This is a genomic window from Enterococcus sp. 4G2_DIV0659 (assembly GCF_002140715.2).
GTDB classification, from domain to species: Bacteria; Bacillota; Bacilli; order Lactobacillales; family Enterococcaceae; genus Enterococcus_L; species Enterococcus_L mansonii.
Genome location: NZ_NGLE02000001.1, coordinates 115344 through 230686, shown reverse-complemented (window position 1 = coordinate 230686; position 115343 = coordinate 115344). Strand labels below are relative to the sequence as shown.

General features: G+C 35.3%; 117 protein-coding genes, 1 other RNA gene, 2 pseudogenes and 1 riboswitch (2 of these 121 cut by a window edge). Of the genes and pseudogenes, 90 read left to right on the top strand and 30 right to left on the bottom strand.

Translation table 11 applies throughout. The features are described 5' to 3' along the window. Positions 1-620 carry the 3' portion of a peptide ABC transporter substrate-binding protein gene (locus A5880_RS01090; RefSeq protein ID WP_086330237.1) on the top strand. 1051 nt of this gene lie to the left of the window's left edge, so only the last 620 of its 1671 coding nucleotides appear in the window; the start codon falls outside the window, past its left edge; it ends in the stop codon at positions 618-620. Between the two features lie 259 nt (positions 621-879). Further along, positions 880-2487, top strand: coding sequence for a CTP synthase (locus A5880_RS01085; protein WP_086330333.1), 1608 nt, complete (start codon positions 880-882; stop codon positions 2485-2487). A gap of 47 nt (positions 2488-2534) precedes the next feature. On the opposite strand, the gene A5880_RS01080 is transcribed toward A5880_RS01085, so the two are convergent. Continuing rightward, positions 2535-4862, bottom strand: coding sequence for a PBP1A family penicillin-binding protein (locus tag A5880_RS01080; protein WP_086330236.1), 2328 nt, complete (start codon positions 4860-4862; stop codon positions 2535-2537). Beyond that, positions 4852-5493, bottom strand: coding sequence for a Holliday junction resolvase RecU (recU, locus tag A5880_RS01075; RefSeq protein WP_086330235.1), 642 nt, complete (start codon positions 5491-5493; stop codon positions 4852-4854). The genes A5880_RS01080 and recU overlap by 11 nt, the downstream gene beginning before the upstream one ends. A 61-nt stretch (positions 5494-5554) precedes the next feature. Here recU and A5880_RS01070 point away from each other — a divergent pair, with 61 nt between their 5' ends. The 7 genes from A5880_RS01070 (at position 5555) to nth (ending at position 11268) form a co-directional block, all read left to right on the top strand. Then, the gene (locus A5880_RS01070; RefSeq protein ID WP_086330234.1) at positions 5555-6094 is read left to right on the top strand and encodes an SLOG family protein; all 540 of its coding nucleotides are present in this window, start codon (positions 5555-5557) and stop codon (positions 6092-6094) included. A 97-nt stretch (positions 6095-6191) separates the two neighbouring features. After that, complete coding sequence (gene gpsB / locus A5880_RS01065) at positions 6192-6623, top strand: cell division regulator GpsB (protein ID WP_086330233.1); 432 nt, start codon at positions 6192-6194, stop codon at positions 6621-6623. A gap of 32 nt (positions 6624-6655) precedes the next feature. Further along, positions 6656-7068, top strand: an RNA gene (rnpB, locus tag A5880_RS01060) — RNase P RNA component class B. 112 nt (positions 7069-7180) lie between these two features. Beyond that, positions 7181-8344: a THUMP domain-containing class I SAM-dependent RNA methyltransferase gene (locus A5880_RS01055; RefSeq protein ID WP_086330232.1), complete on the top strand. Its 1164-nt coding sequence runs from the start codon at positions 7181-7183 to the stop codon at positions 8342-8344. An 11-nt stretch (positions 8345-8355) separates the two neighbouring features. Continuing rightward, positions 8356-9855: a carboxypeptidase M32 gene (locus tag A5880_RS01050; RefSeq protein ID WP_086330231.1), complete on the top strand. Its 1500-nt coding sequence runs from the start codon at positions 8356-8358 to the stop codon at positions 9853-9855. A gap of 36 nt (positions 9856-9891) precedes the next feature. After that, entirely contained in the window at positions 9892-10608 is a 717-nt protein-coding gene (locus tag A5880_RS01045) for a DnaD domain-containing protein (protein ID WP_086330230.1), read from the top strand. Between the two features lie 12 nt (positions 10609-10620). Beyond that, positions 10621-11268: an endonuclease III gene (nth, locus tag A5880_RS01040; RefSeq protein ID WP_086330229.1), complete on the top strand. Its 648-nt coding sequence runs from the start codon at positions 10621-10623 to the stop codon at positions 11266-11268. A 49-nt stretch (positions 11269-11317) separates the two neighbouring features. On the opposite strand, the gene A5880_RS01035 is transcribed toward nth, so the two are convergent. After that, a complete protein-coding gene (locus tag A5880_RS01035) occupies positions 11318-13120 on the bottom strand; it encodes a glycerophosphoryl diester phosphodiesterase membrane domain-containing protein (protein ID WP_086330332.1) in 1803 nt (600 codons plus the stop codon). Positions 13121-13212: 92 nt separating this feature from the next. Then, positions 13213-13602: pseudogene (locus A5880_RS01030) on the bottom strand (TVP38/TMEM64 family protein); the annotation flags it as partial. Positions 13603-14098: 496 nt separating this feature from the next. Between A5880_RS01030 and A5880_RS01025 the strand changes: the two are divergent. The 17 genes from A5880_RS01025 (at position 14099) to A5880_RS00945 (ending at position 28482) form a co-directional block, all read left to right on the top strand. Then, positions 14099-15466 (top strand): Nramp family divalent metal transporter, encoded by a 1368-nt coding sequence (locus A5880_RS01025; RefSeq protein WP_086330227.1) that lies wholly within the window; start codon positions 14099-14101, stop codon positions 15464-15466. 143 nt (positions 15467-15609) lie between these two features. Then, positions 15610-16134 (top strand): ribosome maturation factor RimM, encoded by a 525-nt coding sequence (gene rimM / locus A5880_RS01020; RefSeq protein WP_086330226.1) that lies wholly within the window; start codon positions 15610-15612, stop codon positions 16132-16134. Next, positions 16124-16867, top strand: coding sequence for a tRNA (guanosine(37)-N1)-methyltransferase TrmD (trmD, locus tag A5880_RS01015; RefSeq protein ID WP_143353635.1), 744 nt, complete (start codon positions 16124-16126; stop codon positions 16865-16867). The genes rimM and trmD overlap by 11 nt, the downstream gene beginning before the upstream one ends. A 217-nt stretch (positions 16868-17084) precedes the next feature. Then, a complete protein-coding gene (gene rplS / locus A5880_RS01010) occupies positions 17085-17432 on the top strand; it encodes a 50S ribosomal protein L19 (RefSeq protein WP_086330224.1) in 348 nt (115 codons plus the stop codon). 567 nt (positions 17433-17999) lie between these two features. Continuing rightward, a complete protein-coding gene (locus A5880_RS01000) occupies positions 18000-18521 on the top strand; it encodes a thioester domain-containing protein (protein WP_086330222.1) in 522 nt (173 codons plus the stop codon). Positions 18522-18548: 27 nt separating this feature from the next. Then, positions 18549-19271 (top strand): AfsA-related hotdog domain-containing protein, encoded by a 723-nt coding sequence (locus A5880_RS00995; protein WP_086330221.1) that lies wholly within the window; start codon positions 18549-18551, stop codon positions 19269-19271. Beyond that, positions 19271-19963 (top strand): HAD family hydrolase, encoded by a 693-nt coding sequence (locus A5880_RS00990; protein WP_086330220.1) that lies wholly within the window; start codon positions 19271-19273, stop codon positions 19961-19963. The genes A5880_RS00995 and A5880_RS00990 overlap by 1 nt, the downstream gene beginning before the upstream one ends. Further along, positions 19960-21297, top strand: a complete 1338-nt coding sequence (locus A5880_RS00985) for an MFS transporter (protein WP_086330219.1) — start codon at positions 19960-19962, stop codon at positions 21295-21297. The genes A5880_RS00990 and A5880_RS00985 overlap by 4 nt, the downstream gene beginning before the upstream one ends. Then, positions 21284-22276 carry an NAD(P)-dependent alcohol dehydrogenase gene (locus A5880_RS00980; RefSeq protein WP_179190382.1) on the top strand — a complete coding sequence of 331 codons (993 nt, stop codon included), beginning with the start codon at positions 21284-21286 and terminating at the stop codon, positions 22274-22276. Before A5880_RS00985 ends, A5880_RS00980 begins: the two co-directional genes overlap by 14 nt. Then, the gene (locus A5880_RS00975; protein ID WP_086330217.1) at positions 22266-22652 is read left to right on the top strand and encodes a carboxymuconolactone decarboxylase family protein; all 387 of its coding nucleotides are present in this window, start codon (positions 22266-22268) and stop codon (positions 22650-22652) included. The genes A5880_RS00980 and A5880_RS00975 overlap by 11 nt, the downstream gene beginning before the upstream one ends. Continuing rightward, positions 22645-23262 (top strand): histidine phosphatase family protein, encoded by a 618-nt coding sequence (locus tag A5880_RS00970; protein WP_179190381.1) that lies wholly within the window; start codon positions 22645-22647, stop codon positions 23260-23262. Before A5880_RS00975 ends, A5880_RS00970 begins: the two co-directional genes overlap by 8 nt. A gap of 194 nt (positions 23263-23456) precedes the next feature. Beyond that, a complete protein-coding gene (locus tag A5880_RS00965; RefSeq protein WP_086330215.1) occupies positions 23457-23903 on the top strand; it encodes an RrF2 family transcriptional regulator in 447 nt (148 codons plus the stop codon). A 130-nt stretch (positions 23904-24033) separates the two neighbouring features. After that, complete coding sequence (locus A5880_RS16145) at positions 24034-24255, top strand: 4'-phosphopantetheinyl transferase family protein (protein ID WP_086330214.1); 222 nt, start codon at positions 24034-24036, stop codon at positions 24253-24255. 399 nt (positions 24256-24654) lie between these two features. Continuing rightward, on the top strand, positions 24655-25338 hold the full coding sequence (locus A5880_RS00960; protein WP_336576926.1) for an ATP-grasp domain-containing protein: 684 nt from the start codon (positions 24655-24657) through the stop codon (positions 25336-25338). A gap of 257 nt (positions 25339-25595) precedes the next feature. After that, the gene (locus A5880_RS00955; protein WP_086330213.1) at positions 25596-27044 is read left to right on the top strand and encodes a DEAD/DEAH box helicase; all 1449 of its coding nucleotides are present in this window, start codon (positions 25596-25598) and stop codon (positions 27042-27044) included. A 36-nt stretch (positions 27045-27080) separates the two neighbouring features. Beyond that, positions 27081-27386: a MerR family transcriptional regulator gene (locus A5880_RS00950; RefSeq protein ID WP_143353630.1), complete on the top strand. Its 306-nt coding sequence runs from the start codon at positions 27081-27083 to the stop codon at positions 27384-27386. A 127-nt stretch (positions 27387-27513) separates the two neighbouring features. Next, positions 27514-28482 carry an NAD-dependent epimerase/dehydratase family protein gene (locus A5880_RS00945; protein WP_179190379.1) on the top strand — a complete coding sequence of 323 codons (969 nt, stop codon included), beginning with the start codon at positions 27514-27516 and terminating at the stop codon, positions 28480-28482. A 64-nt stretch (positions 28483-28546) separates the two neighbouring features. On the opposite strand, the gene A5880_RS00940 is transcribed toward A5880_RS00945, so the two are convergent. Next, positions 28547-29299, bottom strand: coding sequence for an SDR family NAD(P)-dependent oxidoreductase (locus tag A5880_RS00940; protein WP_086330210.1), 753 nt, complete (start codon positions 29297-29299; stop codon positions 28547-28549). 269 nt (positions 29300-29568) lie between these two features. On the opposite strand from A5880_RS00940, the gene A5880_RS00935 reads away from it, so the two are divergent. Beyond that, complete coding sequence (locus A5880_RS00935; RefSeq protein ID WP_086330209.1) at positions 29569-31383, top strand: penicillin-binding transpeptidase domain-containing protein; 1815 nt, start codon at positions 29569-29571, stop codon at positions 31381-31383. A gap of 27 nt (positions 31384-31410) precedes the next feature. On the opposite strand, the gene efbA is transcribed toward A5880_RS00935, so the two are convergent. The 3 genes from efbA to A5880_RS00920 all read right to left on the bottom strand — a co-directional run bounded on the left by efbA (position 31411) and on the right by A5880_RS00920 (position 35650). Beyond that, a complete protein-coding gene (efbA, locus tag A5880_RS00930) occupies positions 31411-33117 on the bottom strand; it encodes a fibronectin-binding protein EfbA (protein WP_086330208.1) in 1707 nt (568 codons plus the stop codon). A 273-nt stretch (positions 33118-33390) separates the two neighbouring features. After that, complete coding sequence (locus A5880_RS00925; protein ID WP_086330207.1) at positions 33391-34515, bottom strand: 5-methyltetrahydropteroyltriglutamate--homocysteine S-methyltransferase; 1125 nt, start codon at positions 34513-34515, stop codon at positions 33391-33393. Between the two features lie 16 nt (positions 34516-34531). After that, positions 34532-35650, bottom strand: coding sequence for a 5-methyltetrahydropteroyltriglutamate--homocysteine S-methyltransferase (locus A5880_RS00920; protein ID WP_086330206.1), 1119 nt, complete (start codon positions 35648-35650; stop codon positions 34532-34534). Between the two features lie 520 nt (positions 35651-36170). Here A5880_RS00920 and A5880_RS00915 point away from each other — a divergent pair. From A5880_RS00915 to A5880_RS00890, 6 genes are all read left to right on the top strand, one after another. Beyond that, entirely contained in the window at positions 36171-36458 is a 288-nt protein-coding gene (locus A5880_RS00915; RefSeq protein WP_336576924.1) for a hypothetical protein, read from the top strand. A 34-nt stretch (positions 36459-36492) separates the two neighbouring features. Beyond that, on the top strand, positions 36493-36819 hold the full coding sequence (locus A5880_RS00910) for a hypothetical protein (RefSeq protein ID WP_143353629.1): 327 nt from the start codon (positions 36493-36495) through the stop codon (positions 36817-36819). Positions 36820-36951: 132 nt separating this feature from the next. Next, on the top strand, positions 36952-37500 hold the full coding sequence (locus tag A5880_RS00905) for a GNAT family N-acetyltransferase (RefSeq protein WP_256924798.1): 549 nt from the start codon (positions 36952-36954) through the stop codon (positions 37498-37500). A 354-nt stretch (positions 37501-37854) separates the two neighbouring features. After that, on the top strand, positions 37855-38844 hold the full coding sequence (gene trpX, locus A5880_RS00900; RefSeq protein WP_086330204.1) for a tryptophan ABC transporter substrate-binding protein: 990 nt from the start codon (positions 37855-37857) through the stop codon (positions 38842-38844). Between the two features lie 18 nt (positions 38845-38862). After that, positions 38863-39750 (top strand): ABC transporter permease, encoded by an 888-nt coding sequence (locus A5880_RS00895; RefSeq protein WP_086330203.1) that lies wholly within the window; start codon positions 38863-38865, stop codon positions 39748-39750. After that, a complete protein-coding gene (locus tag A5880_RS00890; protein WP_086330202.1) occupies positions 39747-40532 on the top strand; it encodes an ABC transporter ATP-binding protein in 786 nt (261 codons plus the stop codon). The genes A5880_RS00895 and A5880_RS00890 overlap by 4 nt, the downstream gene beginning before the upstream one ends. A 123-nt stretch (positions 40533-40655) precedes the next feature. Here the strand turns inward: A5880_RS00890 and A5880_RS00885 are convergent, their stop codons facing one another. Both A5880_RS00885 and A5880_RS00880 read right to left on the bottom strand, forming a co-directional pair. After that, a complete protein-coding gene (locus A5880_RS00885) occupies positions 40656-41105 on the bottom strand; it encodes a threonine/serine exporter family protein (protein ID WP_086330201.1) in 450 nt (149 codons plus the stop codon). An 11-nt stretch (positions 41106-41116) separates the two neighbouring features. Continuing rightward, a complete protein-coding gene (locus A5880_RS00880; RefSeq protein WP_086330200.1) occupies positions 41117-41875 on the bottom strand; it encodes a threonine/serine exporter family protein in 759 nt (252 codons plus the stop codon). A gap of 235 nt (positions 41876-42110) precedes the next feature. Between A5880_RS00880 and A5880_RS00875 the strand changes: the two genes are divergently transcribed. Continuing rightward, positions 42111-42299: a hypothetical protein gene (locus A5880_RS00875; RefSeq protein ID WP_086330199.1), complete on the top strand. Its 189-nt coding sequence runs from the start codon at positions 42111-42113 to the stop codon at positions 42297-42299. A gap of 30 nt (positions 42300-42329) precedes the next feature. Here A5880_RS00875 and A5880_RS00870 read toward each other — a convergent pair whose 3' ends face one another. Then, positions 42330-43103, bottom strand: a complete 774-nt coding sequence (locus tag A5880_RS00870) for a Cof-type HAD-IIB family hydrolase (protein ID WP_086330198.1) — start codon at positions 43101-43103, stop codon at positions 42330-42332. A gap of 148 nt (positions 43104-43251) precedes the next feature. Here A5880_RS00870 and A5880_RS00865 point away from each other — a divergent pair, with 148 nt between their 5' ends. Together A5880_RS00865 and A5880_RS00860 are read left to right on the top strand one after the other, a co-directional pair. Then, complete coding sequence (locus tag A5880_RS00865) at positions 43252-43971, top strand: response regulator transcription factor (RefSeq protein ID WP_086330197.1); 720 nt, start codon at positions 43252-43254, stop codon at positions 43969-43971. After that, positions 43972-45441 (top strand): sensor histidine kinase, encoded by a 1470-nt coding sequence (locus tag A5880_RS00860; RefSeq protein WP_086330196.1) that lies wholly within the window; start codon positions 43972-43974, stop codon positions 45439-45441. It abuts the gene before it with no gap. Between the two features lie 141 nt (positions 45442-45582). Here A5880_RS00860 and A5880_RS00855 read toward each other — a convergent pair whose 3' ends face one another. From A5880_RS00855 to A5880_RS00845, 3 genes are all read right to left on the bottom strand, one after another. Beyond that, the gene (locus A5880_RS00855) at positions 45583-46137 is read right to left on the bottom strand and encodes a hypothetical protein (RefSeq protein WP_086330195.1); all 555 of its coding nucleotides are present in this window, start codon (positions 46135-46137) and stop codon (positions 45583-45585) included. 4 nt (positions 46138-46141) lie between these two features. Then, on the bottom strand, positions 46142-46849 hold the full coding sequence (locus A5880_RS00850; RefSeq protein ID WP_086330194.1) for an FtsX-like permease family protein: 708 nt from the start codon (positions 46847-46849) through the stop codon (positions 46142-46144). Between the two features lie 107 nt (positions 46850-46956). Then, the gene (locus tag A5880_RS00845) at positions 46957-49065 is read right to left on the bottom strand and encodes an LTA synthase family protein (protein ID WP_086330331.1); all 2109 of its coding nucleotides are present in this window, start codon (positions 49063-49065) and stop codon (positions 46957-46959) included. A gap of 297 nt (positions 49066-49362) precedes the next feature. Between A5880_RS00845 and A5880_RS00840 the strand changes: the two genes are divergently transcribed. Continuing rightward, on the top strand, positions 49363-50535 hold the full coding sequence (locus A5880_RS00840; RefSeq protein WP_086330193.1) for a class I SAM-dependent rRNA methyltransferase: 1173 nt from the start codon (positions 49363-49365) through the stop codon (positions 50533-50535). A gap of 81 nt (positions 50536-50616) precedes the next feature. On the opposite strand, the gene A5880_RS00835 is transcribed toward A5880_RS00840, so the two are convergent. After that, entirely contained in the window at positions 50617-51513 is an 897-nt protein-coding gene (locus tag A5880_RS00835) for a LysR family transcriptional regulator (protein ID WP_086330192.1), read from the bottom strand. Positions 51514-51711: 198 nt separating this feature from the next. Here A5880_RS00835 and A5880_RS00830 point away from each other — a divergent pair, with 198 nt between their 5' ends. From A5880_RS00830 to ybaK, 5 genes are all read left to right on the top strand, one after another. Next, positions 51712-53760, top strand: a complete 2049-nt coding sequence (locus A5880_RS00830) for an oxidoreductase (protein ID WP_086330191.1) — start codon at positions 51712-51714, stop codon at positions 53758-53760. A 25-nt stretch (positions 53761-53785) separates the two neighbouring features. Continuing rightward, positions 53786-54664, top strand: coding sequence for a shikimate dehydrogenase (locus A5880_RS00825; RefSeq protein ID WP_086330190.1), 879 nt, complete (start codon positions 53786-53788; stop codon positions 54662-54664). Positions 54665-54693: 29 nt separating this feature from the next. Next, positions 54694-55896, top strand: a complete 1203-nt coding sequence (locus A5880_RS00820) for an MFS transporter (RefSeq protein WP_086330189.1) — start codon at positions 54694-54696, stop codon at positions 55894-55896. Positions 55897-55915: 19 nt separating this feature from the next. Continuing rightward, the gene (aroD, locus tag A5880_RS00815) at positions 55916-56671 is read left to right on the top strand and encodes a type I 3-dehydroquinate dehydratase (protein ID WP_086330188.1); all 756 of its coding nucleotides are present in this window, start codon (positions 55916-55918) and stop codon (positions 56669-56671) included. A gap of 140 nt (positions 56672-56811) precedes the next feature. After that, on the top strand, positions 56812-57270 hold the full coding sequence (gene ybaK, locus A5880_RS00810; protein ID WP_179190400.1) for a Cys-tRNA(Pro) deacylase: 459 nt from the start codon (positions 56812-56814) through the stop codon (positions 57268-57270). Between the two features lie 10 nt (positions 57271-57280). Here the strand turns inward: ybaK and A5880_RS00805 are convergent, their stop codons facing one another. After that, positions 57281-57682: a ribonuclease HI family protein gene (locus A5880_RS00805; RefSeq protein WP_086330186.1), complete on the bottom strand. Its 402-nt coding sequence runs from the start codon at positions 57680-57682 to the stop codon at positions 57281-57283. A gap of 83 nt (positions 57683-57765) precedes the next feature. Between A5880_RS00805 and A5880_RS00800 the strand changes: the two genes are divergently transcribed. Beyond that, entirely contained in the window at positions 57766-58209 is a 444-nt protein-coding gene (locus tag A5880_RS00800; RefSeq protein WP_086330185.1) for an EbsA family protein, read from the top strand. Between the two features lie 264 nt (positions 58210-58473). Here A5880_RS00800 and A5880_RS00795 read toward each other — a convergent pair whose 3' ends face one another. Further along, entirely contained in the window at positions 58474-58674 is a 201-nt protein-coding gene (locus A5880_RS00795; protein ID WP_086330184.1) for a cold-shock protein, read from the bottom strand. A gap of 182 nt (positions 58675-58856) precedes the next feature. Here A5880_RS00795 and A5880_RS00790 point away from each other — a divergent pair, with 182 nt between their 5' ends. The 17 genes and pseudogenes from A5880_RS00790 to A5880_RS00710 all read left to right on the top strand — a co-directional run bounded on the left by A5880_RS00790 (position 58857) and on the right by A5880_RS00710 (position 76902). Continuing rightward, on the top strand, positions 58857-60527 hold the full coding sequence (locus A5880_RS00790) for a formate--tetrahydrofolate ligase (protein WP_086330183.1): 1671 nt from the start codon (positions 58857-58859) through the stop codon (positions 60525-60527). A 158-nt stretch (positions 60528-60685) separates the two neighbouring features. Further along, complete coding sequence (locus A5880_RS00785; protein WP_086330182.1) at positions 60686-61069, top strand: hypothetical protein; 384 nt, start codon at positions 60686-60688, stop codon at positions 61067-61069. Beyond that, complete coding sequence (locus tag A5880_RS00780) at positions 61069-61770, top strand: CBS domain-containing protein (protein WP_086330181.1); 702 nt, start codon at positions 61069-61071, stop codon at positions 61768-61770. Before A5880_RS00785 ends, A5880_RS00780 begins: the two co-directional genes overlap by 1 nt. Positions 61771-61776: 6 nt before the next feature. Continuing rightward, positions 61777-62253 (top strand): signal peptidase II, encoded by a 477-nt coding sequence (gene lspA / locus A5880_RS00775; protein WP_086330180.1) that lies wholly within the window; start codon positions 61777-61779, stop codon positions 62251-62253. Then, positions 62240-63145: an RluA family pseudouridine synthase gene (locus A5880_RS00770; protein ID WP_086330179.1), complete on the top strand. Its 906-nt coding sequence runs from the start codon at positions 62240-62242 to the stop codon at positions 63143-63145. Before lspA ends, A5880_RS00770 begins: the two co-directional genes overlap by 14 nt. 340 nt (positions 63146-63485) lie before the next feature. Beyond that, entirely contained in the window at positions 63486-64043 is a 558-nt protein-coding gene (pyrR, locus tag A5880_RS00765; RefSeq protein WP_086330178.1) for a bifunctional pyr operon transcriptional regulator/uracil phosphoribosyltransferase PyrR, read from the top strand. Between the two features lie 32 nt (positions 64044-64075). Beyond that, positions 64076-65359 carry a solute carrier family 23 protein gene (locus tag A5880_RS00760; protein WP_086330177.1) on the top strand — a complete coding sequence of 428 codons (1284 nt, stop codon included), beginning with the start codon at positions 64076-64078 and terminating at the stop codon, positions 65357-65359. 144 nt (positions 65360-65503) lie between these two features. After that, positions 65504-66430 carry an aspartate carbamoyltransferase catalytic subunit gene (locus A5880_RS00755; RefSeq protein WP_086330176.1) on the top strand — a complete coding sequence of 309 codons (927 nt, stop codon included), beginning with the start codon at positions 65504-65506 and terminating at the stop codon, positions 66428-66430. Positions 66431-66439: 9 nt separating this feature from the next. Next, the gene (locus A5880_RS00750; protein ID WP_086330175.1) at positions 66440-67723 is read left to right on the top strand and encodes a dihydroorotase; all 1284 of its coding nucleotides are present in this window, start codon (positions 66440-66442) and stop codon (positions 67721-67723) included. Positions 67724-67725: 2 nt separating this feature from the next. Then, entirely contained in the window at positions 67726-68805 is a 1080-nt protein-coding gene (locus tag A5880_RS00745) for a carbamoyl phosphate synthase small subunit (protein ID WP_086330174.1), read from the top strand. After that, positions 68805-71987 carry a carbamoyl-phosphate synthase large subunit gene (gene carB, locus A5880_RS00740; protein WP_086330173.1) on the top strand — a complete coding sequence of 1061 codons (3183 nt, stop codon included), beginning with the start codon at positions 68805-68807 and terminating at the stop codon, positions 71985-71987. The genes A5880_RS00745 and carB overlap by 1 nt, the downstream gene beginning before the upstream one ends. A 70-nt stretch (positions 71988-72057) precedes the next feature. After that, complete coding sequence (locus A5880_RS00735; protein WP_086330172.1) at positions 72058-72840, top strand: dihydroorotate dehydrogenase electron transfer subunit; 783 nt, start codon at positions 72058-72060, stop codon at positions 72838-72840. After that, positions 72837-73766 carry a dihydroorotate dehydrogenase gene (locus A5880_RS00730; RefSeq protein ID WP_086330171.1) on the top strand — a complete coding sequence of 310 codons (930 nt, stop codon included), beginning with the start codon at positions 72837-72839 and terminating at the stop codon, positions 73764-73766. The genes A5880_RS00735 and A5880_RS00730 overlap by 4 nt, the downstream gene beginning before the upstream one ends. Beyond that, positions 73763-74482, top strand: a complete 720-nt coding sequence (pyrF, locus tag A5880_RS00725; RefSeq protein WP_086330170.1) for an orotidine-5'-phosphate decarboxylase — start codon at positions 73763-73765, stop codon at positions 74480-74482. Before A5880_RS00730 ends, pyrF begins: the two co-directional genes overlap by 4 nt. Beyond that, a pseudogene (gene pyrE, locus A5880_RS00720) lies at positions 74479-75113 on the top strand (orotate phosphoribosyltransferase). Before pyrF ends, pyrE begins: the two are co-directional and overlap by 4 nt. 182 nt (positions 75114-75295) lie before the next feature. Beyond that, the gene (locus A5880_RS00715) at positions 75296-75997 is read left to right on the top strand and encodes a carbonic anhydrase (protein WP_086330168.1); all 702 of its coding nucleotides are present in this window, start codon (positions 75296-75298) and stop codon (positions 75995-75997) included. 14 nt (positions 75998-76011) lie between these two features. Then, the gene (locus tag A5880_RS00710; RefSeq protein WP_086330167.1) at positions 76012-76902 is read left to right on the top strand and encodes a LysR family transcriptional regulator; all 891 of its coding nucleotides are present in this window, start codon (positions 76012-76014) and stop codon (positions 76900-76902) included. Positions 76903-77035: 133 nt separating this feature from the next. Here A5880_RS00710 and hisC read toward each other — a convergent pair whose 3' ends face one another. Beyond that, the gene (gene hisC / locus A5880_RS00705; RefSeq protein WP_086330166.1) at positions 77036-78100 is read right to left on the bottom strand and encodes a histidinol-phosphate transaminase; all 1065 of its coding nucleotides are present in this window, start codon (positions 78098-78100) and stop codon (positions 77036-77038) included. 251 nt (positions 78101-78351) lie between these two features. Here hisC and A5880_RS00700 point away from each other — a divergent pair, with 251 nt between their 5' ends. Together A5880_RS00700 and A5880_RS00695 are read left to right on the top strand one after the other, a co-directional pair. Then, on the top strand, positions 78352-79524 hold the full coding sequence (locus tag A5880_RS00700) for a pyridoxal phosphate-dependent aminotransferase (protein ID WP_086330165.1): 1173 nt from the start codon (positions 78352-78354) through the stop codon (positions 79522-79524). Positions 79525-79792: 268 nt separating this feature from the next. Further along, the gene (locus A5880_RS00695; RefSeq protein WP_086330164.1) at positions 79793-80695 is read left to right on the top strand and encodes a phosphate ABC transporter substrate-binding protein PstS family protein; all 903 of its coding nucleotides are present in this window, start codon (positions 79793-79795) and stop codon (positions 80693-80695) included. Between the two features lie 87 nt (positions 80696-80782). Here A5880_RS00695 and A5880_RS00690 read toward each other — a convergent pair whose 3' ends face one another. Next, positions 80783-82543 carry a sensor histidine kinase gene (locus A5880_RS00690; RefSeq protein WP_086330163.1) on the bottom strand — a complete coding sequence of 587 codons (1761 nt, stop codon included), beginning with the start codon at positions 82541-82543 and terminating at the stop codon, positions 80783-80785. Then, positions 82540-83256: a response regulator transcription factor gene (locus A5880_RS00685; protein ID WP_086330162.1), complete on the bottom strand. Its 717-nt coding sequence runs from the start codon at positions 83254-83256 to the stop codon at positions 82540-82542. Before A5880_RS00685 ends, A5880_RS00690 begins: the two co-directional genes overlap by 4 nt. Positions 83257-83403: 147 nt before the next feature. Between A5880_RS00685 and A5880_RS00680 the strand changes: the two genes are divergently transcribed. From A5880_RS00680 to ffh, 4 genes are read left to right on the top strand one after another with little or no spacing between them, the layout of a single operon-like run. Next, a complete protein-coding gene (locus A5880_RS00680) occupies positions 83404-83889 on the top strand; it encodes a 2-thiouracil desulfurase family protein (protein WP_086330161.1) in 486 nt (161 codons plus the stop codon). Next, a complete protein-coding gene (locus A5880_RS00675; RefSeq protein WP_086330160.1) occupies positions 83876-84520 on the top strand; it encodes an NUDIX hydrolase in 645 nt (214 codons plus the stop codon). The genes A5880_RS00680 and A5880_RS00675 overlap by 14 nt, the downstream gene beginning before the upstream one ends. Positions 84521-84570: 50 nt before the next feature. Then, positions 84571-84909, top strand: a complete 339-nt coding sequence (locus A5880_RS00670) for a putative DNA-binding protein (RefSeq protein ID WP_086330159.1) — start codon at positions 84571-84573, stop codon at positions 84907-84909. A 4-nt stretch (positions 84910-84913) separates the two neighbouring features. Continuing rightward, the gene (ffh, locus tag A5880_RS00665) at positions 84914-86332 is read left to right on the top strand and encodes a signal recognition particle protein (protein ID WP_086330158.1); all 1419 of its coding nucleotides are present in this window, start codon (positions 84914-84916) and stop codon (positions 86330-86332) included. A gap of 51 nt (positions 86333-86383) precedes the next feature. Here the strand turns inward: ffh and A5880_RS00660 are convergent, their stop codons facing one another. The 3 genes from A5880_RS00660 to A5880_RS00650 are packed head-to-tail and all read right to left on the bottom strand — an operon-like array spanning position 86384 to position 88823. Beyond that, positions 86384-87544, bottom strand: a complete 1161-nt coding sequence (locus tag A5880_RS00660) for an ABC-2 family transporter permease (protein WP_086330157.1) — start codon at positions 87542-87544, stop codon at positions 86384-86386. Further along, entirely contained in the window at positions 87541-88440 is a 900-nt protein-coding gene (locus A5880_RS00655) for an ATP-binding cassette domain-containing protein (protein ID WP_086330156.1), read from the bottom strand. Before A5880_RS00655 ends, A5880_RS00660 begins: the two co-directional genes overlap by 4 nt. Positions 88441-88442: 2 nt before the next feature. Beyond that, a complete protein-coding gene (locus A5880_RS00650; RefSeq protein WP_086330155.1) occupies positions 88443-88823 on the bottom strand; it encodes a GntR family transcriptional regulator in 381 nt (126 codons plus the stop codon). Between the two features lie 131 nt (positions 88824-88954). On the opposite strand from A5880_RS00650, the gene A5880_RS00645 reads away from it, so the two are divergent. The 5 genes from A5880_RS00645 to A5880_RS00625 all read left to right on the top strand — a co-directional run bounded on the left by A5880_RS00645 (position 88955) and on the right by A5880_RS00625 (position 91930). Continuing rightward, positions 88955-89530 carry a DNA-3-methyladenine glycosylase I gene (locus A5880_RS00645; RefSeq protein ID WP_086330154.1) on the top strand — a complete coding sequence of 192 codons (576 nt, stop codon included), beginning with the start codon at positions 88955-88957 and terminating at the stop codon, positions 89528-89530. Positions 89531-89573: 43 nt separating this feature from the next. After that, the gene (locus A5880_RS00640; protein WP_086330153.1) at positions 89574-90407 is read left to right on the top strand and encodes a GNAT family N-acetyltransferase; all 834 of its coding nucleotides are present in this window, start codon (positions 89574-89576) and stop codon (positions 90405-90407) included. Positions 90408-90660: 253 nt separating this feature from the next. After that, entirely contained in the window at positions 90661-90936 is a 276-nt protein-coding gene (gene rpsP / locus A5880_RS00635) for a 30S ribosomal protein S16 (RefSeq protein WP_010761445.1), read from the top strand. An 11-nt stretch (positions 90937-90947) separates the two neighbouring features. Continuing rightward, on the top strand, positions 90948-91193 hold the full coding sequence (locus A5880_RS00630; RefSeq protein WP_086330152.1) for a KH domain-containing protein: 246 nt from the start codon (positions 90948-90950) through the stop codon (positions 91191-91193). Positions 91194-91384: 191 nt separating this feature from the next. After that, positions 91385-91930: a TIGR01440 family protein gene (locus A5880_RS00625; RefSeq protein WP_086330151.1), complete on the top strand. Its 546-nt coding sequence runs from the start codon at positions 91385-91387 to the stop codon at positions 91928-91930. A gap of 38 nt (positions 91931-91968) precedes the next feature. On the opposite strand, the gene A5880_RS00620 is transcribed toward A5880_RS00625, so the two are convergent. Both A5880_RS00620 and A5880_RS00615 read right to left on the bottom strand, forming a co-directional pair. Continuing rightward, on the bottom strand, positions 91969-92307 hold the full coding sequence (locus A5880_RS00620; protein ID WP_086330150.1) for a hypothetical protein: 339 nt from the start codon (positions 92305-92307) through the stop codon (positions 91969-91971). Then, positions 92273-93610 carry a DUF1576 domain-containing protein gene (locus A5880_RS00615; protein ID WP_256924796.1) on the bottom strand — a complete coding sequence of 446 codons (1338 nt, stop codon included), beginning with the start codon at positions 93608-93610 and terminating at the stop codon, positions 92273-92275. The genes A5880_RS00620 and A5880_RS00615 overlap by 35 nt, the downstream gene beginning before the upstream one ends. A gap of 231 nt (positions 93611-93841) precedes the next feature. Here A5880_RS00615 and A5880_RS00610 point away from each other — a divergent pair, with 231 nt between their 5' ends. Then, the gene (locus tag A5880_RS00610; RefSeq protein WP_086330149.1) at positions 93842-94372 is read left to right on the top strand and encodes a TetR/AcrR family transcriptional regulator; all 531 of its coding nucleotides are present in this window, start codon (positions 93842-93844) and stop codon (positions 94370-94372) included. 154 nt (positions 94373-94526) lie between these two features. Here A5880_RS00610 and A5880_RS00605 read toward each other — a convergent pair whose 3' ends face one another. From A5880_RS00605 to A5880_RS00595, 3 genes are all read right to left on the bottom strand, one after another. Beyond that, a complete protein-coding gene (locus tag A5880_RS00605; protein WP_086330148.1) occupies positions 94527-94742 on the bottom strand; it encodes a hypothetical protein in 216 nt (71 codons plus the stop codon). Positions 94743-94827: 85 nt separating this feature from the next. Beyond that, positions 94828-95346: a shikimate kinase gene (locus A5880_RS00600; protein WP_086330147.1), complete on the bottom strand. Its 519-nt coding sequence runs from the start codon at positions 95344-95346 to the stop codon at positions 94828-94830. Between the two features lie 59 nt (positions 95347-95405). Next, positions 95406-96164, bottom strand: coding sequence for a peptidylprolyl isomerase (locus A5880_RS00595; RefSeq protein WP_086330146.1), 759 nt, complete (start codon positions 96162-96164; stop codon positions 95406-95408). Positions 96165-96341: 177 nt separating this feature from the next. Here A5880_RS00595 and A5880_RS00590 point away from each other — a divergent pair, with 177 nt between their 5' ends. The 9 genes from A5880_RS00590 (at position 96342) to A5880_RS00550 (ending at position 104332) form a co-directional block, all read left to right on the top strand. After that, the gene (locus A5880_RS00590) at positions 96342-97436 is read left to right on the top strand and encodes a DUF871 domain-containing protein (RefSeq protein ID WP_086330145.1); all 1095 of its coding nucleotides are present in this window, start codon (positions 96342-96344) and stop codon (positions 97434-97436) included. Positions 97437-97624: 188 nt separating this feature from the next. Next, entirely contained in the window at positions 97625-98557 is a 933-nt protein-coding gene (locus A5880_RS00585) for an alpha/beta hydrolase (protein WP_086330144.1), read from the top strand. 212 nt (positions 98558-98769) lie between these two features. Continuing rightward, the gene (xerD, locus tag A5880_RS00580) at positions 98770-99660 is read left to right on the top strand and encodes a site-specific tyrosine recombinase XerD (RefSeq protein ID WP_086330143.1); all 891 of its coding nucleotides are present in this window, start codon (positions 98770-98772) and stop codon (positions 99658-99660) included. 22 nt (positions 99661-99682) lie between these two features. Continuing rightward, a complete protein-coding gene (locus A5880_RS00575) occupies positions 99683-100045 on the top strand; it encodes a GNAT family N-acetyltransferase (RefSeq protein WP_086330142.1) in 363 nt (120 codons plus the stop codon). Positions 100046-100084: 39 nt separating this feature from the next. Further along, a complete protein-coding gene (locus A5880_RS00570; protein WP_086330141.1) occupies positions 100085-100870 on the top strand; it encodes a segregation/condensation protein A in 786 nt (261 codons plus the stop codon). After that, a complete protein-coding gene (gene scpB / locus A5880_RS00565; protein ID WP_086330140.1) occupies positions 100867-101484 on the top strand; it encodes an SMC-Scp complex subunit ScpB in 618 nt (205 codons plus the stop codon). The genes A5880_RS00570 and scpB overlap by 4 nt, the downstream gene beginning before the upstream one ends. Further along, positions 101485-102201, top strand: coding sequence for a pseudouridine synthase (locus tag A5880_RS00560; protein ID WP_086330139.1), 717 nt, complete (start codon positions 101485-101487; stop codon positions 102199-102201). A 167-nt stretch (positions 102202-102368) separates the two neighbouring features. Then, positions 102369-102493, top strand: a riboswitch (FMN riboswitch). Between the two features lie 374 nt (positions 102494-102867). Then, a complete protein-coding gene (locus A5880_RS00555) occupies positions 102868-103476 on the top strand; it encodes an ECF transporter S component (protein WP_086330138.1) in 609 nt (202 codons plus the stop codon). Positions 103477-103606: 130 nt separating this feature from the next. Next, positions 103607-104332 carry an alpha/beta hydrolase gene (locus A5880_RS00550; protein WP_086330137.1) on the top strand — a complete coding sequence of 242 codons (726 nt, stop codon included), beginning with the start codon at positions 103607-103609 and terminating at the stop codon, positions 104330-104332. Between the two features lie 69 nt (positions 104333-104401). Here A5880_RS00550 and A5880_RS00545 read toward each other — a convergent pair whose 3' ends face one another. After that, positions 104402-104614 carry a ferredoxin gene (locus A5880_RS00545; protein ID WP_086330136.1) on the bottom strand — a complete coding sequence of 71 codons (213 nt, stop codon included), beginning with the start codon at positions 104612-104614 and terminating at the stop codon, positions 104402-104404. A gap of 39 nt (positions 104615-104653) precedes the next feature. On the opposite strand from A5880_RS00545, the gene A5880_RS00540 reads away from it, so the two are divergent. The 5 genes from A5880_RS00540 to rpsA all read left to right on the top strand — a co-directional run bounded on the left by A5880_RS00540 (position 104654) and on the right by rpsA (position 109907). Next, positions 104654-105682: a YpbB family protein gene (locus tag A5880_RS00540; protein WP_086330135.1), complete on the top strand. Its 1029-nt coding sequence runs from the start codon at positions 104654-104656 to the stop codon at positions 105680-105682. Further along, a complete protein-coding gene (locus A5880_RS00535) occupies positions 105679-107121 on the top strand; it encodes a RecQ family ATP-dependent DNA helicase (protein ID WP_086330134.1) in 1443 nt (480 codons plus the stop codon). The genes A5880_RS00540 and A5880_RS00535 overlap by 4 nt, the downstream gene beginning before the upstream one ends. Before the next feature lie 79 nt (positions 107122-107200). Then, positions 107201-107710 (top strand): SAG1386/EF1546 family surface-associated protein, encoded by a 510-nt coding sequence (locus A5880_RS00530; protein ID WP_086330133.1) that lies wholly within the window; start codon positions 107201-107203, stop codon positions 107708-107710. A gap of 116 nt (positions 107711-107826) precedes the next feature. Beyond that, positions 107827-108498, top strand: coding sequence for a (d)CMP kinase (gene cmk / locus A5880_RS00525; protein WP_086330132.1), 672 nt, complete (start codon positions 107827-107829; stop codon positions 108496-108498). 197 nt (positions 108499-108695) lie between these two features. Next, a complete protein-coding gene (gene rpsA / locus A5880_RS00520) occupies positions 108696-109907 on the top strand; it encodes a 30S ribosomal protein S1 (protein WP_086330131.1) in 1212 nt (403 codons plus the stop codon). A 291-nt stretch (positions 109908-110198) separates the two neighbouring features. On the opposite strand, the gene A5880_RS00515 is transcribed toward rpsA, so the two are convergent. Next, the gene (locus A5880_RS00515) at positions 110199-110975 is read right to left on the bottom strand and encodes a helix-turn-helix transcriptional regulator (RefSeq protein WP_086330130.1); all 777 of its coding nucleotides are present in this window, start codon (positions 110973-110975) and stop codon (positions 110199-110201) included. A 260-nt stretch (positions 110976-111235) separates the two neighbouring features. Here A5880_RS00515 and A5880_RS00510 point away from each other — a divergent pair, with 260 nt between their 5' ends. The 4 genes from A5880_RS00510 to A5880_RS00495 form a co-directional block, all read left to right on the top strand. Then, positions 111236-112576 (top strand): aldehyde dehydrogenase family protein, encoded by a 1341-nt coding sequence (locus A5880_RS00510; protein ID WP_086330129.1) that lies wholly within the window; start codon positions 111236-111238, stop codon positions 112574-112576. A 189-nt stretch (positions 112577-112765) separates the two neighbouring features. After that, a complete protein-coding gene (gene der, locus A5880_RS00505; protein ID WP_086330128.1) occupies positions 112766-114076 on the top strand; it encodes a ribosome biogenesis GTPase Der in 1311 nt (436 codons plus the stop codon). Positions 114077-114324: 248 nt separating this feature from the next. After that, the gene (locus A5880_RS00500) at positions 114325-114600 is read left to right on the top strand and encodes an HU family DNA-binding protein (RefSeq protein ID WP_010761417.1); all 276 of its coding nucleotides are present in this window, start codon (positions 114325-114327) and stop codon (positions 114598-114600) included. Between the two features lie 659 nt (positions 114601-115259). Beyond that, on the top strand, positions 115260-115343 hold the start of the coding sequence (locus tag A5880_RS00495) for a hypothetical protein (RefSeq protein WP_086330127.1). Its footprint extends 963 nt past the window's final position; only the first 84 of its 1047 coding nucleotides appear in the window; it begins with the start codon at positions 115260-115262; its stop codon lies beyond the right edge, outside the window.

Here is a 115343-nt window from a genome sequence, read left to right as displayed (position 1 = left end):
GATACATTCCAAAAGACTTTGTATCAAATCCAGAAACAGGTGAAGACTTTAGAAAAGAAGCCGGAGACTTAGTTAAAACTGACGAAAAACGAGCAAAGGAATATTTAGAAAAAGCTAAAAAAGAATTGAATGGCGATGTAACCATTGAATTATTATCAAAAGATGGCGATGGCGATAAGAAAGTAGCTGAATTTATCCAAGGGCAATTAGAAAAAACGTTACCAGGTTTAAAAATTAATGTAAAAACAGTTCCTTTGAATAATTCAATCGAACTAATGAAAAAAGGCGATTACGAACTTTCTGTTAGTATGTGGGGACCTGATTATCAAGATCCAATGACATTCCTAGAAAGCTCAGTCAGTACCAAAAATAAAACAAGTTACCGTAGCGAAAAGTATGATCAGTTGATTGATGATGCATCAAACAAATATGCGAATGATCCCGAGAAACGTTGGGAGACACTGATTAAAGCGGAAAAAGTTTTAGTAGAAGAAGATGTTGCATTAATTCCATTGTATCAACAAGCAAGAGGACAATTGGTTCGTCCAGGGGTTGAAGGGATTGAATATCATAACTTTGGCGCAACATGTACTTACAAAAATGCGTATATCAAAGAATAAATTTTTGTCTATATGATCGAAGTTTTATCACTTTACTAAAAAAACAAAAGTCTTCTAATAGAAACACTTGACCTCAAACAAATTTGCTTGTATTATACTACTTGGGCACCTTTAAGAAGGTCAGAAGTTTACAACGAATTCCAGCTCCCTATTCATTTTGGATAGGGAGCTTTTGTTTTTTATTACTAATCTAAAAAACAAGCTTTTGATTGTTTGCTTATCTCTACAAATCTATTTTAAGAAAGGGTTTTTTTCTATTATGACAAAATATATCTTTGTTACAGGCGGCGTAGTGTCTTCCATCGGTAAAGGAATTGTCGCAGCATCTTTAGGACGTTTATTAAAAAATCGCGGCTTGAAAGTAACGATTCAAAAATTTGATCCATATATCAATGTGGATCCAGGAACAATGAGTCCTTACCAACATGGAGAAGTTTTTGTCACAGATGATGGTGCCGAAACAGACTTAGACTTAGGTCACTATGAACGTTTTATTGATATTAATTTAAATAAATATTCAAATGTGACAACAGGAAAAATTTATTCAGAAGTATTAAGAAAAGAGCGTAAAGGTGAATACCTAGGGGCAACTGTACAGGTTATTCCTCATATCACAAATGAAATCAAAGATAAAATCATGCGTGCAGCTAGCATGACGGATGCGGATATCATTATTACAGAAGTTGGTGGGACGGTTGGTGATATTGAGTCACTTCCATTTTTAGAAGCTTTACGCCAAATGAAAGCAGAAGTTGGTAGTGATAATGTGATGTATATTCACACGACGTTGATCCCTTATCTAAAAGCAGCAGGTGAAATGAAAACTAAACCAACACAACATAGCGTAAAAGAATTACGCAGCTTAGGCATTCAACCAAACATTTTAGTGGTTCGTACAGAATTACCTGTATCTCAAGGTACGAAGAATAAATTAGCTCAGTTCTGTGATGTAGAACCAGAAGCTGTTATTGAATCACGTGACGTAGAGACACTTTATTCTATTCCTTTAGCATTGCAGGCTCAAAATATGGATCAAATTGTTTGTGATCATCTAAAACTAAATGTACCTGAAGCTGATATGACAGAATGGCGTGCATTGGAAGAAAAAGTGTTAGGATTGAAAAAGACGACCCGTATTGCATTGGTTGGTAAATATGTAGAACTTCCGGATGCCTATCTTTCAGTTGTTGAAGCATTGAAACATGCTGGTTTTGCTTTTGATTCTGACATTGCGATTGATTGGATCGATTCCCAAGAGTTAACTCCAGAGAACGTAGAAGGAATTTTAAAAGAAGCGGATGGTATTTTAGTTCCTGGTGGTTTTGGCGATCGCGGAGTAGAAGGGAAGATAGAAGCGATTCGTTATGCTCGTGAAAAGGATATCCCTTTCTTAGGTATTTGTTTAGGTATGCAAATGGCTTGTGTTGAATTTGCTCGTAACGTTGTGAAATTAGAAGATGCTGGTTCTGCTGAAAATAATCCAGATGTACAAAACAATATCATTGATTTGATGTCCGATCAAGAAAATGTTGAAAACCTTGGAGGAACACTTCGTTTAGGTTTATATCCTTGTAAGTTGAAAAAAGGTAGTGTTACAGCGGCTGCATATGAAGGACAAGAAGTGGTACAAGAACGTCACAGACACCGTTATGAATTTAACAATAAGTATCGTCAATTGTTTGAAGAAAACGGCTTAGTCTTTTCAGGTGTTTCACCAGACAATCGTTTAGTTGAGATTGTTGAATTACCTGAGAAAAAATTCTTTGTTGCTTGTCAATTCCATCCTGAATTAATTTCTCGACCAAATAGACCACAGCATTTAATTAAAGCATTTGTTGAAGCTTCATTAAGTAATAAAGAAGTATAATCTAGAAAAAACGTATAATGCCAATCTAATGGCATTATACGTTTTTTCTATCCGCCAGAAGGATTTCTTCTGGCGGGGTTATTTTGCACGGGTGGTTTAGAATCAGGTACTGTTTCTTCACTACTCGTAGGTTGTTCAACGGCAGGTGGGCTCGTCGGTTTAGATGGTTCTTCTTTTGGTGGATCAGCCGGTGTCGCCGGTTCGCTAGTTGGTGCTGTTGGTTCTGAAGTCGCAGTCGTCGAGCTACTTTGTGTTGGAGCAGCACTTGTTGATTCTGCTGTAGAAGAAGTGATAACACCTGTGTTTGAAGGTAATAAATTTTCTTCGTATGCACCTTTAACATACAGCTCACTACCAGAACGAATTACACTATCAGGCATGACCCAATCATCATTACTCACATTTTCAGAAAGATAGGTCATCATTTCTCTATAAACATCAGATGCTGTTCCCCAATATTCAAAAGGAATTGGGGTTAAGCGTTCTTTATAACCTGTCCAAACAGAAACCGCATAGTTCGGAGTATATCCGACAAAGGTACTATCAGGAGCAATGCTGGATGATTCAGAGGCACCCATTCGAGTGAGGTCATCGTCAGTATAGTTTGCTGTTCCAGTTTTTCCAGCTTGGATTAACCCAGGAACGCCAGCATTAAAGGCTGTTCCGCCAGTAATAACGTCTTTTAACATATCTGTCATCATATAAGCAGTAGAATCTTTCATGACACGTTTGCTTTCTGGTTGGAAATCGTCTTCTGAGCCATCTTGATACACGACTTTATTTACGTAATAAGGTTTATTATAAACACCCATATTTGCAAAAGCGGCATATGCGGCAGCTAATTTCAATGAAGACACGCCATACTTCGTTCCATCAATTTTGTTTGTATTACTTGAAATAGCATTTGCAGCAACGATATCCTTGAATTCGATTCCTAAGTTTTTAAGAAATTCAGCTGATTTGTCTTTGCCAACTTCATCAAATGTTTGGATAGCAGTTGTATTACGAGAATACATGATTGCTTTTCGCATCGTAAGTGCCCCGTAATATTGCATATCAGCGTTTGTTACTGGTATATTGGTTCCTTCATAGGTTGTTGGTTTATCCATCATGATTCGACCAGTGGAGTAGTTCAAATTTTCAATGGCCGGACCATAGTCGGCGATTGGTTTCATTGTTGAACCTACATCTCTACGAACGTTGAGTGCTAGGTTTTCGCCTAATTGCACATCATCAGGGATATTTCGTCCGCCGATTTGAGCTTTAACTTGTCCTGTCTTAACATCAATTACTGTTGAAGCAACTTGAAAATCAGCATCAGGATATTGTACATAATCAGCTGTATTAATGACATTATAAAGGTGTTTTTGAGCAGCCATGTCTAAATTTGTGTGGATTTCTAAACCATCTGTATAGACATTTTTCCCTGTTTTTTCTTCGACTTCATCAATTACTTGCTTAATGTAATTATCGACGATTTTACGATTTTCATTCGATGTTTGTAAGGGCTGTAAGCCGTCATTTACAGGTGTAGCTTTTGCTGCATCGTATTCTTGTTGGGTAATTTTGTTATTTTCTTTCATTGTAAATAAAACGACATCTCGTCGGTCTTTTGCAGTATCCGGCTGTGTATAAGGATCATAATCATTTGGTGCTTGAGGCATCCCTGCTAATAAAGCTGTTTGTGGAAGCGAAAGTTCAGATAAAGGTTTACCAAAATAGGTTTGAGCAGCTGTTTCCATGCCATACAAGCCATTAGCCATGTATACTTTATTCACGTAGTAAGTCAAGATTTCCTCTTTAGATTTCTCTTTTTCCAATTGCAAGGAAAGCCATGCTTCTTGTGCTTTTCTCTTGAGGTTTTGATCTTTTTCTTTGGTAGAAAAGTAGGACAACTTAATAAGCTGTTGTGTCAATGTACTTCCGCCTTGAAGACCACCTGTTTTAAAGTTTGATAGAGCTGAACCTATTATTCGAATTGGATCTACACCACTATGTTTGTAAAAACGTTTGTCTTCCACAGATACCACGGCGTCTTTCAATAGCTGAGGCACTTCGGTTGGTTTGATCATTTCACGTTTTTCAGCACCTAAGTCTTCAAAAACTTCATTATTTGCATCGTAAAGTTTAGACGACACAGTCGCATTTAACATTTCATCGTCTAATTTTGGTGCATTTTTGGCATAGGACCAGAAAAGACCTAGACCAGCTAACAATCCGATTACACCAAGAAGGATTAAGCCTAAAAAAAGTTTAAGTAAGATTCTTTTTTTCTTTGGTTTTTTTTCGCCATTAGAAGGGATATTTAGCGTGTTATTAGACGTGGATGTATGCCCATGTCTTGCGGCACGAGATCCTATTTCATCAGTTGTCATAAATCGCAACTCCTTTGTTTGATTGAATATGTTGCTCAACTGCATTCAAATATGGAATTCTTGGTGCAATTCCAATCTGAATTTCTATTCCATTTTTTTCAATAATAGATAAAGGCAACGATTTTTTTCCAGTGTTTTCTTGTTCTGACCAATAGGTTACTAATTCTTCTCCGCTAAAAAAGAAACATCTATTCAATGAAGAGAACCACAATAGAACAAAGCAAATTCCTTTTTGTGCCAAACATTGTTGGATATGGTCAATCTGGTGTTGATGAAAGTTTTTAAAAGGAAATGAGGTTTTATTCTTAGTTTCCTTTGCTTCAAAATCCAGATAATATCCGTTGTAAACACCATTATAATCAGTTGTAGAAGCTTGCCTAAAATAAGCTTCTTTGATCACAGCGGCGCTTCGGCTAGGATAATCAACTTTTACGATTTGGACGGGAGTGGGTTTTTTATGGATGACAGCTACGTTATGACTTAAATAATACACGTTACTTTTGTTGATTTCCTCTTCGAAATCCATTCCTCGTTTGCCAAATTGAATTGATTTTTTATTTTTTCCTTGTTTTTTTTGTGTGGGTGCTTCATGATGGTTATAGGGAGTACCATTAGGATAATGAAAAGCCATTTCTATCACACTCCTAGCCAACATTATAACAAAAAATCTTTATGAAAGAAAAGGAATGTCTATGGAAAACGTAAAAACACTTTATGTGACTGGGTATAAAAGCTTTGAAATCGGGGCTTTTCAAGACAATGATCCTAAAATAGAAGTTATTAAAAAAGTATTAAAAAAAGAAATTTTAGGCTACTTAGACACTGGATTGGAGTGGGTTTTAGTTTCAGGCAATCTTGGAACAGAGATTTGGGCGGCAGAAGTTGTGGCAGAATTGAAAAATGATTATCCAGAATTAAAATTAGGAATCATTTATCCATTTAAAGGTTTTGGCAGCAATTGGAATGAAAAAAATCAAGCAAATTTAGAAAAAATCGAGCGGTTGGCCGATTATGTGGATGCAGTGAGTCATCAAGAATACAAGTCGCCAGCTCAATTAAAAATGCATACGCGCTTTTTATTGGAGCATTCTGGCGGGAGTTTATTGATTTATGATAAAGAATATCCTGGAAAAACGGAGTATTTTTTAAAAGATGCGGAGCTTTTTTCTGAAAAATTTCCTTATGAAATTCGCCTAATAACAATGGATGATTTACAAAACTCGGTAGAATAGGAAGAATCTGATTGATTTTCTGACGATTTTCCGATACAATAATGCTGTTGAACTATGAACTTTTTATCCTAATCAAAGAAAATAATGAGGTGTAAGTATGGCAAATTTAGTATACAGTCCAAAAGATATTTTACAAAAAGAATTTAAGACAAAAATGCGTGGCTATGATCCAGTTGAAGTGGATGAATTTTTAGATAACGTAATCAAAGATTATGAAGCGTACAATAAAGAAATTTTAACCTTACAAGAAGAAAACAATCGTTTATTAGCTAAGCTTGATCAAGCATCTAAAGTGCAACAAGCGATGCCTTCTCGTAGCAGTCAAGAGATGCCTAAGAGTGCGGCGGTAACAAACTTTGATATTCTAAAACGTTTGTCTAATTTAGAACGTGAAGTATTTGGAAAAAAATTAGATGATACTCCAGCTTCAAATCCAATTTCAGGTATGAGTCATTCAAGTTCATATGAAAGTAGTTTACACAATCCTTACGAACGTGAAATTGATCATTCAGAAACACGTCAATTTTAATTGACTGTATTCATCAAGTAAATAAGTTTGTAATTTTCGGGTGATCGCGGTTTGAATTTTTCAAGCTGAGGAAAGTCCATGCTCGCACAGACTGAGATGTCTGTAGTGTTCGTGCTTAGCGAAATCATAAGCTAAGGTACTAGATCTAGTAAGATCTGCTGTTTTTTAACGAGCTGATTTTACTTTTTGGAGTAACGGCAGGAAAAATGACTAAGGTTTCGGCTATGTCAAAGTACCCTTGAAAGTGCCACAGTGACGAAGCAATTTTGGAAACGGAATTGGTGGAACGCGGTAAACCCCTCGAGCGAGCAACCCAAACAATGGTAGGGGCACTCTTCTAAAGGAAATGAACGAGTAGAAGAGGCAGAAATATTTCTGCAGATAGATGATGACCGTCGAATGTCTTTCCCTGAGAGGCATTCGATACAGAACATGGCTTACAGAAAATTACAAGTATTCAGGATGACCTTCCAACTTTGTTGTGAAGGCTTTTTTTAAAGTATGAGAGATAAATTAACGATCAGTTCTTAACGATATCAAGAATAAGAGGAGATATAATGACGAAAGAAAAAACATTTAAGCTTGTCGCAACGGCTGCAAGCGGGCTAGAAGCATTAGTAGGAAAAGAATTGCGGGATTTAGGTATTCCTTGTGAAGTAGAAAATGGTAAGGCGCTATTTGAAGGCGACATGGAGACGATTGCTACCGCTAATCTATGGCTGAGAACCGCTGATCGCGTGAAAATCATTGTTGGGGAATTTGATGCATTTAGTTTTGATGAATTATTTGAAAAAGTTAAAGCATTGCCTTGGGAAGATTATTTACCGATGGATGCAGAATTTCCTGTAGCAGGGAAATCGATCAAGTCAAAATTATACAGTACACCAGATTGCCAGTCGATTACGAAAAAGGCCATTGTTAATCGCTTAAGAGAAGTGTATCATCGTCCAGCAACAGTTCCTCTAGCAGAGTCAGGGGCATTTTTCCAATTAGAAGTTGCTCTTTTAAAAGACCATGTAACCTTGACGATCGATACAACCGGTCCAAGTTTATTCAAACGAGGTTATCGAATTGAAAAAGGCGGCGCACCGTTAAAAGAAAATATGGCAGCGGCTTTAGTTGCTTTAACCACTTGGCGTAAAGATCGTCCTTTTTACGATCCTGTTTGTGGATCTGGTACAATTTGTATTGAGGCGGCTTTGATTGGTCATAACATCGCTCCAGGATTTAATCGTGAATTTGTATGCGAGACTTGGGATTGGTTCGATAAAGGTATTTTCGAGAAAGTTCGAGCACAAGCAGATGAACAAGCAGACTATGATATTAAATTAGATATTATGGGTACAGATATCAACGGGAAAATGATTGAGATCGCTAAAGCAAATGCAGAAGAAATTGGTTTAGGTGATTCGATTGAATTCAAACAATTAGCTTTAAAAGACTTTACAACAGAGAAAGAATACGGTGTAATGGTTGCTAATCCGCCATATGGTGAACGTTTGGGTGAAGAAGAATCTGTTCGCAAACTATATAAAGAAATGGGCGAAGTTTTCCGACCATTAAAAACATGGAGTAAGTATATTTTAACAAGTGACTTAACCTTCGAACAATATTACGGAGCAAAAGCTACGAAAAAAAGAAAACTATATAATGGCGCGCTACGTACGGATTTGTTCCAATATTGGGGGGAAAGACCTCCTAGAAAGCCAAGAGAAGAGTAGGTGAGACAAAGATGAAAGAACAAGAATTTCTACAAGAAATAAAAGAGATTGAATTATTGAATGAAGCTTTAGGTTTGCTTGAATGGGATAGTCAAACGGGAATGCCGGAAGCTAGTAGTTCTTTTCGGGGAGAAGTAGTCGGATATTTATCTGGTATGTCTTTTGAACGCAGTGTTGGGTCAAAAATTCAGGAAGCATTGAACTATTTTGATACACACACGGAAGAGCTCTCAGAAGTCGGCTTAGCCGTTTATACTAAAGTTAAAGAAAACTATGAATTAAATCAAAGTATCCCGCCAGAGCGGATGCAGGCGTATACTACAGCCTTGACAAATGCTCATAACGCATGGTTGCAAGCAAGAAAAGCGAAAGATTTCGGGAAAATGAAAAATGAAATCGAAACAATTATCGGTTTCTTAAAAGAATTTATTGCTTATTGGAAAAAAGACGAAGAAACGAATTATGATGTATTGTTGAACCAATATGAACCAGAATTGACTGTGGCAAAATTAGATCAAATCTTTGCTCAAGTTAAAGAAGGCATTATGGAAATTAGAACGGTAATTGCTGAAAAAGGAACAGCACCTAGAACAGATTTCTTATCTAGAAAAGTAAGCAAAGAGCAGCAACGAAAATTTGTGATAGGCGTGGTAGAACAATTAGGCTATGATTTTTCACGAGGTCGTTTAGATGATACAGTTCATCCATTTATGTTATCTTTAAATCGCAATGATGGTAGAATCACAACACGTTGGGATGAAACCAAATTTACGATGGCAACGTTTGGTGTAATTCACGAAGCAGGTCATGGAATTTATGAGCAAAGTATTGATTCGAAATATGATTACACACCACTTTCAACAGGAACTTCAATGGGAATTCATGAATCTCAGTCTTTGTTTAATGAAATTATCATTGGTAGTAATAAACAATTCTGGCAAAAACAATTTCCATTTTTCAAAGAATGTACAGAAGGGACATTTGATGATATCGATTTTAATACTTTTTATGACTCCTTAAAAGAAACAAAAGCTAGTTTAGTCAGAATCGAAGCAGATAGCCTAACATACCCACTGCATATTATTATTCGTTATGAGATTGAAAAAATGATATTCAATGATGAAGTATCAATGGATGATTTACCACAAATTTGGAATGATAAATACGAAGAATACTTGGGTATTCGTCCTGAGAATGATTTAGAAGGAATCGTACAAGACATTCATTGGTCAGGTGGTAGTTTCGGTTATTTCCCATCCTATGCGTTAGGCTACATGTACGCTGCGCAATTGTGTCATGCGATGGAAAAGGAAATCGATGTAAACGATGTTTTAGCAAGTGATGATTATTCACCTATTAAGAATTGGTTGACAACTCACATTCATCAGTATGGAGCCTCAAGAAAACCAAACCAATTGATTTTAGATGCAACAGGGGAATCACTGAATCCTCAATACTTGATTAATTACATGAAATCAATTTATTATGATGTATATAAAATTAAAGAATAATGGTGTTTATCTAGCAACAGAAAGCAGGGCGCAGTTATGTTATCAATCAATGAGTATTTACGGGCTGGTGAAACAACTGTTTCCAACTTAGTAATTGAGAACTATCAAAAAATTGGATTAGCCGATGATGAATTTTTATTTTGGTTACAATTGTTCCGCTCACAAGCTAAAGGAGACTTATTTCCTAATTTAGCAGAGATCAGTCAAATCATGGAAAAGCCAATAGATGTTATTTATCAGTTGTTGAATCAATTGGTTTCACGGGGATTTTTAATCATTGAAACAAAGCAAAATCAACAAGGGCAAATGATGGATACGTATGATTTATTACCGATTTTTGATAAAATTGCTTTGTTACAGGAAAAACAAATAGAAAAGGCACGAGTGCTCTCATCAGAAGAAACGATTAAGCAACTTTACCAAAGCTTTGAAAAAGAATTTGGTCGTCAATTGTCTCCAATTGAATTGGAAATGATTGGTCAATGGTTGGAAACAGATCATTATCAACCTGAACTTATTCGGCTAGCATTAAGGGAAGCGGTATTGAATCAAGCCTACAGTTTGAAGTATATTGATCGTATCTTGTTGGCTTGGGAACGCAAAAATATTACAACAAAAGAACAAGTCGCTGAAGATCAAAAACGTCGAAAACAAGCGTTAATCCAAAAAGAAATTGAACAACAAGGTGCTACAAACGAGCCAATTCCAAAAGTGACGTTACACAATTGGCTGAATCCAGAAGATAGCGAGTAAGGAGGTAGGTAAATGCTCTCAAAAGAGAAAACGATGGAAGCAATACAAATCATGTATGACATGTTCCCAGAAGCTGAATGTGAGCTTACACATGAGAGTCCTTTTCAGTTGTTGATTGCTGTGATTTTAAGTGCTCAAGCAACAGATGTTTCTGTAAATAAGGCAACACCTGCCTTATTTGCAGCTTATCCAACACCGGATGCCTTGGCCGCCGCTCCTTTAGAAGATATCATTCAAAAAATTAAAACAATCGGCTTGTACCGAAATAAAGCAAAGAATATCAAAGCTTGTGCGGCTCAATTAATTGAACAATTTGACGGAAGAGTGCCTGAAACTAGAGAAGAATTGGTTTCACTCCCAGGTGTTGGTCGAAAAACGGCTAATGTTGTAATGGGAGATGCCTTTGGTGAGCCCGCAATTGCTGTAGATACCCATGTAGAGCGAGTATCAAAGAGACTTCGTATTTGTAAATTAGATGCTAATGTGATGGAAGTGGAGAAGACATTGATGCGAAAAATTCCTAAAGAATTATGGGTTAAAACCCACCATACGATGATTTTCTTTGGTCGTTATCATTGTCTAGCAAGAAGTCCAAAATGTGATGTTTGTCCGCTACTTTACATGTGTCAAGAGGGCAAATCACGAATGGCACTTAAATAAAAAAGAAGCGAAGGGGATGAATTACTTTTCTCCACTCGCTTCTTTTTATTTAACCAATACCGATAACAAAATGAAATAGTTTATCTGAATAGGTTGGTTCATCTAAATCTGTTTGAATTGTTTTATTTAGCATTTTTAGTTCATCGGTAATAATACCATCCACGCCATAAAACATCATCCGCGTCATTGTATCTGAATCATTGACTGTCCATGCGTATACTTTTTTTCCATCACTATGTGCAGCGTTGATAAAATTTTTATTTAAGGTCGTGTATTCCATTGTAAAGAAATCAACATTTGCAACAGGTGGACCTACAATATTAAACGGGAGAATATAGCCAACATAAAAATCTGGTTCTTCTTTTTTTAGTTGGATGGCTGTGTTAAATGTCAGAGTATGAAGAATATGCTTTTCAGATAAGATAGTCTTGCGATATTTCTGAGTAAACCGTTCAACTAAATCAGGACTATCTTGTGCTGTTGTTTTGATCTCTATTAATAGTTTTTGTTTTAATTTTTTGGCGTTATCTAGATAGTCGTCAAAAGAACAAATTTTTGCTTGTAGACCGTTTTCTTTAACGGTTAAGCTGGTTAATTCTGCTAACGTTAACTGATTTGGTCGTTTATCAACACCTGTAAGCTTTTTTATATTAAAATCATGCATAACCACAAATTGTTTATCTTTCGTTTCTTGAATATCCATTTCTACATAGTTAGGATGTTCAGCACTTGTTTTTTCAAGGGCGGGAAGTGTATTTTGTACGCCATTTGATGCGTCTACACCTCTATGGGATATCGTTAGAGGCTCTGTAACGGACGGATTACTGAGATAGCTAGTATTATATGTTCCCACCCCTATACCAAATAAAGCAGCAACAAACGCAAATGAACCGATCTTAAAAGCCGTCCACTCTTTTTTAGGTTGTCTAGGTTGCTCAAAAAACCATTGTGGTAAATCAGGTAAAAAATCTTCATCATCCATATAATCAATTGTGATATAAAAAATCCCAACAGTAGAAAAAACGATGTTCAGAAGTAAAATGAATTGTAAAAGAGTCATCGCGATAACAGCACTCACAAGGGCGTATTGAGGTAACGCAGATTCAATCATTGCCTGAACTGTGAGAATTACTGTGTAGCTAAGAACAAAAAGCAATAGAATACTTCCACCAATTACGACAAACTGTCCAAGAATTTTAAAAAAGTGATTTTTTGTTGACTCCCAACTTTCTTTAATGGCTTGACGAAAAGAAACGTCTCTTAAAATCATCTCAGGTAAAGCGAAAATTAAGCGTATTGAAAGATAAAAGAAGAACAAGTAACCTAAGAGTACTAATCCAATGATTGTTACACGATTAGCGAAGATAAAATCCATAATGAACGCTGGAATTTTTATTTTTGCTAGTAAATCAGAATGGAACCCTAGACCACTGAGCGGTAAAACCAAGAAAAAATAAAATAGAAAAAAAAGAATCGTACTAAATCGAAGTTTTTTTAGTTGTAGAATCGTACCTTTAAGTAAATTCGTTAGAGAAATTGGTTCTTTTTTCTTGATGAAAAAGATGCTTAATAGTAAAAAAGTAAATTCAAAAAACACAGCAACTACGATTGCTAGCAAAACTAAGATCAAAGCAATTAGAACACCAGGATGCTTAGCAAAAATTGTTGGTAGTGTATCATAAGATAAATACTCAATATTCCCTTGTTTTAAAATAAAACGAGTCGAGCTAGCCAAAAGTGGCAGTAAAACAAAAAGCATGAACCCATGCATTAATAAAACATCGCGAAAATAAGCCGATGTCCCCGCAAAAAAATCAATCATATTTTTAATGCTATTTTTTAAATAGTTCATCACAGAATCCACCTCTACAAAACCAAAATAAAACAAGATAGGATACAATTGCATCCTATCCTTATTGATTAATCATTATATATCGTAAAGCTTTAAAAGCCCAGTAAACTGTTTAAAAAAGTACCGCCATAAATCAATGCTAAACTGTATAAGAAAATGGAGACGGGTTTTGCTAAGATGATAATCAGTGTAAATTTTTTCAAGGACATTTTCGTTAATCCAGCCATTAAGCAAAGAGCATCATCTGGCGCAATTGGAAGGAAAATAGCTAGTGCAAAGAGACGTTCAAAGCGTTTTTCGTTATCTAGCCAGCCGATATATTTATTATAGGTTTTATCACTCACTAAACTAAGAATAAATGGTTTTCCGTATTGACGTCCGAGCAAGAAAATAATTACAGAACCAATGGCAATTCCCACGTAATTGTAGATGAAACCAGCAAATGGACCGAAAATCAGAACGCCTGCAGCGCAACTAATGCCACCTGGTATGATAGGTATAACGACTTGAATAATTTGTATCAGCATAAACAAGACAGGACCTAAAATAACTGAGTCACCGACTAAACCTCTCAAAGCTTCTACATCTTTAAAAACACCTAAGCGAATAAAATAAATTGTCACAGCAATCGTCGCTATGATTCCCATAATTGAAATGCAGTTGATAATTTTTCTTGAAAGTGCGATGCTCATCTGTCTCATCTCCTTAAGTAACTAATCTTAGTATAAAAGCGTTTCACTTATTTTACCATTGTTTTTTATTGAAAATCACGAACAAAGTTGTAAGAACAAACTTGTTATAAGTATTATATAAAGAATAGCCATTAAAATCATCCTACTTTAGACCTAATTAAAAAAATCTAAGGGCTTCTTATTTACAAGAAAGAATGAGAGGATTATAATAGAATTTAAAGATTAAGGTGTGCCTAAAAATATAATAATAGGAGCCTGATGATTTATAATTGGAAGAAGGATAGTTATGAGAAAAGAAAAATCTGAGACAGAAAAATTACTGGACTATGCAAATGGTCCCAGTTTGGAAGAAATAAATAATACTGTGGATGTGCCAAAAAATGCCAATTTTTGGCGTACATTAATGGCGTATAGCGGTCCTGGTGCGTTGGTAGCTGTAGGATATATGGATCCTGGTAATTGGATTACATCCATTGCAGGTGGAGCAGAGTATAAGTACGCTTTGCTAAGTGTAATTTTACTTTCAAGTCTAATCGCGATGCTTTTGCAAAGTATGGCAGCTAAATTAGGGATCGTAACAGGAAGAGATTTAGCTCAGGCAACAAGAGAACATACAGGTAAAAAGACAGGCTTTGTTTTATGGGTTATAACTGAACTAGCGATTATGGCGACAGATATTGCAGAAGTCATTGGAGGGGCAGTTGCATTGCAATTGCTATTTGGTTTTCCATTATTAATCGGGGTTTTAATTACGACTTTTGATGTTTTGTTATTGTTGCTTTTAACCAAACTAGGTTTTAGAAAAATCGAAGCAATTGTTGCTTGTTTAATTGCGGTTATCTTTTTTGTTTTTGCTTATGAAGTAGCGTTGGCTGATCCGAAGATTGGTGAAGTATTACGCGGATTTATTCCAGATACTCGAATTGCTAGTGACAAATCTATGTTATTTTTAGCGTTGGGTATTGTTGGTGCAACAGTTATGCCGCATAATCTTTATTTACATTCGTCAATTGCTCAAGCACGAAAATTTGATCGAAATGACGATGATGAAAAAGCAAAAGCAATTCGTTTTACGGTTTGGGATTCAAATATTCAATTAACCGTAGCGTTTATCGTCAATTGTTTACTACTAATTTTAGGTGGCGCTTTATTTTATGGAACAAACAGTGATTTAGGGAAATTTGTTGACTTGTTTGATGCTTTGAAAAATCCTGATATTGTAGGGAGTATTGCTAGTCCTGTTTTAAGTATATTATTTGCGATTGCTTTACTTGCGTCAGGTCAAAACTCAACGATTACAGGAACTCTATCAGGGCAAATCGTGATGGAAGGTTTTATTCATTTGAAGATGCCTTTATGGATGCGTAGAGTCGTTACTCGTTTAATCGCAATTGTACCTGTAATTATCTGCGTTATTCTATATGGTGGAAGAGAGTCTGCGGTTGAAGATTTACTATTGTATACACAAGTATTTTTAAGTATTGCTCTGCCGATTTCGATTATTCCATTAACAATGTATACAAGTGATAAAAAAATTATGGGCCGATTTGCGAATCCTATGTGGGTGAAAGTGTTAGCTTGGATTATTGCAATTGTATTGACTGCGTTAAATTTATTCTTGATTTACGGAACATTAACGGGTGTGAATGCATAAAAGCGATGCCTTTATTTCGGTATTTATTTAAAAGTTGGGTGATTGGGATTTTTAGTCTCAATCACTTTGTTGATATATAATAGAATTCAGTCTGTAGAAATGGTAAAATGTAAAAGACTAAAATTTTGAAATGAGGGTTTTAAGTGACTGAATATTTAAATGTTGGGAAAATCGTCAATACTCAAGGCTTAAAAGGAGAAGTACGCGTGATTTCTCAAACAGATTTTCCAGAGCTTCGCTATAAAAAAGGATCGGTTTTGACATTATTTCAAGAAAAAAAAGCACCTATTGAGCTAACAATCAGAACGCATCGAAAACATAAAAATTTTGATATTGTGACGTTCGAAGATCATTTTTCAATTAATGATGTTGAAAAATATCGTGAGGGCATTTTGAAAGTGTCAAAAGATGATTTAGGTGAGTTGTCGAAAGATGAGTTTTATTATCACGAAATTATTGGACTGACGGTGATCGATGAAAAGGAAACAGAACTTGGAAAGATCAAAGAAATACTTTCCCCAGGTGCAAATGATGTCTGGGTCGTTCAACGACCAAAGAAAAAGGACATCTTGATTCCTTACATTGAGTCAGTTGTTAAGTCTATTGATTTAGAAAATGGTATGGTTCGTGTAGAAATCCCAGAAGGCTTGATTGATGATGAAAATTGATGTATTGACGCTTTTTCCGAGAATGTTTGAAGGACCTTTAGGGGAATCAATTATAGGCAAGGCTGTTGATAAAAACTTATTAGAGATTAATGTGTCCAATTTTCGTGATCATTCAGACAATAAACATCAATCAGTTGATGACTATCCCTATGGTGGCGGAGCAGGAATGTTGTTGAAAGTTCAGCCAATTTACGATAATTTGCGTAATATAGAAGAAAAATCTCCTGAAACGAAAAAACGTGTAATTCTGCTGGATCCTGCTGGAAAACAATTTGACCAAAAGATGGCAGAAGAATTTTCTCAAGAAGAGCATTTAGTTTTCATCTGTGGTCATTATGAAGGCTATGATGAACGCATCCGTTCGTTAGTTACTGATGAAGTCTCATTGGGCGATTATGTATTGACAGGAGGCGAATTAGGAGCGATGGTCATGATTGATGCGACGGTTCGTCTATTACCGGATGTCTTAGGAAATAAATTATCTGCCCAAACTGACTCGCATTCGACAGGATTATTGGAGCACCCACAGTATACACGTCCGGCAGAGTTCAATGGAATGGTTGTACCAGAAGTGTTAACTAACGGCAATCATAAATTAATTGATGAATGGCAGCAAAAAGAATCGTTAAGAAGAACCTTAGAACGAAGACCAGATATGCTAGAGAAAATAGAACTAACGGAACAACAAGAAAAATGGTTGAAAGAAATTCGTGATGAAAACAATCAATTTTAGCATAAACGTTTTTTTTAGAGGAAACGATTGAATTAGTTACTAGAATATTTAGATAAATGTATGATCAATTAAGATAAGTAAAAGTTATCAAGAAAAATCCCTTTACACTCCACAAGAGCTGTGTTAAACTATTTCAGTGAGTGCAATGCGCTTAACTATTACGATATTCCGCTGTGGCAGTGCGCCATAAGAATGTTTGGAATGAGGAGAAAAAAGAATGAATCCATTAATTCAAGAATTAACACAAGAACAACTACGTACGGATATCCCTGCATTTCGTCCTGGAGACACTGTTCGCGTTCATGCGAAAGTTGTCGAAGGAACTCGCGAACGTATCCAGTTATTTGAAGGAGTTGTTATCGGACGCCGTGGCTCTGGTATCAGCGAAACTTATACAGTACGTAAAATCTCTAACGGTGTTGGTGTGGAACGTACATTCCCATTACACACACCACGTGTTGCTCAAATCGAAGTAGTACGCTATGGTAAAGTTCGTCGTGCGAAACTTTATTACTTACGTGCATTACATGGTAAAGCAGCTCGTATTAAAGAAATTAGAAGATAAGTGTTTCTTAGATTGCCCGAGTAAGAAAAAAGTGCGAAAGTCCTTGATATCAAGGGCTTTTTCTTTTGACTTTGTTTAAGGAAATCGTGGGTATTTTCTGTGATCGTCCTTGATTATCCCGTTTTGGCGACCTGTGTTGTCAGAAAATAGGTAGAAATCATAGGGGAAATTGACGACAAAAAGGATCCCCAAAATGCCAAAACGATGCTCCAATTTAAATGTATGAAAAAAATCGTGCAGGCAAAAAACCTTCTAAGCTTATCAACGGTTAAGAAAAGACAGATTGATATAAGTCACTTATTTGATAAACGAGTGGGCTCTAAAAGGTTTGTAACAGATTTTGAATTGCTGACAAGCTTAAAGGACGAAATTGTTCGATTAGATTTAGAAGAAAGCTTATCTATGACCGAATTCAGGAAAAGATACGATTATGAGAAGAACAAATAAAAATTGGGAAGAGTTACTAACTGAAATTGGGTACGATTATCGACCAATTAAAACAAGTAGACTTTTGCAAAATTTGGAAAATTAAATAGCAGAAACAAGTGAGGATCACACACTTGAATCATGACACTAGAGCAAGATTTTGAACCTAAAATCTTGCTCTTTTTTTTATTGAAAAAAGTAAATAAAGTGATCAATCGATTATTATTGTTCATATTAATCGCACTACCCTTTATTACATCTGCATCATCTGTATATGCTGCGGAGGTGTCATTTCATAAGATTGGGGATTCGGTATCCACATGGCACTCTAAATTACTCAATGGGATACATTGGACAGAGCAAGGATCGAATATGATGACAGCGGATGAAAATCCAGCATTTTTTATTGAGCATGGCATCCCTGTGACGAAGCCAGGAGCAGGTTTTGAGAGTATACCAGAAAAGGATCGTTTAGCCTTGATTGCTTATTATGGGTATCAAACAAATCCTAATGCGCTAACGTACACCATCACACAGCATATTATCTGGGAAACTCTAGGAAATGAATTGTTAACAACCCAAGTTGGAAATGCTTTTCGCGTATTATCAAATGTCCAAATAAAAAAAATCTTGACTTTAATAAGAATAATAGGTATAACTTAATTATACTTATTGGAAGGAGTTGATTTTATGTGTACACGTAAGAAAAAGTTTGTTTTGTCATTTGGTAGTAAAAGTCGGGTTAATAGGAATACAATTTATGTTGATTCTGATGAAAAATTCCAGTTGTTTTCCTATGTTCTTGAAGGGTTAGTAGATATTGATACGGAAGGGATAACAGGAAATGAGATAAGTAGAATTGAGGCGTTAAAAAGCTCTTATAACATCAGAAAAATGACTTCAAACAGAGATTTGGTACTGTCTAACCTTGAAAAAATCCCTGCGATCATTGATTCTTATGAATCTGAATACGTAATACCTCGTATTCAGATTCATAAACAAATGATTCATAAGACTAAGCAAGAAGATGTAATGATTGATGCGACTGAGTTAAATGATGTTCCTCATGTGGATTTATTTATAGGGTATCCTACTCACACATCTGAAATAAAGTTAGATCATATTCATGAAGACCATGTAGAGGCAATACTATTAGGAGAAGTCTGTCGGCAATCGGGAATAGTATCTGTGAGCAAACAGCTTGGGTCAGATGCAACATATTATATAACAAAAGAAGTAAAAAAGTACATTAAAATGGTAAAACGAGAAGAAGAGGTATTGGTGCAGACATTTCCAATAATAGCAAATAGAAAAAAAGGAGTAGGGACTTGCTTTTATATGCTGTATCAAGGTAATCAATTGTGCATGTTAGGTTATTATTTAGTCGTATATCAAAAGGAGAAACAAGAATAATGAAAACTATTAAACTAATTGCTGTTGATATTGACGGTGTACTACTTGAAGATACATTTAGCCCTGTGTTATACAGACTTGCTAAAAAATTTAATGTTGATTACACACTTGATATTGAAAAGAATGCTTTTTCGCAAAATAGAGAGAGTGCAGGATTATATTTAAAGAAAAAATTTAGACTATCAGAAGACACAACAATTCAGCAGATGCTGGATCTTTATTTTTCGGAACGAGATTCATATTTAAATGAGACTTATTCTAAATCAAGTATTGTAAAGGGAGCACTTGATTTCATCACTCGACTTACTCAGTATGATGTTCATCTAATTTGTTACGGGGGGTTAGCTTATGAACAGATTAGTTCAGAGTTTCAACCGTATCTTGACTATTTTGAACAATATGTTTGCACTAACAATTTTCGACCAGGATTAAAGGAAATAATTCAAGATATGTATAAAATTGACTTTAAGGAGGCTTTATTTGTAGATGATGTTGACAGAGTTGCTAAGGAAGCCAAAAAGTATAAGGTACCTTTTATTGGGGTTCCGGCTATTCATTCTTGGGGGTTCCAAGAAGAAGAAATGAAGAAAACGGGTGTTAAATACATGGTGAAATCAGTAAATGAGATTACACAACAATTTTTGGAAAAAATAGATTCAGACAATGAGATTTGGGAAGGAGAGAAAATATGAATAATAGAAAAACTATTACTATGTGGCTTGCTTTAATAGGCGCATTTTTGACAGTTCTTGATACGGGTATCTTATATACTGGAACGGTTAAATTATCTGCCGATTTACATTTGTCAGCTAGTCAACTTTCATGGGTGCAAGTAACGTATGTTATAACCTACGCTGGATTTATGCTTTTAGGCGGAAAATTAGGGGATATCTATGGACGCAAAAACTTTTTTATTACCAGCTTATTAATATTTGCAACTGGTAGTTTACTTGTTGGGGTGTCAACAAGTGCTCCTATGATTATTGGATTTAGAGCAATACAAGGAATTGGTGCAGCAATTCTACAACCCACATGTCTTGCTCTGATAACAGATACTTTTGAAGGAGAAGACCTTCAAAAAGCTATTGGGTTCTATTCGGCTGTTGTAGGAGCAGGCGCAGCAGTTGGTGTGGCGTTTGGTGGTTTCTGCGCAGAGTTTATTTCTTGGCGGATGGGTTTCATCATCAATGCTCCTTTAGCGATTATTATGGGAATTATAGCCGTTAAGGTAATAGTAGCTTCAACTAAAAAAACTGGAAAGTTAGATTGGACAGGAACGCTACTCTCTGTACTTGCCATGGGTTCTTTGTCATATGGAATTGGTGGGAGTTCACAAAGATTCTGGATGTTGACTATATCAGCTATAATTTGGATAATATTTATTTATAGTCAATCACGTGTAAAAGAACCAATAATGCCTTTGGAAATATTTAAGAATAAAGAGAGAGTTGGATCTTATATAGGATCATTGCTATTTTCAGCGGCAGGCGTTATTTTTTGGTTTTATATTCCACAATTTATGCAAGTACAGCTTCATTATAGTGCTTTTATTTCTGCTTTGGGAATGATTCCTATGTCAATTTTACTATTTGTTGTGGCACTGCAAGTAAGAAAATTTGTCCAAAAGTTGGGAAATGGATTGGTTCTGGTTTTAGGACTTTTTCTTGTCTTGCTTTCGGCTTGTGGATTAGCCTTTTTTGCAAATACAGATAATTATTGGTTGATTTTTCCGTTTACATTAACTTTTGGGATAGGATTTGCTCTTGCTTTAACACCACTGACTTCTTCTTCTATGGCTCGAATATCAACAAATGTTAGAGGAGCAGCTTCTGGGGTGTACAATACAACTAGACAATTTGGAGCGGCACTAGGACTCGCATTAGGATTAGCTGTGTCCGCAGATATGACGGAGATAACAGATATATTCAGAAGAGTAATGTTGTTGGCTGCATTCTTAATAGTTGTTGGAATCGTATTTGTCGTTGGTTTAGTTCTTCAAAATGGTAAGTCCAATGAGAGCAATTAGTTATAAAGGGGGAACAAATCCATCAGAGGCATTGCACCCAATTGACGTTAAGATTCCTACTCCAAAAAAAAATCAAGTTTTAGTAAAAGTTAAAGCCTCTTCGCTGAATATTATTGATTTCGAAAGATTTATTAATCAATCAAAGTTATCAACTTTTGCAAGGCTAATTAATGTTTTACAAGGGAAAAATGCTGTACTTGGTGGCGAAGTATCAGGTACGATCGTGACAATGGGAAATTGCGTTACAGATTTTCAAATAGGAAATCAAGTATTTGGTCCCACAGTGGGTGCAATGCAATTTGGTGGCTGGGCAGAATATGCTTTGTGTGAAAGTAAAACACTAGCTATGAAACCATGTTATTTAACTTACGAACAAGCAGCAGTTATTCCTCTTTCAGGATTGACTGCTCTTGGAGCAGTTGAAACAGTAAATATTCGTCATGGTAACGATGTATTGATTTATGGTGCTTCGGGAGGAGTAGGACTGTATATGCTTCAAATTTTGAAAGCTAAAGGTGTAAATGTAACAGCTGTATGTAGTAGGCGAAACTTAAAACTAGTGCAATCTTTTAATGTGCACAAAGTAATATGTTATCAAAATGAAGATGTATTTAGATGTGGACAATTATTTGATGTTGTTATTAGTGTGAATGGGAATCAACCTATTAGAAAGTTTCTAAAGCTGCTCAAACCAGAGGGACAGTATTTAGTAGTTGGTAATGCAAGACAGATTATTCATTCAATCTTACACTCGTTAACATCTAAAAACGTTAAGATTTTTTCTAGTGTTCTTGGACATAATCGAGAGACAATTGATCAATTAGTTGAATTATTAGAAGAGGAGAAAATAACACCTTTTATTGACAAAATATATAAGATAAGTGATGTTGTTCAAGCAGTTAATTATATAGTAAATGAGCACGCTCAAGGTAAAGTTGCACTAACAATGGATTATGGAGGAGAAAAAAATGGAAGATAGATATAGTCAAGGTTTTAATAAGATGGAATCACAGCTTGGAGAATCAGGAAAATCCATTCTCGCATCATTTCCTGAAAAATTTGAAGATATTGGAAAGTATATTTTAGAGTTCGTTTTCGCGGATTTGGGCGGACGAAACATATTAGAAGATAAATATCGTGAAATGATTACAATTGTTAGCTTGATATCTCAGGGCGATACAGCTAATCAGCTGAAATTGCATATATCCTGCGCGCTAGATGCGGGTTTAACTGAAAATGAAGTTGCTGAAACAATTATACAATGTGTACCACATGTTGGTTTTCCCAAAGTTTTAAATGCAATTTCGATTGCTTCTTTTGTATTCGAACAAAGAAACGAAGATGAAAATGAATAAGATAGATTTTTATATTATTCGTCATGGTAAGACAAATGTAAATCTTGAAAATAAAATTCAAGGATCGACTAATGATCACTTAACCCCTGAAGGCAGGCGAGATATTGAAGAACTAGCAACAATTTTTAAAAGAAGAGGAATATTATTTGATGTTTCATTTACAAGTGATAGTTATCGCGCGCTAGAAACTGGTGATATCCTTTTAAAGGAGTTTGATTTTGTTAATCAATATGTCAATGAAAAGCTTGGAGAGTGGAATTTTGGTTCGCTAGAAAATCAGGATATAGATGATACAATTCAAGCGTTTATAGGAGAAAGTAAGAGCGGCAACCTTTGTCTAGATTATAATATCCTTGCTGATTATATTGTTAGTAAAGACCAGACAAGAACAACAGAAACATGGACAGAAATTTGTAATAGAATTCAAAAGGCATTCCAAGAAATTGCAATTTTTTGTCAAAATAAGAAATTTGATAAAATTCTTGTTGTGAGTCATGGTTTAACAATAAGTACTTTTTTACAAACTATTGATTTTAAATATTCATTCATGGATATTCCATCAAATGGGGAGGTAGTGATAGTCAACTATGATAATGATTTTTTTCTGTAGTAGGAGATTTAGAGGAGTAACTTATAATGCTAAAAAATTTCTTTCTTATGATATAATGGGTGACTAAGATGGATGTTTATTGAAAAATCAAAAAATAGTCTGAAAAATTAAGTTATATATTATGTTCTTTATGTAACAGATCACAGAGATGAACATTAGTCTTAAATCTAAATTTAAACGAAAGTAGGTTTCAAATGTCTTATTCTGTGGCGTTTTCTCAATCTTTGGAAATTCTAAGTTATATTGCGTTGAAGACAAAAATAGGGGAAGATCAATATTTGACGATTAAACAAATTTCTGAAAGACTTAATGTTCCTGTACCAAGTGTAAAACGATTAATTGGCTTACTAAAAAATGGTGGTTTTATAGAGTCAAAAAAAGGGGTAAATGGAGGTCTTTCATTGACGCGATTACCGAAAGATGTTTCCGTATATGAAATTTTTGAAGCGGTGGAAGGTCGATCACCGCTATTCAAGATTTACAATAACTTTGATACAAACAACTTTATCCACCGAGAAGAGGCTGAGAATATGTTGACGAACATTAATGCACTTCTCATTTCTGCAGAAAAGGCAATGCTTAAGGAATTGAAAAATGAGTCACTTGCAGATTTATTTCAATTAGAACATGAAAATAAATAGAATTAATTCTGGGCGATCCAATGGCTAGAGAAATGTGGGAGAGACAATTTTTAGAACAGTTAGCAAAAGAGTCTATTGAGAAATTGAAAATATCATAGAAGGGAATTAAAAGAATTACCTTCCCAAAGAGATACATGAACTTAACAACATAAGAAAAGAAATAAAAAAGCAATTTTTATATCAATTATGGTGTTTTAAGGAAAGCTATATTAAATATTTAGGATTAGCACTTTCTATGAGTTTGTTTACGTTTTATATAAAATCAAGTGGAGGAAAATACGAAGTAAGAAATAATCGCGGGAAAATAGATTGTAAAATAGAATCCCTCAATATAGATAGAAGCTCTGTTTGATATAAATCTGAAACTATAAATAAAGTAACTCCAATTCATGCCAATAATATTTTGAGATTAAAAAATTACTAGGGTATTTTTAATAAATCATATTTGATTTAATTAGGTGCATTACATTTTGAAAATCAAAAAATTATTAGGAGGATAAGCGTTTGAAAAAAATAGCATTTGTATTAATTTTTATAGGAATAATTGCCCATAATGCAAAAAAGCTTAACTTAAAATCTGATTGTTCAGAATGGATAAAAGTGAATTGAATTAAGGCTGATTCAAAAATATTTTATTTAAACATAGATTGGAATTTTATCCATTTATATTTTATCAAGAACCTAAACTTTGTTTCTATGCTTATTGAAAAATTTCATATTCAAAAATGAAAATTAAATAGTAGGATATCACATGTATGACAAATCATTCAGAGAGCTTAAATTTGTCATACTTTTTGGTTTGAGCTTGTTTAGTATTTATTTGAGATTCAGAGTTCTCTTAAATTTTGTGTCTTTTCAATCACTTATTTTGTTGTTAATAAGTGAAAAGAGAAAAAATAATGGATATGAGAAATTTCATATTTTTTCAACGACAGTATATAATAATCAAAAGGATGAAATTATATCAGTTGCTAAAAATGCATTGGATGCAATTGGTTTAACTGATGGTCCAGCGCATGTGGAAGTTAAATACACAAGTGAAGGTCCCAAAATTATAGAGGTAAATGGTAGACCAGGGGGAGATAATATTACTTCTGATTTGATAAAGAATGCTTATGGTATCGATATTTTTAAACAGACAGTTTTAAAATATTTAGGAGAGCCAATAGCTATTAAGAAAGAGGCGAATTTAGCATCAGCAATTGGTTATATTTTATCAGATCAAGATAAAAATATTGCTCAGTTGCAGGGGTTGGATGAAGTATTAAAAGATTCGAGTATTACAAGGTATGAAGTAGCTAAAGGCACAATTGAAAATGTTCGAGCTGCTAAAAGTTCTGATGATAGACTTGGATATATTATTATTCAAGAACAAACAGCAGCAGAAGCCAAACAAAAAATCATGGCACTTATATCTCAGATTTATGTTAAATAAATTGAATGTTCCAAGACTTATATAATCATTTATGTTTTGAGATTTTTCTACAAAACACTACTATTAATGCGATTTGTTACTCCAAAAAATAAATCATCTACTAAAAAATTTATTATTAATTAACAGTGAACCCCTTAATTATCCAGGGGTTTTATTTTTGGCTTTTATGTGTAATAATCATACATTGAGTACTTTTCATAAAATAGATAAAGAGAGCAACATAAATCAACAGATTAAATCAAAGAATTGAGGAAGCAATGAATAAACCAACTTTTACTAACTACCCTTTAAGCGAGGTCATACTAAAGGCGATTTCAGATTTAGGTTATGAGACACCTACGTTAGTTCAACAAGCTGTTCTACCAATAGTCTTAGAAGGGGCAGACGCTCTTGTACAGTCACAAACAGGAAGTGGGAAAACGGCTAGCTTTGGTATTCCACTTTGTGAGAAAGTAGATTGGATCGAAAATAAACCTCAAGTTCTTGTTCTAGAACCAACGAGAGAATTAGCTCAACAAGTACAAGAAGATTTAATTAATATCGGTAGGTACAAACGACTGAAAGCAACCGCAGTATACGGAAAATCTTCTTTTATTAAGCAAAAATCAGAGCTAAAACAAAAAAGTCATATCGTGGTTGGAACGCCAGGGCGAGTAGTAGACCATATTCTCAAAGGAACATTGCCTCTTGAAAAAATTAAGTATTTGGTAATTGATGAAGCAGACGAAATGTTGAACATGGGATTTATCGATCAAGTGAAAGAAATTATTGAATCCTTGCCCCAAAATAAACAAACATTGCTATTCTCTGCCACAATGCCAGAAACGATTGAACGAATGAGCAGCTCTTATTTACAAGAACCAAAGATCATAAAGATCGAAGCAACGAATAAAACAATTCCTAATATTCAACATTCCTATTTAGAAACAACAGAAGAACATAAATTTTCTGCTTTAGAAGCAGTAACAATTGTGGAAAACCCTGATACATGTATTGTTTTTTGTAATACACAAGATAAGGTGAATGAAGCGTATGCGTTTTTAGTCGAAGCAGGATATCCAGTGGGAAAATTACATGGAGGCATGATGCAAGAAGATCGTTTTGACGTGATGGATGCGTTCAGAAAAGGAAAATTTCGTTACCTTGTAGCAACGGATGTCGCAGCCAGAGGAATTGATATTGAAAATGTTACTCATGTCATTAATTTAGATGTTCCTTTTGAAAAAGAAAGTTATGTTCACCGAGTTGGTCGAACAGGCCGAGCAGGTAAGGAAGGGTTTGCACTGACGTTTGTTACACTAAAAGAAGAAGCGCTAAAAAAAGAAATCGAATCTTTTAGTGGATTGACAATGACTCGAATCACATTACCCAATGCCAAGCTAATCGCAAGAAGCAAGTCAGCTTTTGAGACAAAAATAACAACAAAACAAAAACCAAAACACCAAAAAGCAAAACGGTTAAATCAAGAAATCACAAAAGTTTATTTTAATGGTGGTAAGAAAAAGAAACTAAGAGCACTTGATTTTGTTGGAACTATTTCCAAAATTGAAGGAATCAACTCAGAAGATATTGGGATTATTACCATTCAAGAGAATGTGACCTATATTGATATTTTAAATGGAAAAGGACAACTTGTTATTCAAGCGATGAAAGAACGAACGATCAAAGGCAAACAACTGAAAGTACATGTAGCAAGAAAAAAATAGTTTCCATTTTATGAAAATCAGAGATTGTTTTCTCTTGTGACAAGAAATAACTACAACTTTCGTCAATTTTCAAATGAAGATTTAAACTGGGTTAGGATCGTTCAAGCATTAAGAGTGGCTGGTATAGGATTAGCTGAAAAAAGGCATGTTGACCTTTGTGAAGTTAGGCGTTCAACAATTGAAGAACGTTCACAGTTGCTTATAAAGCAACGTATTAATGCAGAAACTGAAATGATGAAAATGCAAGAGCGTCTGCTAATATTAGAAGAAAAAGAAAGGTGTTATGAAACGCTATCTTTGCAAAATGGTATTGATTATCGAAACCCTAAAAAAGCAGATTAATAGTCAATTATCGCTAATGGTGTATAGATAACAAAATATCCATAGCTGTGATAACAATCGTTTGATTAAAAACCTTTTTGTGATTGTGCTATAATTTAAAAAGTACTTTACAAAAAGGAGGTTAATCATGACAAAAATATTTGTACTTGGGGGCACCGGTTTTTTAGGCTATCATATTATTTTGGAGTTATTGACTCGTGGATATAGCGTGAGAACGCTATCACGTTCACCGATGCCTATAAAGGACTTGTTACCCAAAGAAGTTGAGTTTCAAGCAAGGGATATTAATGATTTTTCAGATGACGAATTATTAACACTACTAAATGACGTAGATGGTTTTATTCATGCTGCTGGGGCAGATGATCGTTTGTTACCTAAAAAGCCAGCAACCACTTTTTATTATGAAGCGAACGTTTTACCAACTCAACGGTTAGTGAGGCTAGCTAAAAAAGCAGGGGTAAAAAGTTTTGTTATCTGTGGCTCTTATTTTGCTGAATTTGCTGAGCGGATGCCTGAACTTGAACTACAAAAGCAACCTTATATTCGTAATCGTTTGTTGCAAGAACAAATTGGATTTGCAGAAGGAGAAGGTGAGATGAAAGTTACTTCATTGCGTTTACCTTACATTTTTGGTACGATGCCAGGTCGTCTTCCATTTTGGAAGATCGTAGTTGATCAGATTTATGGAAAAGAAATGTTTCCTGCACTAAAAGGTGGAACAGCGATGGTAACAGTACAACAAGTCGCGCAAGCTGCAGTTGGAGCATGCGAAAAAGGGAAACATCGAAAGACCTATGCACTTGGCGATACGAATATGAAGTTTGTTGATTTTTATCAATTGATTGTAAACGTTCTTGGACAATCTGCAAAAACCAAGATCTCTTTAATGGATTATCAAGCCCTAAAGCCCGCATATGAACAAATGGATGCTGAGGCTGAAAAGAATAATAATGAATTTGGTGTCAACATGAAAACAATTGGTCTCATTCAAACTTTTGACTTTTACTTATCTCCAGAAGAAACATTTAGTCAATTAGATGTTGATCGAATGGATGTTAAAGCCTCCATTGAAGAAACTGTAAAAAAATCTATGTGACAAGCTTAAATAAAGCGACTGAAGTGTGACTCATGGAGTCGATTCCAGTCACTTTATTTTTTTGTTACAACAATAATCCACCATCGATAGGAATAATCGAACCTGACATATAACCATTTTGTTTATCGGCTAAAGCAACAATAACATAGGCGATCTCATCGGCATTTCCATAACGATCCATGCGGATTTTACTGAATTCAGCTGGAACATAGCCACTGTTTTCAATGTAATCTAAAGATTGTTCCAATAGTTTGGTTTGAACACCACCAGGACAAATAGCATTGCACTGAATTCCTTTTGACGTATATTCTAAAGCTACTGACTTTGTTAAACTAACTACAGCATGTTTTGTAGCAGAATATGCTGCTAAACTGTGCTCAACTCTCATGCCAGATGAAGAGGCGGTGTTGATGATACGACCATGTCCTTGCGTTTCCATTTGTTTAAGTACAGCTTGTAAGCCAAAAAAAATCCCTTTAAAATTTATATTGATAGCTTTTTCTAATTCAGATTCTGGAATATCAGCCAGTAAAGCCATTTTTTGTAGTACCCCGGCGTTATTAATAAAAACATCAACCTGTCCAAAAGTGTCAATTGCTTTGTGTACAAAATTCTCGCAGTCTGTTTTTTTGCAAACATTTGCTCGGATAAAAATAGCTTGGGCACCTTTTCCTCTAATTAATGCAGCAACTTGTTCCCCACCTGTTTCATCGATATCAACGATAACGATATTGTAATTTTTTTCTGCGAATTTAATAGCAGAAGCACGTCCAATTCCTGATGCACCACCAGTAATAATAACCGTTTCTTCTTTCATCATAAAACACTCCTTCTTTTTATATATACTTAGAATATAAATCGATTAAAGATTTTATACAAATAATAAAGTATTTCGTTCGGATTTTTTTTCAAATACTATCTTATGTTTTCAAGTACATTGAAGCTGATGAAAAAATGTGAATGCTAAATTTTTATTAAGAAAGAAATGAAAATAGGTAATTTTTTTTTTAATAAATTATAGTTAAGATGAACGTCTTTTCTTTATATTAAAAGAAAAGCTGACAGATGGTTTGGAGCGAAAAGTGGATGAAAACATTTAAGAATATACTAAATAAATATAATCTCTCAACATTAAAAAATCGTAAACGTGTAGGCATCATTGTTTTATTTTTGACCATTGCTTTGTTCGTATTATTTGTGGCACGACTTTCATATATTGTAGTAACAGGTAAAGTTGCAGGTGTTTCTTTAAATGAAAAAACGAAAACTCTTTATGAAGTTCATGAAACATTGGAGGCAAAACGAGGTTCGATTTTGGATAAAGATGGAAATGTACTGATCGAAGATTCGAGTGCATTCTCTTTATACGCTATTTTAGATAAAAACTATACAGATTTAAAGGGTAAAAAATTGTATGTACAGGAAAAAGATTGGCAAGAAATTGCAGAAATTTTTGAAAAATATGTAAAAATCGATAAAGAAACTACATTAAAACAATTGAAACCTAGTGTAAATAAAGAAGGCGAACCAATTACGACTGTGGAATTTGGAACAAACGGTAAAAATTTAAACTTTGAAATGAAGAGAAACATTGAAAACGAATTAAAACAGAAAAAAATTTCAGGTATTTACTTTAAAGAAGAACGAAAACGCGGTATTCAAGTAGGCAACTTCGCTTCTTATTTTCTTGGCTATACCCAAGAAGATGAGACAGGCAATACAAAAGGTGTTATGGGGATTGAAGAGGCCTACAATGATAAGTTATCGGGGAAAGATGGCTCTAGAAGCTTTGAGAAAAATTCATCATTAGGAGATGTAAAGCCAGGCAGTGTAAAAGAAACAAAGCAAGTGGATGGAAGTGATGTTTATACTACTCTAGATAGCAATCTTCAATTTTATTTAGAAGAGTTATTGGATGATGTCGTGAAAAATCACCAACCAGAGCATATTACCGCTACTTTGATGGAGGCAAAAACAGGTAATATATTAGCAACTTCACAACGCCCATCTTTTGAATTAGATACAAAAAAAGGGTTAGATGATCCTAATACTGCACGTTGGAGTAATATGCTTGTAGAAGATGTTTATGAACCAGGATCGACAATGAAAAGTTTGATGATTGCAAGCGGAATTGAAGAAAATAAATTCAATGAAAGTGAACAATTTAAATCTGGAAGTATCAAAGTTGATGGTACTAAGATAAGTGATTGGAATAATGGGGTCGGAGAAGGAGATATGACATTTAGGCAAGGCTTGGCATGGTCAAGTAATGTTGGTATGGTCAATCTTCAACAACGAATGCCTGATTTATGGCAAGAATACCTTAAGAAATTCGGTTTTGGTCAAAGTACGACTATCGGATTAGCAGGTGAAGCTGCAGGAGAAATCCAAAGTAAGACAACTGTCGATCAAGCAATGACCTCTTATGGTCAAGGAATATCGGTTACGCACTTACAAATGCTTCAAGCGTATACAGCAATCGCTAATGGTGGAAACATGCTAAAACCTAACATCATCAAAAAAATCGTTGCTTCAAATGGAAAAGAAACGATTATTCAGCCTGAAACGGTGGGAACGCCGATTTCCAGTGAAACTGCAGGAAAAGTTTTAGAGTTTATGAAAGATGTGACAACAGATCCTAAATATGGAAAAGGGCTTGAATATGCCATTGATGGTCTAAATGTGTCAGCAAAAACAGGAACGGCTGAATTTTTTGAGAACGGAAGTTATCAAAAACAGGATTATCTACATTCTGTTGTAACGATTACACCAACCGAAAATCCTAAATATATTTTTTATATGACAGTGAAAAAACCACAATTGAATGGAGTTTCTGCAAATCAGATTATTTCTGAAGTGTCAAATAAGCTTGTTAAGCGTGCAATGGTCGCGCGTGAATAAAAAAGAAGCGAGAGCGTAATTTTTGAGTTACGCTTTCGTTTCTTTTTTTAGTGTATTCAGTATTTTTTCATCTGGTGTGACGTATAGTGTTTTTTGATTTTCATAAATGACATAACCAGGCTTTGCACCATTTGGTTTATGAACGTGTTTTACTTGAACATAATCAACTGGAACTTGGGAGGATAATCGATATTTAGAGTAGTAGGCAGCAATAGTTGCAGCTTCAAGTAGTGTTTGTTCTGTTGGATCAGCATCTTTGATTATCACATGTGAGCCCGGAATATCTTTTGCATGTAGCCAAATGTCTGCCTTTTTGGCAGTCCGTAGTGTAAGTTGATCATTTTGGAGATTGTTACGTCCAACTAAAATCAACGTTCCGTCAGTAGAATAGAATTCTTCAGGTTTACTTTGTTTCTGTTGTTTTTGTTTTTTTGTGCCTCGTTTTTTTACATAGCCTTGTGTAAGCAATTCTTCACGAATAATATCGATATCCATTGGACCTGCGATTTCTAATTGGGCTAAAACAGATTCCAAATAGCCAATTTCTTGTTGTGCTTGTTCAATTTGTCCATGAACAACTTTAACAGCATTTTTTAGTTTTTGATATTTCTGAAAATATTTTTGAGCATTTTGATTAGGCGTAAGCGCTGGATTTAACTTAATTTTCAGTAGATGATCTTCTTCATAGTAATTAGGCAACTCAACAAATTCAGCCCCTTTTGGTACTTGGCTCATAAAGGTTGTCAATAATTCACCGTCGCGTCTAAAATTTTCTGCGTGTTCTGTATCTGCTAATGTTTGCTGTAATTTTATGACTTTACTTTGATTCCGTTTTAATTCATTTTCAATTTTGTGAATTAATTCTCCGCCTTGCTGCTTCACACGATCTTTTTCTGCTTTACCACCATAAAAATTGTCTAGTAGTTGGCTTAGCGTATCAAAAAATTGATGTTTGCCTTCAATGGAAACGAAAGGGAGTGGTGTAAAATACTCCTTTTTTTCTGTTAGTGTCAATGTAGGTCGAATATTTTGTTTAAGTTCAGTCCAAAAAGATTCCCATACAAGCATTTTTTCATTAGGACGTTCATTTAATCTAAAGGCAAGTTCATCAGAAGTGTCTCTACCTAGACCTTGAAACTGACTTTGTAGGTTTTTTCCATTGATTGTATCAAGTGTTGAAAGGATATCAAAGATTTTTTCTTTACTTGTAAGGTAAGGATTTAATAGGTCTTGCTTAGGTGGGTTGATATATTCAACACCTGGTAATAACGAGCGATAACTATTTTGAGAAGTACCAATGTGTTTGATAGCATCCAGAATTTTCCCATTTTCTTTATTTACTAAAACAATGGTACTGTGTCTGCCCATCAATTCAACAATCAAAATGATATTTTGTAAATCGCCTAATTCATCTCTTTTAGTGAAAGTAAAATGAATGACACGATCATTTTCGACTTGTTGAATTTGTTCCAAAATGGCTCCTTCAAGAAACTTACGAAGCATCATTACAAAGTTCGGTGGTGTTTCAGGGTTACCATAAGCGATTTCTGTCAATTGAATGCGAGCATAGCTTGGATGAGCAGATAAAAGCAATTTATGATTTTTTCCTTTGGCACGGATAACTAAAACAATTTCATTTTCATAAGGCTGATGAATTTTTGAAATTCTGCCTGAAACTAAAGCCTCGGATAATTCTGAGACCATGGTATGAGTAAATACGCCATCAAATGACATAAACATCCCTCAATTCTTTTACATAATATGACTATTATAACGGAGTTCTTTTATTAATAAAGGAAGTGATGAATAAAAGTAATTGTATGTTCTTGATGAATGCGTTTTTTTACGTTTTTAGCCTAGTGTAAGCGTTTCGTTTTATGAAAAATGAGTCGGTCGTGGTAGGGAGAAACAATTAATCAGTCATTGTAAATTCTATTGTTAAGTGATAAAAGAAAACCCATAACTGAAACAATTCGTCGTTTCGGTTATAGGTTTGTTTTAGACTATTTAAGCGTCTGCCCAAACGGCTTTAGCTGCATCAATAACTAATTTAACTTTGGCCCATTGTTCTGCTTCAGTTAAATGATTTCCTTCTTCAGTTGAGGCAAACCCACATTGTGGAGAAAGACAAAGATTAGATAAAGGAACATGGTTTTTCGCTTCGTTAATTCGTTTTATTAACAGTTCGGTCGATTCTAACTCTGGGAATTTAGAGGTTACTAGACCTAGAACGATTTTCTTAGCAGGTCCATTTTGATAAATTTTCGCCAAAGGCTCAAATCCACCAGAACGGTTATCGTCATATTCTAAGAAATAACCATCGATGTTTAATTGTGCGAGATAGTCAGCTACATGGTCATAGGGTCCTGAAATAGCCCAATCAGATTTATAATTTCCACGACAAACATGCATCGTAATCGTTAAATCTTCTGGCAAATCTTTAAGCAGTTGGTTGACTACTTTGACGCCTAGTTCACATTGTCTGTGCCATTGCCTAACTTCTTCTTCTGTTTTTGCATTTTCGATAAAGCCAGTATACATTCCCCATGATGTATCATCCAATTGTAAATACCGACATCCTAAATCATAGAAAGCGACTATTGTTTGGTGGTAAGTGTGCGCTAAATCGTTGATAAATGATTGCTCATCTTGATAACAGCCATCCGTATGAACAACGCTATTTTTTCTGTTAAACAGTAAAGTTGGCGAAGGGATTGACACCTTGGCTAAAATTCCTGCTGGTGTATGTTTTTGCAAAAATGCGTAATCATTAAAAAAAGGATGATCGGGATTGAATGAAATTTTATCTGTGATTTCATAAGATGCTGCACGAGTTTGTACTTTATTAAATTGGTAGCCTTTTTCTGGTGTTGTTTCCTGAACACCATTAAGCCCCCAAAGAAAATCTAAATGCCACCAACTACGACGAAATTCACCATCTGTTATTGCTTTTAAACCAATTTCTACCTGTTTATTGATGAGCGCAAGAATGGACTCATCTTCGATTTTTTTTAATGCCTCAGCAGTAATCTCTTGTTTTAGAAACTGTTCTCTTGCCGTTTTTAACACTTCAGGACGTAAAAAACTGCCTACCTGATCATAGCGAAATGGGATGTCTTTGATTGTTGTCATGTTATTTCCTCCTTTTTTAAGCGTCTGCCCAGATACTTTCTGCGATCGTTTTTACAAGTTCTATTTTTTGCCATTGTTCTGTTTCTGTCAAATGATTGCCCTCTTGTGTAGAGGCAAAACCACATTGAGGGGATAAACAAATCTGATTTAATGAAACGAATTGACTGGCTTCATGGATTTTTTTAATAATAGTAGCAGGGTCTTCCAATTTTCCATTTTTTGTAGTGATTAACCCTAAAACGATTCGTTGATCTCGTAATTCCTTCAGCGGTTCAAAGTCACCAGAACGCTCGTCGTCGTATTCTAAGAAGAAGCCATCGAAACGTTTGATAGAAAAAAGATTTTTTGCAATTTTTTCATAAGAACCGTTATATAGCCAATGAGATTGGAAATTTCCTTTGCAAAAATGAAATGTGATGGTTAGATCAGCGGGCGCATTTGCTATGGATTTTTCTGTAACTTCTTGAAAATCATTTAAAAGCTCATCTGCATCTAATCCATTCGTTTTGATCAATTGACGAAAACGTTCATCAAATAGTCCGCCCCAACTCGTATCATCGATTTGTAAATAGCGACAACCAGCATCATAAAATGCTTGAATTGCTTTTTGGTAGGTAAGAATCAAGTCACTTTTGAAGTGTTCCAATGAATCATAAACAGGATGCTCATGATAGCGTGTAGATAAAATTAAGGAATCTAAAAAAATCATGTTCGGTCCCGGAATTGTTTGTTTGGCTAAAAGAGATCCTGCATGTTTTTGAGTAAAGCGAAAATGCTCAAGAAACGGATGATCCTCTGAAAAGGATAATGGACCGCTAACGTATGTTCCTTGGGCTTCAGTTGCTATCCCAAAAGCAGTTGTTTGGAAATCATAAACAGTGATGCCATTTAATCCTGCAATAAAGTCTAAATGCCACCAACGACGACGAAATTCGCCATCTGTTACTGCATGAAGACCCAGATTTTTTTGTTTTTCGATCAAGGTAATGATTTCTTTGTCTTCTACCTTTGTTAACTCTTTTTTAGAAATTGTACCTCTGGCAAAAGCGTTACGTGCTTGCTTCAACGTGTTAGGTCGTAAATAGCTACCAACAATATCATAGCGAAAAGGCGCCATTTGTTTCTTTTTTGACATATTCATTCCTCCGTTTTTTAAAAATATAAAAAAACAAAAAAGCCCTTTACTTTCTAATGAAAGTAAAGGACGACTTCGCGTGTTACCACCTTTATTTTAAAATCTTTCACAAGATTTTACTTAGTAGGTACTGATAAAAAAGATAAAATACCTGACGCTGTAATGGGCGCTCCCAGTATTAGCTAAGTAAGTTCACCAATACTAACTAAAAGACCATCTTCCTATTTTCTCAAATTATCTCTTTTCAGCTAACGAGACTCTCTAAATGAATTCTCTAAAAATAGTACTCTTCTTTTCATCGTTTTTTAATTTATTCATAATGAAAGTATAGGATAGGAGAGCTGGTTTGTCAACAGCGTTTATGAATGAAACGTGTTATTGTTGTTTTTTTAGATTTATGTGTTTATTCTAAGCATAAGTTTCTATTTTTATTAAAATAGGAATAAGATTATTTGTTATACTAGGCAAAGGAAAGAACTACTAGTATAATGACAGTATAAGTTGTAGGGGAGAGAACACCATGAAAAAAAATTTTATTGATGTTAAAGATGACTTTGTTTCTACTTTAAATAGACAAAAGAAATTAACAGCGATTGTTATAGGAGCAGTAGTAGTTTTAGTTGTTAGTTTATTCATTATCGTGCCTAAAGTACAAGCAAATATCCGCTCTTCTGAAATAAAATCTTTAGTAAGCCAAGAGAAACTAGCTAAAAAGGCTAGTTACTTAGACTTTAAAACAGCTGATCAGTTTATTAGTGAAAAGACGGCAGTCACTGTTTTATTTTCAATACCAGGCGGGGATATATGACAAAACTATAAAAATTTTAAAAAATTCTGAAAAAATGAAAGAATTTAATCACAGTATTTATATTTATCCAATGGTCTATGAAGCGGAAAAGATTGAAACAAAATATAGTGTTAAAAAGGACGATGTAACAGTTGTTTTTTTTGAAAACGGTAAAGAAAAAAATCGATTGCCAGTTGATAGTAGTCTAGATCTTCAAACCATGTTGATTCCAGCTTTAAATCAGTTGCCTTTATCTAATGTTGGCCAAAGTATTCAACCACCAGCAACACCAGCACAAACGACTCAGCAGTCAACGACTAGTCAATCAAATGCTGAACAAGAAACAGGGCAATCAGTTGAAGGTGAAACCGTAGCAGAGTAGTTCTATTTAAGAAAGAAGGGCTTGATATGGAAAAATTTGTTCTATTCGTTTTAGAGCTGTTTTTAGGAAAGTCTCAGTTACAACGTGTATATGTGAGAAGTGATAAACGTGATCACTACTAGATGGCATACAATGGCGAGCGATTTATTAAAAAAGAGGACTCAACAATCTACTGAGTCCTCTTTAAAACGTCATACTAAAAAGAAAATTCGTATTAACGAAGAGATTCGTTTAGTGCCCTTTGATACCCTCCGTAGGCAATCATTAAAATGGTATCAAGACCCTGAAAGTATGCGTAATATCATTGGTACACCAACAATCTATACAAAAGAGCAAATAAAGCAAATGTACGAATGGCAAAATGAACATGGGTTACTTTACTACATTGAATTCGATACAGGTAACAAGCGTTTCCAGACGATTGGAGATGTTTGGCTTTCAGAAGACGATTATGCGATTGTGATCGATAAAGAATTTCGTAATCGTAGAATTGGACAAAGGGTTACGAAATATTTTATTTATAAATCAAAGAAATTAGGTCGGGAATTTATAACGGTAAGCGAAATCTTTAACTGGAATAAAGCTTCTCAAAAAATGTTCACCCGATTAAAGTTTTACCCATTTAAAGAACAAAAAGACAGTTGGAGTTATCGAAAGTCCTTAAAAGATAAAAATCAATAAAATCACTTTTAAGGACATTTTTAGACTTGACGAGTAAATTAGGTTTGGTGTAGACTGTTTTTAACAGAAAAACTATAGGAGTGATTACATGAACCAAGTATCAAAACCAATCAACCAATTGAATAATTCATGGCAAAACTGGCGTAGATAGTTGTATGTATGGCACTCTCATAGATACAACTTTAGAAGATTGATTCTAATTTTTGTATCTATGCTGATTTTTTCATGGTGAATTATGACCGCATAGATGATTATTGATCTATGTGGTTTTTGTTTTAAACAACGACCACTCCTTTTTAGGATTTGTCGTTGTTTTTTTATTTTTAAGGACTGTTATATTTAGGAGGAAAGAAAATGAGAAAAAATCGTTTACGTATTGTTATAGCAATCATTGTTATTTTTCTAATTGGCTCGTTTTTTGTAGAAAAAAAAGAAGGAGTCAAACAAAAATTACCAACGCTAGGTGTACTTCAGTTTGTTAGCCATCCTGCATTGGATCAAATTTATAAAGGGATTCAAGCTGGTTTGGAAGAAAATGGCTATATAGATGGAAAAAATATAACTATTGCTTTTCAAAATGGGCAAGCAGATCAAAGTAAATTAACAACAATGAGTCAACAGCTAGTTCAAGAGAAAAAAGCAGATGTATTGATTGGAATTGCTACACCGGCTGCACAAGCTTTAGCGAATACAACGACAACGATACCTATTGTATTAGGGGCAATCACGGATCCTGTAAGTGCAGGGTTGGTGAAAAATGATAAAGAACCTGGTGGAAATATTACTGGTGTAAGTGATAAATCCCCTGTAGATGCGCAATTTGAATTAGCTAATAAACTACTACCAAAAAGTAAAACAGTGGGTATTCTTTATGCATCTTCTGAAGAGAACTCAAAATATCAAGTAGATGAAGCGAAAAAAGTTGCCCAACAAAAGGGATTGTCAGTAAAAACCTTTGCAGTCCCATCTAGCAATGAAATAGCTCAAACTGTTCAAGTGATGACAAGTGAAGTTGATTTTATTTACATTCCTACAGATAATACAATTGCGAATGCGATGCAAACAGTTGTTAACGAAGCAAATAAAAGCAAAACGCCGATAATTCCATCTGTTGACACGATGGTTCAACAAGGAGGAATTGCAACAGTTGGGATTAATCAGTATGAGTTAGGCGTTCAAACGGGAAAAATGGCTGCAGATATTCTAGCTGGTAAATCAAAACCAGAAACAACTCCCATTTATACATTTAAAACAGGAGATACGATTATCAATCAAAAGCAAGCAGATAAATTGGGAATTACAATCCCTAATGATGTACTATCAGAAGCGAAAATCATAGAATAAAGCGAAGGAGAGAATCAAATGATTGTTTCAGCAATTGGACAAGGAATGTTATGGGCAATACTAGGTCTAGGTATTTTTATGACCTATCGAATTTTAAATTTTCCAGATATGACAACAGAAGGGTCATTTCCTTTAGGAGGTGCTGTTTGCGTAACAGCAATTACGTCAGGGATTCATCCTGTTTGGGCCACTTTACTAGGTGTTTTAGCAGGGATGTGCGCAGGACTTATAACAGGATTACTATTTACCAAAGGAAAGATTCCAGTGATTCTGGCAGGGATTTTAGTTATGTCGGGTCTGAATTCAGTCATTTTGTATGTGATGCAGACACCAAATCTATCACTATTGAACAAGCCAAAAATTCAGGACTTTTTTGTTCAACTGGATTTACCAAATTACTATGACATTGTTTTTTTGGGTGTGATTTTTCTAACGATCATTATTAGTTTATTACTGTTTTTCTTTAACACTAATTTAGGTCAAGCGTATATTGCTACGGGTGATAATGAAAGCATGGCTCGTTCTATCGGTATTAAGACAGACTCAATGAAAATATTAGGGTTGACGTTATCAAACGGTGTTATTGCTTTATCAGGTGCCTTGATTGCTCAAAACGATGGCTATGCAGACGTTAATAAAGGAACAGGGGTTATTGTGATTGGTTTGGCCTCGATTATCATCGGTGAAGTATTGTTTGGTGAATTGACATTTGCAGAACGTTTAGTTGCAATTGTGGTTGGCAGTATTATTTATCAATTGCTCATTTTAATGGTAATCAAACTAGGATTTGATACTACGTACTTGAAAATTTTCTCAGCAGTGATTTTAGCAGTATGTTTAATGATTCCTCAACTAAAAAAAGCATTGAATCTACATTTTTTACCAGAAAAGGAGGCTGAAAAATGACGATAATTTTAGAGCTTAAAAATGCAACTAAGCGAATTGATAATGGTTTGAATGAAACGAAAACGATTTTAAATCATGTCAATTTGAAAATTGCTAAAGGTGAATTTGTAACAGTTTTAGGAGGTAATGGAGCAGGGAAAAGTACCTTGTTTAATAGTATTGCAGGAACTATTTCTTTAAGTGAAGGGGAGCTTTTTGTTAAAGAGCAATCAATTACTAATTTTTCAGAAGAAAAAAGAGCACAGTTCTTTTCACGAGTTTTTCAGGACCCTAAGATGGGTACAGCTCCAAGGATGACCGTTGCTGAAAATTTATTATTGGCTTTATATAGAGGGCAACGTCGCGGTTTGAGCTTGCGTAAAATCAATGAACAACGAGCACATTTTACGAAAATTTGTGCTGAGGTAGGTAATGGTTTAGAGAATCATTTGGATACACCCACAGGTAATTTATCTGGTGGACAAAGGCAAGCCTTGAGTTTGTTAATGGCTACTTTAACTAAGCCGGATTTATTACTTTTAGATGAACATACCGCAGCCTTAGATCCTAAAACTTCCAAGCAATTAATGCATTTGACCGATCAGAGAATTAAGGAAAATGAGTTAACTTGTTTGATGATTACTCATCGAATGGAAGATGCCTTGCATTATGGCAATCGTCTGATTGTATTGCAAAAAGGGCAGATTATTAAAGATTTAAACAAAGAAGAAAAAGAAAAGCTAACCTTGCAAGATTTACTTTTATTTTTTGAAGAGGAGCCAGAAGAGTTGGCAGTTGATTAATCAAAAAAACATACTAAGATTAGAGAGCGAGACAAAAACAAGAGAGCTGTTTTTGTTTCGCTCATTAAATCAGAATAAACGATTTGAAAAACTTAGCTTATTTGTTTTGTTTTTCTAATTGATTTAAGATGGGGTCGTTTTACGATCGAATAAACGTTTCAGAAGTCTTTCTACTATACCAGTAACCATAAACCCAGCAGCAATGGCTCCTGCGGTCATGATTACTTTTATAATGAAATGAACGCCACTAATATAATCACCTAACACAATACTTCTAACGGCTTGGTAAGCAGGTCCTCCAGGAACTAAGGGCACCAAACTTGGAATGTTGAAAATAATCATCGGCATTTTTTTTCTACGTGAAAAGAAGATACTCATTAACCCAATACCGATTGCCCCCAGAAAGTTAGCGAAGATTTCTCCTGACTCCAAATTTTTAGTAAACCAAAACAACATCCAACCAACAGCACCTGTTATGCCGCAAGTATTTAATAATTTTCTAGGAACATTCGTGACAATTCCAAATGTAACCGTACTTAAATAACTAAATAAGCAATGAATGATAATCTCCATTAAATTTCTCCTTACATAAATAGTTTAAACACAATCGCAATACCGATTCCAATAGACCCGGCAACAAAAACAGCTTCCGTTGCACGAGCAGTGCCACTTAATAGATGACCAGCTAGAATATCTCGAAATGAGTTTGTGATTGCAACACCAGGTACCAAAGGCATCACAGCACCGATAATAATATTGTCGATGTTTACGGCTAATTGAAAACTAACAGCTAGATAGGCGCATAAACCAATAGTAAAAGCTGCAAGAAAATCGTCTAAAAATTTGATGTTCAATAGATGTTTTGTAAAATAAGAAACACAAAAGCCGATCATACCAATGACAAAAGTTGCTACAAAATCAGACCATGTACCGCCAAAAATGTACATCAATGTACAACTGACCAATCCAGCGGCAACAATTTGCAAAGGAACACTGTAGGTAGGTGCTTCTTGATTAATATTTTTTAAACGATAATTAAGTTCTTCCAAAGTAATTTCTTTTTCGGCAAATTTACGCGAAAGATTATTAACGGTCGCAACTTTTTCTAAATTGATGCTTCTTTCTGTTACATTTTCAATCTGGGTATAATTACTCGAACGAAAGCCCATAAAAAGGCCCGTTGCAGTGACATAACTGACACTTTGCTTTTGACCTGCATTTTCTGCAATACGATCCATCGTATCTTCCACACGATAAACCTCAGAACCACTTTCTGTCATGATTTTTCCAGCCATTAAACAAGTATCAAGGATTAGTTGTCGTTTTGTTTCATTCTCATTCATAGATTAACGTCTCCTTAAAAGTAAATAATGCAACAAAAACAGTGTATCATTTTTTTCCCCTGTTTTAAATGAGAATAACTTGATTGCTTAAAAAACATAATGTTTAAATTCTCCTAAGAATAATAAAGAAATACTAAAAAAATGTTTAAAAGTTCACAGATAGCATAAAGACTCTTGCTTTTTTTCTGTAAAAGTCCTATCCTTATAGATAACAAACCGAAGGGGTCTAGATATTATGGATAAACAATGGTCACTTTATTCAATAAGCAGCCTAATTTTACTTGTGTTGTTAAAAAGAACATTCGATCAAGGACATATGGCTTTAAGCATTATCTTGCTTTTTCTCTTATTGATTCAAGTGACAGGAACAGTTATCTGTGTTCATCAAAAAAGACATAAAAAAGAAATCCCATCTTCTAAATAAGAAGTGGGATTTTTTCTTTAGAAGCAAGCCTTAAATCAAATCAAAATGCTTTAAGGCGTGGATAATACCGCCATCTGTATTTTTCTTCGTAATGTAACTTGCCCGTTCTTTTAGCTCTGTGCGAGCATTTCCCATCGCAATTTTATTGTCACAGGCATCAAATAAAGCGAGATCATTTATCCCGTCACCAAAAGCAAATGTTGGAACGTTTGGCAGGTCTAATGTTTTGAATAAGTTTTTCACACCGCTGCCTTTTGAGACACCTTTTCTTACTGTATCGATCGAATAGGGACCGTTTCGGTAAAAAGTCATCTCTGGAAATTGTTTCAGATAGTGTTCATCTCCATCTGTGGATAAAACTAGCATCATATTGACTGTTTTATCATCAAAATTGGCTACATCAATTACAGGAGCATCTGAATGAATATAAGCATATGCACTTTTTAAAATCTCGCTATGACCAGAGCACCAAATCTGCTGGTCATTGTAAAAAGAGAGCTCATGACCAAGTTCTTGTGTAAGTTCATACATTTTTAGACATTCTTCAGAAGAGAACTCACTGGAGTAAATTTTCTGTCCTTCTACTTGAATAAATTGACCATTCATCGCAATGGCTGAATGGATACCGCTTTCAGACATAATTGATTCAATTTCAACAATTGTACGCCCAGTTGCGATCAATGGCAAGACATGATTTTCTTTTAGAGTCTTAATTGCTGAAGTAATTTCTGGGGTAATCTGAGATTTTTCATTAAGTAATGTGCCGTCTAAATCAAAAAAAGTAACTGCTTGGATATTTTTCATGAATTTTCAACATCCTTTCACTCTTAATCTTATCAAAAAATGAAAAAAAGACAAAGCTTTTTTGAAGAAAGGTAGAAGTTATTGGAGCTGGCTTGATTTTAGAGTATAATATAAGTGACGTGAAACTTGAAAGAAAGAGGCGAATATAATGAACGTATTAATGATAGAAGATAATGAATCAGTTTCAGAAATGATGCAGATGTTTTTCCTAAATGAAGGCTGGGAAGCAACTTTCAAATATGATGGGAAGGAAGGACTGACTGTCTTTTTGGAAAACCCTGAGAAATGGGATATGATTACTTTAGACTTAAACTTACCAACAATGGACGGAATGGCTGTCTGTAGAGAAATTAGAAAAATATCGAATACTGTGCCAATCATCATGCTGACAGCTCGTGATTCGGAAAGTGATCAAGTGATTGGGCTAGAAATGGGAGCCGATGATTATGTGACCAAACCTTTTAGTCCTTTAACTTTAATTGCTAGAATGAAAGCTTTACATCGCCGTTCAGAGATTGGGGAACAGTCCGTCGATTCTACTGAAAGTTCTAATGAAAAATTTGACGTAGTAACGGATCACTTTAAAATGAATACAAAAACAAGAGAAGCATACCTTGATGAAAAACAAATTGATGGATTGACACCGAAAGAGTTTGATTTATTGTACACATTAGCGAAAAAACCAAGACAAGTATTTTCACGAGAACAATTACTTGAAATGGTTTGGGACTATCAATATTTTGGTGATGAACGAACAGTCGATGCGCATATTAAAAAATTACGTCAAAAAATTGAAAAAGTGGGGCCACAAGTCATTCAAACTGTTTGGGGCGTGGGGTATAAATTTGACGATTCTGGAGTAGCTTAAATGAAATATCTATATCAACAGTTACTAGCTTTTTGGGGTGTGATTATTCTTATTATTTTGATTGTGGGAACATCATTTACCCAATTGACTAAAAAAACGATGCAAGACAATAATTATGAGCAATTAAAAGGCTATGCACAGTCAGCTTGGAAAACGAAAGATTCTATCAATCGTTATCCTGGAATGACGGACCAAAATGTTTTAAATACATCGTTTAAATTGTCAGAGAATGTGTTAAGTAATCAAGATGTTCAGTTTATTTTTATTGATCGAGATATGACGATTCAATACCCAGTAGAATCAAAAAAAAAATTAGACTTTTCTTTAATTGAAAGTTATTGGCCTGAATTGATGAGTGGCAAACAAGAGTACGTGACGGTCAATCAAGATATATATGGAGACAAGAATATGTCTTCGTATGTAATGTTACCTGTAACCACAGAAGATCCAAAATCAAAAGAAAATTTGCTTATTGTTGGAGCTGTTGTCATTACACAACCAGCTAAAAATGTCTCAGATAGTGTAGATGCAATCACAGGAAATTTATTTAAAGGATTTATCATATCAAGTATTGTAGGTTTGATTTTAAGTTATTTCTTTGCTAGTTTTCAGGTGAAACGAATTAATCGAATGAGAAAAGCGACGAAAGAAATAACGAGTGGTAATTTTGATATCAAGTTAGTGACCCATGATAAAGATGAATTTGATGATCTGGCAGAAGACTTCAATAAGATGGCTGATTCTTTGAAAGAGTCACGAGAAGAGATTGATCGCCAAGAAGAGCGAAGACGTCAGTTTATGGCAGATGCTTCACATGAAATGAGAACGCCTCTGACGACTATCAATGGCTTACTTGAAGGCTTGCAATACAATGCGATACCTGAAGGGCAAAGAGAAAATGCAATCAAGCTTATGCAAAACGAAACATCGCGTTTAATTCGCTTAGTCAATGAGAATTTAGACTATGAAAAAATCAGAACAAATCAAATCAGTATCGTAGTTAAAAAATTTAATGGCACTGAAACGCTTCAAAATATTCTGACACAATTGGAAGGGAAGGCTGAATCTGCAAATGATCGACTTATCTTAGAGACGGATCAGGAAATAGATGTATATGCGGATTATGATCGCTTTGTTCAAATTATTGTTAACATCATTCAAAATGCAATTCAGTTTACTCAAGACGGTGAGATTCGTGTAAATATTCAAAAAGGTTATCTGGAAACGATTATTACAATTGCCGATACTGGTATTGGCATGTCAGAAGAGCAAGTGCATAATATATGGGATCGCTATTATAAAGTGGACCCATCAAGAAAAAATACAAAGTATGGAGAATCGGGTTTAGGATTATCCATTGTACAACAGTTAGTTCGATTGCATAAAGGAAAAATCAATGTGGAAAGTGAAGAAGGTAAGGGAACAATGTTCACCATTTCATTTCCTGATGTAGAAATAGAAGATCATTAAGCAAAGAAGAGGTTGGGAGGGCACCTCAGAAGTGTTTAACTTCGAGAAATAAGAAGGAGTTGCTCCTGCTCCCACCGTGTGTTCGTACTTAGAGCCTGAAACAAAACTGATTTTTCAGTTTTGTTTCAGGCTCTAAGTTGTTTAAGCTATTTTGTTAATAATTCGATCCATGTAAGGACTTTCTGCAATTTGTATATCATTAGTTAAAACAAGAATTGCTTTTTTCTTTTCTTTTGTTATCTTTTGAAGTAATGGAAGTAGTTCTTGTCTCTGTGTTATAGAGAGTTCTTGAAAGATATCATCGATGATAATGATATCTTTATTGATTAACATTAGTTGAACTAATTGAAGTTTAATTCGTTCAAATGTTGTAAGTTGTTTTTCTGATTTATTTAGAGTGCTCATTACAAGTCCGACATATTCAAAATACTCAGTTAACAATTGTTTTTTATGCTTTTCTTTAATAGAGGAACCGACAAAAAGATTGTCTTTGATTGACAGATAAGATAAAAACGTATTTTCCGAAGATATAAATCCAATGGCCATTGATTGTTTCATATCAAATGTTCTATCAATAAGAAAATAAAAATCTGCTTGAATACTGCTTTGATCTTCTAAAATAACAGTCATATGTTGCTGTTCAACTAATTGTTTGAAGCTATCATTTGTCCAATTTTTTTCTAAAGAATAACTCATTTACTCACATCCTAATTACTTGTTTCGATTTTCTTGAAACAGAATACGTTAAAAATAAGGTAACAATAACTGTAGTAACAACTAAAGGAATCGTACTTCTCAAAAATGCGTTGAAAATAGCTCTGTCAGGTAAATTCATTGTAAGAGAGAGAAAATGGGCAGTACTGCTTGTACTTTCTGTTGAGCTGGGGGTGCTTTCTATAGTCATACTTGACGAAAAGAAAGAGACTGGTTTTATATTCATTCCATTTGCGAATAATGGTCTAAAGTGAATGAGCAAAAATTCATACGTATGCTGACAAACTAAGAAAAATAAGCTTGCCGTAAGAATTCCAGCTAATACTGGAATTAATGTCTCCAAAATGGCTTGTTTCATAATGAAACCATTTGAAAAACCCATGAAGCGCCATTTAAGCATATCTTGTTTTTTTGCCCTTAAAGATATAGAGATTAAGAGTGTGATTAAAAGAACCCAAAATAATAAAATAATAATGTAGAAAGAAGTGTATAGCTGCATGATTTTTTGATAATTGACAAAGTAATCAGTGATGCTAATTACTTGATTTACTTCGTTATATAATATTCTTTCCAGATCAATAAGATTCAAAATACAGGTTAGAAAGAAAAGGAAAAAAAAGGAGCAAATACCAATAGAAAAAGAAAGTTTTTTATGATAAGAAACACTGGCAAATGCGTAACGGATGTTTTTCAAATATACTCACCTCTCACATTATCAGTATAAAAGAAGAATATGAATTTATTATGAAAAAGATTTAAAAAGCTTGAGTAGTTTACTCAAGCTTTTTTGATTAATCTATGTTATTTTCCAGTTTTCACATATCCTTGATAGGAGTCAGTCTGATATTTATCTGTAGTAGAAGTATTGTTATTTTTACTATAGACACTAGTTGAATCTTTGCCTTTTTCTGCTTCAATTTTTTCCATTTGTTTAAGTTGGTCTTTGTAATTGTAAGCATCTGGATTGACCTCTTTTAACCCGCTATTTGTATAAAAACGTAATAAGTCACCAGTAGTAGTTTGGTCAGACATTTCCAATTGGAGTGCAGCTTTTGCTTTCATAGCTTGAGCTTCTTGTTTCTCTTGCTCAGTAGGTTCTTCAATTAAACGACCTGTTGTTGTTTCGTAAATACTTGATCCAAGCATTGTATACTTAGGAGAGACATAGTTTCCATTTCTAAAGGCAACGATTTGTTCGTTTTCTTTAGAAAATAAATCTTGACCCATTTGAATATAATTTTTAGTATCAATACCCATTAAATGTAAAAGGGTAGGTAAAGCATCAATTTGTCCACCATAAGTGTGGTTGATACCACCATTTGATTGACCTGGAACATGAATCATGTAAGGAACACGTTGCATTGTAGAATTATCAAAGTCATTCCATGTTGATTTTGTTTTCCCAACTAACTCAGCTAAGTTTTGGTTTCTAGAAGTTGAAACACCATAGTGATCACCATATAGAACAATGACTGAATTATCGTATAATCCAGAAGCTTTTAAATAGTTGAAAAATTCTTCAACTGACTTATCAAGGTAGTTTGCTGTTGCAAAGTAACCGTTAATTGTTTCGTCAGATGTTTTAGCAATTGGGAATCCAGCTTCGTCATTCGTAAATTGAGAATATGGATAATGGTTAGAAACCGCAATAAATTTAGAGTAAAATGGTTGTTGCAAGTGTTCCAAATATTGAGCAGATTGCTGGAAGAACGGTTTATCATGCAATCCGTATTGGAATGAGTTATCTTCGTTGACATCGTAATAATTAGCATCAAAGAAGTAATTGTAACCTAAATGTTTGTACGTTTCATTACGATTCCAGAAGTTTCCAGCGTTACCATGGAATACAGCACTTGTATAACCAGCTTCTTGACCTAAAATAGCTGGTGCAGCTTGGAATGTATTTTTGCCACCAACTTGTGTGAACAAAGAGCCTTGATCTAAACCAAACAATGAATTTTCAAACATGGTTTCAGCGTCACTTGTTTTTCCTTGTCCTACTTGGTGGAAGAAGTTATCAAAACTATAGGTACTTTGATTATGGTAAATGCTATTAAGGAAAGGTGTAACCACATGTTCAACACCATTTTCGTCTTTTAATTTATAATCTATCAAGAACTGTTGGAAACTTTCCAAATGAATATAGATAACATTTTTTCCTTTGGCGATCCCAAATGTATCAGGATTTGGTGCGGCATAATGCTCTTTAGCATAATCTGCGACTTTATCCATATCATTTTCACTAGCTTCAGCGCGAACTTGGTTGGTTTGGTAAGTTGTCACACCATCATAAACGGTGAAGGCATTTAATCCTAAAAATTTTACAATATAATCACGAGAAAATTGACGTGTCAACAAGGAAGGACGTGCAGTTTCTGCTAATGTTAAATTTGCTGCAAAAAACAACGCTGATAACAAGCTGATAGATACGGCAACTCTTGCTCTAATTGGACGTTCATCCATCTTGATTTTTTTAGTAATCAACAAAATACCAACAATAATAAAATCAAGCCAGTAAAGAATATCATAAGGTCTAAATAAACGTAAGGCACTTTCGCCAAGCCCACTTGCGACTTTTCCAGCACCAAGCATAGTGTTTACAGTAATGAAGTCAGTAAATTCTCTATAGTAAACAACATTTGAGAATAACAGTAAAGACATTAAGAAGTAAATGACCATCATCGTAATATATGAAGCTTTCTTTCTTCTAATATATAATGCGATTGCCAATAAGAAAAATGTAGAGGCAACCGGATTGATGAAGAGAATGAAGTATTCAAGCGCATTCTCAATTCTTAAATGAAAATCAACTGTATAAGCAAAAATGTTTTTTAGCCAAATTAATACTGCGACAAAACCAAACAGCCCCAAACGCTTGTTTAAAAAGTTCGGCGTATGTATTTTTTTTATAATATTCAAAGTAAACGATCCTTTCCAAGTTCAAATCTAAAAGAAAGCGAATGAAAATTTTCCAAAAGCTTTACATATACGAATTTAATTCTACTCTCTCTGCGAATTTATGTCAATTTAAATCAAGTTTAGGAGGGGAAAGGTTAATAAATTTTTACATTTCTTAAGATTATAGCAGAAATCTACAAGATTGATTGCTAACGACAGAAGTCTTTTTTTTTGATATACTAGCAAAGAATGTACCTAGAATAGCTGTTTTTAGGATAAAGATAAATAATGTAGATAAGGATGTTTTTTATGGATATAAAAGTTGTAAAAAGGTCAGAAAAAAAATTTAAAGCAGGATACCCACTTATTCAAAAAGAAGATTTAGTAAATGGCCCCGATTCTTTTCCAAATGATTGGCTACGATTTGTGGATTCTCAAGGAAAGTATATTGCAACAGGTTATCTTGGCAAACAGAATAAAGGAATCGGCTGGTTAGTGAATTGGCAAGGTGAGGTGGATTCGTTTTTTTTAGAAGCTCTTTTTACTAAAGCGAAAAATCATCGTGAGGTTTTTGAACAGGATTCTTTGACTTCGGCTTATCGTTTGTTTAATGGTGAAGGAGATGGGTTGGGTGGATTAACAATTGATCGTTATGGAGAGTTTGCTGTTTTTTCATGGTACAATGACACACTTTACCATAAAAAAGAAGTCATCATTAATGCTTTTAAAAAAAGTGTTCCAGAAATTTCTGGCGCGTATGAGAAAATCCGTTTTTCAAATGACTCATTACCAGAGTCACAGAAACTATTTGGTCTAGACGCGCCTGAACCACTTTTAATCACTGAAAATGGTGTGACGTATGCAACGTATTTAAATGATGGATTGATGACAGGCATATTTTTAGATCAAAAGGAAGTTAGAGGTCGCTTGGTTGAAGGACTTGCTGCTGGAAAAACGGTGTTAAATATGTTTAGCTATACGGGGGCATTTTCAGTTGCTAGTGCAATGGGTGGTTCAAGTACAACAACAAGTGTGGATTTAGCTAAGCGAAGTTTGCCGAAAACCAAAGAGCAGTTTGAAGTGAATCAGCTTGCTGTGGATGAACAAAAAATTGTTGTAATGGATGTGTTTGAATATTTTAAGTATGCATTACGCAAACAATTAAAGTACGATGTGATCATTCTTGATCCTCCAAGTTTTGCTCGAAACAAGAAAAAAGTTTTTTCTGTAGCTAAAAATTATGGAGAGCTAGTGAAAGATTCTGTAGCTATTTTACAAGATAAAGGATGGTTGATTGCATCCACAAATGCTGCTAATATTTCTTTGGATAAATATAAAAAAATGATTACAGATGCGTTAGAGGAAAAACGTGTGCGGTATCAGTTTAAAGAAACGTATCAACTGCCTAGCGATTTTAAAACGACTAGGCGCTTTGAAGAGGGAAACTATTTAAAAGTGTTCATTATAGAAATAGAAAAATAACAAACATTTTAATACTAGAAAAAGACACTTCGATCGAAAACGCAGTGTCTTTTTTAGCTTAACTAAAGATATGAGTCATTTCTATTGATAGAACATATTTTGAGCAAATAAGACGATAAATTCTTTAAAACGCAAGGCTGCTGGTGAGAGAAAATGATCTTTTTTTGTTGCGAGATAAATAAAACGGGGGAAAAGATTATCATCTAAAGTGATTGTTTTTACTTTATAAGCAGAGATAGAAGGGATTCTTGGCATAAGGGCAATGCCATAACTATTGGCAACAAATCCAAGCATCGTGTGGTCTTCTTCGACTTCACAAACGATGGTCGGCGTAACAGAAGCCGCTGTTAGCATTTTATCAATATGAGGGCGTAACCCACTTCGTTTATTAAAATAGACAAACGGATAATCGTTGGTTTCTCCCAGTGAGACATGATCTTTCTTCGCTAATGGATGGTCTAAAGGAACGACTAAAACAATTTCTTGTTCTGTTACTATTTCATAAGTTAATTGTTGATCCTCATTTAATTTAGACATGATCGCAATATCTACTTCTTCTTTCAGTAATAAGTCGGTCATATCAAAGGAATTGCCTTGAAATAAGTTGAAGCGAATCTGTTCATTACCAGGAGTGGTTGAAAATTCTTTCATCAACATCGGTGCTAAAAACGATCCAGCAGTGTATATAAAGCCAAAATCAATCTGTCCCTTTTCAGGACTCACTAATTCTTTTAATGCCCGTTCCCCTTTTGCCAGTTCTTCTAGAGCTGTAGAGACATAGGTATAAAAAAACTTTCCATATTTTGTTAATTGGATATTCCGTCCTTTTTTTTCAAATAGTTGTGCTTCTAATTCTTTTTCAAGTTCAGACATAGAGTGACTTAAGTTTGGCTGTGTTGTATTTAATAATTTGGCAGCATGGGTCATGTGCTGTGTGTTTGCTAATGTTCTGAAAAATTCAAGTTGACGTAAATTCATATGATAAACTCCTTAATTAATCATTCATTAAATATAGTTTATCAATAATGGAAGAAAGATGCATTAATAAATGGACGATGATACATAAATGTAATTTATCGAAAGTATAAAAAAGATTGATTGGAATTTATCGATTCCTTGGATTAAAATAAAAACATAAGGATTGTGAATTTTTTAACAATTGAACAGGAGGACATCATGAATAAATATCAAGCAATATTTGAACCGTTAACGATTAAACGAATGACACTTAAAAATCGAGTTGTTATGCCGCCAATGGGCACTAATTTTGCAAACATGGATGGGACATTTAGTATGCAGCATGTTTCTTACTATGAACAACGAGCTAAAGGCGGAACAGGTTTGATCACACTAGAAAATGTGTGTATCGATTACCCCATGGGAACAAACGGTGCGCGTCAATTACGTATGGATAACGATCAATATATTTCAGGTTTGTGGCATTTTAATGAAAAAATGCATGCTTATGGCGCAAGTACATCTGTTCAAATCAATCATGCTGGGGCTTCAGCTTATGGATTGCGTTTAGATGGGGCGCAACCAGTTTCAGCATCGAACATTCCTTCAAAAAAAGGAAATCCGATTCCTCGTCCGTTAACGGAAGAAGAAATTTATACGATTGTGGATAAATATGCTGAGGGAGCATTAAGAGCGCAACGTGCTGGTTTTGATTGTGTAGAAATTCACGCAGGGCATTCTTATCTTTTAAGTCAATTTTTATCTCCTTTATACAACAAACGGACAGATAAGTTTGGCGGTTCTCCCGAAAATCGCGCTCGGTTGACTAAACTTGTTGTTGAAGCTGTAAGAAAAGCGGTAGGACCGTTTTTCCCAATTTCACTAAGATTTAGTGCAGATGAATTGTTAGAAGGCGGTAATACATTAGAAGATACAATTGAAATTTTAAGTTACTTTGCAGAGGAAGTAGATATTTTAAATGTTTCTGCTGCATTAAATGATAGCTTGCAATATCAGATTGATAAAATGAATTTGCCAGATGGTTGGCGTTCTTATATGTCAAAAGCGGTGAAAGAACGTTTTCCAGATAAAATAACGGTCACATCCGGAAATATTCGTAGTCCAAAGCGTGCTGCTGAAATTCTTGAAACAGGTGAAGCGGATCTTTTGGCAATGGGTCGCGGGTTGATTGCTGAACCGAATTGGGTCAATAAAGTGGCAAATGGACAAGAAGAGCTTTTAAGAAAATGTATTTCCTGCAATATTGGTTGTGCTGATCATAGAATCGCCAAAGCACGTCCAATGCGATGCACGGTTAATCCAGATCTTCATTATGAAGATGCGTATAAAATGAAACCTGTATTACATCCAACAAAAATGGTAGTTATCGGTGGCGGAACAACAGGGTTAGAAGCTGCGGCAACTGCAGCCGAGGTTGGTGTTTCTGTAGAATTATTTGAACAAAAAAACTACTTAGGCGGTTTAGGACATGAGATTGCGCGTTTTCCTGATAAAAAACGTATCGATGATTTTATTACTTATGAAATCAATCGTTGCAAAGAGTTAGATAATTTGTCGATTTACATGAACCATGCGGCCACATTAACAGATATTGAAGCGATTAAACCAGATATTATTGTTAATGCAACAGGTGCTAAGCCCTTATTACCACCGATTAATGGGCTGAAAGAACAGCTGGAAAATCCAAATCGTAAGATCTTTTCTATTTTTGATATCTTAGAAGATATGTCTAACTTCCAAGAATTTAAAGGAAAAGAAGTTGTTGTAATCGGTGGGGGTGCCGTAGGGTTAGATGTCGTTGAGTATTATGCTGAACGTGGGGCAAAAAAAGTTAGTATTGTGGAAATGCAAGGTGAAATTGGGAAAGATTTAGATTTAATTACGAAATTAGCGATGATGGAAATCGTTGAAAAATATGGGGTTGAAGTCCATGTAGAAACGAAATTAATGGAAGTCAAAGAAAGTAGCTTTTTAGTTGAAAAAGATGGAGAATTATTGGAGTTATCATTTGATTTAGGGTTTGTTTGTTTAGGAATGAGAGCAGAAGCACCACTGATTCGAGAACTAGACAATTATGCTAGAAGTAATGGTGCTGTTCTTTTAAATATGGGAGATAGCAAGGTAGCTAGACGGATCATGGAAGGCACGAGAGAAGCGCGTGATATTTTGAAAACTATTGAAGTATTAGAAAATACTCGAACACAAAAAATGTTATTTGAGCAAACTAAGAATTTGCAAGCAACATAAACTATATAAAGTGAGGGAATTTGAAATGACAGAAAGAATTGACGGACACACATTATTAATTAGTTTAATTGCTACACCGATTCGCCACAGTTTATCGCCAACCATGCATAATGAAGCTTTTGCTAAACTTGGATTAGACTATGCGTACATGGCGTTTGAAGTAGGCAATCAAGAGTTGAAAGATGCTGTTCAAGGCATTCGGGCGCTAGGAATTCGCGGATCAAATGTTTCAATGCCTAATAAACAAGCAATTATTCCATATTTAGATGAATTATCACCAGCAGCGAAATTAGTTGGTGCGGTCAACACAGTGACCAATAAAGATGGCAAGGGTCATCTAGTTGGTCATATCACGGATGGTACAGGTGCAATGCGCGCGTTAAAAGAAGAAGGCGTTGAAGTGAAAGATCAAATCGTAACGATGACTGGAGCAGGAGGGGCAGGAACGGCAATTGCCATTCAAGCAGCATTAGATGGAGTAAAAGAACTTCGTATTTTCAATATCAACGACCAACACTTTGCAACTGCACAAGAAACCGTGAAAAAAATCAACGAAAATACAACATGTAAAGCAACGATAACAGATTTAGCAGATCAAGAAGCATTTAAAGAATCAATTGCCCAAAGTAGTATTTATATTGATGCTACGGGTGTGGGAATGAAACCTTTACAAGAAGAAAGTTTAATTAATGATCCAGAAGTTATTCGTCCAGATCTAGTTATTTTTGATGTTGTTTATATTCCAAAAGAAACCAAATTATTAAAATTTGCCAGAGAACATGGAGCGAAGAAGACAATTAATGGTTTAGGTATGATGCTTTATCAAGGCGCAGAAGCATTCAAACATTTTACAGATGAAGAAATGCCGGTTGACTATATTCGCGAATTATTATTTAAAGATTAAAAAGAACTTTATTGATAGAGGAGAAAACAATGAAAAACAAGTATATGCCGACAGCGTTAGGGCTGTATATTAACTATATTGTTCACGGGATGGGCGTCTTAATCATTATGCAAAACAAAGACGCATTGGCGGCCCAATGGCACACAAATATTGAAGGAGTTTCTGGTGTTGTTGCAATGCTAGGGATCGGTCGTTTAGTAGCTATCTTGATATCTGGTTGGTTGTCAGATAAATTTGGACGTAAACCATTTGTTTATTTAGGAATGTTTATTTATGCTTTATTTTTTGCAGGAATCTTGTTCAGTCCAAGTGTTCCTGTAGCAATGGCGTTTGGTGTTGTTGCAGGGATAGCCAATTCATGTCTTGATTCTGGTACGTACCCAGCTTTAATGGAATCTTTTCCAAAAACAGCTGGAACAGCAAGTGTCTTGATCAAAGCAGCCGTTCAAATCGGACAATTTGCCTTGCCATTCATTATTGCGTTTTTAGGAAGTAGTGGTCTTTGGTTTGGATGGTCATTTGTAGTTTGTTTAGCATTATTATGTGTTAATGCTTTATTCTTATTGAAATTGCCTTTCCCTGATTCAGATAATAAAGCAGCTGAAAAAGAAGGCGAAGAAGTCGAGCAAGCACCAGTTACAACGTTCAAAAGTAAACCCAAAATGCATATTGAAGGAGTCGCTTTTGTTATTTATGGTTTTATTTCTCAGGCAACATTTTATTTGATTAGTCAATATATTTCTCTTTATGGACAAGAAGTTGCTTCTATGACAGAAAACTCAGCGAAATTATTGGTTTCTTACTATTCAACAGGATCGTTGATTTGTGTTGGTGTTACGGCCGTTGTTGCAGCTAAAATTCGTCCAGTTAATTTAGTATTGCCCTATACATTTGCTTCCTTTTTATCAATTAGTGCTATGTGGTTATTCCCGACACCTACAGTCTTAACTATCGGTGCTGTTTTAGTTGGTTTCTTTGCAGCAGGTGGTGTAATGCAGTTAGGTTTAACTGTTATGGGAGAAATGTTTCCAGCTGGTAAAGGGACAATTACTGGGATTTTCTATACATTCGGTAGTATTGCATCCTTTGCTATTCCGGTAGTTTCTGGTAAAATCGCTAATAGCGACCCACATGGTATTATGTTATTAGATACGGTGATTGCAGGAATTGGTTTTGTTTTAGCAGTCATTATCTTTATCCGTTATCGTCAAACAATCGACACATCTAAATAAAATGAAGGAGTTTATACTCATGAAAACAGTCACTATTAAAAATGTTACTTTAGGATCAGGCAGTCCTAAAATAATTGTTCCACTTGTTGGGAAAAATGAAGTAGAATTACTAGACGAAGCGAAGCATTTGTTGACGATTGATTGTGATTTGATTGAATGGCGTGTGGATTTTTTCGACCAAGTTACAGATTTTATGGCAACAGCTTCGATGTCTAAGAAAATTGCAGAAATCTTGTCAGATAAGCCATTGCTTTTAACCTTCCGAACAAAAAAAGAAGGTGGAGAATTAGACTTTTCAGATGATCAGTATTTTAGTCTATATGAAACAGTTATTCAGTATGGAGCGATTGATTTATTGGATGTTGAATTATTCATGGATGAAAAACGAGTACAGCAAACCATTGATTTAGCCCACCAAAAAGAAATCAAAATCGTTATGTGTAATCATGATTTCGATAAAACACCTGCAAGAGAAGAAATTGTTTCTAGATTATGCAAGATGCAGGAAAAAAATGCTGATATTTGTAAGATTGCAGTTATGCCGCAATCTTCTGGCGATGTGTTGACTCTTTTAGAAGCAACAAATGAAATGAAAGTGACACATGCTGATCGTCCAATCGTAACGATGTCTATGGGACAACTTGGAATGGTCAGTCGAATGTGCGGAGAGGTTTTTGGTTCAGCAATGACATTTGGAGCAGCTAAGAAAGCTTCCGCTCCAGGTCAGGTACCAGTGACAGAATTACGTGAAATTCTTAAAACGTTAGCTATATAAATCAAGTAGACTAATCTAGGAGCGAGAAAAAAGACTTCTGATTAGTCTATTTTTCTTGCATCCAAGCCATTCTTTGCTAAACTTATTGTGAGGTGAGTAAAAAAGTGGGTAAGAAAAAGAAAATCCAAAAAACAAATGCAATGCGAATTGTAGAGCAACAAAAAATATCGTATAAAGAACATGAATTTGCATGGAGTGAGGACCATCTGAGCGCCGATAGTGTGTCAGTAAAATTAGGTATTGATCCTTCAAAAATATTCAAAACACTTGTGACTGTTGGAAATAAAACAGGTCCGGTAGTGGCAGTGATTCCAGGGAACAAAGAACTAGATTTAAAAAAATTAGCTCAAGCGAGTGGCAATAAAAAGATAGAAATGCTTCACCTGAGAGATTTAGAAGAAACAACAGGGTACATTAGAGGTGGTTGCTCACCAATTGGAATGAAAAAGCTATTTCCAACATTTATCGCACAAGAAGCGGAGCAATGCCCGACAATCATTGTGTCTGCAGGCAAACGTGGCATGCAGATTGAACTTGATCCTAATTTAATACTTCGAGTGACTGGAGGGAAGATAGCAGAGTTGACCATCAGTGATTGACAGAAAAAAACTAGGTGTTTAGGTACTTTTGTAATGCTTGTCTAGCAAGCATGTCAGCGCCTTTGTTTTGAGTTTCTGGTACCCACTTTACTAATAGTAATGGAAAGTCGTTTTCTAATTCTTGAAATTTATGTAAGTAAGGTTGGAAGGACGGATTTTTCGCATGTTTTTTTTCGATGGTTTGCACAACTATTTTACTATCAGAATGGATCAGTATTGTTTGATTGTTTTGTTTTTTTTCGATGACCAATTGAAGAGCTTCTATGAAGACTTTAAATTCTGCTTCATGATTTGAGCAGTTTCCCAGTGTCACATGAATCTGTTCATGTGAATTTTCTCCTACAATGACGATTCCACCTCCGCTAGGACCTGGATTTCCTTTTGTTGCAGCGTCGACATATATTCGTAACATAAATATCTCCTTATTTTCTTTTTTTTCAAAGTTGAAGTATGTTACTATTATAACATACTGAATTTTTATTAAGGGGTCGCTACATGAAGAAAAAAGTCTATCATTGGCAACCAGAATTATCAACGGCGATAATTTATTGGTCTTGTACATTTGGCATTTTATTTTTAAGTTTGATTTTAACATTAGAACATACTCGTCCTTATCTCACGAGTAATATCGTATTAGGCATTTTCTTTTTCTTTGTAGTATTGGGATTTAAACGTTATTTTATAGTAGAAAATGAGCAGTTAGTCATTCATACTTTATTACCTGTCAATCGACAAAAAATAACACTGTCTGCAATAGAAGTGATTCGAGTTGGATCAAAATGTATTGAAGTAAAATCTTCTGAATTTAAAGAAGGTTCTCAATTGTTTATTATGACTAAAAAGAATAAACAGGCGTTTATAGTAGCTATTAAACAAAAAAAGTCATTTACCGCAACAGTTATTGATGACCCTGACCTTAAAATCGGGAAACACTATTAATTTAAGAGTCTTTCAAAAAATCGAGGGTGTGACAACAGTCGTTTAGGCTCAAACACTAAGTAGGGAACAAATCAGATTAACTTGTACCTGTGTTGTGTTTCTTGTTAATGGGTCAAAAACCGCACAATGCATAAAACACATTGTGCGGTTTTTAGGAAATTGTCGGCGAGTCTGACTTTTTCACACCGTTGATTCGGATTTTGGTGACGTTAATAAAGCTCAAAGAGTTTTATTAACGTCACCATTTTTATATGTTGAAGCGTTTTATATTTTTTTCACGTGAGCGGCCTGTAAGCCACGTGAACCTTCCATCACTTTAAATTCTACCGCCTGATTTTCTTCCAATGTCTTGAAGCCATCTTCTTCAATTGCTGTGAAATGAACAAAGATTTCCTCGTCTTCATTATAAACAATAAAACCGTAACCTTTTCGATTATCGAACCACTTGACGAACCCTTTTTCCATTCAAATCACGCTCCTTTATTTTATAAAGTCTAGGATCATTATAAAGTGAAAAAAGAAAACCGTCAAACTTTTGGGAAAATTCATTTTTTTAGATGGAAACAGAAATAAATAAGAGGTATAATAGGTAATAACTTAACGAAAATTAAAAAAAGAAGATTAAAGTTCGGGAAAAGGGGCATTTGATGAAGACGGATATAGAGATTTCACAAGAAGTAGTGTTATTACCCATCGATAAAGTAGCGCAATCGATCGGTTTAACGGAAGAAGCTCTGGAATTGTATGGCAAATATAAAGCCAAAATTAATGTTTCTACAATGCAATGTTTGAATGAAAAGCAAGAAGGAAAATTAATATTAGTTACATCTATTAATCCCACACCAGCAGGAGAAGGTAAATCTACTGTAACAATCGGTTTAGGAGACGCCATGAATCGTATTGGCAAGAAAACAATTATTGCTTTACGTGAGCCTTCATTAGGTCCTGTGATGGGGATCAAAGGAGGTGCAACAGGGGGAGGATATGCCCAAGTTTTACCAATGGAAGACATTAATTTACATTTTACTGGTGACATGCATGCGATTACTACCGCAAATAATGCTCTTTCCGCATTATTGGATAATCATATTCAACAGGGAAATGAATTAGGGATTGATTCTAGACGAGTTATTTGGAAACGTGTGTTGGATTTGAATGATCGTGAGCTCCGTCAAATAATCATTGGATTAGGCGGACCTATTCAAGGTGTTCCAAGAGAAGATGGTTTTGATATCACAGTTGCTAGTGAAATCATGGCTATTTTATGTTTAGCCTCTGACTTAGAAGACCTCAAGTTTCGATTAGGCAATATTGTTGTTGGTTATACGTTTGAAAAAGAGCCAGTTACTGTTGGGGATTTGGGTGTTCAAGGAGCATTGACTTTATTACTAAAAGAGGCAATTAAACCTAATTTAGTGCAAACTATTTATGGAACAGCAGCATTTGTACATGGAGGTCCATTCGCAAACATTGCTCATGGTTGTAATAGTATTTTAGCAACTAAAACAGCTCTACAACTTGGGGATTATGTTGTAACAGAAGCGGGTTTTGGTGCTGATTTAGGGGCTGAAAAATTTCTTGATATCAAGGTTCCTAACCTAAAAAAAGCGCCTGATGCAGTTGTGATTGTTGCAACGGTTCGTGCTCTTAAAATGCATGGCGGGATGAATAAGGAAGAGCTGAATAAAGAAAATATCTCAGCTTTGATTAAAGGGTTTGGCAATTTACAAAAGCATATTGAAAACATGAAAAAGTATGGCTTGCCTGTTGTAGTGGCAATCAATGAATTTGTCAGTGATACGGAAAACGAAATCGGTACGTTACGCGAATTGTGTGAAACCATTGGAGTTCCTGTTGAGTTGACAAGTGTATGGGAAAAAGGCGCTGAGGGCGGTGAAGCTCTTGCCAAGCGTGTAGTGCAAGTCGTCGAAGAACAAACAGCCGATTTTAAAAGTATTTATCAATTAGGTATGAATCTGGAAGAGAAAATCAAAGCAATCGTCACAACGATTTATGGTGGGAAAAACGTTACATTTTCTAAAAAAGCAAACGCGCAAATCACGACGTTTGAAAAGTATGGGTGGGACCGCTTGCCAATCTGTATGGCCAAAACACAGTATTCATTATCAGATGACTCGCAGCAGCTGGGAAGACCAGAAGACTTTACAATTACGATTCGAGAACTAGTACCTAAAATCGGTGCTGGGTTTATCGTCGCTTTGACAGGGGATGTGATGACTATGCCAGGATTACCAAAAAAGCCGGCTGCGTTGAATATGGATGTAGACAAAGACGGTAATGCAATTGGTTTGTTTTAATATAAAGTAATCGATGTGAAAACAAAAGTCTCTTTTCAGCGGCTTTTGTTTTTTGTTCTAAGTAAGTTTATTTTTATTCAAATCAACTTCTTTCTTCCAGTCGGCTAGTTTTTGTTATATACTTTAAACTAAAGCTCAAAGCTCGAGGAGGGATCGGCATGAAGATTCGTTGTACTAGAAATACAGGATTTTATGGAATGGGTAGTCCAATCGAGATTAGAAAAAATAACGAAAAGTGGTTTTATCTAAGCCAAAATCAAACAAAACAAGTCGAAGTAGAAGAATCCGAATGTATGATTCAGGCCAAGTTTTTCCTTTTAAAAAGTGTTCCTTTTAAGGTGATTGATCAAGAAAAAATAATTGATCTAGAGCTCACTATGAATCCAATTCTGATCTTAAGTTATGTTATACTCTTTGTTAGTATGTTTTTAATTTCTGTTTTGCAGCTGAAAGGAATAGGCGTGTTACTAGTACTTGTTACTTATGTTATCTTTCTATATTTAATGTTGAATAGAGCTTATATAATCAAGGAGAAAAAATAATGGGTGAGAGAGCTGCAGAGTTTTTAAGTAGTTTTAACCGTATTGAAAAGTGGTTTCGCGAACAATTAAATAATCCAACGAATATGGGATTTAGCGAAATGGTTCGTAGACTATCTAGGAAAAAAGACAGTCATATTCCGCGTTTTCAAGATGACTTACTACAAATGGCTCAATTGAGAAATGCAATTGTACATGAACAAATTTCAACTGATTTTGTGATAGCTGAACCAAACGAATGGGCAGTCAACCGTATACATGCCATTGAAAAAGAGTTGATCAGCCCTGAAAAAGTTCTTCCGCGTTTTGCAAAGAAGGTAACAGGGTTTGATATAACTATTTCCATTAAGGATATTTTAGCAATTGTGGCACGTAAGCAATATTCACAATTTCCTATTTACGATGATGGGTTATTCAAAGGATTGATCACAGTTCGTGGCTTGGGGATTTGGTTAGCTGTTGAAAGTTCTAAAGGAGATATTCAGTTGGAAGGTAAAAAGGCAGCTGAACTTTTAATAACTAACTATAAAGGCAGCAATTATCAATTTGTCAGTAAAGAAACAACGGTGTTTCAAGTTGAAGAAATGTTTGTGAACCAATTTAGATTAGAAGCAATATTAATTACAAAAGATGGAGATCCTAATGGGAATTTACTTGGTATTATTCGTCCAAGGGATTTATACAATAATTTAGAGAAGGAATGAAAGCCGTTGTTAGCAGTTTATTTAATTATCAGTGCCGTTTTGATTGGTTTAGATCAATGGGTCAAATATGTAACAGTTGCATCTATTCAATTAGGAGAAACAAAAGAATTTATTCCAGGATTCTTATCGTTTACGTATATTCGAAATACTGGTGCAGCTTGGAGTCTTCTAGAAGGCAAAATGTGGTTCTTTTATATCATTACTGTTATTGTCGTAGCTGTAGTGTTATATATTTTAGTTAAAAATATTAACAGTAGCAAGTGGTTTACTGTAGGTTTAAGTTTAGTTTTAGCAGGAGCGATTGGAAATTTTATTGATCGTGTGCGTCTAGGTTTTGTCGTTGATATGTTTCAAACTGAATTTATAAACTTTCCGATATTCAATGTTGCTGATACAGCTTTAGTGATTGGTGTGGCATGTATATTTATTTATTTGATTTTAGAAGAAAAAGCAGCGAAGGATGGAAAAAATGGAACAAATTAATGTAAAAATAAAACAAGAAAAAGGACGCATTGACAAAGTCCTAAGTGACCTGCTGAAAGCGCACTCTCGTTCGCAAATTCAGCAATGGTTAAAAGAAGAGAATGTAAGAGTGAATGGAGAAGTAACTCGTTCAAATTACAAAGTAAAAGAACATGATGAAATCATTATCGCCGTTCCAGAACCAGAAGAGTTAGACATTCAAGCTGAAAATATTCCTATCGAAATCGTTTATGAAGATGATGACTTACTTGTTGTTAATAAACCTCAAGGGATGGTTGTCCATCCTTCTGCTGGACATCAAAATGGTACCTTAGTGAACGCTTTGTTGTATCATATCAAGGATTTGTCTTCGATTAATGGGGTTATTCGACCAGGAATTGTTCATCGTATTGATAAAGACACTTCAGGGCTATTGATGGTTGCTAAAAATGACCGAGCTCACATTGCCTTAGCTGAACAATTGAAAGACAAAACCTCACTTAGAAAGTATATTGCTTTGGTACATGGGGAAATATCCCACGATAAAGGTGAAATCAATGCTCCTATTGGTCGTTCAAAGAATGATCGGAAAATGCAAGCGGTCATTGAAGGTGGAAAAACTGCAGTGACTCATTTTGAGGTTTTAGAACGATTTGATGGATTCACATTAGTTCAACTACAATTAGAAACAGGCCGCACCCATCAAATCAGAGTACACATGAAATATATCGGTTATCCTGTTGCAGGAGATCCCTTATATGGTCCAAGAAAAACATTAAAAGGGCAGGGACAATTTTTACACGCTGAAATGTTAGGCTTTAAACATCCGACAACTGGTCAAATGATGGTTTTTGAAGCCCCTTTGCCCGAGCTTTTTGAAAAAACTTTGGACCAATTAAGAAATAATGATTGATTTATTTCAAAAGAAAAGGTACACTATTTGAGAAAGAAAATTAAATAAGTAATCCTTTAAGTGTAGTCCCGTGAGGCTAAGAAGGAAACATGCAGAACAATATCTAGGTGCGCTTAGAAAAAATCTGTGTGAAATGAATAGTATCTTTGTATAGATAAATTCAATCCTCCTATCCGAACGCGGGTGGGAGGATTTTTTGTTTCTCGTTGCGTAAGCTTTAGCTAATGAAAACGGCAAACCTAAGCACTACTATCACATGAAAAAGAGCAAGCGTCTGGCCTTAAACGCTGAAACAGGAAGCTCATGAGGTAAAAGAAAAATATTTCAGGAGGAGAAAAAAATGCAAAGAAAAGAAGTCGTTGATGCAGTAACGATGAAACGAGCACTAACAAGAATCACGTATGAAATTATCGAAAGAAACAAAGGAATCCAAGATATTGTTTTAGTTGGAATCAAAACACGCGGTATATACATCGCTCAACGGATTGCGGAGCGTTTGAAGCAGTTGGAAAATACGGACGTTCCTGTTGGTGAACTAGATATCACTTTATACCGAGATGACATGGACGGTCAATCAATGAAAAAACGCTCATTGGAAGAACCAGAGCTACATTCGTCAGATATTCCAGTATCTTTGGAGGGCAAAGAAGTGATTTTGATTGATGATGTGCTCTTTACAGGACGAACGATTCGAGCAGCTATGGATGCTGTGATGGATCTTGGACGACCAAGAAAGATTTCATTAGCTGTTTTAGTAGATAGAGGACATCGAGAACTTCCGATTCGCGCGGATTATGTGGGTAAAAATATCCCAACTTCAATGGCAGAGGAAATCATTGTTGAAGTAGAGGAAAAAGATGGTGTGGATCGAATCTTGATTGCAAGTACTGAAGAATAGAAAAATAAATAGTAGAGATAGGGTAGGTTGAAATGACAGAAAAAAAATTTCGCAATGAAGAAGCCGTTTTAGATATTCACGACAGACCAAAAACAGCGCATTGGATTGGCTTAAGTTTACAGCATTTATTCACCATGTTTGGTGCAACTGTTTTAGTTCCGATATTAGTGGGTATTGACCCTGGGATAGCATTAGTCAGCTCGGGTCTTGGGACAATGGTGTACTTATTTACAACAAAAGGAAAAATTCCAGCGTATCTGGGCAGTAGTTTCGCTTTTATTGCAGCGATGCAAATGTTGATGAAAAGTGATGGTTATCCTGCAATCGCTCAAGGGGCAATAACAACAGGGTTAGTTTACTTGATTGTGTCGATTATCATCAGCAAAATTGGTTCAGCATGGCTGGATAAAATTTTACCGCCAATTGTTGTAGGTCCAGTTGTGATGGTTATAGGTTTGGGACTTGCTGCAAATGCTTCAAATAATGCCATGTTCAATAATGGCGAATATGATTTCAAATTTATTGCAGTTGCGTTAATCACTTTAGGTCTAACAATCTTTTACAACATGTTTTTCAAAGGTTTTCTAGGTTTGATTCCGATTTTGTTAGGAATTGTCAGCGGCTATCTGGTTGCACTGGCATTTGGAATTGTAGATGTTGAGCCAATTAAAAACGCAGCTTGGTTTGCTAGACCAAACTTTGAAATACCTTTTGTACAATATCAGCCGAAATTGTATCTAAACGCAATTACAACAATGGCACCGATCGCGTTTGTCACAATGACGGAACATATCGGACACTTAATGGTTTTAAATAAATTAACGAAGCGCAACTTTTTCCAAGATCCAGGCTTATCAAAAACATTGATGGGAGATGGAGCAGCGCAAATCGTAGCAGGTTTGGTTGGAGGACCACCTGTCACAAGTTATGGTGAAAATATTGGTGTCCTAGCGATTACCCGAGTGCATAGTGTCTTCGTTATCGGAGGAGCAGCAGTGTTTGCAGTAGGACTTGGCTTCGTTGGAAAATTAAGTGCAGTTATTCTAAGTATTCCTGGACCTGTTATCTCTGGTATCAGCTTCGTTTTATTCGGAGTAATCGCAGCAAGCGGATTAAAAATTCTGATCGACAATCAAATCAACTTTGATAAGAAAAAGAATCTGCTGATTGCATCTGTCATCTTAGTCATCGGTATCGGCGGCTTGGTCTTTAAAGTAGATACATTTGAACTATCATCAATGGCTTTAGCAACTGTTTTAGGTATTATTCTAAACTTAATTTTACCCGAAACAGCACGAAGTGAAGAAAAAGACTGAGTAGTCGTTAATGGGAAACTCTTCAGAGAAAAGGTTGAACGAGCTTTTTTTGGACACAGTAAATGAAATGCGCTGATGTTGAAACCTATAAAGTGCAACGAAGTGGAAACGTTGTTACCCATATATATAAGGAGGAACGAATGCATGATCATCACATCTGAACGTATCAGTTTAAAACATCTTTTAACAGTAGAAGCATTAAGTGATCAGGAAGTTATGGGCTTGATTCATCGTGCTCAAGAATTTAAGCAAGGAGCAACTTGGCAACCTGAAAAAAAACAATATTTTGCAACCAACTTGTTTTTTGAAAACAGTACGCGAACGCATAAAAGTTTTGACGTTGCCGAGAAAAAGCTGGGGATCGAAGTGATCGAATTTGAAGAAAGTATGAGTTCGGTCAAAAAAGGTGAAACGCTTTATGATACAGTGCTGACAATGTCGGCAATCGGAGTAGATGTGGCAGTCATTCGTCATGGAGAAGAAAACTATTATGATGAGTTGACTCAAAGTAAAACCATTCAATGTTCCATAATTAATGGCGGCGATGGTAGTGGACAACATCCTACACAATGTTTACTAGATTTGATGACAATTTATGAAGAATTTAAGTATTTTGAAGGATTAAAAGTGGCGATCGTTGGAGATATTACACATTCTAGGGTAGCAAAATCAAATATGCAAATGCTCAAACGTCTTGGTGCAACCATTTTTTTCTCAGGACCAGAAGAATGGTACGACAAACAATTTGAAGCGTATGGTCATTATATGCCCTTAGATGAAGTTGTTGAAACAGTCGATGTGATGATGTTGCTTCGTGTTCAGCATGAACGCCATGATGGTTCAGAACTATTTTCAAAAGAAGAATATCATCAAGAATACGGATTAACGGTGGAACGGGCAAAACGATTACAAAAACATGCAGTCATTATGCATCCTGCTCCTGTGAATCGAGATGTTGAGCTAGCAGATTCATTAGTCGAGGGAATTCAATCAAGAATTATCCAACAAATGAGTAATGGCGTTTATATGAGAATGGCAATTTTGGAAGCAGTATTACATGGAAAGGCATAGGTGAACAACATGAAAACTCTTATCAAAAATGGAAAAATCGTAAAAAAGGACAATCAATTAATCCCAGCAGAAATCTGGATTGAACATGGAAAGATCAAAGCAATCGGTGAGTCTTTTGACGAGAAAATGTTTGAAAAAGTCTACGATGCAAAAGGACAATTAATTACTCCAGGATTAGTTGATGTTCATGTTCATCTAAGAGAACCAGGCTTTACTTACAAAGAAACGATTGAAACTGGCAGTAAATCTGCTGCTAGAGGAGGATACACAACGGTTTGTGCAATGCCTAATTTAAACCCTGTACCCGATACTGCGGATAAATTAAAAGAAGTCTACGATATCATTCAAAAAAATGCTGTAGTAAAAGTATTACAGTACGCTCCAATCACAGAAGAGCTTCGTAGTGAAAAATTAACAAATCAAAAAGCTTTAAAAGAAGTGGGGGCTTTTGCCTTTACAAATGATGGAGTAGGCGTACAAACAGCAGGAACGATGTATCTTGCGATGAAAGAAGCTGCAGCCTTAAACATGGCGATTGTTGCCCACACAGAAGATGAGTCATTGTTATTTGATGGTGTGATGCATGAAGGAGAAGTTTCTAAAAAATTAGGACTTCCAGGGATTTTGAGTTCTACAGAAGCGTCACAGATTGCTCGTGACGTTATTTTAGCAGGCGAAACAGGCGTTCACTACCATGTCTGTCATGTCTCAACTAAAGAAAGTGTACGTGTGATTCGTGATGCTAAGCGTGCTGGCGTTCATGTAACCGCGGAAGTTGCCCCTCATCACTTGATTTTAATCGATGAAAATATTCCAGAAGACAATGGATTTTGGAAAATGAATCCGCCACTACGTGCAACAGAAGATAGAGAAGCATTGATCGAAGGATTATTGGACGGAACTATTGATTGTATTGCAACAGATCATGCCCCACATGGATTAGAAGAAAAGAATCAAACCTTCCTAAAAGCACCTTTTGGTATCGTAGGAAGCGAAACAGCTTTTCAATTAATTTACACGCACTTTGTCGAAACAGGTAAATTTACGCTTGAACAAGTGATCGACTGGATGGCAACGAAGCCAGCAGAAATTTTTGGTCTAGATGCAGGGACATTAACAATAGGCAGTCCAGCAGATATTGCTGTTTTTGACTTGTCGGCAGAAGAATTGATTGACGATAAAGAGTTTGAATCACAAGGAGTAAACACACCGTTTGTTGGTTGGAAGGTCAAAGGAAATACACTAATGACTTTTGTTGATGGACAATCAGCTTGGTCTAAGGGAGATGCATAAATTTGAAGCGATTATTGATACTAGAAGACGGAACCGTTTTTGAAGGAAAAGCATTTGGTGCAGCAGTGGATGTGGTTGGTGAAGTTGTTTTTACAACAAGCATGACTGGTTATCAAGAAACGATCACAGACCAAAGTTTTAATGGTCAAATCATTACATTTACTTATCCGATGGTTGGCAATTATGGTGTCAATCGCGATGATTATGAATCTATTTCTCCTACCTGTAAAGGTGTAATTGTTAAAGAACATGCTCGTCTAGCCTCAAATTGGCGAGCGCAAATGACATTAGATGAATTTTTAAAAAGAAAAGGGATTCCTGGGATATCTGGAATCGATACTCGTGCTTTGACGAGAAAGCTGCGCTCTGTAGGGACGATGAAAGCTGGTTTTATTGATGAAGGCGACGATCTGGCGCATGCATTTGATCAATTAAAGGCGACTGTTTTGCCCAAAAATCAAGTGGCTCAAGTGTCAACAACTAAGCCTTATCCAAGTCCTGGAATTGGTCGTAACGTAGTGGTCGTTGATTTTGGTTTAAAACATAGTATCTTACGTGAATTAACCAAACGCAACTGCAATCTGACCGTTTTACCTTACAACACAGATGCTGAAACGATTTTAGAGCTTTCCCCTGATGGAGTTATGCTGACAAATGGGCCTGGAGATCCTAAAGATGTACCAGAAGCAATTGACATGATTCAAAAGATTCAAGGAAAGGTTCCGATTTTTGGCATATGTTTAGGTCATCAACTGTTTGCTCTGGCAAATGACGCAGATACGTATAAGATGAGATTTGGTCACCGTGGACTAAATCATCCTGTTCGTGAAATTGCCACTGGACGAATTGATTTTACATCGCAGAATCATGGGTTTGCGGTTGATGAAACAACAGTTGATCCGGAAAAATTGATTGTGACTCATGTGGAAGTAAACGATGGTTCAGTTGAGGGTGTTAGACACCGTAAATATCCAGCTTTTACGGTTCAATACCACCCGGATGCAGCTCCAGGTCCTCATGATGGCCTTCACTTGTTTGATGAATTTATGGAATTAATGGATGCATGGAAGGAGCAAGACTAATGCCAAAAAGAACAGATATCAAGAAAATTATGGTTATCGGTTCAGGACCAATTATTATCGGTCAAGCCGCAGAATTTGACTACGCAGGTACGCAAGCATGTCTTGCTTTAAAGGAAGAAGGATATGAAGTCGTTCTAGTCAATTCAAATCCTGCTACAATTATGACAGATAAAGAAATTGCTGATCAAGTCTATATTGAACCTATTACATTAGAATTTGTTTCCCGTATTTTAAGAAAAGAATGTCCAGATGCGATACTGCCGACGCTAGGTGGTCAAACTGGGTTGAATATGGCTATGGAATTAGCCAGTTCAGGTATTCTAGATGAACTAAAAATTGAATTATTAGGAACAAAGTTAAGTGCGATTGATCAAGCGGAAGACAGAGATTTATTCAAACAATTAATGGAAGAGTTGGATCAGCCAATACCAGAAAGTGAGATCGTAAATACTGTAGAACAAGCAGTTGAGTTTGCCAATACCATTGGTTATCCAATCATCGTTCGTCCAGCGTTTACTTTAGGCGGAACAGGTGGAGGCATGTGTGACAATGAAGAAGAGCTTCGGATCGTCGCTGAAAATGGCTTGAAATTATCGCCCGTAACTCAATGCTTGATTGAAAAAAGTATTGCCGGTTTTAAAGAAATTGAATATGAAGTGATGCGAGATTCAGCAGATAATGCGATTGTTGTCTGCAATATGGAAAATTTTGATCCTGTAGGCATCCATACTGGGGACTCGATTGTTTTTGCTCCAAGTCAAACATTATCTGACCATGAATACCAACTGTTACGTGATGCGTCACTTAAAATTATTAGAGCATTAAAAATAGAAGGCGGCTGTAACGTTCAGTTAGCGCTTGACCCACATAGTTTCAATTATTATGTGATTGAAGTAAATCCTCGTGTTTCCCGATCATCCGCATTAGCAAGTAAAGCAACAGGCTATCCTATCGCCAAATTAGCCGCAAAAATTGCTGTAGGGTTAACGTTGGATGAAATGAAAAACCCTGTAACAGAAACTACGTATGCCGAGTTTGAACCAGCCTTAGATTATGTAGTAGCGAAAATTCCACGTTGGCCATTTGATAAATTTGAAAAAGGCGAACGCCGTTTAGGTACACAAATGAAGGCAACTGGAGAAGTAATGGCAATCGGTCGAAACATTGAAGAATCGTTATTAAAAGCGATCCGTTCACTTGAAATTGGTGCTTATCATAATGAATTAAAAGAATTACAAGCGGTGAGTGATGAGTTATTAACAGAAAAAATGGTGAAAGCTCAAGATGATCGTCTCTTTTATCTCTCTGAAGCAATTCGCCGAGGCTACCCAATTGAAGAGTTGGCGCAGTTAACTAAAATCGATTTGTTTTTCCTAGATAAATTACTTCATATTGTTGAACTTGAAAACGAATTAAAAGAAAATATCAAAGATGATGGATTGCTAAAAGAGGCGAAACAAAATGGTTTTACCGATCGGAAAATCGCTGAACTATGGCAGTTAAATGAACAAGAAGTCAAAAAATATCGGCAAGAACAAAAGATTATTCCAGTATATAAAATGGTTGATACCTGTGCTGCTGAGTTTGAGTCGCAAACACCATACTTTTATAGTACGTATGAATTTGAAAACGAAAGTGTTCGTTCTGAAAAACCATCTGTTCTTGTTCTTGGTTCGGGGCCGATTAGAATCGGTCAAGGTGTCGAATTTGACTATGCGACTGTTCATTCAGTAAAAGCAATTCAAGAAGCAGGCTTTGAAGCAATTATTATGAATAGCAATCCTGAAACAGTTTCAACAGACTTTTCGATTTCAGATAAACTGTATTTTGAGCCGCTGACGTTAGAAGATGTAATGAATGTGATTGAACTGGAACAACCAACAGGCGTTATTGTTCAGTTTGGTGGTCAGACGGCAATTAACTTAGCTGAACCGTTGGCAAAAGCAGGAGTTAAAATCTTAGGGACGTCTATTGAAGATTTGGATCGCGCGGAAAATCGAAATCTATTTGAACAGGCATTACAAGAGTTGGCTATTCCACAGCCACTTGGCGATACAGCAACCAGTGCTGAAGAAGCTGTAGCTGTGGCAAATAAAATCGGTTATCCCGTATTAGTACGACCAAGCTATGTACTTGGCGGACGTGCAATGGAAATTGTAGAAAATCAAAAAGACTTAGAAGACTATATGTATAATGCCGTAAAGGCTTCTCCAGAACATCCTGTTTTAGTGGACAGATATTTGTTGGGAAAAGAATGTGAAGTAGATGCGATTTGCGATGGGGAGACTGTTTTGATTCCTGGTATCATGGAGCATATTGAGCGAGCAGGTGTTCATTCAGGCGATTCAATGGCTGTTTACCCACCACAGACATTATCACAAGAGATACAAAATACGATTGCTGATTATACAAAAAAATTAGCATTAGGGCTAAATTGTATCGGTATGATGAATATCCAGTTTGTCATCCATGAAGAAAAAGTTTACGTCATCGAAGTGAATCCACGAGCAAGCCGAACCGTTCCGTTTTTAAGTAAAATAACAGGTATTCCAATGGCACAAGTAGCAACGAAAGCGATTCTTGGGCAAAAACTAAAGGAACTTGATTATCAAGATGGTTTGTACCCTGAAAGCCGGCAAGTCCATATCAAAGCACCAGTCTTTTCCTTTACTAAATTGCAAAAAGTTGACACCTATTTAGGCCCAGAAATGAAATCAACAGGTGAAGTGATGGGGTCTGACTATAGTTTGGAAAAAGCGCTGTATAAGGCATTTGAAGCATCAGGTTTACACTTGCCGAGTTTTGGTTCCGTGCTATTTACCATAGCAGATGAAACAAAAGCAGAAGCTTTAGAATTAGCAAAACGTTTCAAGGAAATTGGTTATAGCTTGATTGCTACAAAAGGAACAGCACAATATTTGGAAAAGAATGGTTTATTAGTTAAAACGGTGGACAAAATCCATCAGGGAGGTAAAGAAACAGTTCTGGACTTGATCCGTTCAGGGGAAGCCCAGTTAGTTGTCAACACGATGGATAAAAATCGCTCAGATCTAAATCAAGATGGTTTCTTGATTCGACGTGAGGCTGTTGAACATGGTGTGCCTTTATTTACATCACTAGATACGGCAGAAGCAATCTTAACCGTTTTGGAATCAAGAGCATTTTCAACGGAAGCTATCTAAATTTAACCGAGAGGGGATATATCTTGTTGCTTCCCCTCTTTGCTACAATATGTTGTAAAGGAGTAGGAAGATGAAGCAAGAAATAATGACGATCGTTTCTCAACAAAAATTGGCTCCTAGAATCTTTAAAATGACTTTAACAGGTCAGTTAGTTAACGAGATGGAAAAGCCAGGTCAATTTATTCATATAAAAGTACCGAGAGAAGACATGCTGTTAAGAAGACCAATTAGTTTGAATCAAATTGATAGACAAGCTCAGACTTGTACCATCATCTACCGAACGGAGGGAGATGGGACAGCGGTTTTTTCTAAATTATCTGCTGGTGATACCTTAGATGTAATGGGTCCTTTAGGGAATGGCTTTGATGTGAATTGTTTATCTGTGGGACAAAAAGCTTATATTATTGGTGGTGGGATCGGTATTCCGCCGATGTATGAGCTATCAAAACAATTGAAGGAAAAAGGGATAGAAGTTGTTCACTTTCTTGGCTATGCCTCAAAAGAAGTTGCCTATTTCCAAGAGGAATTTTTAGCATTAGGCGATACCCGATTTGCCACAGATGACGGTTCATTTGGCGTAAAAGGCAATGTTGGAAATTTGTTGTTGGATGCACTAAAAGAAGAGCAACCTGATGCAGTGTATGCTTGTGGCGCAAATGGGATGTTAAAAATGGTTGCACAAGTTTTTTCTGAAAATCCTAATGTTTTTCTTTCCATGGAACAGCGGATGGCTTGCGGCATGGGGGCTTGTTATGCATGTGTATGTCATGTGCCCAATGATGAAACAGGCACAAAAAGTGTCAAAGTATGTGATGAAGGTCCGATATTTAGAGCAAGTGAGGTAATTCTATGATGACGAATCCTTTAGCAGTGTCGATCCCTGGATTAACACTAAAAAATCCAATCATTCCAGCTAGTGGGTGTTTTGGATTTGGAGAGGAGTACGCTAAGTACTATGATCTAAGTAAGTTAGGGTCGATTATGGTCAAAGCAACAACGCCTCAAGCACGCTTTGGTAATGAAACACCAAGAGTGGCAGAAACACCGAGCGGGATGCTCAATGCCATCGGACTTCAAAACCCTGGCTTAGATGTGGTTATGAATAAAAAACTCCCTGCCTTAGAAGCCTACGATTTGCCAATTATTGCTAACGTCGCTGGTGCTTGTGAAGAGGACTACGTGGAGGTTTGTCGTAGAATCGGCGATGCGAAAAATGTCACAGCCATCGAATTGAATATCTCATGTCCTAATGTAAAACATGGAGGCATAGCTTTTGGAACGGATCCAGATGTGGCTTTTCAATTGACACAGGCTGTCAAAAAAGTGTCTAACGTGCCGATTTATGTAAAATTATCGCCAAATGTAACAGATATCGTGCCGATTGCACAAGCGATTGAGGCTGGAGGAGCAGATGGTTTTTCAATGATTAATACATTATTAGGCATGCGTATTGACTTAAAAACACGTCGCCCTATTTTAGCCAATCAAACAGGAGGCTTATCTGGTCCTGCAATCAAACCAGTAGCTATTCGTTTGATACATCAGGTTGCCCAAATATCTAAATTACCGATTATTGGAATGGGCGGTGTCCAAACAGTAGATGATGTGTTGGAAATGTTTATGGCTGGTGCAAGTGCAGTTGGTGTTGGAACTGCCAACTTTACTGATCCATATATTTGTCCTAAACTGATTGATGCTTTACCTCAAAGAATGGCAGAGCTTGGTATCGAATCACTAGAACAATTAATCAAAGAAGTCAGAGAGGGAAGAAATCAATGAGTCTACGACCAATTATCGCATTAGATTTTTCTTCACGAGAAGAAGTAGAAAGTTTTTTAGTGAAGTTTCCAAGTGAAGAATCATTATTTGTCAAAGTAGGAATGGAATTGTTTTATCAAGAAGGACCTGAAATTGTTCGATGGTTAAAAGAGTTAGGTCATTCTATTTTTCTTGATTTAAAACTACATGATATTCCAAATACCGTGGAAAAAGCGATGACAGGTATAGCAAAACTTGGGGTAGAGATAACAAATGTTCATGCAGCAGGCGGGATTCAAATGATGGAAGCTGCGAAGGCAGGATTAGAAAAAGGAACGAATCCAGGAGAAAATCCCCCTGTATTGATTGCTGTGACACAACTTACATCGACAAGTGAAACACAAATGCATCATGATCAATTGATTAATGTTTCTTTAAAAGAAAGTGTACGCCACTATGCAAAATGTGCAGAACAGGCTGGATTAGCAGGAGTTGTCTGCTCAGCGTTAGAAGTAGAAGAGATTCGCAACACAACAAATGAGCACTTTGTCTGTTTAACACCAGGGATTCGACCAAGCGGAAGCGATGTTGGCGATCAAAAACGAGTAGTAACGCCAAATGATGCAAGAACAATTGGCTCAACCTATATTGTTGTCGGACGACCAATTACTCAAGCAAGTGATCCTTATCAAGCGTACACAACAGTCAAAAAAGAATGGAGTGGGGAAAATAAATGACAGAATTAGCCAATAACATTGCCAAAGATTTACTCGAAATTGAAGCTGTATTTTTAAGTCCAAATGATCCTTTTACATGGGCTAGTGGAATTAAAAGCCCAATCTATTGTGATAATCGTATCACTATGAGTTATCCAAAAGTACGTAAAGAAATTGCTAAAGGGTTAGCTGAAAAAATTAAAGAAGCTTATCCAGATGTAGAAGTCATTGCTGGAACTGCAACAGCAGGCATTCCGCATGCGGCTTGGGTTGCCGATTTACTGGACTTACCTATGGTTTATATTCGTAGTAAAGCGAAAGAACATGGAAAAGGCAATCAAATCGAAGGACGCATTGCCAAAGGACAAAAAATGGTTGTCATCGAAGACTTGATTTCAACAGGTGGAAGTGTGTTAGAAGCAAGTGATGCGGCAAAACGTGAAGGTGCAGATGTTTTAGGTGTAGCGGCTATTTTCACCTATGAATTACCAAAAGGAAAAGAAGCTTTTGAAGCGAATAAAATGGATTTAATCACTTTAACAAACTATTCGACATTGATTGATGCTGCTTTAGAATCAAATTACATTGAAGAAACCGATGTTGATTTATTAAAAACTGGAAAAAAGATCCTGAGAATTGGACTAGTAATTAAATAGGAGAAAAGACATGATTTTTTTTATGAGTCATGTCTTTTCTTAATATATCAATTTTATCTAATATGTTATACTTTGATTATCGAAGGTTGTTGAAAAGTCAATTTTAAAAATTGACTGATAATCATAATTAGTATACAGTTATTCAAATGATAAAATCAGTTTGAAAAGGTGGGGTTTGATGAAAAATATTAGAAATATGGATGTAGAATGGGGCTATACGGGAGATCGTGGTCCTGAACATTGGCATACGTTATGTGATTGGTTTTCACTAGGAGCAAAATATCCGTATCAATCACCGATCAATCTATCAAAAGACTTAGTGAATGGCGTATCAGAAGATCGAGCCATTACTTTTTGTTATAAAAATGAAGAATTTACTGAAAAAGAATTTAAGAATACCTTTCATTTTGTTCCGCCAAATACAGAAAGTTATATTGTTTTTGAAGATGAAAAATATTATTTAACCGATATCCATTTCCATACACCAAGTGAGCATACGTTTGACGGAGAACATTGTCCACTTGAATTTCATCTTGTTCATATGAATAATTCTGGTGATAACTTAGTTGTGGGCTGTCTTTTTACGATTGGTACAGAAGAAAACAAGTTTTCAAAAGAGCAAGCAGCGTTTGTTTGGAATTCACAAACCCATCAGCAATGGTTTGATCCGTCAATTTTTTTACCAGAACAAAAGTCTCATTTTCATTATTTAGGTTCACTAACAACACCACCAACAAAAGGACCTGTTCATTGGTTTGTGTTTGATTCTGTTCAGAACATGGATCAGGATTTTTTTCAACGAATCCATGAAGGAATGTTGCCATTCAATAATCGTCCAGTTCAACCACTTAATGGACGCAAAGTCTATTTTTCTGAGTAAACTGGAGGACGCGTATGAATATTCAACAGATGAAATATGTTGTAGCCGTTGCGAATAATGGCAGTTTTCGTGAAGCAGCAAAGAAACTGTTTATCACACAACCAAGTTTGTCCAATGGTATTCGTGAGCTCGAAGAAGAAATCGGAGTTACTTTATTTATTCGAACCAATAAAGGTGCTTCTTTGACCGAAGAGGGATTGACTTTTTTAGAACATGCGGAAAAAATTTTGACTCAAATGGAAATTATTGAAAATCGTTACCAAGAAATCACAACCAGTGAGCGTTTTTCTATCTCCTCTCAACATTATGATTTTTTAGGTGAAGTGATGGGGAAAGTGATCCAGCAATTTAAGGAACAATATAAAAATTTCCGTGTATTTGAAACAACAACATTAAAAGTAATTGAAGATGTGAAAAGCTATCACAGTGAACTTGGAATCATTTATTTAAATAGTCAAAATCAATCTGGGATAGAGCGTTATTTAGAACAAGCAAATTTGACCTATGATGTTGTTGGTAGTTTTAACACCCATATTTTCCTTGGAAAAGAACATCCGCTTGCGAAGCAAAAAGAAATTCAGTTGGAACAGCTTTGTTGTTATCCCCAAGTTCGTTTTACACAAGAAGGAAGTAATTTTGCTTATTTTTCTGAGGATTTAATTGAAAATCAGGAGCAAGAAACGGTGATTTACACCAATGATCGTGGGACATTGATGAATTTATTAGTTGAAACCGACGCCTATGCATCTGGTTCGGGTGTTGTGACAGGGTTTACCAAGAAAGAGATTCGTTTAGTACCATTAGCTGAAAGCACAAAGAACAAAATTTGCGTGCTTTATCAAAAGAATAAACCAATCAGTAAAATTGGCAAATTTTTTATCAACGAATTAAAACAATTATTTTAACACTTTAAATTTAGAGTGGTAAGGTCAAAAGCATGTTTCCCAAGAGGTGGCTTTTGACCTTACCGTTTTTTTGATTTCAAGATACGACATCCCAATACATGGTTCCTTTGCTCTAAATATGAATACTATCTTTTTATGCTTTCGTTCTATTACTTTCCACGTAATGAGCTAATTTCTGATACACCTCATTCATTTCTTCTTGTGACCCAATTGAGATTCTTAAATAATTTCTCAGTCGTTCAATTTTGGGGAAATATCGTACGAAAATATCTTGCTTTTCCAAATAGTGATACAAGTCTTCCATACTCAATTTAGAATGGGTTGTTAAAATAAAATTTGTTTTAGAAGTAAAAGACTGAAAGCCTAAATGAGCAATACTTTGTGAAAACCAGTCTCTTGTTTTACAAATCTTTTCTATCGTTTCAGTATAATACTTTTCATCTTCAATTGCTGCAGTTGCTAAGGTTTCAGCTAAGGAATCAACTGAATAAGGATTAAAGGAGGACTTGATACTTTCAGCGATACGAATATATTTTGGCTGACCTATGGCATAGCCAACTCGTAAACCAGCCAACGAACGAGATTTAGAAAGTGTTCGAATAATGACCAGATTTGGGTATGACTCCAAAAGGGACAGAGCGGATTCGCCGCCAAAATCAATATAGGCTTCATCAATAATCACCATTACATCAGGATTTTGACGAATTAATTCTTCGATTTCACTGAGAGGTTTGATTAAACTAGTTGGAGCATTCGGGTTTGCGATGACGATGCCGCCGTTTGGCTGGATGTAGTCATCAATGTTTATTTGATATGCATTATTAAGAGGTATTTCCTGAAAGGGAATATGAAATAAATCCGCCCAGACTTTGTAAAAACCATACGTAATATCTGGAAATAAAATAGGTTCTGAACTATTGAAAAACGCCATAAAACAAAATGCAAGCACTTCATCTGAGCCATTTCCAATTAGAAAATATTCTGGAGTGACACCATGTTTAAAAGCCAGAGATTTTTTTAAAGAAAGGTTATCAGTAGAACTGTATCGTTTTAATTGTTCAGAATTGAAACTTTTTAATATAGCTTCTATTTTTGGTGAAGGCGGGTAAGGATTCTCATTTGTATTTAATTTTATCATGGTTGGATAATTCGGTTGTTCTCCTGGAATATAGGGGATGATAGTTCTTATTCCTTTCATCAGTGTACCTCCTAGAGGGGATTTTTGTACTATTTTACAAATCATTTTCTTTTAACTATAAAGAAGTGAATCTTATTTCGCAAGTTTTATCTGTGTATTTGAAGAGAAAATAAATAGTTTTTAAATACAAATTTCATTTTTTCGCGGATTATGATATCATAAATCCATTAAGTAAAAGAAGTTAAGTCAGAAGAGGCACCCGTTTAACAGTTAGGTGTTATCGGACGATTAGAGCAAAAGGAGTGGCTTACATGGATTTGACGAAACGATTTAATAAACAAGTAGACAAAATTGCAGTATCGATGATTCGCCAGTTTGACGAACAAGTGACAGATATTGAAGGAATCATCAAACTAACTTTAGGAGAGCCGGATTTTAATACGCCAGAGCATGTAAAAACAGCCGCACATGATGCCATTAATGCAAATTTTTCTCATTATTCTGGCATGTCAGGTTTAACAGATCTTCGTGAAGCAGCAACATTTTTCATGAAGGAAAAATATGGTGTAAGCTACAAACCAACATCGGAAGTTTTGGTCACTGTTGGAGCTACTGAAGCAATTTCAGCTAGTTTATTATCTATTTTGGAACCAGGAGATAAAGTGTTGATGCCAGCACCTATTTATCCTGGATATGAACCAGTAATTACGTTAGCACAAGCTGAGCCGGTTTATATTGATACTCGAGCTAATCAGTTCGTTTTAACGCCTGATATGATTGAAGCAGCTATGTTTGAACATGGAGAAAAAGTGAAGGCGATTATTTTAAACTATCCAAGTAATCCCACTGGAGTGACCTATAATCGTGAAGAAGTCAAAGCGATTGCAGAGGTATTAAAGAAATACTCGATTTTTGTAATAAGTGATGAAATATATAGTGAACTGACTTACGATGAGCAACATGTATCAATCGCTGAGTTTATCCCTGAGCAAACAATTTTGATTAATGGGTTATCCAAATCTCATGCAATGACAGGATGGCGTATTGGGTTTATTTTTGGACCACAGCCTTTGATTGCTGAGATTATTAAAGTACACCAATACTTAGTGACAGCGGCGTCCACGATTTCACAAAAAGCCGCTGTCAGAGCATTGGTGGAAGGGATAAATGATGCAGCAATAATGAAAGAAGAATATCGTAAACGTCGAGACTTTGTTTATGAACAAATGACAAGTTTCGGCTTTGAAGTTGCTCGTCCCAACGGAGCTTTTTATATTTTTGCTAAAATTCCAAGTGATTACGAAACAGATTCAATGAAATTCTGCGTGGACTTAGCTCAAAAACAAGCAGTGGCAATTATCCCAGGTATTGCGTTTGGCAAGGAAGCACAAGGCTATGTTCGAATCAGTTATGCTGCAGATTTTGAGATTCTCAAAGAAGCAATGAAAAGAATAGGCAATTACATGGACACAAAAAACGTCTAGAGCTAAAGTGCCAGTCGTTCATTTAGGATATTAAAGGATAGGAAAAACAGAAACAAGTTCAAAAAATGAAATAAACCGTAGAAAAGCCTAGAGGAACATTTCTCTAGGTTTTCTGTTTGCTTGAAAAGAACCTATCAAAGCAATCAAAGATGATTTTCCATGTACAAAAAATTTACATTCCTTTACTTGTAATTTACAAAAATCTGCCAAAAAATTAATACGTCCTTGGTAAACTATGTTTGTAACTAATTGAAAAGGACGTGTAAGAATGAAGAAACGTTTAGTATCAGCAATTGTTTTAAGTGTAGGGCTTTTAATCGCAGGCTGCGGCAATCAAGGAACAGCAACGAAAGAGAGCAGTAATACTGCTAAAGAAAGTACAAGTAATCAACCGGTTAAAATTGTGGCGGTAGGTTCAACTGCATTACAGCCGTTAGTGGATGCAGCAAAAGATCAATTTATTGCAGAAAATCCAAACTATACAATATCTGTCCAAGGCGGGGGGAGCGGAACTGGGTTATCTCAAGTCGCCGATGGAGCTGTGACAATTGGTAACTCGGATGTCTTTGCTGAAGAAAAGTCTGGAGTCGATGCATCAAAATTAGTGGATCACCGTGTCGCAGTAGTTGGTATGGGACCTGTTGTTAATAAAGAAGTCGGTGTTAAGAATCTTACGAAACAAGAATTAATTGATATTTTTACTGGAAAAACAAAAAATTGGAAAGACCTAGGTGGAAAAGATCAAGAAATTGCCGTGATCAATCGACCAAGTGGAAGTGGTACACGAGCAACGTTTGAAAAATGGGGATTGGATGGGGCACAAGCTGTTCAATCTCAAGAACAGGACTCATCAGGAACCGTTCGTCAAATCGTTTCACAAACGCCTGGTGCAATCAGCTACCTTGCCTTTTCATACATGGATGATTCAACGATTGCTCTAAGCGTAGATGATGTAAAACCAACAGAAGAAAATGTGGCTGATAATTCATGGAAAATCTGGTCTTATGAACATATGTATACTAAAGGACAACCAGATAAAAGCGTAAGTGCATTTCTTGACTTTATGCTAAGTGACGATGTTCAAAAAGGTGTGGTAAAAGAATTAGGCTACTTACCGATTACAGAGATGAAAGTCGATAGAGATGTCTCTGGAACGATTACCAATAAATAACCTCTTCCCCTAAAACAACTAAAGCAACAATCACAGAAAAGTAAAGAACAATTTCTGTGACTGTTGCCTTAGTTGTTTTTCACTGATTTACTCAGAATTAGGTAAATGAACTGTAAAGGTCGAACCTAACCCTAAATGACTATCAATAGATACTGAACCACCTAAAAGTTCTGTATAGTTATGCACGATGGATAAGCCTAGCCCAGTGCCACCTGAATGACGACTCCGTGCTTTATCTACCCGATAAAAGCGTTCAAAAATTCTTTCTTGATCTTTTAAACTAATGCCAATACCACTATCTTTAACGGTAAAAAAGAATTCATCGCTAAAACCAAAATCAATACTGATTTTTCCCTTTGTTTGAGAATATTGAATGGCATTTTCAATCAAATTTTTTATGATAGGATAAAATAGTTCATACTTTGTTGTATAGCTAGTTGTCTTGTCGCCCTGAATGGTAATCGTTAAATTTTTTTCTTTGATTGCTTTACGATAAGACCGTAAAATTTCTTCAACGAATGAATAGACAACAATATTCTGATCCTCATATGAGATGCTTCGACCATCACGAGAAAGTTGCAGAATTTCTTGGATTAATTGTTGCAGGCGTAAAGCATCTTTTTGCATGATTTCGAGAAATTGTACTAATGTTTCAGGATCGTCTTTTGCACCATCTAATAAAGTTTCGGTAAAGCCTAATAAAGAGGTGACTGGTGTTTTTAATTCATGAGAAACATTGCTCACAAAATCTTTTTGCATTTTTTCTAGTTGCCTAACACGGGTTAAATCATAAGCGATTCCCAATACTTGATAATCATTGCCATCTTCTTCGATAAAGCGTAAGGACATATCAAGGATCATTTCATTGGGAGTATGAGTTAATTTTATTTCTTGGTGAACTGTACTTTTTTCAGTTACAACTTGATGGATTAAGTGAATCAATGCAGGTTCTTTAATGACATCAAAATAATTTTTACCTGTATCTTTTTCTGAAATCAGTAAAATATCGAACATTTTCGGATTGATCAACTGTAATTTTCCATCGATATCAATGATAAAGACACCGATCATCAACTCATCCAATAAAGCGTGAAATTGTTCGTCTGTTGAAGTATAAGCTAAATATGTTTCACTCATTTGTTGACTTAGAAGATTGACTGTGTGATAAAGCTCATTCCATTCGGGAGAATCTTGGATAATTGAACGAGTCTCATCTGGATATTTAACAATTTTTTTCAAAACAGGCAACACGGTGACTAAGGGTTCATTTTTTTGATGGAGTAATAAGAAAACAAAAACAGTTATCACCAAAAATAAAATGCCTAAAGTCATTATAAGGTAACGACGGAAAGATTGAATGCTTTTAGAAAACTGACTTGTTTCTTCTGCAATACGAATAATGCCGACTAATTCACCATTTTGTTGGATAGGCATGGCTAGATAAAGTAATTGTTTGTTTAGTGTGACGCTATTTCTTAAGGCTGATCCAAACGTAGCACCAGAAAGGACGGCTTTGATTTCTGGTCGATTTGTTCTTGATTCGCGCAGCGTTGGATCGCTACTATCATAGAAAATATCTCCTTTTGGATTCATCATGGTCAATCGTTCATTCTCGTCAGAGGTATAATGATCTACAAGTTGCTTTTCTTTAGAAGAGAATGCTTGTTTTCGAAAAGAATCAGGAGATAATTGCTCTATCAGCAACGCCCCTTTTTTTTGCAAATATTCTTCTTGTTGAGTGAATAATTCTTTCTTAAAAAAATAATCTGTCAAAAAAATACTTCCCACAAATAAAGCAAACATCATGAGTCCAACAAAAAGATATTCGATTCGTTGTCTTTTTTTCATTTTTTAGGCTCCTGGAAACGATAACCGAATCCTCTGACCGTTACTAAATAAGCTGGGCGTTTAGGATCAATTTCAATCTTATCTCTTAAATGACTAACGTGGACATCAACAATCCGGCTTTGACCAGCAAAATCATAATTCCAAATCCGATCTAATAATGTATCTCGATCAATGACTCGATCTTTCCGCTTGATAAAATAAACCAACAGCTCAAATTCTTTCGGTGTAAGATCAATTTTTTTGCCTCGAACACTTACTTCATAATTTTGTTCGTCAACAATAATATCTCCCAAAACCAAAGGCATTCGCTGAGGTTCTTCAACTTCTTCTTTTTGACTAGCTGAACTAGGTTTTAAGCGTCTGAAAATAGCTTTCATTCGAGCTAAAACTTCTCTAGGGCTAAATGGTTTAGTTAAATAATCATCAGCACCGATTTCAAGACCAATAATTTTATCTACTTGATCATCTTTGGCCGTTAATATCAAAATAGGAGTATCAATTTTCTCTCTTCGTAATGACTTAGTGATTTCTAGGCCGTCCATATTCGGCAACATAACATCTAAAATGATAAAGTCAAATTCATTGGATAACGCTAATTCGTAACCAACAGCTCCATCAACGGCAGTCATTACTTCGTACCCGTCTTTTTCTAAATTAAAGGTTAATAACGTTACGATTGACGGTTCATCATCGACAACTAGCACTTTTTTCATCTATTTTTGGCTCCCTTAAATGCGAAATAATTACAAAGACATTTTATCACAGATTAGTATGGATCAAAAACTTTATGGAATCTTTCAAAAACTACTTTCATACTCAAAGAAATGGTATAATAATTACAATTGAAATGAGGGAAGCAAATGATTGGTATTAGTGCATGTCTTGGTGGAATTTGCTGTCGTTATGATGGGCAGTCAAAAGAAATTAGTGCGTTAAAAGAATTAGTGACTCAAGGACGAGCGATTCTCATTTGTCCAGAGGTCTTAGGTGGATTGCCTACTCCCAGAGAACCTGCTGAAATCAGAGGCGGGGATGGTTTTGATGTGTGGAAAAATCAGGCGATCATCATTACAAATACGGGGGAAAACGTTACAGAAATTTATAAAGAGGGCGCAAAATTCGCGTATCAAAAACTAATTGAAAAGCAAATCACAACAATTATTTTAAAAGAAAACAGTCCTTCGTGCGGTCGACATAGTATTTATGATGGCAATTTTTCTGGTGATCGTCGAAATGGCGTAGGTGTCGCAACTGCATATTTTATTTTAAAGGGTCTTTCTGTCGTTTCGGAAAATGATTGGCAAGAATCGGTTGAATGCGAGGAGAAAAAAAATGGCGGAGAATGAAGTATTAAAGATTTTTGATAAGGATTATCAGTACATTGGAGAGGCTACACGAGAAGAAGCACACTTGAAAGGGCTATGGCATGAAACGTTTCATTGTTGGTTTTACACGATTGAAGACAATGAACTAACGATTTATATTCAAAAACGCTCATCAAATAAAAAAGATTTTCCAAATCAGTTAGATATCACGGCTGCAGGACATTTGTTAGCCGAAGAAACAGTTTTAGATGGATTTAGAGAGGTAAAAGAAGAGCTAGGAATTGAGGTTGCTATAAATCAGGCATTGTTTTTAGGGGTTTTTCCAGTACAAATTAGTCTTGGTTCATTTATGGATAATGAATTTACAAATGTTTATTTAGTAAACCAAAAAATTATGCTTGGCGAATTTCACTTACAAGAAGAAGAGGTAGAAAGTTTATTTCCAATCCCACTAACAACCTTAAAAATGCTTTTAAACGATTCAAGTGCTGAAGCTGTTTTAACAGGGTATCAACAAGAAAACAATCAACAAAAAATTGTTGAGGAACGTTTCTCTAAAAATGATTTTTGTGCTAATGCTGCCTCTTATTATGATCAGTTGATTGAATCATTTGAAAAAATACTGGAAAATCACATCAGAACTATTGACTAATCCCTTTGAAATCGGTAACCTAAAAGGGATTGAAGTTAGGAGCAACAATTATGGAAATTGAAAAAACCAATCGAATGAATGCGTTATTTGAATTTTACTCAACTTTATTGACTGAAAAGCAAATGAATTACATGGAAATGTATTATGCAGATGATTTTTCACTAGGAGAAATCGCTGAAGAATACGAGGTTAGTCGACAAGCAGTTTACGATAATATCAAACGGACTGAAAAAATTTTAGAAGAATATGAAAAAAAACTTCATCTTTTTTCTGACTATATCGTTCGTGGAGAATTATTAGACACGCTAAAAAAATATGTGAACGAAACCTATCCGAAAGATACAATGATTGCCAATTATATAGAACAAATACAAGAAATAGAGGAATGAGATTATGGCTTTTGAAAGTTTAACAGACCGCCTACAACAGGCGATGAGTAAATTACGTCGTAAAGGGAAAGTATCTGAAGCTGACGTAAAAGAAATGATGAGAGAGATCCGCTTAGCCTTATTAGAAGCCGATGTAAATTTACAGGTAGTTAAAGATTTTACCAAACGTGTACGTGAGCGCGCTGTTGGAGTTGAAGTTCTTGAAAGTTTATCACCAGCACAACAAATCGTTAAAATTGTTGATGAAGAATTAACAGCAACCCTCGGATCAGAAACAGTTGGATTGAATAAATCAGAACGAATACCAACAGTCATTATGATGGTTGGTTTACAAGGTGCGGGTAAAACAACCTTTGGCGGGAAATTAGCTAAACATTTAATCAAAAATGAAAATGCACGTCCCTTGATGATTGCAGCCGATGTCTATCGTCCAGCGGCGATTGATCAATTAAAAGTTTTAGGACAACAATTAGATGTCCCTGTTTTTGATATGGGAACAGACACAAATCCTGTTGAAATTGTACGTCAAGGGATGGCACTAGCGAAAGAAAAGAAAAATGACTATGTCTTGATCGATACAGCTGGTCGTCTTCATGTAGATGAAGCATTGATGGATGAGTTAAAACAAATTAAAGATATTGCACAACCTGAAGAAATTTTGCTTGTCGTTGATGCGATGACTGGACAAGATGCAGTGAATGTCGCAGACAGCTTTAATCAGCAATTAGGTATTACTGGTGTTGTGATTACCAAATTAGATGGCGATACTCGTGGGGGAGCAGCGTTGTCAATTCGTGCTGTAACAGGTGCGCCAATCAAATTTATCGGTTCAGGTGAAAAACTTACTGACCTAGAAATTTTCCATCCAGATCGTATGTCTAGCCGTATTTTAGGTATGGGAGATATGTTGACTCTAATTGAAAAAGCGCAACAAGATTATGACGAGAAAAAAGCTGAAGAATTAGCAACAAAAATGAAAGAAAATAGCTTTGACTTTAATGACTTTATTGAGCAATTAGACCAAGTAATGGGGATGGGTCCCATTGAGGATCTATTAAAGATGATTCCTGGTATGAGCAATATGCCTGGGTTAGAAAATGTCAAAGTCGATCCAAAAGACGTTGAACGAAAACGTGCGATGATTCTATCAATGACTCCTGCAGAAAGAGAAAATCCAGATTTGTTAAACCCAAGTCGCCGAAGAAGAATTGCTGCTGGTTCTGGGAATAATGTGGTTGAAGTTAATCGCATGATCAAACAATTCAAAGAATCGAAAAAAATGATGCAGCAAATGTCAAAAGGTAATATGGATATCCCAGGTATGGATCAAATGCTTGGTGGCGGAATCAAAGGTAAACTTGGAAAAATGGCAATGAACCGTATGGTGAAAAAAAGTAAGAAGAAGAAAAAGAAGAAAAAATAAGAAAAAAGAAAGCTTGGTCAAATGATTGATCAGCTTTCTTTTTTATTTAAATTATAGATTGGTGGAAACCACCTTTTTTACTTTTCGTTTATTTAACCATAGGTGGATTTCTTTTCTGTACACGACATATATGCCAATTAAAACAGTAATCAGCCCGTAGGTTAACAAACTGGGGATAGGGGAGCGATTCTCTTCACCAAAGTACCAGCCGCGACCAAATACTAGCACAATAGGAACATAGAGTGTCATTGCAATAATTACTGGAAGCTTTAGTTTGTCAAAGAGTAGGTAGTTCCCCTTTTTCTCCAAGGTCAATGAGGAGAATAAGAATGCCCCAAAAATAAACAAGAAGAAAGAGAGAAGGACGGCCAAAATAATTGGTAGCACTGAGATTGGTTCTTTTGTTATTGAGTAAATAAAATGAGGGCTGGCTAGATAATTGTAAGTCACGCCGTCAATATAATAGTTCCACATATTTACTACTGCTGTAGCGAAAAAAACAAATGAGCCACAGAAGCCAAAAGCAGTCAGCGGAGCTAAAAGTATATGTCCAGTAATTAAGCCAATAAACGCTGACAATGAGAAATAAAGAATGACTGTTGTCCAACTGGCAACTACTCCGAACATTAATTGAATCATATCTATGTTTATATATTCGGCCGGAATTCCTGTAATAATAATAGCCACAAGTAACATTTTCGCTAAAAGCACACTACCTAAGACAGGTATTGCAATTAGTGCAAATTTAGAGAAGTAGATCTGTTTCTTAGAAACACCTAGAGAAAAAAGAAATTCATTAAAAGAAGTCTTTAAATCAATAAAGAATAAACCAAAGCCAATCATCGAAACTACGGCAAATAAAAGAACAAAGTTTTCACTAAAATAGCCAGTGTAATGAGGCTGATTGGAATTATCCATTGGTTTGCCATATTCATCATAGCTTTCCGCTTGATAAAATAACTTTAAATTTTCTTCCTTATACGTTTTATGTCGCTTTTCAGCAGGTAACTGTTTATATTCGGAGCCATACTCTTCTGGAGAACGATTCAACTCATTTATAAACTCTTCAGAATCATAATAAGCATTTATTTCTTTCCAACGATTAACATCACTGATCCCTGAAAAGCCATAAAATAATATAATCGACGAGCACACAACGATTAAAGCGAGACCATAACGCTTTTTTAAAATAGTCATTAACTGTTTATTCATAGATTCTCTCCTTGTAACATAAGTTCTGTTTGTTCATTGCCAAGATTAGCTTCAAAGACATCTTCTAAAGTCAACGGCAATTCTTCAAATAAAAGAGGTTGCTCCACTTGAATTCGTCCTTTTAACTCTTCGGTATAGTTTTCAAAAATAGCTGTAACCACACGTCCTTGAAAATGTAGCAATTGACTATTTTCTTTAACGATTTGAGGCACTTTCTTTGTCTTGAAGACCATTTGGATTTTTCTAGCAGATTCTCGTAACGTTTCTAAATGATAGTCAAGTTGAATCTGTTTATTCTTCAAAATCAACGCTCGATCGATAATATTTTCTAATTCATTTAAATTATGTGAAGAAATGATTACTGAACGACTATTTTCACTGACGTCATCTAAAAGCAGACCTAACACATTTTTTTTAACAATCACATCTAAGCCATCCAAAGGTTCATCGAGTAAAAGGTATTCTGCATTAGAGCAAATGGCTAAGATCATAGTATAAAGACCTCGCATTCCCTTTGACATTGATCGATAGTTTAATTTAGGATGGAGCTGGTTTTGTTTTGTTAGTTCAAGATACTTTCCTTTATTAAAAGTCGGATAAGCTTGTTGATAAAATAAGAATAATTTATCTAACGAATAGCCTGAAAGAAAATTATACTGTTCATCAATATAAAAGATTTTTTGTTTAAGTGTTCTATTCGATTGAATATCTTCATCGTCAATCAATATCTTTCCTTGATCCAGCTCATAATGACCCGCAATTAATCGGAAAAAAGTTGTTTTTCCAGAGCCGTTACGTCCAATTAAACCCGTGATTTCCCCTTGATTGATCGTTAAATTAATCTCTTTTAGAATCATGTGCTGATCGATATTTTTTTCTAGATGTTCTATTTTCATACCTATTCTCCTTTCAACTGTAAGTAACTTTCATCCAACCATTGACTAATTTCGTCCTTACCAACATTTAAATAATTTGCTTCAATGACTAAATCATTGAATTTTTTTTTGATTTTTTGGATTTGATAGTCGTCACGTAATTCTCTATTTATTTTTTTGACATAAGTACCTTTGCCCTTAACGGTTACAATTACTTCTTGGGATTCTAATAATTTATAAGCTTTACTGATGGTATTGGGATTCATCATCAGTTGTTTAGCCATTTCTCTGACTGAGGGTAATTGCTCACCAGCTTGTAGGTGGCCGTTTAAAATATCTTCTTTGATACTTAACATTAACTGCTCGTAATAAGGTTTACTACTTGTTTTATTAATAGAAATCATGAGGAGCTCCTTTCTGAGCAATGTGTTTACTGTGTACTAGTATACATAGTACAGTTAGGTCTGTAAACATTTTTTTATAAAATTTGTTAAAATAGAAGAAATAAACAGAGTGTTTGGAGGGGTGTAAGAAGATGAAAAAACGATGTTCCTGGGCAGAAACGAATGGAAAAATGAAAGAATATCATGATAAGATTTGGGGTGTTCCTGTGTATGAAGATCGGCGTCTATTTAGAAAATTGATTTTAGATATTAATCAAGCTGGGTTAAGTTGGCAAACAATTTTGAACAAGGAGGAAGCATTTGATCGTGCCTATGATTTTTTTGACATAGAAAAAGTTGCTGCTTATGATGAGAAAAAAATTGAGGAGCTATTAATGAATAAAGGAATTATCCGTAACCGCAAAAAAATCGAAGCAGCTATTCATAACGCGAATAAAGTCCTTGAACTGCAAAGGGAATTCGGCTCATTTTCTCATTACTTATGGCAGTTTAATGGAAAAAATGTAATGAGAAATGCCTATGAAATACAAGAAAAAATCCCTACAACAAATGAATTATCTGATAGAATCAGCAACGATTTAAAGAGAAGAGGATTTAAGTTCATTGGTAGTACAATTATTTATGCTTTTCTAGAAGCAGTTGGATTAATTAATGACCATGTAACAACTTGTTTTCGATATAAAGAATTAAATGAAAACAGTCACTAACAATACGAAAAAAGCAAAATAATAGATGAATAAAGGAGAACGCATGACTTTAAAACAAATGATTAAAAATCAACTGTCATCACAAGAAATAGCTGAGGTAAAAAAATTAAAAGAAGAAAATGAACTGCGATATGCTGTCGCATATAAACTTGATCTAAGTATTTTTGAAGACCACAATGAAAAGGGGACGCATCTACTTTGTTGGGATGAACTCGAATTGGTTGGTTATGCAGCACTAAGTCATTACGACCCAGAAGAAGTAGAGGTGACAATGATTGCTAAAGATGATAAGCAGATTTTCCAGATGATGGATGAAGCGTGGAGTAATTATTCAAAACAGCAAAAAGCAAAACGGATTTTAGTCATTGCTGATAGAGAAGAGAGCGGTGTCACTCAGTATCTTAAAGAAAATGAAAATTATACGTATAGTTTTTCTGAGTATTCAATGATTTTAGCAAGAAAAAAATTTGTCGCTGAATCATCTGAAGTTGCTCTAGAACTAGCAAAAATAGAAGATGCAAAACCAATTGCTGCATTAGAAGATCATGAACATGTAGAAGAGGTAATACCATTGAATCTAGAGGATTTGAAAAAAACCCTTGTACTTAGAAAAGATGGAGAAGTGATTGCATGTATACGCATAGAAAATGATCGACAATCCTACGGTATCTATGGATTTGTTGTTAGATCAGATTTTCGTGGACAAGGAATAGGTAGGAAAATTCTCAATCAAGTACTTCAGCAGTTAGTAGAAAAAAATGCAACCAGTATTTATTTAGAAGTTGAATCCACGAATACACCAGCATATAAGTTATATGAATCAATTGGTTTTGAAAAGAAAACGCTGTTTGACTATTATCTATATGAACTAAATTAATCTGAGTCTCAAGGACAGAAAAAGAAACAACAAAAGAGCATAAAGCTATTTTTCGTTGTTTCTTTTTGTGAAGCAAAAACGATTTGCCCCTGCCAAGGTAATCTAAGTATATCACATACACGATAGGCAAAAAACTGCTGAAAAAGGTATTTTAACGCTTTTTTTAAGGTGTCAAGAAAAAACTCTTTACAGCAAGATGTAAATCTGGTAAACTAACATTTGTGATTAAGTTAATGGAGGTGTAATATATAAAATGTCAGTAAAAATTCGTTTAAAACGCATGGGTTCTAAAAAGAGTCCTTTTTACCGTATTGTAGTCGCAGATTCTCGTTCTCCTCGTGATGGACGTTTCATCGAAACTGTTGGAACTTACAATCCTTTAAAAGATCCTGCAGAAGTAGTTTTAAAAGAAGATTTAGTTTTGGACTGGTTGTCTAAAGGTGCTCAACCTTCAGATACTGTTCGTAACATCCTTTCAAAAGAAGGCGTTATGAAAAAACACCACGAAGCTAAACTTGAAAAGAAATAAGGTGACCGATGATGACAGATGTGAAAGAGTTAGTCTTAGCTATCGTTCGCCCATTAGTCAGTCAACCTGAATTAGTTAAGTTAGAGATAGAAGAATCTGATGTTTTTCTAGAGTACAACTTGACTGTATCATCTGAAGATATCGGTCGTATCATTGGAAAGCAAGGACGAGTTGCTAAGGCAATCCGTACAATTGTTTATAGTGTACGCGTAGATGGACCCAAAAAAGTTCGTCTGAATATCGTAGATGGTAAATAATATGAAGTAACCAAAAGAGACGAAAGGATTTTCGTCTCTTTTTTATGTAATTCAGCTAAAAATCAGCATGTTTAGAAGTGTAAATTTGATAGTCATTTGGATAGCTCTACATACTTTTTTATTTTGACGAACGAACAAATATTTTGCATAATAAAAGTACGCAAAAAGGATAAAGTTCGGAGGGAAAGGAAATGGATAAGTTAAAAGAGTATCAACAGCAGTTATTGAAAGGTCTTGAAGAATATTTTGAGCAAGTTGAATTAGAGTCAGGTAATATTTTTGTACTAGGTTGTAGCAGCAGTGAGATCAACGGTAACACAATCGGTAAAAAATCCAGTAAGGAAACAGGAGAAATGATCGTTTCTACGCTCAGGCAATTTTTAGATCAAAAAAGTATTTATTTAGCTGTTCAAGGGTGCGAGCATATTAATCGTTCATTGGTGGTAGAAAAAGAGGTCGCTAAGCATTATCATTTTGAGAGAGTTTCCGTCGTTCCCTCACTTCATGCGGGAGGAGCAGCAGCAATGTCAGCTTACCATCAATTTTCCGATCCAGTCGTTATCGAAAAAATAGTAGCCCATGGAGGAATCGATATAGGAGATACTTCGATTGGGATGCACATTAAATATGTTCAAGTTCCAATTCGTACAACAATCAAAGAAATTGGTGCAGCTCACACGACTTATTTATGGACACGACCTAAGTTAATCGGTGGAGAACGTGCGATATACAAATAAAAAGAAGGAGAAATTCCCTCCTTCTTTTTATTTGTATACTACTTTTTTCGAAACACTTTAATATCAAAAGTAGGAGAATCAAAACTAATTTCAGCTTCATCAATCATCAATCCAAGCAAATGATAATCTTCCTCTTCGTGATGGGTGATTCCAAGAAGTTCATCATAATAACCTTCAATACTTAAATCTCGAGGTGTATTTAACAGCTCGAGTAAATGCATTACATTTTCAGGTTCTTCCTCAGTGTAGCCTTGCATTTCGATAGAAAAACCTTCAGCAGTAAAATCCAATTCAATTTTAATCTCGCTAATATCATTTGAAAAAAAGTAAGTCAATAATTCATCAATGATTCGTTTCGCTTTGTCTCTTTCTTGCATGTCGCTTCACCTTTCTGATCTGTAAAATATTATCCAGTATTGGTACCATGACAGCGGCCACAAAACCAGTAGAAAATCCATTGTTGTAAAGATTGAGTCCGCCATGCAGATAACTGACATTTGTGACTAAAGACATATGTAAAAAACCTGCAATCAATCCAAAAGTCAACCCGTAATAACCAGCAATAGGCGCTAGTCCTGTCCCAAATATTCCAGCTAATACAACGGTCGTTTGATCAATCTCGAATACTGACGATAATTGCGCTGTCAGGAAAACACTGATTAACAAAGGAAGGCTATTTAAAAGATGGTTACCAAAAGCGCTAAATCCAACCGCCGATAAAATCGCGCCAACAATTGGTCCATTTAGTGTAGACTGACTGACTTGAGTATAGGCAACGAGTAAAAAGCCAATTAAAGCCATATTCATCATCGTCGCACCAACGCCTGAGATTGAAATGAAATCGGTAATAAGTTTACCAGAAGTTTTGCTGATTGTTTTTAAACCTTTTAAAGAATAGTGATTGACAACAAAACCTGTAACAAACATCAATAGAAATAAAAAAAGGAGAAAAATAAGTAGCTGATTATGGTAATTGACAGAGACCAAATTGGTGCCTTCGATTTTCCAACCAAACATTCTTAAAATCCCAGTAAATAACATAGCAATCAAACCTGAAGTAAATCCAACATTGTACAGAGAAAAACCTTGATGAAATGTTAGAACATGTGATGCCAGAGCAGGTAAAATTAAGCCAATAAAAATACCGACCAAACAACCTAAAGGAATTGAAAAAAACAGCGGTAATGAAATACCGAACGTAAGGTAACTGATAATCGGTGACAATGCACTACCGAATAAACTGACAACAATAAACTGCGAAAACGGTTTTTTGACGATTTGCGCATAACAAAGTCCGCCGATAATGATTGGAATTGAGTTGTATAAATTTTTCCCGAAAAAAGAACAACCTGATACTGTAAATAGTGCAGCAATCATTGGACCATTAATAGGAATTTTTTCTTTTTTTGCAAGTAGTACGCTAATTAGAGTAAGTAAACCACTATTTACAAAGGCGCTGCCAAATGTTCCTAACTGAATGTAATCAGTCAATAAATTACTAGGTGAGGTCAAAATCCGTACCATTCCTGCCGATAAAGTTGAAAGGGATTCACTACATAATCCAATAAAAATAAGCAGTAAACAGTAACTAATCAGAAAAGAGTAACTCCTATGTGTATGAGCCATTTCTGAGTGTTTTTTATCCGTATGTAAATAAATTTTTTGATTCTTATTTGCCACTATAGCTTGTACCTCCATCATGAATCATTTCACTTAACTATAGCTTGAAAAAGTATCTTTGGTCAATAATATTTCAAAGAAGTAAGTGAATTTATCAGCTTTTTCTTATAAAAGCATAATTATTGAGAAAATCCAGTGTTGAAAGGGTGTAAAATAAAAGAATAAATATCAAAAAAATAAATATGGATTCATTTGTTTTTATAAATAATAAAAGTTAAGGAGGAACTGTTTTTGGTTAGAAAAAAAGTGTACACGAAAGAGCATATTTTATCAGCTGCTCAAGAATTGCTAGTATCAAAGGGTTTTTCTTTTATAACTGCCAGAAATGTAGCGGATCATATGGGGATTTCAACACAGCCGATATATCTTGAATTTAAAAATATGGAAGATTTAAAATTGACAATGCTCAACAAAATTCATGAACAATTAGAAAAAGATTTTTTTTCTCAAGAACATACAGGAAATAGTTTGATAGATTTCGGCATGAGCTACTTACATTTGGCAAAAGAGAACAGTGCGTTGTATCTATCTTTATATAGCGATAAGCATTCCTATGGGGCAGAATTACAAAAATTGTCTTTAAATTTTTTCAAAAGCTTGATCGGAAAAGATCAAAATTATTTATCTTTTTCAGATGAACAAATCGAAGCAACACATATGAAACTTTGGATCATTGCCACTGGTATTGCCTCTTTAAGTATGTCTGGAATCATGCAACTATCGGAAGAAGAGTTATTCAAGGCATTCAATGTGGTTGGCTAAAAGTGGTTTTAGCTGAGTCGTTGTACTGTGGAGTCGAACCAGCAACTGAACTGTATCGTATTTAAAAATAGAAAAACTGCACGCGTATAATTCTGCTTAGCAAATTGACTGACTAAGAGAAGTTATAGGAGTGCAGTTTTTTGTAATCAATTCATTAAATAGCCTGAGGTATAAAGTCAATTGTACATAAATCATTATAATGAAAATGAAGTGTTGCTTGAATTTGTCCATCTTCAATTAATTTTTGCGCAGTGTCTTTTACGTCTTCTTGGTCGAATTGCTGGAAGTTGATTACGTTTGCTACAAAACGAGGAGATTTCCGATTGGAAGCCTCGAGTATGAGCGTTTCAATTTGTGGATTAAACGTCATGTGCTTTCACCTCTTTGCTTAACAGTACCACTTTATTTTTAATTTGGATAGTCATTCGTTGATTTAATGAGGAAATGGAAAGAAATTATTTGTAACGAGTTAAAATTTTGGAGTAGGATCTGTAAGGATTTGAATCATTTAGGATGACTAGTTTTTCAGGAAAATCTGCTGTCAATTTTTGTAACTCTAAAAGATTCTTTTTTTCAAAGTGATGGTTCCATCTAAATAGATTTACTAATAAATGTAAACTGGGCTTATAATGCGCAGTTTCTTTTTTTAATGTTTGTTTGATAAATCGAGTGATAATTCGATACACTCGTAGATAATAAGGTGGTAGTAACAACAAAATAACGTCAGACTCACTGAGAGCTGGTTCGATCCAGTCTTTAGTAGTTGTTCCTTCGATAATCCATTCGTTTTGAAGGAGAATCTCTTGAAGTAGTTGACTAGATTCACATTCAGATCGTTTTTGATCACCTATTGCTAAGCGTTGCCAAATCAAATTATCTAGTTCATAAAAGGGAACATCCTTCTTTTTTGCTAGTTGTCTTGCTAATGTCGTTTTTCCGCTACCAACAGGTCCCGTAATCATAATCTTTTTCATTTTAGCTCCCCCTATAGTAAAAGAAAAAGAATGGCAATTAAGCCATTCTTAAAAGTCGTTTATTTTTTTGCTTCTTGTAAAATATTGATTTTTTCAATGCGGATATCTTTTTTAGGTTTATCTTGATCGCCAGTTTCAGCAGATGCGATTTTATCTACAACATCCATGCCTTTAGTCACTTGTCCGAAAACAGTATGTTTACCATCCAAATGAGGCGTTCCACCTTTTTTATACGCTTCGATAATTTTTTCTGGTTTATCATCTTTTAATAGACCATCAGACATATCGTCGCTGTTTTGAACGATAAAGAATTGACTCCCGTTTGTCCCGTTTCCTTTGGCATCTTTACCAGCATTAGCCATAGATAGAGCACCACGAATGTTATACAATTGATTAGAAATTTCATCATCAAATGAACCATTCCAAATACTTTCTCCACCAGTACCGTCCCCTTTAGGATCGCCACCTTGGATCATGAAGTTTTTGATCACACGGTGGAAGGTAACATTGTCATAGTAGCCATCTTTCGCATGAGTGATGAAGTTCTCAACTGTTTTTGGTGCTTGTTTTGGAAATAGTTTGATTTCAATTGTTCCTTCTGTAGTGACCATTTCAACTAAGTCTTCATCTTCACTAACTGTTTCTGATAATTGAGGTAAGTCCAATGCATTTAAATCAACAGATTCAGATGATGACGTCTCACTTGAAGAAGTAGCAGAAGAATCTGCTGTTTTTTTCTCGTTTTTAGGTCCACATGCTGCAAATAAGACTAATGATGTTAATAGAGCAGTTGCAGCAATGAATTTTTTTGTTTTCATAAAGTTAAGTCTTCCTTTCAAAAATAGTTACATCTCATGATAACAAATCCTCTTTAGAACCGCTAGTCAAAATAGAATTTTTTTAAGAATTTTGAAAGGTGTAGACCACTTTTTCTTATTCTGCTATAATGAAAATGGATACATTATAATCAATACAAATTTTAGGAGGCAGTAATAATGGGAAAATTAGGTATTTCTATTTATCCAGAACGATCAACCTTTGAAAAGGACAAAGCGTATCTAGACTTAGCACATAACTATGGATTTAAGCGAGTTTTTACAAGTTTACTTCAAATAACTGAGGATAAAGATAAAGTATTAGCAGAGTTTAAAAAAGTTGTAGATTATGCCAACAGCCTTGGAATGGAAGTAATGGTCGACATTAATCCTGCCTTATTTGAACAATTAGAGATTTCTTACGATGACTTATCATTCTTTGACGAGATGGGTGCGTACGGTGTCCGCTTAGATGTTGGCTTTACTGGCGCTGAAGAAGCGAAAATGACGCGTAATCCATACGGGATCAAAATCGAAATTAATATGAGTACAGGGACAAGTTATGTTGATAACATTATGAGTTATTCACCAAATACAGACAATCTATTAGGATCTCATAATTTTTATCCTCATCGTTACTCTGGACTAGGTTATGATCATTTTGTATTCTGCTCTGAAAAATTTAGAAAATATAATTTAAATACAATGGCTTTTGTTAATTCACATGATGCTACTTTTGGGCCTTGGCCAACGCAAGATGGTTTATGTTCTTTAGAAGATCATCGTGATTTAGAAATTGCTACACAAGTGAAGCATTTAGTCTTAACTGGCTTAATCGATGATATTTTAGTAGGAAATGCGTACGCCTCAGAAGCGGAGTTGAGAGCGATGGCAGAAGCGTTTAATGCAGAGTATCCATCTGTTAAGGTAGATGTGGCAGATGATATTACAGACGATGAAAGAGAAGTTCTGTTTACAAGCCTTCACAGTTATCGTGGGGATCGATCAGAATATATTTTACGTTCGACTATGACACGAATCCATTTTAAAGACCGTGCATTTCCAGCTCATAACACAAAAGATATGACCAAAGGCGATGTGTTAATTGATAATGTTGGTTATGGACAATACAAAGGTGAGACACAAATTGCACTGAAAGAAATGAAAAATGACGGACGAGTCAACGTTGTTGGTCGAATTGCTGCTGATGAGTTATTTTTATTGGATTTCTTGAAGCCATGGTCAAGCTTTAAATTAATTGAAAATAAAAAATAAACTATAGTTGAATCGACTTCAAAAAAGTTAGGCTAAACCTACTTTTTCTGAAGTCGATTTTATTTCTAGCTCTTGCGAAAAAAACAATAAAACATTATACTATTTAAGAATTTGAAAAAATAGTATTATTTGTTTTTTATAGATAAAAACTGTTAGAATGGGTAATGCTTTACACAAGGAGTAGTCAGATGAGTCGAATAGTAAAAGTTTTGATTGTCATTATTATTTTAATTATAATCGTATTAACAGGAGCTGGGATGTACTTCTACAATTATGCTGTTGTTCCTTCAGAAAAAGATTTCTTGGATGGAGATACACCAGGGACTGATGTTGAAGTCAAAACGCCGCAAGAAAAATGGTTTAAAGATAAAAAAAACCGTTCTTATTGGCAGTTGACATCCAAGGATGGATTGAAATTAAAAGCTATTTATTTACCTGCAGCAGAAAAAACAGATAAAAATGTGATTATGGCTCATGGTTATATGGGAAATGCAGAAACGATGGCTAGCTTTGCGAAGATGTACCACGATTTTGGGTACAACGTTTTAGTCCCTGACGCCAGAGGGCATGGTGAAAGTGAAGGGGATTATATCGGGTTTGGTTGGCCTGAACGAAAAGATTATCTTCAGTGGATCGATAAGGTTATAGCTGAAAATGGAGCCAATGCTAAAATTACTCTATACGGTATTAGTATGGGCGGTGCAACGGTAATGATGACTAGTGGTGAAAACTTGCCTAAAAATGTTAAAGCAATCGTTGAAGACTGTGGTTATTCTACAGTTAATGGGGAGTTAGCATATCAATTAAAAGACATGTTTAATTTACCTGCGTTTCCATTAGTACCAGTTACCAGCTTAATCACTAAAGTTCGTGCAGGGTATTTCTTTGGAGAAGCTAGCTCAGTGGCTCAATTGAAAAAAAATAAAGTACCGATGCTGTTTATTCATGGTGATGCAGATAAATTTGTCCCATTTGAAATGTTAGATGAGGTTTATAATGCAACTGACGCACCAAAAGAAAAATACATCGTAAAAGGTGCTGCTCATGCAAAAGCTTATACAGTAAACCCAGAAATGTATAAAGAAAAAGTCGCTGGATTTTTAACAAAATATGTTGACTAATCATGAAAGTTAGGACAGACGCGTTTAGTTCTGAAAAATAAGAAAGAGTTGATCTGTTTCAGCTTCTATTCGATTTTCAGGTGGCTGGGATATGACTCTTAGAGTTATATCCCAGCCACTTTTTAAACATAGTCTAAGAATCCTTTGATGATTTTACTATACATACAATAGAATTCTTTGATATGATATTAAAAAGAAATGAGGTAAAATAGATGGAAGAACAAGTAACTGACTATCTGCATTACTTACAAATAGAACGGGGATTATCGCTTAATACTAGAAAGAGTTATGAACGGGACTTACATAAATACTTGACGTTTTTGCAAGAACAAAAAGTCGATTCTTGGCAATCAATTGACCGGTACATAATTATGGAATACCTACAAACACTGCATAGTGAAAATAATTCTTCAGCAACTATTATTCGAATGATATCTAGTTTAAGAGGGTTTCATCAATTTTTAAGGCAAGAACGAATCACAGATCATGATCCCATGCAACATATTGATTCGCCCAGAAAAGCACAGAAACTTCCTAATACACTCTCAGTAGAAGAAGTAACTTTGCTGATCGAAACACCAGATACAACAAAACCTTTAGGCATTAGAAATCGAGCGATTTTAGAAGTAATGTATGCAACAGGATTACGAGTGAGTGAGCTTGTGGCATTAAAAATAGGGGATTTACATTTGGCGATTGGCTTAGTACAAACCTTAGGAAAAGGGGATAAAGAGCGTATTATCCCATTAGGGGATTACGCCATTCAATGGATCGAAAAATATATGGAAGAAGCCCGTCCAGCACTGGTTAAAAAAAATCAAAACGAAACACATTTATTTGTCAATCATCATGGTAGCGCATTATCAAGACAAGGGATTTGGAAAAATTTAAAACAAATCGTTCGTGATGCTGGAATTGATAAAACCATCACTCCACATACGTTACGTCATAGTTTTGCAACTCATTTGTTAGAAAATGGTGCAGATTTACGAATTGTCCAAGAACTTTTAGGACATGCAGATATTTCTACGACGCAAATCTATACGCATATAACAAAACAACGAATGGCCGATGTTTACAAACAACATTTCCCAAGAGCTTAACTAAAAAAAGAAGGTGAGATACATGTTAACGTATTATCGAAAAGAGCAACGAAAAATTGCGATGGGTCTATTGAGTTTTCATCAAAAATTGCTTGAACATCAAGCGCTATTAAAAGAAATAGACAGTTATGAAACGGAAGAGAACTTACATTTACTTTTTTGGATACCAACTGGGGAGCAAAATATTCAAGGAATTGTAGGAATCGAAGTAGAAACATCTGAGGCGATGATTTTACATGATATATCCATTAATCCTTCATTTAGAGGGGAAAAAGTTGGCTTTAATTTATTGAATGAGGTAGCAGAATTATATCCAGATACAAAAATATATGGAACTTTAGCTACGTCTACTTATTTATCCAAGTGGAAAGAACACAACCGGTGAATTTTATGGTAAACTAGAGAGTCGAAAAAAGAAAGTTGGATGATCTTGCAGGAAATTAATGTAAAATTGGATGTATTTGAAGGTCCATTAGATCTTCTGTTACATTTAATCCAAAAATTGGAAATCGATATTTATGACATTCCGATCGCTGCAGTAACCGAACAGTATATGAACTATATTCATACAATGAAAACATTAGAACTCGAAATTGCTGGGGAATACTTAGTCATGGCCGCGACTTTGATGGCAATCAAAAGCAAAATGCTTTTGCCAAAACAAGAGATGGAAATGACAGAAGATGATGATATCCTCGATGGCGAAGATCCGCGTGATGCGTTAGTTGCTCAATTGCTAGAATATCGTAAATTTAAATATGCAGCAGGTCTGTTACATGAAAAAGAATCAGAGCGAAGTCTTTATTATACGAAAGAACCGATGGATATTGATGAATATAAAGAAGACGATCCGTTTTTGGAACCTAACCAATTAAATACAATTGATTTATTTCTGGCATTTCATGCAATGTTAGAAAAGAAAAAAAATCGTCAACCAGTGGAGACAACAGTTGCTGGAGATGACGTATCAATAGAAGAAAAAATTACCACAATCTCTGAAAAAATGTCTCAAATGGATCGGAATACACCAGTAAACTTTGACTCTTTTTTTACATCACATTCAAAACAAGAAATTGTTACGACTTTTATGGCTCTTTTAGAATTGATGAAAAAAGGCGTTATCCATGTGGAACAAGAGGACAATTATAGTACAATTTTGCTCTATAATATGTCTGAAAAGATCGAATCAAGTACGGAGGAAACAATGTGACCACAATTAGTCAAATCGAAGCGATTCTATTTGTCGTTGGTGAAGAAGGAATCGGGTTAGAAGAATTATCCTATTTACTAGAACTATCTACTGCCAAAACATATGAAGCACTAACAGCTTTAAAAGAACGCTATGAATCAGATCAACAGTCTGCTTTAAATATTCTAGAAGTAGGCAATCACTTTGTCTTGTCTACTAAAAAAATGTTTGCACCGTTGTTGAAAAAGTATGCTCAATCGCCTATTTCCAACTCATTATCCCAAGCAGCGCTTGAAACATTATCAATCGTTGCGTACAAGCAACCAATTTCAAGAGTGGAAGTGGACGAAATAAGAGGGGTGCAGTCAGCAGGATCAATGCAAAAACTCGTTGCTCGCCAATTAATTGAAGAAAAAGGACGGGTGGATGGTCCTGGACGAGCGATTTTATACGGAACAACGGCTTATTTCATGGATTATTTTGGCTTAAGATCTCTTGAAGAGTTGCCAGACATTCATCAAATGGAAGAAGAAATTGCTGAAGAGCTACCTTTAGACCTCTTTTTCGACCGTTATAAAGAATTAAATGCAGAAGAAACACCAACGGATAATAATGAATCGGAGGAAGAAAAGTAAATGGAAAGACTTCAAAAAGTAATTGCTCATGCGGGGATTGCCTCACGTAGAAAAGCAGAAGAATACATTGTCAATGGACGTGTCAAAGTAAATGGAAAAATTATTCGAGAATTAGGAACACAAGTAGGGAAAAATGACAAAGTTGAAGTAGATGATGTGCCGATTTACAAAGAAGAGTATGGCTACTATTTATTTTATAAACCAAAAGGTGTTATTTCAGCGGTTTCTGATGATAAAGGAAGAAAAGTTGTGACTGATTTTTTCTCTCATATCAAAGAACGAATTTATCCAGTGGGCAGATTAGATTATGATACATCAGGGTTGTTGCTTTTAACAAATGATGGCGAATTTTCACAAAAATTAACACATCCAAGTCATGAAATCGACAAGGTTTATGTGGCAAAAGTAAAAGGATTGGCCAAAAAACATGATTTACTTCCACTAACAAAAGGGATAAAAATCGAAGGCTATAAAACAGCACCGGCGGCTTTTCAAATCGTTTCTGTAGACCTTAAAACAAACACTAGTATTGTAGAGTTGACGATTCATGAAGGTCGTAATCACCAAGTGAAGAAAATGCTTCAATCTGTGGGTTATCCGGTTCAAAAACTGAAAAGAGAAAAATACGGTGACTTAACATTAAAAGGATTACGTCCTGGAGAGTATCGTAATTTGAATAAAAAAGAAATTAGTGTTTTAATGAATCAATCAAAATAATTTTTTGTGAAAAAGCAATTCTGAGAAACAAGAAGGAGTTGCTTTTTCACTGCTTATTTTTAGAGTAATAAAATGATAGCTACTGTTTGTATGTGACTTTCTGAACATAAATATTGCTTTTTTCTAAAAAGGTTGTATACTGTATTTGTACAAAAAATTTAATAAAGGTTCGTCTTCAGGGGCAGGGTGAAATTCCCGACCGGTGGTTATAGTCCACGACCTACTTCATTTGAAGTGGCTGAATTGGTGAAATTCCAATACCGACAGTAAAGTCTGGATAAAGAAGATAGGGCTTATTTGAATTGGCATTTTTCAGATAAGATTACTCTACTCTATTTTCCCTGCAGGAAAATAGAGTTTTTGCTGTGAATCACCACGCGACGTTTCGATCTCATCAATTTCTAAGAGCTAAAGCTCTAAGAATTAAAGGATTACAATCAATCGGAAAAACGACACATCAACCGTATTTTTTCAAATAAAAATACTGTAATGCGCGTAAAAGCTATTAAATCATTACCGATAGAAGTAAGAATGATGGAACAGATGAAGATATATCACTTTTATCATTCGGCCAAGTCACATCGTGCAGCAAATCTGGAGCAATCACTGAAAAAGTTAATTTAGAAAAGTTCGTTTGAAGATGGGTCCTTAACAGGAGGATTTCATATGCGAAACAACAAGGTACAAAAAATGGTAAGTGTAGCAATGTTAGCAGCAATAGGTGTAGTTTTACAATTTGTGGCGTTTCCGATCATGCCTGCGTTCAGTTTTTTGAAAATTGATTTTAGCGATATTCCTGTCATGATCAGTATGTTTTTATTTGGGCCGTTAGCAGGAATCAGTACAGCGTTTATACGATCAGTACTACATTTATTTACAACAGGGGCATCCCCGCAAAATTTAGTCGGAGATGTTGCCAACTTCTTTGCAACGATGATGTTTACTTTACCGATGTATTACTTTTTCAAACGAGGAAGCGACAAGCGTTTAAATAAAATTTTAGGCATTTCAACAGGGATAATTGCCTTGACTGTTTTGATGAGTGTGGCAAATTATTTTGTGATCACACCGCTGTATTTAAAACTATTTGGCGTATCTGCAGGAGAATTTTTAGGTATGTCTTTAACGAAATATGTAACAATTGGCATTTTGCCATTTAACTTGATAAAAGGTGGAATCGTAAGTGCTGTTTTCTTGGTACTACATGCTAAGCTTTTACCTTGGCTTTCAAGAAAACAATATCAGTTAAGCAATAAACATACAATAAGCAAATAAGAATTGTTTGATAAAGATCTGTGAGATAGCTCAAGGAGCTATGTCTCGGATCTTTTTTCGAGGCAAAAGATCCTAACGAATATTGTTTTTCTGATAAAATGAAAAAAGATGAACAAGGAGGAAAACAGATATGAAAAAATGGCAGAAACGAGTGCTCTGGTTAGTTGGAGTTTTTGCACTACTAATTTTAGTTGGCTTATTTTACATCAAAACAGTTACATACAGCCCAACAACAACAGCTTTAGATGTATCAAAACAAGCAACGAATGAAAATGGTTTGTTGGTTTTTGAAGGAGAGCAGGAAAAACCAGCGCTTATTTTTTATCAAGGCGCATTAGTTGAAAATGCTAGTTATAGCATTTGGGCTAAAAAAGTAGCGAGTGCCGGATTTGCTGTTTATCTTATTAAAGAACCATTGAATTTAGCTGTACTAGGTCAAAATAAAGCAGAGAAAATTATTCAAAAGAATCATCTGAAAAGTTATGTAGTTGGTGGGCATTCGTTAGGTGGAGTGATGGCTAGTCGCTTTGCTGCTGAGCAAGCAAATCACAACCAACTCAAAGGTGTGTTCTTTTTAGCGAGTTATCCAGATGAGAAAGGGAGCCTTAAAGGGTTTAAAGGACACGTGCTTTCTTTAACTGGTTCTGAGGATGGCGTTTTAAATTGGCAAGCATATGAGCAGTCGAAAAAATACTTACCTGAACAAACTATGTATCAAGAAATAAAGGGTGGAAACCATGCTGGATTCGGTAGCTATGGGGAACAAAAAGGAGACAAGCCAGCGTCAATAAACAATGAAGAGCAACAAGAAAAAATTGCTGATGCACTAATTAATTGGTTAACTCTGATTAAATAAAGGATAAAAGGAAAGCTCATTGTCTTTGGTGACAACTAGTTGCTTTCCTTTTACTCGTTTAGGTTTTTATTATTTTTCCTCAATCTCTATTGCACGAACAGGACATTTGCGGTACGCTGTTAACGCATTGTCTCTTTCATTTTTAGAGATAAATTCTTGTGTTGCTTGTGTATCATTTTTGAAAACGACAATGCCATCATCATTGTAGTCAAATATTTCTGGTGCATACACTTGGCATAAACCACAAGCAATACACTTTTCAGGAATTATTTTACATAACATTTGTACACATCCTATTCTATCATTTACAGAGGTGAAAGTATGAAACCTTCCTTCATTTTAGCTTTATTTCAACATGGATACAAGGTGCGAACCTCAACACTCTATCATCTTTTAAAAGGTAAACGAACGAGTTCGGTATTGTTATATGGTTTTTTTTATAATAATTTACCCTTTTTCCAGCTATTTCCAGAACTGTCAGAAACACAATATAATAAAATAATAAACGAATTGGCGGAGAAACATTTACTCCGTCTAAATAGCAATGGAGACGCCCAAATAACCGCTAAAGGCCAACAAGTGATAGCATCTAATCAACAATATATGTGGCTAGATAATTATCGTTTGGGCAGAACAGATGAGGCGATCTGGCGTTTATTGCAGTTTACTGTTCAAGTTGTGTCTCAATTATCGTATAGTAATAAACACTATATTCCGCTTGAACAATCGCCATTGTATCAAAACCAAGTGAAAATGTATATCAAATCAATGCCTAAAGCAAAATTAATTGAAAGAATCAAACAAGAATGGCAAGAGATTTTTTCAGCTTTATCTACAGAAGAAGCCAATTTTTTTGCCCGTCAATTTTCCGGCTATAAACAAATAGGCAAAACCTCATTTCAATTATTAGATATGGAAAATAAGGCCTTTGATCGGTTTTTGATCAAAAAGGATAGAATCCATCATTTGCTAAAAGTCATTCAAAAACTACCAAACAATAGTTTTTTAAAAGAGCTTATTCGTCCGTTGTTAAAGCAAAACGAAAACAACAGCATGAATGAGACGAGAAAATATCTCAACAAGCATTTTTCACTAGACGAATTGGCGTTACAAAGAGGAGTGAAAAGAAGTACTGTACAAGACCATCTTTTAGAGGTGGCTTTAACGAATGACTTTCCCTTTGAACGATTTATCTCAAATGAGACAGTCAATTTTTTAGATAACTTTAAACCTCCCTATCAAGAATGGGATTATCGCTCTTTAAAGCAAACAAAACCTGAGTTTGATTATTTTGAATTTCGTCTTTACCAGATTCAAAAAATGAAGGAAGAAAGAGATAAAAGCAGATGACGAGCAAATTAGAAAATGTCTTATACGAAAAATTTGGTTTTAATACCTTTAAACCCGGACAAAAAGAAGTGATTGAACAGCTTTTACTAAAACAAGATACACTAGCTGTTTTACCTACAGGCACAGGTAAATCCCTGTGCTATCAATTTGTAGGTTATCTAGTTGAAGGGGCTGTGATCATCGTTTCTCCTTTACTTTCATTGATGGAAGACCAAGTGATTCAATTGCAAAAAAAAGGAGAATCTAGGGTTATCGCGTTGAATAGCAGTTTGTCTTTTTCAGAAAAACAGTATGTATTGAATCATTTATATACGTACAAATATATTTTGATTAGTCCAGAAACATTAACCCAAAAAGAAGTGAGACAACGAATTGCTCAACTGAAAATTGCCTTGTTTGTAGTGGATGAAGCGCATTGTGTGTTCCAGTGGGGCGTTGACTTTAGGCCAGAATATACAAAACTTAGTGCTATTCAAAAAGAATGTGGTTATCCTTTGACGTTAGCATTGACTGCTACGGCAACGCCTACGGTAAAAAAAGAGATTGAAAAACAATTATTTTCTCATCAGAAAAATGCCTCAGAAGTGATTCATTCAGTCAATCGTCCAAATATTGGTTTGATTGTTCAGAAAGTGTCGGAAAAAAACGAAGCTTTACTTTCTTATCTAACACAATTAAAAAGTAAAGGCATTATCTATTGCGCAACACGAAAAACAGCCGAGCGGATAAATCAATTGATCAAAGAACAAACAACATTAAAAACAGCATACTACCATGGTGGTTTAACTGCTAATGAACGCAGTTTATTACAACAACAATTTGTAACGAATCAACTTGATGTCTTATGTGCTACCAATGCTTTTGGGATGGGGATTGATAAGCCAGATGTTCGCTTTGTCATTCACTATGATTGCCCTGATAGTCTAGAAGATTATGTACAAGAGATCGGTCGAGCTGGTCGTGATGGTGAACAAAGCATTGCCATATTGCTTTATCAAAAAGGAGACGAATCGATTCATTATTACTTTCAATCAGAGAGTCGCCTTGATCGGGAATTATTGAATGAATTAGTTTGCTTGCAATCTGAACATCCGCAAGAAGCGTTTCCTGTGTTAAATGAAATCCAGCAAAAATGGATGCAAGGATATCTGGAAAAAGAATACACATTTGAAGAGTTAAAAGATAGATTATTAAGAAAAGAGAAAGAACGTAAACAACAGTTAAGTGTTATGTTAAACTATATTAACGAAGAAAAGTGCCGTCGAGCATTCATCCAACAGTATTTTTCAGAAAATAGTGCTGAAACAAAGCAAGAAAATTGTTGTGATTGTTGCGGCTTATCTTTTGACATTTGTAAAGAGCAAATAGTACAATCACCAGAAGAAAACGAAATCTCTGAAAATTGGGAGGACATTTTAATAAGATTATTTAAAGAATGAAAATAATCTTTTTTTAGACTGCAGTTAAGAAAAAGCTGTGGTATAATAGCAAACGAGAGAATTTTAGGAGGAACGATACGTGAGTAAAAAAGATACGAAAAAACCATCAGGAGCACGCGAACCGTGGGAGCAATCAATTTATGACACTGACAAAAATGCTGGAGGTTCCCGTTCAGAAAAACGTCAACAGAAAAAAGGAAACACAGTCTTTCTGACCATTTTAGTTATCTTATTGCTATTAATTATCGCGTTGCCTGTAGGAACGTACCTTTATGTCATGAGAGATAAACCTGACAGTAAAGAACCAGCTCAATCATCTGTTGTTGTACAATCATCGACAAAAAATAGTTCGACGCAGCCGTCTTCTAGCTCATCACAAGAGCAAGCATCTACTGAAAGTAGTGTGCCGCAAGAAACAGCACCGACAAGTCCAGCAGCGGAAGAACCTGTTTATGACCAAGTCCGTAATGGAGAAGGACCTAACCAAGTTGCTTCAAGAAATGGTATTTCAACAGAAGAATTATTACAATTAAATGGTCTAACGTTGAATTCTGTTTTACAGCCAGGTCAAACGTTACGAGTTAAATGATAACAATTGAGCGAAAAAGAGTGAACGTGCTCTTTTTCCCATTATAAGGGTCTGAACAAAACATAGATTGTTTTGTCCCAGACTCTTTTACTATGTGATAAACAAAGGAGTTCATTATGAAAAAGATAAGTATTGCAATTGATGGACCAGCTTCATCTGGAAAAAGCACTGTAGCAAAGATTTTAGCCAAAAAAATGAATTACATTTATTGTGATACAGGAGCGATGTATCGAGCATTAACCTATTTAGCCATTCAAAATAAGGTTGATTTTGAAGACGAACTAGGTTTAGTAAAATTATGTCTTGAACATGGGATTTCTTTTAAACAGACAGAACAAGAACAACTTGTTTTTATTGATGGCATTGAAGTAACACAAGCAATTAGACAACCAGACGTGACAAATGCTGTGTCTATTACTGCAAAACATGGAAAAGTTCGAGAAAAAATGGTTGAACTACAACAAGAAATCGGACAATCAGGCGGCGTTGTTATGGATGGACGAGATATTGGTACAGCAGTATTGCCAAATGCTGAAGTTAAAATATTTCTAGTTGCTAGCGTTGAAGAGCGAGCCGAAAGACGTTATAAAGAAAATCAGGAAAAAGGAATCACCACTGATTTTGATACATTAAAAAAAGAAATTGAGCAACGTGATTATCTTGATTCAACAAGAGAAGTATCACCTTTAAAACAGGCGCTAGATGCAGTAAAGATTGATACGACTGGAATGAATATAGAAGAAGTTGTAAAAGCTATTGAAGACGTTATTGAGGCTCGATACTCTTGATCCAATGTATTAAAAATGGTAGTTAAATGCATGAAGATTATATTTTCTTTGTCTTTAAGCAAGAAAATTTCTTCTTATTTCAAAGAAAAAAAAGAAAATGAGCGAAATCGCTTTATTTTTTCGATAAAATCCCGTACTATTAAAGAAGTAGGTCAGTTTTTTACGAATTTTTTGGTGGCATAGGAGGATAAGTATTTATGACAGAAGATAAAAAAGTGGAAATCAGCAATGAAACAATGGAAGATGCGATGAATAGTGTTCAAGAAGTAAGCGTCGGCGACATCGTTAAAGGTGAAGTGCTTGCAGTTGAAGACAAACAAGTAATCGTTGGTATTGAAGGTGCCGGTGTTGAAGGGGTAGTTCCAGCAAAAGAGTTGTCTACAACACACGTTGAAGATATCAATGAATTAGTAAAAGTTGGCGATATTTTAGATTTGGTTGTCATCACGTCAATTGGTAAAGACAAAGAAAATGGTAGTTATTTACTTTCTAAACGTCGTTTAGATGCTAAAAAAGTTTGGGAAGAAATCGAACAAGATTTCCAAGCAGGTAAAATTATTGAAGCACCAGTTACAAGTGTTGTAAAGGGTGGATTAGTTGTTGATGTTGGTGTTCGTGGTTTTGTTCCAGCATCAATGGTAGAAGACCATTTTGTTGCTGATTTTTCAGCATACAAAGGGCAAACATTAACATTTAAAATTATTGAAATCGAACCTTCAGAAAATCGTTTGATTTTATCTCATAAAGCTGTTGTTGAAGCTGAGAAAAACTCTAAGAAAAAAGATATTTTAGCTGAACTTCATGATGGAGATATTGTTGACGGGAAGGTTGCTCGTTTAACTGATTTCGGTGCGTTTATCGATTTAGGCGGTATTGATGGATTGGTTCACGTTTCAGAGATTGCCCATCAACATGTTGGCAAACCAAGTGATGTATTGTCTGTTGGTGATGAGGTAAAAGTGAAGATACTTTCGATTAATCCTGATGAAGAACGGGTTTCTTTATCAATTAAAGAAACATTAGCTGGACCATGGGAAGATATTGAAAGCAAAGCAGCTGTTGGTTCTGTTCTTGAAGGAACAGTCAAACGCTTAACGAGTTTCGGCGCATTCGTAGAAGTCTTTCCAGGTGTTGAAGGCTTAGTTCATATTTCGCAAATTTCACATAAACATATTGCAACACCACACGAAGTGCTACAAGAAGGCGATGTTGTTCAAGTGAAAGTATTAGAAGTAAATCCAGACGAACACCGTATCGCTCTTAGTATCAAAGCTTTGGAAGCGAAGCCTGAATCTCAAGAAGAGCCAAAAGATGTCCAAGACTATGAGTTGCCAGAAGAAAATACTGGTTTTACAATGGGAGATATCTTAGGTGATGCACTAAAAGGACAAGAGTCAGATTCAGAATAATACGAATTAATTTTATTAGAGATTAGGACGAAAGTGTTTAATTGTGAGAAATAATAATAAGCTGTTTTTCGTCTTAACATGTATTCGAAATGTAAGTGTTTGTGATATAGCTCTTGGAGTTATGTCATAGACACTTTTTTACTCTAGTTTTTTCATAAGGAAAAGGGTCTGAGATATAACTAAAAGTTATTATCGCAGACCCTTAAAACTCAAATAAACAGCGGGAGCAGAAGAAACACCTTCGGAAATAAGCTGAACGCTGCTCTTCCAGCCTCCTTTTAAAATACAGTGTTAATTATAAATCACTCGTAAATCGGCTGGAATATGATTACCTTGATATTGTTTGCGGAATTGATGAGGAGATTGTCCTACTTTTTTCTTAAACAATTTACTAAAATAAGTAGAATCGATGTAACCGACAGTTCCGGCTATCTCAGTAATAGATTCCTCTGTTTTCATTAAAAGCTGTTTGGCTTTTTCTATACGGTAAGTAGTTAAATAATCAATGAAGTTCATTCCTACAGCTTCTTTAAAGAAACGGCTGACATAATGACGATTTAAGTGCATAATATCGGCTAAAGTTGTTAAATTGATTTCTTCGTTATAATGATCATGAATATAATCAAGAATGGTATTAATTTGTTCTTTAGCTAATACCGTAGGCTTTTTGTTTAACACATCCATTAGAGACACTTGGTTCAAAGATTTAACGCTTCGATCAATTGCAAATTTTAATTCATTAAGATCAACTGGTGTCAGCAAATAATCAATTGCCCCACACCTCAGTGCTTGATGGATGCTTTGAAAATCGTTGCGTTCGGTTAAAATAATTACTTTTATATTTGGAAGGTGCTGAACAATTTTGCGCTTCACAATAAAACCATCAATCTCTAGGTGATCGATCGCTATCAGAAGAATTTCAGGAAGAAGGCTTTCAGCAATTTCTATTGCTTCATGTTCAGTTCTGGCAGGAGGCAATACTTTTATATTCATAAATGAATCATTAATGGATTGTTGCAGTATTTCTTGTTCTTTTGGATCGTTACTAACAATCAATAATCGGCACATAAATAACTCCTCTTTTCTTTGACAGAATGATTGGATATTTTGTGAAATTTTATCTACTACTCTATCATACCTTGAATAGATTACGCTTTCAAGTGCAATTGTTTGTGAAAAAAATACAGAAAAAGGTAAATTTTGTCCATAATATTCTTAAAATATTCCCTAACAAATTGAGCCAAATAGATTAAACTAACCTTGTAAGCGTTTATATTATATGCTCGCTAATGGGATAAGGATATGAAATTAAGAAGGAGTGGTCAAATATGACTGAAGTAGTCAAAGTAGAAGAGATTGAAATGTTAGTAGAAACAGCAAAGAAAGCTCAAGCAGAATATGAACATTTTTCTCAGGAGCAAGTAGATGCTATCGTGAAGAATGTTTATCAAAAAACACTAGATAATGCTGAAAAACTAGCTATATCAGCAAATAAAGAAACTGGTTTTGGAAAAGTTTCAGATAAAATAATCAAAAATACTTTTGCAAGTGAGCAAGTTTATGAAAGCATTAAAGACTTAGCAACTGTAGGAATTGTTAATCGTAGAAAAGAAGATAAAATCATTGAAATCGCTGTTCCTTTAGGCGTGGTAGCGGGGTTGATTCCATCAACGAATCCAACTGCTACAGTTATTTTTAAATCATTGATTGCTTTAAAAACGAGAAATGCAATTGTCTTTTCTCCACATCCAAAAGCGTTACAATCTATTTTAATGGCAGCAGAAATTATCGAAAAAGCAGCAGTAGAAGCTGGCGCACCTAGTGGATTAGTTCAAGTGATTCAAGAACCTACTTTAGATGCGACAAGCGCTTTAATGAAACATGAAGATGTATCGTTAATTCTTGCTACAGGTGGTAAAGCGATGGTACAAGCAGCTTACAGTTCTGGAAATCCAGCAATTGGCGTAGGTCCAGGAAATGTTCCAGTATTGATTGATGCAACAGCTGATATTGCTCATGCGATTGATTGTGTTGTTAGTAGTAAAACGTTTGATAATGGGATTATCTGTGCCTCTGAACAAGCACTTGTTGTAGACAAGTCAGTAAAAGATGAAGTTATCAAAAACTTAAAAGCGAAAAATGCTTATTTTATGAATGAAGAAGAATCTGCTAAAGTTAGTCAGTACATTTTAAGAGATACTGGGACGTTGAATCCTGAGATTGTTGGTAAAAGTGCAGCTGATGTAGCTGAATTGGTTGGCATTTCTGTTCCAAAAGAGACAAGCATTTTAATCTCTGAGCAATCAGAAATAGGTCATCATAATCCATATTCAAGAGAAAAATTAACACCAATATTGGGATTATTTACAGTCGATTCATTTGAAACAGGTGTTGAGACTTGTAAAGCATTGCTAGCAAATGAAGGAACAGGTCACACCGCTGTGATTCATACAACATCTGATCAACATGCAGAAATATTCGGCTTAGAAATGAGAGCTTCTCGGATTCTAGTAAATACGCTGGGAGCGTTAGGCGCAATCGGAGCAACAACTAAATTAGCGCCTTCAATGACACTAGGTTGTGGAGCGATGGGTGGTAGCAGTACAACTGACAATGTAACAGCACATCATCTGATGAATGTGAAGCGTATTGCTTACGGTGTCGAATAATAAGATACAAATCAAAAAATAATAAATATCCCGTGATTGTGGTGTGAAAAACTAGACAATTACGGGGTATTTTTCCTATTTAAGGATTTGCTTTGTGTTAAATTGTTTAATTCACTAGTTTTTCTTGCATCTTAGACAAGCTTTAGGTAAACTAGTAAAGATTGAAAACTTGTCAAGGAGGTAGTTTTAATGGCAAATCCAACAATTGCAATTGTCGGACGTCCTAATGTAGGAAAATCGACAATTTTTAACCGTATAGCCGGTGAAAGAATCTCAATTGTAGAAGATACACCCGGTGTAACAAGAGACCGTATTTATACCACAGGAGAGTGGTTGGGACGCGAATTTAGTATTATTGATACAGGTGGTATCGATCTAGGTGACGAACCATTTATGGATCAAATCAAACATCAAGCTGAAATCGCAATCGAAGAGGCAGATGTAATTATTTTTGTTGCTAGTGGGCGAGAAGGGATAACAGACGCTGATGAGTTAGTAGCTAAAATTTTATACCGTAGTAAAAAGCCCGTTATCTTAGCTGTAAACAAAGTAGACAATCCTGAAATGAGAGCAGAAATTTATGAATTTTATTCGTTAGGGTTGGGGGATCCATTTCCTGTATCTGGAAGTCACGGTCTAGGAATCGGAGATGTTTTAGATGAAGCAGTGAAACATTTTTCAACTGAAATTGAAGAAGAGGATGACGATACAATTAAATTTAGTTTGATTGGTCGGCCGAATGTTGGCAAATCTTCGTTGATTAATGCAATCCTTGGTGAAGATCGTGTCATTGTTTCAGATATAGAAGGAACGACTCGTGATGCCATTGATACCCATTTTGAGTCTGAAAATGGTCAAAAATTCTTAATGATTGATACTGCTGGAATGCGCAAACGTGGAAAAGTTTATGAGAGCACTGAAAAATACAGTGTGATGCGTGCAATGCGTGCAATTGAGCGATCAGACATTGTTTTAGTGGTATTAAATGCCGAAGAAGGAATTCGGGAACAAGACAAAAAGGTGGCTGGTTACGCCCATGAAGCAGGCCGTGGTATTATTATTGTTGTTAACAAATGGGATACGGTTGAAAAAGAAACAAATACCATGCGTGACTTTGAAGAAGAGATTCGTGATGAGTTCCAATATCTGGATTACGCACCGATTATCTTCGTGTCAGCGTTAACGAAACAACGCTTAAACAAACTGCCAGAATTGATTGAATTAGTTAGCATGAATCAAAACTTACGGATTCCATCAGCACTGTTAAATGATGTAGTAATGGACGCGATCGCAATCAATCCAACACCAACAGATAAAGGAAAACGATTGAAAGTTTTTTATGCGACGCAAGTAGCGATTAAGCCGCCAACGTTTGTTATTTTTGTCAATGAAGAAGAATTGATGCATTTCTCATACGCACGATTTTTAGAAAACCAAATCCGCAAAGCGTTTACTTTTGAAGGCACGCCAATCAAAATTATACCAAGAAGACGGAAATAGCGCATTTTACCACACTTTTTTCAAATGTACAAACAAATTCGTTGAGTTATAAAAAAAAATGATATTTTTTGAAAAAACTGGTTAAAAAGCATCAAAAACCTTGCTATTACAAGCTTTCTATGATATCGTGATAACAGAATATTGATCCAATTCAATATTTGTACGTCATTTTTGGACCACTCAAAAATAAACGTAAATTCGATATCTATTCAGATATCCTATCCCTTGTGGAGGAGGTGAAATAATCCATGGCAAATAAAGCAGAATTAATCGAAAACGTTGCATCTTCAACTGGTTTAACTAAAAAAGACGCAACTGCAGCAGTGGATGCTGTATTTTCAACAATCCAAGAATCTCTTGCTAAAGGTGAAAAAGTTCAATTAATCGGTTTTGGTAACTTTGAAGTTCGCGAACGTGCGGCTCGTAAAGGACGTAACCCACAAACTGGTAAAGAAATTCAAATCGCTGCAAGTAAAGTACCTGCGTTCAAACCAGGTAAAGCGTTGAAAGATGCTGTTAAATAAGACAGTTCTTAGAACCCTTGATTATTCAAGGGTTCTTTCTTTATATTTAATTGAATTAGAATAGAAAACTGATAACTAGCTGCCTGTAACTACTAAATATTTTAGCGGTTCTCAGCTTCGTCTATTTTCTCTCCATAATATGGTAAATTTCTTTTATTTAAATTTTTAGAAGAACAACCAGCTAAAAATAATATTAATATAAAAACTATCTAAGGGATAACTCTTAGAATTATCCCTTAGATAGCCGAAATACCTGTAATTGGCAAAACGAACGTCACTCTTTCGTCCTGCATTTGGATAAAGCATAATTAGCTGTGTCTAAAAACAAATTGCTGTACTATGAGAAGTAAAGTGCTAATTATTTAAATCAGACCGAATCACTTTGTTTCGCAAAAACTCGTCGTCCTAAGAAGTGCGCTACTATTCTTAAAAGCTAACAGCTTTTTGAAACAACTTTAGTATAAATTATAAATAAGAATTTTTTACATAGAAAAAATATAAAATATATAGTTAATGATGAATCAATAATGCCTGTTCTTAAAGAAAATTAAAAGAACAAATGTCTTAGAACAATTATCATTGCTTTTTTCAAAAAATAAAATCATCCATCTTTTTGTTTTACGACAACTAATGGTAAAATAAGAAAGAGGGGTGTTATCATGGAATTGATTTATAGAAAAAATCAGTTAGAGACAACAATTATTTATGGTGAAACATTTGCTTCCCAACTTAAATTGTCTTCT

Excerpts from the sequence above, each read along its gene's own strand:
- A5880_RS00830 (WP_086330191.1), top strand. The coding sequence starts at position 51,712 with ATGAATAAATATCAAGCAATATTTGAACCGTTAACGATTAAACGAATG.
- A5880_RS00945 (WP_179190379.1), top strand. The coding sequence starts at position 27,514 with ATGACAAAAATATTTGTACTTGGGGGCACCGGTTTTTTAGGCTATCAT.
- A5880_RS00685 (WP_086330162.1), bottom strand. The coding sequence starts at position 83,256 with ATGAAAAAAGTGCTAGTTGTCGATGATGAACCGTCAATCGTAACGTTA.
- A5880_RS00670 (WP_086330159.1), top strand. The coding sequence starts at position 84,571 with ATGGAAATTGAAAAAACCAATCGAATGAATGCGTTATTTGAATTTTAC.
- A5880_RS01025 (WP_086330227.1), top strand. The coding sequence starts at position 14,099 with ATGAGAAAAGAAAAATCTGAGACAGAAAAATTACTGGACTATGCAAAT.
- A5880_RS00925 (WP_086330207.1), bottom strand. The coding sequence starts at position 34,515 with ATGACAACAATCAAAGACATCCCATTTCGCTATGATCAGGTAGGCAGT.
- A5880_RS00985 (WP_086330219.1), top strand. The coding sequence starts at position 19,960 with ATGAATAATAGAAAAACTATTACTATGTGGCTTGCTTTAATAGGCGCA.
- gpsB (WP_086330233.1), top strand. The coding sequence starts at position 6,192 with ATGGCAAATTTAGTATACAGTCCAAAAGATATTTTACAAAAAGAATTT.
- nth (WP_086330229.1), top strand. The coding sequence starts at position 10,621 with ATGCTCTCAAAAGAGAAAACGATGGAAGCAATACAAATCATGTATGAC.
- A5880_RS00590 (WP_086330145.1), top strand. The coding sequence starts at position 96,342 with ATGGGAAAATTAGGTATTTCTATTTATCCAGAACGATCAACCTTTGAA.
- A5880_RS01045 (WP_086330230.1), top strand. The coding sequence starts at position 9,892 with ATGTTATCAATCAATGAGTATTTACGGGCTGGTGAAACAACTGTTTCC.
- A5880_RS00980 (WP_179190382.1), top strand. The coding sequence starts at position 21,284 with ATGAGAGCAATTAGTTATAAAGGGGGAACAAATCCATCAGAGGCATTG.
- A5880_RS00545 (WP_086330136.1), bottom strand. The coding sequence starts at position 104,614 with ATGTTATGTAAAATAATTCCTGAAAAGTGTATTGCTTGTGGTTTATGC.
- A5880_RS00570 (WP_086330141.1), top strand. The coding sequence starts at position 100,085 with ATGATCTTGCAGGAAATTAATGTAAAATTGGATGTATTTGAAGGTCCA.
- carB (WP_086330173.1), top strand. The coding sequence starts at position 68,805 with ATGCCAAAAAGAACAGATATCAAGAAAATTATGGTTATCGGTTCAGGA.
- A5880_RS00700 (WP_086330165.1), top strand. The coding sequence starts at position 78,352 with ATGGATTTGACGAAACGATTTAATAAACAAGTAGACAAAATTGCAGTA.
- A5880_RS00695 (WP_086330164.1), top strand. The coding sequence starts at position 79,793 with ATGAAGAAACGTTTAGTATCAGCAATTGTTTTAAGTGTAGGGCTTTTA.
- cmk (WP_086330132.1), top strand. The coding sequence starts at position 107,827 with ATGAAAAAGATAAGTATTGCAATTGATGGACCAGCTTCATCTGGAAAA.
- A5880_RS00820 (WP_086330189.1), top strand. The coding sequence starts at position 54,694 with ATGAAAAACAAGTATATGCCGACAGCGTTAGGGCTGTATATTAACTAT.
- A5880_RS00955 (WP_086330213.1), top strand. The coding sequence starts at position 25,596 with ATGAATAAACCAACTTTTACTAACTACCCTTTAAGCGAGGTCATACTA.
- der (WP_086330128.1), top strand. The coding sequence starts at position 112,766 with ATGGCAAATCCAACAATTGCAATTGTCGGACGTCCTAATGTAGGAAAA.
- A5880_RS00880 (WP_086330200.1), bottom strand. The coding sequence starts at position 41,875 with ATGAATGAGAATGAAACAAAACGACAACTAATCCTTGATACTTGTTTA.
- xerD (WP_086330143.1), top strand. The coding sequence starts at position 98,770 with ATGGAAGAACAAGTAACTGACTATCTGCATTACTTACAAATAGAACGG.
- A5880_RS00630 (WP_086330152.1), top strand. The coding sequence starts at position 90,948 with ATGACAGATGTGAAAGAGTTAGTCTTAGCTATCGTTCGCCCATTAGTC.
- A5880_RS00995 (WP_086330221.1), top strand. The coding sequence starts at position 18,549 with ATGTGTACACGTAAGAAAAAGTTTGTTTTGTCATTTGGTAGTAAAAGT.
- A5880_RS00595 (WP_086330146.1), bottom strand. The coding sequence starts at position 96,164 with ATGAAAACAAAAAAATTCATTGCTGCAACTGCTCTATTAACATCATTA.
- trmD (WP_143353635.1), top strand. The coding sequence starts at position 16,124 with ATGAAAATTGATGTATTGACGCTTTTTCCGAGAATGTTTGAAGGACCT.
- A5880_RS00760 (WP_086330177.1), top strand. The coding sequence starts at position 64,076 with ATGACAGAAAAAAAATTTCGCAATGAAGAAGCCGTTTTAGATATTCAC.
- A5880_RS00860 (WP_086330196.1), top strand. The coding sequence starts at position 43,972 with ATGAAATATCTATATCAACAGTTACTAGCTTTTTGGGGTGTGATTATT.
- A5880_RS00805 (WP_086330186.1), bottom strand. The coding sequence starts at position 57,682 with ATGTTACGAATATATGTCGACGCTGCAACAAAAGGAAATCCAGGTCCT.
- A5880_RS00655 (WP_086330156.1), bottom strand. The coding sequence starts at position 88,440 with ATGAAAATAGAACATCTAGAAAAAAATATCGATCAGCACATGATTCTA.
- A5880_RS00680 (WP_086330161.1), top strand. The coding sequence starts at position 83,404 with ATGATTGGTATTAGTGCATGTCTTGGTGGAATTTGCTGTCGTTATGAT.
- A5880_RS00645 (WP_086330154.1), top strand. The coding sequence starts at position 88,955 with ATGAAAAAACGATGTTCCTGGGCAGAAACGAATGGAAAAATGAAAGAA.
- A5880_RS00640 (WP_086330153.1), top strand. The coding sequence starts at position 89,574 with ATGACTTTAAAACAAATGATTAAAAATCAACTGTCATCACAAGAAATA.
- A5880_RS00870 (WP_086330198.1), bottom strand. The coding sequence starts at position 43,103 with ATGAAAAATATCCAAGCAGTTACTTTTTTTGATTTAGACGGCACATTA.
- A5880_RS00935 (WP_086330209.1), top strand. The coding sequence starts at position 29,569 with ATGAAAACATTTAAGAATATACTAAATAAATATAATCTCTCAACATTA.
- A5880_RS00920 (WP_086330206.1), bottom strand. The coding sequence starts at position 35,650 with ATGTCAAAAAAGAAACAAATGGCGCCTTTTCGCTATGATATTGTTGGT.
- A5880_RS00660 (WP_086330157.1), bottom strand. The coding sequence starts at position 87,544 with ATGAATAAACAGTTAATGACTATTTTAAAAAAGCGTTATGGTCTCGCT.
- A5880_RS00795 (WP_086330184.1), bottom strand. The coding sequence starts at position 58,674 with ATGGAAAAAGGGTTCGTCAAGTGGTTCGATAATCGAAAAGGTTACGGT.
- pyrR (WP_086330178.1), top strand. The coding sequence starts at position 63,486 with ATGCAAAGAAAAGAAGTCGTTGATGCAGTAACGATGAAACGAGCACTA.
- rplS (WP_086330224.1), top strand. The coding sequence starts at position 17,085 with ATGAATCCATTAATTCAAGAATTAACACAAGAACAACTACGTACGGAT.
- A5880_RS00550 (WP_086330137.1), top strand. The coding sequence starts at position 103,607 with ATGAAAAAATGGCAGAAACGAGTGCTCTGGTTAGTTGGAGTTTTTGCA.
- A5880_RS00970 (WP_179190381.1), top strand. The coding sequence starts at position 22,645 with ATGAATAAGATAGATTTTTATATTATTCGTCATGGTAAGACAAATGTA.
- hisC (WP_086330166.1), bottom strand. The coding sequence starts at position 78,100 with ATGAAAGGAATAAGAACTATCATCCCCTATATTCCAGGAGAACAACCG.
- A5880_RS00905 (WP_256924798.1), top strand. The coding sequence starts at position 36,952 with ATGGCGAGCGATTTATTAAAAAAGAGGACTCAACAATCTACTGAGTCC.
- A5880_RS00840 (WP_086330193.1), top strand. The coding sequence starts at position 49,363 with ATGGATATAAAAGTTGTAAAAAGGTCAGAAAAAAAATTTAAAGCAGGA.
- A5880_RS00895 (WP_086330203.1), top strand. The coding sequence starts at position 38,863 with ATGATTGTTTCAGCAATTGGACAAGGAATGTTATGGGCAATACTAGGT.
- A5880_RS00650 (WP_086330155.1), bottom strand. The coding sequence starts at position 88,823 with ATGATTTCTATTAATAAAACAAGTAGTAAACCTTATTACGAGCAGTTA.
- A5880_RS00625 (WP_086330151.1), top strand. The coding sequence starts at position 91,385 with ATGGATAAGTTAAAAGAGTATCAACAGCAGTTATTGAAAGGTCTTGAA.
- A5880_RS00800 (WP_086330185.1), top strand. The coding sequence starts at position 57,766 with ATGAAGAAAAAAGTCTATCATTGGCAACCAGAATTATCAACGGCGATA.
- A5880_RS00510 (WP_086330129.1), top strand. The coding sequence starts at position 111,236 with ATGACTGAAGTAGTCAAAGTAGAAGAGATTGAAATGTTAGTAGAAACA.
- pyrF (WP_086330170.1), top strand. The coding sequence starts at position 73,763 with ATGAGTCTACGACCAATTATCGCATTAGATTTTTCTTCACGAGAAGAA.
- A5880_RS00560 (WP_086330139.1), top strand. The coding sequence starts at position 101,485 with ATGGAAAGACTTCAAAAAGTAATTGCTCATGCGGGGATTGCCTCACGT.
- A5880_RS00555 (WP_086330138.1), top strand. The coding sequence starts at position 102,868 with ATGCGAAACAACAAGGTACAAAAAATGGTAAGTGTAGCAATGTTAGCA.
- rpsA (WP_086330131.1), top strand. The coding sequence starts at position 108,696 with ATGACAGAAGATAAAAAAGTGGAAATCAGCAATGAAACAATGGAAGAT.
- A5880_RS00675 (WP_086330160.1), top strand. The coding sequence starts at position 83,876 with ATGGCGGAGAATGAAGTATTAAAGATTTTTGATAAGGATTATCAGTAC.
- A5880_RS00885 (WP_086330201.1), bottom strand. The coding sequence starts at position 41,105 with ATGGAGATTATCATTCATTGCTTATTTAGTTATTTAAGTACGGTTACA.
- recU (WP_086330235.1), bottom strand. The coding sequence starts at position 5,493 with ATGGCTTTTCATTATCCTAATGGTACTCCCTATAACCATCATGAAGCA.
- A5880_RS00915 (WP_336576924.1), top strand. The coding sequence starts at position 36,171 with ATGAAAAAAAATTTTATTGATGTTAAAGATGACTTTGTTTCTACTTTA.
- A5880_RS00990 (WP_086330220.1), top strand. The coding sequence starts at position 19,271 with ATGAAAACTATTAAACTAATTGCTGTTGATATTGACGGTGTACTACTT.
- A5880_RS00585 (WP_086330144.1), top strand. The coding sequence starts at position 97,625 with ATGAGTCGAATAGTAAAAGTTTTGATTGTCATTATTATTTTAATTATA.
- aroD (WP_086330188.1), top strand. The coding sequence starts at position 55,916 with ATGAAAACAGTCACTATTAAAAATGTTACTTTAGGATCAGGCAGTCCT.
- A5880_RS00960 (WP_336576926.1), top strand. The coding sequence starts at position 24,655 with ATGTATGACAAATCATTCAGAGAGCTTAAATTTGTCATACTTTTTGGT.
- A5880_RS00975 (WP_086330217.1), top strand. The coding sequence starts at position 22,266 with ATGGAAGATAGATATAGTCAAGGTTTTAATAAGATGGAATCACAGCTT.
- A5880_RS00875 (WP_086330199.1), top strand. The coding sequence starts at position 42,111 with ATGGATAAACAATGGTCACTTTATTCAATAAGCAGCCTAATTTTACTT.
- A5880_RS00535 (WP_086330134.1), top strand. The coding sequence starts at position 105,679 with ATGACGAGCAAATTAGAAAATGTCTTATACGAAAAATTTGGTTTTAAT.
- A5880_RS00790 (WP_086330183.1), top strand. The coding sequence starts at position 58,857 with ATGAAGACGGATATAGAGATTTCACAAGAAGTAGTGTTATTACCCATC.
- A5880_RS00515 (WP_086330130.1), bottom strand. The coding sequence starts at position 110,975 with ATGTGCCGATTATTGATTGTTAGTAACGATCCAAAAGAACAAGAAATA.
- A5880_RS00600 (WP_086330147.1), bottom strand. The coding sequence starts at position 95,346 with ATGAAAAAGATTATGATTACGGGACCTGTTGGTAGCGGAAAAACGACA.
- A5880_RS01085 (WP_086330333.1), top strand. The coding sequence starts at position 880 with ATGACAAAATATATCTTTGTTACAGGCGGCGTAGTGTCTTCCATCGGT.
- A5880_RS00575 (WP_086330142.1), top strand. The coding sequence starts at position 99,683 with ATGTTAACGTATTATCGAAAAGAGCAACGAAAAATTGCGATGGGTCTA.
- A5880_RS00890 (WP_086330202.1), top strand. The coding sequence starts at position 39,747 with ATGACGATAATTTTAGAGCTTAAAAATGCAACTAAGCGAATTGATAAT.
- A5880_RS00730 (WP_086330171.1), top strand. The coding sequence starts at position 72,837 with ATGATGACGAATCCTTTAGCAGTGTCGATCCCTGGATTAACACTAAAA.
- trpX (WP_086330204.1), top strand. The coding sequence starts at position 37,855 with ATGAGAAAAAATCGTTTACGTATTGTTATAGCAATCATTGTTATTTTT.
- A5880_RS00500 (WP_010761417.1), top strand. The coding sequence starts at position 114,325 with ATGGCAAATAAAGCAGAATTAATCGAAAACGTTGCATCTTCAACTGGT.
- A5880_RS00965 (WP_086330215.1), top strand. The coding sequence starts at position 23,457 with ATGTCTTATTCTGTGGCGTTTTCTCAATCTTTGGAAATTCTAAGTTAT.
- A5880_RS01070 (WP_086330234.1), top strand. The coding sequence starts at position 5,555 with ATGGAAAACGTAAAAACACTTTATGTGACTGGGTATAAAAGCTTTGAA.
- A5880_RS00715 (WP_086330168.1), top strand. The coding sequence starts at position 75,296 with ATGAAAAATATTAGAAATATGGATGTAGAATGGGGCTATACGGGAGAT.
- A5880_RS00690 (WP_086330163.1), bottom strand. The coding sequence starts at position 82,543 with ATGAAAAAAAGACAACGAATCGAATATCTTTTTGTTGGACTCATGATG.
- A5880_RS00750 (WP_086330175.1), top strand. The coding sequence starts at position 66,440 with ATGAAAACTCTTATCAAAAATGGAAAAATCGTAAAAAAGGACAATCAA.
- A5880_RS01050 (WP_086330231.1), top strand. The coding sequence starts at position 8,356 with ATGAAAGAACAAGAATTTCTACAAGAAATAAAAGAGATTGAATTATTG.
- A5880_RS01035 (WP_086330332.1), bottom strand. The coding sequence starts at position 13,120 with ATGAACTATTTAAAAAATAGCATTAAAAATATGATTGATTTTTTTGCG.
- A5880_RS01000 (WP_086330222.1), top strand. The coding sequence starts at position 18,000 with ATGACACTAGAGCAAGATTTTGAACCTAAAATCTTGCTCTTTTTTTTA.
- efbA (WP_086330208.1), bottom strand. The coding sequence starts at position 33,117 with ATGTCATTTGATGGCGTATTTACTCATACCATGGTCTCAGAATTATCC.
- A5880_RS00780 (WP_086330181.1), top strand. The coding sequence starts at position 61,069 with ATGGGTGAGAGAGCTGCAGAGTTTTTAAGTAGTTTTAACCGTATTGAA.
- A5880_RS00710 (WP_086330167.1), top strand. The coding sequence starts at position 76,012 with ATGAATATTCAACAGATGAAATATGTTGTAGCCGTTGCGAATAATGGC.
- ffh (WP_086330158.1), top strand. The coding sequence starts at position 84,914 with ATGGCTTTTGAAAGTTTAACAGACCGCCTACAACAGGCGATGAGTAAA.
- A5880_RS00825 (WP_086330190.1), top strand. The coding sequence starts at position 53,786 with ATGACAGAAAGAATTGACGGACACACATTATTAATTAGTTTAATTGCT.
- A5880_RS00910 (WP_143353629.1), top strand. The coding sequence starts at position 36,493 with ATGAAAGAATTTAATCACAGTATTTATATTTATCCAATGGTCTATGAA.
- A5880_RS01055 (WP_086330232.1), top strand. The coding sequence starts at position 7,181 with ATGACGAAAGAAAAAACATTTAAGCTTGTCGCAACGGCTGCAAGCGGG.
- A5880_RS00785 (WP_086330182.1), top strand. The coding sequence starts at position 60,686 with ATGAAGATTCGTTGTACTAGAAATACAGGATTTTATGGAATGGGTAGT.
- A5880_RS00855 (WP_086330195.1), bottom strand. The coding sequence starts at position 46,137 with ATGAGTTATTCTTTAGAAAAAAATTGGACAAATGATAGCTTCAAACAA.
- ybaK (WP_179190400.1), top strand. The coding sequence starts at position 56,812 with ATGCGAATTGTAGAGCAACAAAAAATATCGTATAAAGAACATGAATTT.
- A5880_RS00835 (WP_086330192.1), bottom strand. The coding sequence starts at position 51,513 with ATGAATTTACGTCAACTTGAATTTTTCAGAACATTAGCAAACACACAG.
- A5880_RS00770 (WP_086330179.1), top strand. The coding sequence starts at position 62,240 with ATGGAACAAATTAATGTAAAAATAAAACAAGAAAAAGGACGCATTGAC.
- A5880_RS01080 (WP_086330236.1), bottom strand. The coding sequence starts at position 4,862 with ATGACAACTGATGAAATAGGATCTCGTGCCGCAAGACATGGGCATACA.
- A5880_RS00735 (WP_086330172.1), top strand. The coding sequence starts at position 72,058 with ATGAAGCAAGAAATAATGACGATCGTTTCTCAACAAAAATTGGCTCCT.
- A5880_RS00605 (WP_086330148.1), bottom strand. The coding sequence starts at position 94,742 with ATGACGTTTAATCCACAAATTGAAACGCTCATACTCGAGGCTTCCAAT.
- A5880_RS00865 (WP_086330197.1), top strand. The coding sequence starts at position 43,252 with ATGAACGTATTAATGATAGAAGATAATGAATCAGTTTCAGAAATGATG.
- rpsP (WP_010761445.1), top strand. The coding sequence starts at position 90,661 with ATGTCAGTAAAAATTCGTTTAAAACGCATGGGTTCTAAAAAGAGTCCT.
- A5880_RS00620 (WP_086330150.1), bottom strand. The coding sequence starts at position 92,307 with ATGCAAGAAAGAGACAAAGCGAAACGAATCATTGATGAATTATTGACT.
- A5880_RS00755 (WP_086330176.1), top strand. The coding sequence starts at position 65,504 with ATGATCATCACATCTGAACGTATCAGTTTAAAACATCTTTTAACAGTA.
- A5880_RS00940 (WP_086330210.1), bottom strand. The coding sequence starts at position 29,299 with ATGAAAGAAGAAACGGTTATTATTACTGGTGGTGCATCAGGAATTGGA.
- A5880_RS00540 (WP_086330135.1), top strand. The coding sequence starts at position 104,654 with ATGAAACCTTCCTTCATTTTAGCTTTATTTCAACATGGATACAAGGTG.